Origin of the sequence: Qipengyuania seohaensis, assembly GCF_002795865.1 — a bacterium.
Classification (GTDB): Bacteria; Pseudomonadota; Alphaproteobacteria; order Sphingomonadales; family Sphingomonadaceae; genus Qipengyuania; species Qipengyuania seohaensis.
Genome location: NZ_CP024920.1, coordinates 2711316 through 2825808, shown reverse-complemented (window position 1 = coordinate 2825808; position 114493 = coordinate 2711316). Strand labels below are relative to the sequence as shown.

Sequence of the window (114493 nt, the reverse complement as noted above, 5' to 3'; positions counted from 1 at the left end):
GTATCGCCGTCGGTGCGAAACTTCGCCCCATCCTGTGCAAGTTCGCGTCGAAGAGCGCGGTAATTGTAGATTTCGCCATTGAAGACGATGGTCGCGCGGTCATCCGCCGAATGCATCGGCTGCGGCGAGCCTTCGAGATCGATGATCGACAACCTGCGATGCCCAAGGCCAACGCCCGGAGCAGTCCAGACCCCCGCCCCGTCGGGTCCGCGGTGAGCCAAGGCGAGCGTCATCGCCTCGATCCGCTTGGGATCGACCGGTTTGACCGTTTCGTAGTGAAATATTCCCGCGATCCCGCACATGGCGGAGTGCCCTAGACCAGACGCACCAGAACGGCAAAAGCGATCAGCGCAGTTACGATCGCCAGCGCAACACGCGCGCTCGCCGGTGCGCCGTCGAAGCGCTCGATGACGGGGAATGCGGCGGCTTCCTGTGCGGTAAATCCGGCGTCTTCAGGGTCGCGCTCAAACCAGCGCCAGGCCACGCCCAGCACCAGCGCAATCACGATGCCGAAGAAGAACCAGCCATAAACGATATGGTCGAAGCTGCCTGCCGCTTCCGCGCCCACGTATTGCGCGATGAATATTGTGGCCCAAGCGCGAACACCGTTGGCCACAATGGGCACCACAACACAGGCGAGGAGAAACCATAACCGCCGGTTCCAACTTGTGAAACAGGCGTGTGCCACCAGGATGCCGAGGGTCACCATGGCGATCAGGAACTTCACCCCGGAACACGCTTCGGCAACGATGAAAAGCCCGGCTGGCGTATCGATATATATGCCATCGGACACCGTCTCGATCCCGCTCGCCACGGTGAGCCATGTGGTGATGTGTGCTGTAATCGCTTGCAACTGCGGGATGATCTCATCGCCGAAGGGCACGAGGAAGGAGGAATAGAACAGCGGGAAAGCCAGGACGAGGCTCGCCCGCCCTCCTATCACGGCAATCGCGGCGCCCTGGAACGCTGCCAGCGTACCGGCCTGGGCGATGAGGTTGATGTCGAGTGTGCGGCCCGCCAGCCAGACCGCTAGGCCGACAATGAGCCAGACAAACCCGATCCAGCCTGCCGAGGGACGGATCTTGCGCAGTTCGTCACGCTGCAACCACACCAGCCAGGCGATGATCGCCGGGATAAGCAGGATGTGACTGTAGGTGTCGATATTCCACCACTGGTGCGCCATGCGCGTCCATTCGCGGAAAGTGAGGAGGAACAGGCCCGCCCACGCAAGCAAGACACGCACCACCGCACCTGACCAAGACCCGCCGTGTTCCGCCGGACGATCCGCAGGAGCCACATCAAGCTGCACGGCAGTTCTCACCCGTGGGCTGCACGATGCAGGCCACCTGCCTGTAGATCGCTTCCCAGCTCATCTCGCGTGCGACAAATTCCCGCGCCTTCGCCCCGATTGCCGCACCATCGAGATGCCCATCCAGCAAGTTTCGCAGTATTTCGATCATCGCGGCATCATCGCTCGCGATCAGGAAATGCTCGGCATCGCGTGCCGGGATTCCTGTCGCCGCCCCTTCGGTAAGAACGACAGGTCGTGCCATGGCCATCGCTTCAAGGACCTTGTTCTGGACCCCCCTGGCAATCGAGAGCGGCGCGACGACTGCATCGGCTTCGGCCAGGAACGGTCGCATGTCGGGCACTCCGCCCCACACGGTCACATTGGAAAGCTTGCCAAGCTCGCGAACGGCATCGGTGGGCGCGCGCCCGACGATGTGGAAATGCGCGCTCTTCTCCGCAGAAATTCTCGGCAGGATCCGGTGCGCAAATCGCTCCACCGCCGCGACATTGGGGGCGTAATCCATCTGTCCGGTGAAGACGATATTCGCCGCATCCTGCGAAAACTGCGGAGGCGACAGGTCCATTTCGGGATCGAAATACCGCGTATCGACGCCATTGCCGAAGTAGCGGATATTACCAGCTTCCGGTCGACCGACGCGCGAACGCAGCAGATCGGCCTCGCTCTCGCTTATCAACGTGGTCACGTCGGCGCGGTCTGCAACACGCTCCTCTTCCATGGCGAGAAGGCGGCCCTCCCGCCCGTTGATCCACGCCATCTGTCCAGCTTCGGCATAGGCTTCGAACTTCGCGCTATCGACATCGCACAGGTCGATCACCACGCGGCCGCCAAAGCTGTCCGGCACATATTGTCCCATCTGGCCCGAAAAGACGACGATCGTATCGATCGGGTTTGCGGCAAGCGTGCGCTCCACCCATGATTGCAAGTTGCGGTCTTGGAATGCAGCGAGGCTCACCGGCTTGTTTGACAGCAGGGCTTGCAAGCCCGCCAAAACCAGCGGCTTCTTCCTGTCCGCCACGTGACATGATGCAGCGATGGCAGAGAGTTCTTCGCGGTGGTCGCGATCTTCCTGCGTTTCGGCGAAGGTCCCGACATGGACCGGGCCAAGCCCCACCAGTGCCTTGAGCAGGTGATGCGAGCGGATCTTGTCTCCGCGGTTGGGCGGAAACGGCATCCGGTGCGCAAGGAAGAGGATTTCGCCCATGCTATCCCAACCCGCGCGCAATCCAGGGGCCGATCAAGTTCGCCACTGGAAGAGGAAGCTTCTTCCAGAGCTCGATCTTCGCCGAATAGCCGTCGTCGGTCGGGTCGATATTGCGCGCCTTTACGCCCGGCGCAGTCCAGCGACGATAGGTGAGCGGCTCAGGCTCGAAGCCCCAGTTCTTCTTGAAAGCGAACGGTCCGCTGCCGGTCTTGGAGCGGCCGAAATCGAACCGGTCCATCCCCTTGCGACGGGCGTGGCACATCAGTTCGTAATACATGCGCTCGTTTGCGCGAACAGTGCGCGCTTCCCAACGTCCGCCACCCCAGTAGGGCATGACCGCTCCATCGTGATAAAGCGACAGCACGCTCGAAATTGGGCGACCCTCGTGCGACACTGTGAGGATATCCGCGTCATCCCCGAATGTTTCGATCACGGCAGCAAAAAGACTGCGCGGAAAGACTGGCGTACCGAGGTTGCGCACGCTTTCTGAATAGCACTGGTAGTGCGCCTCCAGATCCCGCTCGCTACGACCGACGGTGACCTCCAGGTCGTTGGCCAAGCCCTTGCGAACCTCTGCACGCGCCTTGCGCGGAATGGCGTGCAGCTGCGCTTCGTTGTCGCTTTCCAGAACCCTGACGAAGCCGGCGTGCTGACCTTCGATGCGGTCCCAGCCTTCGCCCGCATCGGGCGAGCGGAGTTCGACGGTCGAGACACTAAGACGCGTGGCAAGTTCGGCAGCGGAAGCTAGCAGTGCCTCAAGCACCCGCTCATCTGTAAACAAGGGACCGCCTCCGACTGCGAATCCGCTCGACACCAAGGCCCTGCCGAATAACGGCGAGTGGACATCACTAAGCGGCAGCCATCCACAGATCGCACCGCCGCGTTCTGCGACGAGCCCTAACGCTCCCTGCCCGGTGCCCGCTTGGATCGCGGCCAGCCATGTGGGACGTTGGAATACGTTGCCGTGATTTTCGCGCACGAAATCCTCGATGCGTGCGCGTTCCTGCGCGCTTTCCAGATCTGCAAGCGCTACCGATGTCTTCATGGCGACCGGCGCATTCACGCGGCCCAGTCCATGGCGCGCGCACGTTCGATCTGCGCCACCTCGTCCATGCGTCCCCACGAAAAGTCGTCGAGCAGGCCCCCGAGCTTGCCCGCCATGCGGGACAGGTTGGTGTAATGGCGCAGGCGCGAACGCAGCGGCGCTCCGGCTACGCGAGGTTGTTCCGGATCGATTTCCCAAGGGTGGAAATAGAAGATCGCCGGGCGCCCTTCTGCCCGATTGACCTGCCGGATGGCCCAGCGGCTGAAGCCGTAAGGCAGGACGCGGAAGAAGCCACCGCCTCCGGCCGCAAGCCTGCGATTGGCGAGAACGGCTGTCGTCACGGGAATCTCGATGAGATCGCTGCCTGCAACCGGATAGAAGGCAAAGCGCGGAGCATCGGGCCAGCCATAGTGATCGTGTACAACCGGCGCGACGCTGGATGAATAGGTATATCCGTGCTCGGCCAGCACATCGTGGGCCCATGGATTACGCGCATCAATGGAAAAGCTCGGCGCGCGATAGCCGGTGATAGCGCACCCGCTCGCGTCTTCGAGGATGGCGCGCGATTTCGCGAGATCTTCGGAAAACTGCTTCCGCGTGAAGGTGAATACGCGCGTATGGTCGTAACCGTGGCTGGCGAGTTCGTGACCGCGTTCGACGATGGACCGCATGGCAGATTTGTTGCGTTCGGCAATCCAGCCAAGGGTGAAGAAGGTCGCCTTGACGCCCGCCTCGTCGAACAGGTCGAGGATACGCGCTACATTGTCGCCGACGCGCAGTTCCAGGCCGTCCCAGTCTTCGCGCTTGAGCGTGTTTTCGAAAGCGCCCACCTGGAACCAGTCTTCGACGTCGACCGACAGGCCGTTGACGATGTTCCCCGGTTTCATGGACGCCCCCTCCGACGCCGTCACGCCGCTTCGCGGGTTCCGGTCGACTCGAAATAGTCGATCATCATCGTCAGCACATGTCGCAGCGAACGCTCTTGGTCGTCGAGGCGCTGTTCTATGGCGGAGAGCCGCTGGTCGATATCCTCGGGCACGGCGCCCTCGCTATCCTTGGCGGCAGCGAGCTTTTCCACCTCGCGGCGCAGCGCCGCCATGTGCTTGTCCCGTTGGGCGAATGCGCCTTCGATCGCTTCGATCTGATGATCGAGAAGGCCCTTCTCGCGCGCCGTGTTGTCCGCTTTCGACATTGCAGGCGCACTTTCGGTCCGAGCCTTGGCGATGGCGTCGGACGCAGGCAGGTTGCGATCGGGACGCGCGCGCTGCGGCGTCTCCTGCGCTTCGGCAGAGGCATCGCCGCTCATCTCTTCGATCACCGCGTCGAGCATGTCGACCTCGAGCATCGACTGTTCTTCCAGCGATCCCATGAGCAGCAGGCGGTTCATAACCTGGTTTACCTTGCGCGGAATGCCGAGCGTCGCCTTGTGCAGGCGCGGCCAGATCGCGCTGGCGAATTCGGGGTTTCCGGTCCAGCCCACGTGCTCGAGCCGGTGCGTGACATAAGGCTCCATTTCACCGGGCTGCATGGGCTCGAGGTGGTGTGCCGCGATCACGCGCTGGCGCAGCTGCTCGAGCTCGTCAGACTGCGCGAGCAAGTGCTTGAATTCCGGCTGGCCAAGAAGGAGCGTCTGCAACAGCGGGTGCGAACCGAGCTGGAAGTTCGACAGCATCCGCAATTCCTCGAGCGCGCCGATCGACAGGTTCTGTGCTTCGTCGACGATCAGCAGGACACGGCGACCGCCACGCGCTTCTTCGTGGAGGAACAGTTCTATCGCCGCCAGCGCACTTGCCTTGTCTCCGCCTTCGACATCGAGGCCGAAGCTGCGCGCCGCGACGTGGATCATTTCTTCCCCGTCCAGTGCGCTCGTCACGACTTCGCCCACGGTCATGCGGCGGTCGTCCAGCTTCTGCTTGAGATGCGCAACCAGCGTCGACTTACCAGCGCCCACCTCGCCCGTGATGACGACGAAGCCTTCACCCTGGTTGAGGCCATAGCCGAGATAGCTCAGCGCCTTCTTGTGCGTGATGCTCTCGAAATAGAAAGCCGGATCGGGGGTGAGCTGGAAAGGGCGCTCGGTAAAGCCGTAGAATTCCTCGTACATCGGAACGTCCTTATCAGAAATCGTAGCGCAGGCCGAGAAGCGCGCTCGCCGCACGAATATCCGCCTCGCTGAGTTCGGAATCAACGGCGTAGATCGAAACCGCAGCGCGAGCGGAAAGCTTCTGCCAGATGGGTTGGTAATAGGATGCGGAGCTTCCGTATGAGAAAGTATCGCCGATTTCGCCCACGCCGCTGTCGAACCAGCTGCCGAACGTATTCACGCTGAAACTGCCTTCCCAGATGGGCCCGCTGACCCCTGCGGTCACGTAATAGCTTTCGTCTACGACGTCGTTGGCTGCAGCTAGAACGGTGCCCTGTGCGGCGATGAACTTGCGGTTGTCGTATCCGGCAGCAATGCCAGCGGTCATCAGGCCTATGCGGCGCGTGTAACTCGCCACGACGCCGCGGCCGCGGAACACCGAGGAGCGGACGGAACCGAGCAGACCCGCCAGGCAATTGCTGCCGACGGTCGGACTGGTGCAGCCGGTGATGTCGCCCGAAACCGGATCGCGCAGCACTTCGAAGTCGGTCGGCAAGGCGGCCAGCGCATCGTTGACCCGTCCACCGAAACCCTGAAGCGAATCGTAGACACCCACGGAGACGTTCGACCTGCTGTCGGGCTGCCAGTTGAAGCTGCCGTAGTAGGTATCGCTGTCGTAGCGGCGGCCGAATGTCGCCTGCAACTGAGTGCGGCTGCTTGGGCGCCAGATCACGCCGACGTCCCAGATCAGGCCGTCAGCTTCGTAGGCGATACGGCGGGGGCTGCCCTCGTCGACCAGATAGCGGCCGTTCGCTCCGATAACGGGATTGCCGTCACCATCGCGCACGGCATCGCGCGATGAAACCTCGACGTCCTCGACGCCTGCCCCTGCGACGATCGCGAGCGTGCGCGAAACCGGGATGGTCACATCCCCGCGCACGTAGGCATCCCTCACCCGCTGTTCGAGATTGTCGATATCTTCCTGGTAGAAACCTGCGCCGACACCCACGCCGACAGGGAAAGGCATCCCCGGCGCCGTTGCCGCGCGAACCATGGCCGAATGGGAGACGCTTTCGTCGAACAGGTCGATTTCGTCACCCTGCAGGGTCACAAATTCCGGACCGTCGATCCGCGTATAGCCGATCCTGTAATTCGCATCGATCTGCACGTCCTCGACACGCGTAGTCAGGGTGGGACCGGCATAGAGCGAATAGGTCTTGGTCGTCGTGTCGTCATCGCCGATGATCGGGGCGATGACGGAACCGCCGGCTCCTGCGGTCCGCGTCCGGCTGGCAAGAGCGCCTGCCTCGAACTGCAACGTGCGTGGGATAATGGCCGTGTAGGCGCGGGCCAGACCTGTGATGCGGTCGGTATCGCGGGCATTGTCGTTCCAGGCGAAATTGCGCTCGTAGCGCACCGACACCGCGGCCCCGCTGTTTCGCCCACGCAATTGCGCGTCCACACCGGCGGCAAGCTGGGTGTAGGTCACGACATCGTCGCCCGGCGACATCTGCCAGGTGAAGACCTGCGACGCCTCGATGTAGGGGTCGATACGCGTCCGGTCGATCGCGCCCGTACCTTCGTCCTCGCGCTCGCCATTGCCATAGCCCTGCGCAGCCGCAGGGGCCGCACAAAGCGCAAGCGCCGTTGCAAGAAGAGCGAATAGCCGGTTCACGCCATTATTCCCCGTACCCGTAATAACTGCCGAACTTACGGCCGCTCGGGCTGAACGTGGCGTCATTCAGCAACAGGCGGATGTCGGGACAGGCGGAAAGCAGGTCGATCGCATCTTCGAGCGCTACCTGGCCGGTCACGTCTGCGCGGGCCACCAGCAGGGCCTGGCCGACGTGCTTTGCCAGCTCGCTTGCAGGCGTTGCCGCAAGTGCCGGCGGGCTATCGAAAACAATCATCCGGTTCGGCGCACCGCGGGTAAGCCGGTTGAGGACCTCCCAAGTCCGTTCGCTGGCAAGATATTCGCTGTCCCGCCCGGTGCGAGCGCCGGCCCCGAGCACCCACAGTCCGGGAATATCGGTGCCGATCACATGGTCTTCCACGTGGCTGGATGGGTCTGCGAGAACGTCCATGAAACCCGTTTCGTGCGACAGGCCCAGCTTCGACAGGATGCAAGGCTTGCCGAAATCCGCGTCGATCAACAGGACTTCGCTGTCGCGCTCGGCAGCCATGGCCAGCGCGAGATTGAGGGCACAGAAGGTCTTGCCCTCGTTCGGATGCGGCGAGCACACCAGCACACGCCGCGACACCGCAGTACCCTCGGCGTTGGCCGAGGAGAGAACCTGCCGTTTCACGATCCGGAATTCTTCGAGCAGGCGCGATGCACCTCCGTCCGGATCGATCAGCCCCTGCTCGCGCAGGAGATCGCGGGAAACCGGATGCCGCTCGCCGGAGAACTGTACGGCCGGCTGCGCATCGCTGCGGCGGCGGCCCTGGATTTCCGGTGCAGTCTGCCTTTCCGGTTCGGCTTTCGCTTCCACCCGTGCTGGTTCCACCGGCACGGGTCCGACTGGTGCGGGCTCAACCGGCGCGACCTTTGCCGTTGGCGTGCGCTTGGCAGCGAACTTCGTCTTCGCATCAGCGTCGAGCATGACTGGCACGGCCGCAGGGGCAAGCTTGTCCAGACCGTAGGCTCCGCTCGCCCTTTCGAGCAGCGAATCCTGCTTGTCCTTCGCTTCCGCCTTGTCGCGGGGGGTTATGTTGGTGGGCTTGTTCACGCTCATTTCCTCAGGCAACCGAACCCACTTGCACCAGCTCGACGATGAGCAGCAGCAGGCAAAGCGCAGCCAGTGCACCAGTGCCCGCGAAGAACTGTTTCAGCCGCAGCTTTTCGTGCTGCGCCGCAGCTTGCGTTATCGAGCGTGAAACCGTCCCGATCACGGGCAGATCCAAGGCGCTCTCCAATCGCTCTGCAGTCGTGAAGCTGGACTTCAGGAGACCGAGAACGAACGCGACGCCTGCCCCGATGGCGAGGCCTGCCATGAGCACGCCGACCAGCAGCAAAGGCCGGTTGGGCGCGGCAGGGGTCTGCGGCAGGATCGGCGGATCGATCACGTCGAACTGGAAGGAATTGCGGTTGGTTTCGTAGTCTCCGCGAACCCGCATCCGCTCCCTGCTCTGGAGAAGTTCGTCATACTTCTCCTTCTGGACCTCGTAATCGCGGCTGATACGGCGCGCTTCTGCCGCCACGGCAGGTTCGGAAGCCTGCGAGGCGATAAGGGCCGTAATGTCGGATTGCAGGGCAACCTTGCGGGCCTGAAGGGCTTGCACATTGGCCTGCCGCTCGGCCCGGATGGAGACGAGAGAGCTGTAGGCCGGATTGATGGTCGCGCCCGCATCGCTCGGAGAAGCGTTTGCCTGCTTGCGCAAGGCCTCTACCTGCCGAACCTGCGCGACGACATCGGGATGGCTGTCGGTAAGGCCGCGTGCCCGCATGGAGGCGAGCTGCGATTCCGCCTGGAGAAGCGCGCCTTGCGGCCCGCCACCGGCACCCGGCATCACCATCGTCCGGGGCGTCCCGGCAATCTGGCCGTTGATCGCTGCCAGCGAGCTCTGGGCGGCAGCAATGTCCGAATCGACGTTGCGCATTTCACTGCGCATGGTTTGCAGGCGCATCCCGCTTGCGCCCGCTCCTGCAACGGCTTCCGGATTCGCTGCTTCGAACGCCAGGCGACGCTCCTCGATCGCTTCGAGCTCCGCCTTGCGTTCTTCCAGGGCCTGCTCGAGGAAGATCATGGTCTGGGCCACATCGCCGCGATTGTCGGCGATGTTCTGTTCGCGGAACAGGTCGATCGTACGCTGAACGACTTCCTGGGCCAGCTTGGCGTTCTCCGCATCGGAAAAGCCGCTGCGGCCGATGGTCGCGGTGATCTCGAACAGGTTTTGCTGTTGCAGGCTGACGCGAATGTTTTCCGACAGGGCAGCGACCGCGCTCTGCATCTCCAGATCGGTCTCCACCTTGTCCCCAAGCCGGGTCGAGCGGATGATCTTTTCAAGGTTCGTGGTGCTCGTCAGCGTCTGGCGGACGCGGGTGATCGCTTCCTCACCGCCATTGGCGATTTGCAGCTCTTCGCCCAGCACGTCTTCCAGTTCGACGAAGATGCGCGCCCTGCTTTCGTAGCTGTTGGGGATGAGCGCCACCGCCATCCAGCCCAGAACGCAAATGCCCCACGCAACCGCAAGCGCTATCCAGCGGCGGTTCCAGATCGTGTGCAGCGCGCTGCGAAACTGGTCGATGATGTCCTGCATGCCCCCTGCCCCGCCTTAGAAGGCGCTTTCCGGGATGATGATAACATCCCCGGGCTGGAGCAGCACGTTGGCATCGCTGTCACCGCGCTTCAGCAGGTCGGTGAGACGAAGCGCATATTCGCGCTGCGAGCCGGAATTCTTGTCGTAGCGGATGAGTTTCGCGCGGTTGCCTGCCGCGAATTCGCTCAGGCCGCCGACGGAAATCATCGCATCGAGAACGGTCATGTTCGCCCGATACGGCAAGGACGCGGGTTTTTCGGTAGCGCCGACGATGCGGATTTGCTGGCTGAACGTACCCGCGAATTCGTTGACGATGACCGACACCAGCGGTTCTTCGATGTACTGGCTCAGCTGCTCACGGATGGCTTCCTCCAGCTGGGAGGGCGTCTTGCCGACCGCAGCGAGGTCTTTGACCAGCGGGATCGTGATACGGCCATCGGGGCGCACCTGGATGTTCTCTGCACCCAGTTCCGGATTGCGCCACACATGGATGGTCAACTCGTCGAGCGGCCCGATGATGTACTCCGCACCTGGCTCTTCCTGGGCGGACACAAAGGTTGCCGGCGGCAGTTCTTCACCACCGGTTGTGGCACAGCCCCCCAAGGAAACTCCTGCGCCAAAGACGAGAGCGAGAGCGGCAGATCGCGACGATTGCATTCCGAAAATCCCTGATAGTGGATGCACCTGCAGCAGAGGTTGCAGGCACATCTTCCCAAATTCGCCCCGCTTCTTGCGCGAAAAAGGTGAACATACCGTTAGTCATAGACCCGCGAACGCGCGGAATCGCTAGGAATTAGCACGAATTAGCAGAGTGTCTCAAATCAGGACTTCGGCAGCCGGGCCCTGTCCAAGGAATGCGCTGGGAGATGCGCTCGCCCCATAGGCCCCGGCGCAGAACACAGCGACCAGATCGCCAACCTCTGCGCGCGGCAGGAATGCCTTGTCGGCCAGCCTGTCGAGAGGGGTGCACAGGCATCCCACGACATTTACCTCTTCGGCCGGTTCCTCTGCGAAGCGGTTGGCTATCGCTATGGGATAGTTGCGCCTCACCACGGTGCCGAAATTGCCCGATGCGGCCAATTGGTGGTGCAGCCCGCCATCCGTGACGAGATAGGTTTCTCCGTGGCTTTCCTTCCGATCGATGACGCGGGTGACATAGATACCGGCTTCGCCCACCAGGTAGCGGCCAAGTTCAACGAAAAAGTCCGCTTCCGAGAGGAGTTCAGGTAGACTTTCCAACCGTCTGGACAAGGCACCTCCAACCGCGTCGAGGTCAAGAGGCTCGTCGCCGTGGAAATACGGGATGCCGAAACCGCCACCCATGTTGAGCTTGGGCAGCGCGATATCCGCCTCGCGCGCCAGTCTGTCGGCGAGCGCGAGGATGTTGCCCTGCGCCTCGATGATCGCCTCCGCGCTCAGTGCCTGGCTGCCGGTGAAGATATGCAGGCCGCGCCATTCACACCCTGCATCGACAATCGTGCGAATGAGGTCGGGGACACGTACGGCATCCACTCCGAACGGTTTCGCACCGCCACCCATTTTCATGCCGGACCCCTTCAGTTCGAAGTCCGGATTGACCCGCACCGCGAGCCGGGGGGTTGTTCCAATACGGTCGGCAATCGCCAGGGCACGAGTGGCCTCGTTCTCGCTTTCCAGGTTCAGGGTTACCCCCGCGGCAATTGCCGCTTCCAGCTCGGCGTCGCGCTTGCCCGGGCCGGCAAAGCTGACCCGTTGCCCCTCGATGCCTAGTTGCTGCAGCATCTCCAATTCGCCGCCAGAAGCGATGTCGAGGCCATCGACCAACCCCGAAATGAATTCGAGAAGTGGCGTATAACTATTTGCCTTGATTGCGTAATTTACTTTAATCCTGTCCGGCAATGACGTGCGCAAGTGCGATATCCTGCGTTCTATCAAGGACCTGGAGTAAGCGAAAAACGGGGTGCGTCCGGCTTCTGCCCCCATCTGGGAAACAGGGACGCCGGCAACGGCAAGCTCGCCATCCAGGACGCCATAGCCTTCGGGGATCGGGCCGATCGGTTTCATGCGCCTATCTCCTTTTTCAGGGCTGTCCGGTCGATTTTGCCGTTCGGGTTCAGGGGCATCGTGTCACGCCAGTGATAGGCATGTGGCTGCATGAAATTCGGCAACTCCCGTGATAGCTGGCGTTTCAACTGCTTTTCGAGCGCGTCGAGAGGCTCCTCCCGTTCGGATCTCGAAACGAGGTGGATGGCATGACCCAGTTTGGGATCGGCGATCCCGAAGGCAACAGCTTCTGCCACCAGGCCGGTGGCCAGCGCCGCGCTCTCGATCTCCTGGGGGCTGATCCGGTTTCCTGCGCTCTTGATCATCGCGTCACGGCGACCGACGAAGTAAAGCAAGCCATCCTCATCGCGTTTGACCCGGTCACCGGACCATACGGCGATCCCTCCATACTTCGAGGAGGCAGGTGCAGGCTTGAATCGCTGCGCGGTGCGAACGTCATCCTGCCAATACCCTTGGGCGACCAGCGGGCCGCAATGCACGAGTTCACCCTCCTCCCCGGCGGCGGCAGGAAGGCCCTGATCGTCGATCACAAGGATTTCAGCGAAAGGGATCGCTCTACCCATGGAGGTCGGATGCGTGTCCACCAGCGCGGGTTCGAGGTAGGTCGAGCGGAAAGCTTCGGTCAGACCATACATCGGGAATAGGTCCGCTGCGGGAAACAGCGAGCGCAGATTTGCGACGAGGTCTTCGGTCAATGCACCGCCGCTATTGGTCATCCTGCGCATCGATGCGACGGCCTCGTCGGGCCATTCGATCTCGGTAAGCTGCACCCAGAGCGGAGGGACGGCGGCAAGCGTCGTCACCGCATGCCTGGCGCACGCCTTCACCACGTCTTTCGGAAACAGGTAATCGAGCGGCACGACACAGCCGCCTGCATACCACGTGCTCAAAAGCTGGTTCTGGCCGTAATCGAAACTTAGCGGGAGAACCGCAAGCGTGACGTCGTCACCCTCCATCCCGAGGTAGTGGGCAACCGAGACCGCGCCCAGCCAAAGGTTCGCATGACTTAGCATCACGCCCTTCGGTGCTCCTGTGGATCCGCTGGTATAGAGGATCGCGGCCAGTTCGTCGGGATCGCGATCGGATGGCGGGAGCGAACGACCGTTCGCATTGGCCAATCCCGTAACCTCGTCTTCCGCGATGACTTCACAATGCGCCGGGATGTCGCGCTCTTCCAGCGATTTGAGGCGTGCAGGCGTTGCCAGCAACAGGCACGCTCCGCTGTCGCTCAGGATGTGGGCGACCTGGCTGTGCTTGAGGAGAGGATTGATCGGGACGTGGATCATCCCCGCGCGTGCAGCGGCAAGCGGCAGCAGGCACGTGAGTTCACCCTTCGCCGCCCAACTGGCGACGCGCGATCCCGCCTCGCACTTGCTTGCAAGCCATCCAGCAAGCAGCGCAACGCCTTCGCGTAAATCTGCATAGGTCAACGTCCTGTCTCGCAGGACGAGAGCGCGTGACTGTGCATCGCCCAACTCGGCGAGTTGATCCAACGGTTGCGGCGTGGGATCAGGCAGGAGCGATCCAGGCGGGGAGTTACCGGTGGTCATCACGGTCAGCTATCACGACACGGTTACAAAACTGCAAGGGCTCGACGGCCCCGATGCGGGACCTTTCGACCGATATGAGTGGTATCGACTGCTGGAAGCGCACGGGGCGGCCCCGTTCGTCGCTCGTGGCACCGACGGCGAGAGGACTGCAGCCCTCCCCTTGCTGCGCGGAAACAAGGGGCTGGAGCCCCTGAGCAACTGGTTCGCATTCTCCTGGCGGCATCTGACGGGTGACCACGACGCGTCCCGCCTCCTCGTCGAGATCGCCCATGACCTGAAAAAGCAAGCGCATCGCGTGGATCTGTTTCCGCTGGCTGCCGAGGACGGCTCTTACCAGGATTTGCGGGAAGCTTTCGAACACGCCGGCTGGTCCGTTTACGGCGAACAGTGCGACGAAAATCACGTACTCCGGGTAGAGGGGCGCAGTTTTACCGAATACTGGGACACGCGTCCCGGCAGGATGAAGACCACGGTGAAGCGCAAAGCCTCCAAGGTCGAAGTGACAATATCCGCATCATTTCAATCTTCTGAGTGGGAAACTTACCGGCACATCTACAATCGAAGCTGGAAGCCGCGTGAGGAAAGGGCGGATATTCTCGAAGCGTTTGCGCGCATGGAAGACGGGCGCGGAGCCTACCGCCTCGGTATTGCGCGGATCGGGGGCGAGCCCGTCGCCGCCCAGTTCTGGAGCGTCGACCACAAGGTCGCTTCCATCCACAAGCTGGCCCATCTCGAAAGCGCTGAGCCCTATTCCGCAGGGACGGTGCTCACCGCAGCGCTGTTCGAATATGCAATCGATGTCGATCGTGTCGAGCTGATCGATTTCGGCACCGGATCGGATGCCTATAAACGCGACTGGATGGAAGAATGCCGGCCGCGATTTCGCCTTACCTGCCTCGATGCCAGGCAACCGGGCGCATGGCCGGCCTTGGCCAAGCGTATGCTGGGCCGCCTTGCACCGCGCAAAGTGCGCGGCTAAGGCGGCCTCCGCTTCAAGAGGGGAACCTTTCAGACCTATGGGCGAAATCGCCACATCCGAGCCGACCGGTCCGAGCCGCAGCGCGATTGATACTGCGCTGCGTTCCATCATGTCCGACGTGCTGGCACTCGATCCCGAGCAGGTTGCCGAGTTCGATGGAGACACAGGGCTCTTCGGACACCTTCCGGAACTCGACTCGATGGCCGTCGCCACCCTTCTGACCGAGATGGAAGACCGTCTCGATATCATCATCGAAGATGACGATGTCGATGGCGAAATGCTCGAGACCTATGGCGCACTCCTGGCCTTCGCAGAGGCCAAGGTAATCGAAGGCTGAGCGCGCGCTCCCATGTTCATTGAATGGCCCGCCCCGCTCCCCGATGGCGGGACGAGCATGGAGCTGGCAATTTCCACGGCCCGCAAGGATGCACCTGACCTCCTGGTAATCCCGCCGCTGTTCGATGAAGCGAACCGGATGCGCGCGCAGCTGGTTCTGCTCATGCGCACCCTGCAGGACCTCGGCATCTCCAGCGTCATGCCGGATCTGCCGGGGATCAACGAAAGCCTTCAGCCGCAAGACGCGCAGACCCTGTCAGCCTGGCGCGCCGCTGCGGGATCTGCGGCGAAGCACTTCGGGGTCCGTCACGCCCTCTTCACGAGATCTGCCTGTTCCCTCGATACCGGCGTGGTTCCGGCAATATATTATGCACCGTCCGACCCGGCAAAACTGCTGCGGGCGATGGCACGGGCGCAAAGCCTTGCCGAAAAGGAAGCGGGCAACCACCGCACCCCGTCCCAAATCATCGAAAAAGCCTGCTCAGATGGAGCAACGCTCGCCGGCTGGAAGATCGGGGCGGCAATGGCCCGCGAGCTTGTCGAAGGCACCGTAGACGGGAATGTCACGGCAAGGATCCTCACCCATGATGATATCGGAGGGCGCCCTCTCTGGCTCAGCAATGAAGGCGGGGTCGACGAAAAACAGGCGATAGCCCTGGCCGCCCTCATCGCGGAAGAGGCACGTCTCCCATGAGCCGCCTCCATCTCGCCTTTCACTGCGGTGGGCTCAACCTTGCCGGAACTCTCGACAATGCGCCGGGAACGACCGGACTGCTGATCGTCACGGGAGGACAGGAACCGCGTGCAGGTGCATTCGGTTGGCAGGCACGCCTTGCCGCCGAGGTGGCAAGTGCCGGCTTCCCGGTATTCCGTTTCGACAGGCGCGGCATCGGAGACAGCGAGGGTGAGGATCGCGGCTATGAGAAGTCCCGCAAGGACATAGCCTCGGCGCTGCAGGCATTTCGCGCGCTATCGCCGCAAATGGATAGCGTGGTCGGCTTTGGCAATTGCGATGGCGCATCGGCGCTCATGCTGGCGGAAGGATTGGGTTGCGATGCGCTCGTCCTGAGCAATCCCTGGGCAATCGAGGATAGCACCGCATCGCTGCCACCGGCCGCCACGGTCAGATCCCGCTATCTCTCCAAGCTCCGCAACCCCGGGGAAATTTGGCGCCTGCTGACAGGTAAGGTGGACCTCCCGAAGCTGGCTTCCGGTATTCGGCACGCATCTGGGACTGGCCAGCAGGCCAACCCCCTGATCCCTCCTTTGAAGGCGGGACTTGCGGAATTTTCAGGAGACGTTCGCTTCCTCGTTGCGGAAAACGACCGGACGGCCCAGGTTTTCGCGGCCGATTGGGGGCCTGACGAGCGCATGGCGGTGTGCGAAAACGCTGGCCATGCCTATGCGGAACCGCAGGCCCGGGAATGGCTGCTGGCCCAGGTACTCCTGGCTCTCAGGTCCTAGCGCGTGAAGTAGCTGGTCAGCTCGACATGCGTCGACCAGCGGAATTGGCCAACCGGACGCAACGCCTCCAGCTTGAATCCTGCATCGACGAGCGTCCTTGCATCGCGGGCCCAGCTCGATGGATTGCAACTCACATAGACGACGCTGCCGATCTCGCTTGCGGCGATTTGCGCCACCTGCTCGCGCGCACCCGCGCGGGGAGGATCGAGCAAAACCGCTGAAAACTTAGATATTTCCGTAGCTTCCAGAGGATTTCTGAAAAGATCTCGATGCATCGCGTGGACCGGAATACCGCGGCTGTTGGCAGCCGACTTGCATGCGAGATACGCGTCGCGCGCCGCTTCTGCTGCGAGTACCTTCGCCGGGTTGGCAAGAGCGAAGGCAAAGGTCCCGAGGCCGGAAAACAGGTCGGCGATAGTGGTTGATCCCTCCAGCCAGCGCTTAGCATCGGCAAGGAGCACCTCTTCGCCATCCGAAGTAGGCTGCAGGAAGGCACCTTGGGGCAAGCCGACGGGCACATCGCCGAGTGAAATCGTGACAGGTTCAGGCTCCCAGACGGGCTCTGGTCCGAAACCCTGGTCGAGTGAGAGACGCGCCAGAGAGTGTTCCCTCGCAAAGTCCAGCAATGCCTCGGTAACCGCCAGTCCGTCGGCCTCGATACCCTTGATCGCACAGTCGATGCCCTGCTCGGCGAGCGTCAGCGAAACATCGACCGGGCCGCGGCCCGCAAGGTCGACTACCAGCTTGCGCAAGGGTGCGACGAGCGAGAAGAGACGCGGATCGAGGATCTCGCATTCGCGCATGTCGACGATGCGGTTGCTTCGCGCCTCGCGAAAACCGATCACCGCCCCCTTTCCGGCCTTGAGCGCATGCAAGGTAGCCCTCCGCCTCGACTGCGGCGGCGAAAGGTGGGTCGGCAGGCTTTCGCCGATGTCGATTTCCTGGCCGCGGGCCGCGTTGACGACCCGATCGGTCACGAATTGCTGCAAGGCGTATTCATCAGCGTGCTGGAGCTGGCACCCGCCGCACGTACCGAAATGCCGGCACGGTGGCGTCGCGTGATGAGGACCGGCTTCTATCAATCCGTCCGACGTCACCACGTCTCCGGTGACGGCGCCTGCCACATGCCTGCCCGACTGTGTGACGCCGTCGCCCTTTGCGGCAATACGGACGATTTCTTCTGTCTCGCTCATAGGAACGACGCCATGGCCGGTTTGACGCAATGTGCAAGCTGCAAGGCGGTAAAGGCCGGACCGGCGAGGCACGCCGCTTCGTGATGCAACCAGACGGCGTCCTGCGCAGCCTCCATGGGACTACGCGATCCAGCGAGGCGCGCCGCGCAAATCCCTGCGAGCACATCCCCGGACCCGGCCACCGAAAGCCAGCTGCTACCTTGCGGAAAGAACACTGTAGTGCCCTCACCCACCAGGATCGTGTCCGGTCCCTTGGCCAGGACCGTCAGGCCTGTCGCCGCCGACAATGAGCGTGCCCGATCGAGCTTGCCGTTCGCTTCGACGCCGAAGGATTTGCACAATGCCGCCAATTCGCCTTCATGCGGCGTCAGCAGGAGGCGGGACGGATCGACACCTTCCATAAGATCGTCGTCGAGCAGGTGAAGCGCATCGGCGTCGAGCACGCATTGCCTGCCTGACGTCAAAGCTGCTGCCAGTCGTTCGCGCGAAGTCGCGCCCCGCCCCAGCCCTGGTCCGACCAGCAGAGCGTCAATGCGATCATCATTCAGCGCTACATCGAGATCGTTGTCGACGATCACCAAATCGGCCGGTGCGTCCGGGTGCGACCGGTCGCTGAAAAGCTTCACATAACCCGCACCTGCGCGCATCGCCGCTTCGCAGGACAAGAGCGGCGCGCCGGGCATTTCCCCGGCCACAACGGCGACGAGACCCCGCGTATATTTGTGCGCATCCGCTGCCGGTGCCGAAAGCACGGGCCGGCTGGAGAGGAAGCCATGGACGCCGTCGAAAGGCAGTCCGAGGTCGACCAGCTTTTTCTCGCCCATCCTCGCCACCGAAGGCATCAGGAAATGCGCCTGCTTCCATGCACCCAATGCAATCGTCAGGTCGTATCGCGGCATAGGTCCGAGAGTGGAACCGCAATCGCTCCGCACAGCACTCGGGACATCGATTGCGATTTTAAAACAGCTACTTGCAGATAGTTGCTCGAGCAGTTCGCGAAATGCACCCTCGACCTGACGCGACAGGCCGTAGCCGAAGAGGCAGTCGACCACGATTGCATGCTCTAACCGGCCCTTCTCGCGCGAGTCGCCCCCAAACCGACTTCGGGCGGTTCCGGCAGTATCCGTCGAGGGTTCGACCGGTGCGATGACGTCGACATCGTATCCGCGGGAACGCAAATCCTCGGCGATCACATATCCATCGCCGCCATTGTTACCCGGACCGCACAGGACAGTCACCGGCCTGCCGCCTGCCGCGCGATGCACCCATCGGGCGGCCCCCTGTCCGGCCTTGAGCATGAGGTCCCACTCGCTGACGCCGGCCGCCATGGCCGCCTTCTCGGCAGCAACCATCTCCGAAACCGTCAGGACAGGCTCACTCACCGACGGGCTCCTCCCAGCGATAGCGGTCGTTCTCGATGGTGAGGACGACCCAATCGCCCTGTTGTTCGCTGCTGGCCTCTTCGGCGCCGTCACCGGCATCGAACCCGGCTGGGCTTTCGGAAAGTTCGAGGCGGCGGAACCCCCCATCGGGATGGCGCACGACGAATTCGGCGTTCGCGCCGGGCATCTCTTCGGAGAGGCGACATTGACGGACGAACTCTTCCGAGCCGTTGAGAGCACATTCGATCGCGATACCGCCCTGTTCGGCAATACCGGGAGCAGCCTCTGGCTCGGGTGAGCAGGCGGCGAGAAGACCGATGGCGAGGGTCAGGAGCACAAACTTCATTGCTGGCGGCGCTGCCACTTCGCGCGCCACGGTGCAAGCGTGCTCGGCTCAGCGGCGCCTCAACTGGTCGACATCGCGGATTGCCCCTCGCGCTGCCGACGTGGTCATTGCGGCATAGGCCTTGAGCGCCGGAGATATCGCACGAGGGCGCTCATTCGCAGGCTGCCATGCGTTTTCACCCTTGTCGCTGATCACGCCTCGCCGCCGCTCCATCTCGGCATCGTCGATCATCAGGTTGATTGTGCGGTTCGGGATGTCGATTTCGATCCGGTCACCATTTTCGACGAGAGCGATTTCGCCTCCCTCCGCCGCTTCTGGCGAGACGTGTCCGATCGACAGCCCCGAAGTGCCGCCTGAAAAGCGCCCGTCGGTCAGCAATGCGCAAGCAGCCCCAAGCCCCTTCGATTTGAGGTAGCTGGTGGGATATAGCATCTCCTGCATTCCAGGCCCGCCGCGCGGCCCTTCGTAGCGGATGACGACGACGTCGCGTGCCACCACCTGTTCGGTAAGGATGGCGGTAACGGCATCGTCCTGGCTTTCGTAAACCTTAGCCGTGCCGGAAAAGGTCAGGATGCTCTCGTCAACGCCGGCAGTCTTCACAATACACCCGTCACGGGCGATGTTGCCGTACAGGACGGCAAGACCGCCATCCTGGCTGAAGGCATGCTCTGCGCTGCGAATGACGCCATTCTCGCGGTCGAGGTCGAGCGATTCCCAGCGGCGCGACTGGCTGAAAGCGGTCTGCGTTGGTACGCCGCCCGGAGCTGCAGAGAAAAACTCGCGAACCTTGTTGTTCTGCGTGCGGCCGATGTCCCAGTCATCCAGCGCATCGCCCATCGTGGGGCTGTGTACCGTCGGCAAAGCCGTGTGCAGCAGGCCTGCTTTCTCCAGCTCGCCCAAAATAGACATGATCCCGCCTGCGCGGTGCACGTCTTCCATGTGCACATCGTCCTTCGCGGGGGCGACCTTGGACAGGCACGGCACCTTGCGGCTTAGGCGATCGATATCCTTCATGGTGAAGTCGACGCCCGCCTCATGCGCGGCGGCAAGCAGGTGGAGCACGGTATTGGTCGATCCACCCATGGCGATATCGAGGCTCATCGCGTTTTCGAAAGCTTCGAAACTCGCGATGGATCTCGGAAGGACGCTGGCGTCGTCTTCTTCGTAATACCGACGAGCCAGCGTTACGATCAGCCGCCCTGCCCGCTCGAACAGGCCCTGGCGATCGGCGTGGGTTGCCAATGTCGAACCATTTCCTGGCAGAGAAAGTCCAAGCGCCTCGGTCAGGCAGTTCATCGAATTCGCGGTGAACATGCCTGAACAGGAACCACAGGTCGGACAGGCCGATCTTTCGATCTCGGCAACCTGCTCGTCGGTGTAGGAATCGTCTGCGGCCGCCACCATGGCATCGACAAGGTCGAGCGCCTTTTCCTTGCCATCGAGGATCACCTTGCCGGCCTCCATCGGTCCGCCGGACACGAACACGGCAGGGATGTTGAGCCGCATCGCCGCCATCAGCATGCCCGGCGTAATCTTGTCGCAGTTGGAGATGCAGACCATCGCATCGGCACAATGGGCGTTGACCATGTATTCGACGCTGTCTGCGATCAGGTCGCGACTGGGGAGCGAATAGAGCATCCCGTCGTGGCCCATCGCGATCCCGTCATCGACGGCGATGGTGTTGAATTCCTTTGCCACACCGCCGGCCGCCTCGACCTGTCTTGCGACCAATTGGCCCAAATCCTTCAGGTGCACATGGCCTGGCACGAACTGGGTGAAGCTGTTGACGATTGCGATGATCGGCTTGCCGAAATCCTCGTCCTTCATACCGGTCGCCCGCCACAGGCCGCGCGCTCCGGCCATGTTGCGGCCATGAGTAGTGGTGCGTGAACGATAGGCGGGCATGGCAATCTTCTCCGTCTGGAGCCTTAGCCCTAGCAGACAGATCGATGCGGGATAACGGGTATTCGGCGGCAGATTTACCGCAGATCGCCCAAGTTGGGCTTTAGGCGCGCGCTGCTATCAGACTTCGAGTGCGACGCGGCCCATGACATCTGCCAGCATAACGGCCCAACGGGCCTGGCCTGCCTCGTTGACGATCTGGTCCTGCCGGATCTCGACCGTGCAATAGGGAATGCCCGCGGCTTCAGCGTGACGATCCATCGTCGCATTGAGTTCCTTGCCCGAATACGGCTCGTTATCTCCGACGGTCAGGCCCTGTTCGCCGAACAGGCGGATCGCGTGGCGTGCTGCGCGGTCGTCCTGGTTGTAGAGCAGCGAAACCTCCCAGGGCCGGTCCTCGTCACTGGTTTTCATCTTCGGGGTAAAGCTGTGCAGAGCCACGATCATGCGCGGCTGGACCCTGGAAATCAGCTTGCTCAGGGCATCGTGATACGGCCTGTGGAAGCGATCGAGCCGCGCTTCGACGTTCGCGCCGATGTTACCTGCAACAAGACGGCCATCGCTTTCGGTCGGGACTACGGCGGGGTCGTCCTCGGTGCGATGGAAGTCGCAGACCAGGCGGCTGACGCAGGCGATGTGTGCAGGAATGTTGTGACGGCGTGCGAGGCGATCCGCGATGCCTTCCACACCGATATCGACGGCGATGTGCTGGTCCAGCAGTGCGGGGTCGATGCCGAGTTCGATATCCTCGGGCACGAAATTCGATGCGTGATCGGCAACGCAAAGCAGGCCGCCGGGTCGCAGGTCGTCCGTGCCGACCTGGCGATACGGCAAATTGTCGATCATCATCTGAGAAGGCCCTTCATCTGCCACCAGTCGGGATTCGAGGCAGCGAGGGTTTCGGCTGCCGCATCCCGTGCCGGAATATCTTCGTAAAGTGCGAAACAGGTTGCACCAGAGCCTGACATACGGGCCAGAAACGGGTCGGTTCCGCGCATTTCATCCAGTATCTGGGCAATGACCGGGCACAATTCAATTGCCGGCTTCTCGAGGTCGTTGCGCCCCGCAAGCGCGATCTCACGTGCGTCGCCTCGCGGCATCGGGCCGCGATCGATCCCGTCCCAGAGCTTGAACACCGGCCCGGTCGCGAGCGGCTGGCGCGGATTGACCAGCAGTGCGGGCTTTCCGGCAAGGCTGTCGTCTGCAGGCTCAAGCTCGGTTCCGGTCCCCCGGCCGATGCACGTCCGGCTCTCGACGCAGGCGGGCACATCTGCACCAAGATCCGTAGCACGCGCATGCCAATCGTCCGGGAGGCCGTGCAATTCGCGAACGATGCGGAACACGGCACCTGCATCGGCAGAGCCGCCACCAAGCCCAGCCGCGACGGGCAGGTTCTTCTCCAGCGTGACGGCCAGCCCGCCATTGCGTGGCAATTTACCGAGAGCCTTCGCCACCAGATTGTCGAAGGGATCGTCCAGCCCGGACGCAAACTCTCCGACAGCGGTGACCGTGTCCTGCTCTGCCGGGTTTGCGGTTAGCCTATCCCCCGCATCGACAAAGGCGAACAGCGTCTCGAGCCCATGATAGCCGTCCTCGCGCCGCTTGCGGACATGCAGCGCGAGGTTGATCTTGGCATATGCGGTTTCTGCGATCGACACGCGGGGCGCGGATCACATGTTCGGATAGTTCGGCCCGCCGCCACCTTCGGGCGTGGTCCATTCGATGTTCTGGTTCGGATCCTTGATATCGCAGGTCTTGCAGTGGACGCAGTTCTGCGAGTTGATCTGAAATTTGGGCTCCTGACCCTCTTCCTCGATCCATTCATAGACGCCAGCCGGGCAATAGCGGGTCGAAGGACCGGCAAAGACTTCGAGCTCGCTTTCGCGCTGCAATTCGCGGTCGCAGACCTTGAGGTGGACCGGCTGGTCTTCCGCGTGATTGGTGTAGCTGTAGGCCACATTGGTCAGGCGGTCGAAGCTGAGCACGCCGTCGGGCTTGGGATATGCAATCTTCTTGTGAAGGTCTGCTCGCTCAAGCGTTTCGTAGTCGCGGTGATGCTTCATCGTGATCGGCAGGCCGATCTTGAGCGTACGCATCCACATATCGATACCAGCGAGCACGGTACCGATGTCGCCGCCGTATTTCGCGACGGCAGGCTGGGCGTTCTTCACCAGCTTGAGCTCGTCCGCGATCCAGCTGGAGCGCACGGCCTCGTCGTAATCCATCAGTTCGGTGTGTTCGCTACCTGCAGCGACGGCTGCCGCGATGCTTTCGGCTGCCAGCATGCCGCTCTTCATAGCGGTGTGGCTGCCCTTGATGCGCGGCACGTTCACGAAACCGGCTGCACAGCCGATCAGTGCGCCGCCCGGGAAAGCGAGCTTCGGCACGCTCTGCCAGCCGCCTTCGTTGATGACGCGCGCGCCATAGGCCACGCGCTTCCCGCCTTCGAGCAGCTCGGCGATGGCCGGGTGATGCTTGTAGCGCTGGAATTCCTGATAGGGCGAAACATAGGGGTTCTTGTAATCGAGCGAGGTCACGAAGCCGATTGCGACCTGCCCTGCAGCCTGGTGGTAGATGAAACCGCCGCCCCAGGTATCGCTTTCCGAGAGGGGCCAGCCCTGTGTATGGATCACCTTGCCCGGTTCGTGCTTCGCCGGATCGACGTCCCACAATTCCTTGATGCCGAGACCGTAGACCTGCGGCTGGCAATCAGCCTCAAGATCGTACTTGGCTTTCATCTTCTTGGTGAGATTGCCGCGCGCACCTTCTGCGAAGAGCGTGTATTTCGCGTGGATTTCCATGCCGGGCTGGTAGTCGCCCTTGTGGCTGCCATCTTCGGCAATGCCCATGTCCTGCGTCACGACGCCCGTGACCGCGCCCTTGTCGTCGAACAGAACCTCAGAAGCCGGGAAGCCGGGGAAGACCATGACACCCAGACCTTCGGCCTGTTCGCCCAGCCAGCGAGCCAGATTGCCCAGCGAACCGGTGTACTTGCCTTCATTCGACATGAAGGGCGGCATCATGAATTCGGGCAGGTCCGACTTGCCGGTTGCCGACAGAACCCAGTGATGGTTTTCCGTCACCGGCGTCTGCGCCATGGGGCAGTCCATATCGCGCCACTCGGGCAAGAGCTCGTCGAGGGCCTTGGGATCGACCACCGCACCCGAGAGAATGTGCGCCCCGATTTCGCTGCCCTTTTCGAGCACTACGACTTCGAGTTCTTCGTTGATCTGCTTCAGCCGGATTGCCGCTGCAAGGCCCGCCACACCGCCGCCGATGATGACGACGTCGCAGGGCATGGATTCACGTTCGCTCATGTCTCTCTCTTTTCGTCGCTATTCGCTTGCGCGATGCCTTGATTGTTGGAGCGTTCGAGGTCAAGACCTGCGCTGGACGGATGATGCACGAAAATCCCAAGCAAAACGGCGATTTCGCCACCGCAGAAGCTCTCGAAGCGGCCTTCGACTGGTGGCTGGAGGCGGGTGTCGACCTGGATTACTCGGATGACCACTCCAACTGGCTGGCCGAACCCGAAGTCGAAGAAGCCGTAGCGGCGCCAAAGCCCGTCAAACGCATCGAAGAGCCCAAGCAGACGCCGGTCGAACGGGCGTTCGAAGGAACTGCGCAAGCCATCTCTATCGGCGGCGATCAGGCAAGCTGGCCGGACGACCTCGCAAAATTTCGCGAATGGTGGCTGAGCGAGCCTTCACTAAGCCATGCACGGGTCGAAGATCGCCTACCGCCGCGCGGAGTCGCCAAGGCGCGCCTGATGGTGATCGTGGCGGAACCCTATGGCGACGATGCCGACGAATTGCTGTCCGGCGGCGCGGGCCGTTTCGCGGGTGCCATCCTGCGCGCCATGGGTATCGACCAGCACGAGGCCTATCTTGCCAGCGCCCTGCCTGCGCCTTCATCCTTTCCGGACTGGAGCGCGCTTGCGTCCTCCGGCCTGTCGCAGGTGCTGGCTAACCACATCAAGCTTGCCGAGCCGGAGCGAGTCCTCGTCTTCGGGCGCGGCCTCGCCCCGCTCTTCGGCATCGACGCCGCACAAGCGCGCAAGGCCAGCACGCTCGACCTGTCCGGTCGCACAGTGCCGGTCCTGCTCGCACCCGATCTCGCCGAACTTTCGCGGTCGCCGCAACGCCGCCACAATTTCTGGAACCGCTGGCTCGAATGGACCCAATGACCAAACGCCTGATTCTTCTGGCCTGCCTCGCGTCCGCAGCAGGCGGCCTCGCCACTCCCGGGATGGCGCAATCGTCTGACAGCTTGCGCTATTTCACGCGGTCGCACGCTTCGGCGCTGCCGCAGCTGTTGTCGCAGGACGACCAGCTCTACTACCGCTCGCTGTTCGAGGCGATCGAAGCGCGCAACTGGGACCGTGTCGAAGTGATGCTGCAACAGCGGGACGACGGGCCACTCCACGGCTCGGCGCTCGCCGCTTACTATCTCCATCCCGAAAGCCCGCGGATCGAGCTGCCACGCATCGAGGCCTGGCTCGGCCGGTATTCCCGCCATCCGGAAGCAGCTGGAATCATCCGGCTTGGCCAGACGAGAGGCCTGGAAAGTCCACCCTCGCTGCCGCGCGCGCAGCAATTGTCGCGCCAGCCCTATTCAACGAAGCGCATCCTGCCTCGCACAGTCGATGACGGCTCCATGCGGGACGATATAAAGAGCGCTATCCTCGAGCGCATTTCCAATGACGATCCGGACGGCGCACGACTGCTGCTCGACGGCGTCGACGCATCACTGTCCCGCGAGGCGCGCGCGGAATGGCGCCAGCGCGTCGCATGGTCCTACTATATCGAGAACCGCGACCGCGAAGCTTTCGGCATGGCTCAGCTCGTCGGTCAGGGATCGGGCGCCTGGGTCGCGGAAGGTGACTGGGTCGCGGGTCTCGCCGCCTGGCGCCTCGGCGATTGCGCCAATTCCGCTGACTTCTTCCGTCGCAGCGCCGCCGGGTCGACCAACCCCTCACTGACTGCGGCTGCCCACTATTGGGCGTCGCGGGCGCTGGTCCGTTGCCGTCAACCGGAAAAGGCTGACGAGCAGCTACGCGGGGCCGCGCGGTTCGACGAAACGCTTTACGGAATGCTGGCGCATGAACAACTGGCCCAGCAACTTCCGCAGGATCACGCCTCGCCGGACCTGACATCGGACGATTGGCGCAGGCTACAAGATGAAGCAGCGGTCCGCGAAGCTGTCATGCTGGCCGAGGTCGGCCGCCGCGATCTGGCCGACGAGGCATTGCGCTGGCAGGCGCGTCACATCGAGGCGTCGGATTACCCTGCCCTAACCCGCTTGGCCCGCGCACTCGGACTTGCCGGTACGCAGACATTCATGGCCTATAATGCGCCGCGCGGGGCATCGTCCCCGCCCAACCTGCGCTATCCGATCGCCTATCACGAACCGACCGGCGGCTGGCGTGTCGACCCTGCCCTTGCCTTTGCCCATGCTTTGCAGGAGTCGAATTTCCGGGAAACCGTGGTGAGCCCGGCGAATGCCATTGGCCTCATGCAAATCCGCCCGATCGCAGCGCGCGAATACGCCGCCTCCATCAACATGAGCTCCAGCGCCGATCTCAAGGATGCGCGCACCAATCTTGCCTTCGGTCAACGCGCGCTCCAGGCGCTCGCCGATGCGGGATACACGCGGGGCCACCTGCCCAAGGTTATGGCGGCCTATAACGCGGGTCCGACGCCCGTTGCGCGCTGGAACAGCGAAATCAACGACCAGGGCGATCCGCTGCTCTGGATGGAATCGATCCCTTATTGGGAAACACGCGGCTACGTGGCCATCGTGATGCGCAATTACTGGATGTACCTTCGCCAGGCCGAAGCGATGGCGGACAGCCGCACTGCCCTAGCCCAGAACGACTGGCCGCAATTCCCCCGGACCCGCTGAAAGGGATACGCTGATGGCAATCGACGAAAGCCTCGAGTTCAAGCCGGTGAACATCGCACTGCTGACGATATCCGACAGCCGTAGCGCCGCCGAAGACACGTCTGGCGACATCCTTGCGGGCCGGATCGAGGCGAGCGGACATCACCTTGCAGCACGCGAAATCAGCAAGGACGACAAGAACGAGATCGCGGCGCACCTGCATCGCTGGATCGACGACGAGCAAGTCGATGCCGTCATCACCACCGGCGGCACCGGGCTGACCGGCAGGGACGTGACGCCGGAGGCTTTGGACCGGGTGAAGGACAAGGACATCCCGGGTTTCGGCGAGTACTTCCGCTACATCAGTATCGAGAGCATCGGGACGAGCACCATCCAGAGCCGGGCCTGCGCCGTGCTCGCGCGCGGGACTTACATTTTCGCCCTTCCCGGTTCGAACGGCGCCGTAAAGGACGGCTGGGACAAGATCCTCGCCTACCAGCTCGACAGTCGCCACCGTCCCTGCAACTTCGTCGACATCATGCCGCGCCTGCGGGAGCGATAATCCCTCTGTTCTGAACCCAATGTTCTATGTATGTTCTTATACATGGACAAAAGCCTTGAGTCGCCTGTCGCGGGACGGGGTGCGCAGTCACGCTCGGTCCCGACCCGCTTCGGCCTTGCCACGCGCGAGGCCGATGGCGACTGGCGCGATCACATGGAGGCGCTGGACGGCCCACCGGTAAAGCTGCGCACCCATGTGACGGAGGAAAAACCCCGCACGATCCTCAGCTTCAACCAGTCGCCGGATATTGCCTTCGACCGGTCGATCAACGCTTATCGCGGGTGCGAGCACGGCTGCGTCTATTGCTTCGCCCGCCCAACCCATGCCTATCACGACCTGTCGCCCGGGCTGGACTTCGAGACCCGGCTGTTCGCAAAGCCGAACGCAGCGGAAATCCTTCGCGCCACCCTGTCGAAGCCGAAATATCGCCCCAAGCCCATCGCAATGGGGACCAATACCGATCCCTACCAGCCGATAGAGCGACGCTATCGCATCACGCGGCAGGTGCTGGAGGTGTGCCTCGACGCGCGCCATCCCGTCACGATCACCACCAAGTCGGACAGGGTTTGCGACGATCTGGACCTGCTAGCGGAAATGGCGGAACGCCGGCTCGTCGCAGTCGCGATTTCGGTGACCAGTCTCGACCCGAAGCTTTCGGGGAAGCTCGAACCGCGCGCAGCATCGCCTGCCAAGCGACTCGCAGCATTGCAGAAACTGGCCGAAGCCGGAGTGCCCACCCATTGCTCCGTCGCGCCGGTCATCCCCGCCATTACCGATGAGTTCATGGAGGAGATCGTCCAGCGCGCCGCCGCAATCGGGGTCGACAGCGTCGGCTGGATCCCGCTGCGCCTGCCACACGAAGTCGCCCCGCTGTTCCGCGAATGGCTCTCGGTCCACTACGCCGAGCGCGGCGACAAGGTGATGAGCATCGTCCAGTCGATCCGCAACGGGAAGGACAACGATCCCAACTTCTTCTCGCGCCTCCGACCAACCGGCGTATGGGCGGACCTGTTTCGAGCGCGATTCCGCGTAGCCTGCAAGCGCGCAGGCCTCGGAAAAGCCAAATTCGAGCTGGATTGCACGCAGTTCAGACCACCCGCGGTGGGCGGGCAATTACGGTTGCTTTGAATTTACGGAACCAGGCGGAAAGCGGACGTTAGCTGGTCTCTTGTGAGCCTGTACTCGAAGGATTGACCCGCTGAAGTCCCCGTCATTCAATGCTTTGCCAGCTGCCTGCCCGGACTTTATCCCCCCTGAAGAACTGGACGCGGCCCATTGACGAGATTTCTTGCCTTGGCCTGGGCGGTGAGCACCAGTTCGGCGGCAAGCAGGGCCTGGGCCTGATTTTGAGCGACCTCTGTCCGCTCAACCACGTCTGAAACGAACTGCGGACCGAACGGGAGCGGCACATTGCTGCAATCGATGTAGCTCGTGCCCTTGCGGTCAGCCAGAAGGAGGTGATCTCCACCCGGACGGCCCTGAATGTCGACGTACTTGCGCAGTTCAATGTAGCCTTCGGTGCCCAGGATGAAGAGGCGCCCGTCGCCCCACGTCGGCAGGCCGTCAGGGGTGAACCAGTCGACCCTGACATAGCCGGTCCCGCCATTGCCGCTCAGTGTCATATCCCCGAAGTCCTGGAATTGCGGATGGCCGGGAGTGTCCAGATTGCCGACTTGCGACGCCACCACGTGCGCTTCGGTGGATGCGGTGTAGTACAGGAACTGATCGGCCTGATGGCTACCGATGTCGGTCAGGATGCCGCCATAATTCTTCACATCCCAGAACCATTCCGGCCGCTTGGGCGCGCTCATGCGGTGTGGGGCGATGTTGATGGTCTGAATTACCCGCCCGATCGCACCGGCACGAACGAGCTCTCCCGCCTTCACCGCGGCGCGCACTTCAAGCCGTTCCGAATACATGATCGCAAACTTGCGCCTGGTAGCAGCGATCGTGCTGCGCACTTCGGCCAGCTGGGCAAGACTGGTGATCCCCGGTTTGTCCGAAAGAAAGTCCTTTCCCGCGAGCATCACACGGATGCCAAGCGGCGCGCGAAGATGGGGAATGGAGGCGCTGGCCACGACCTGCACGCTCTTGTCGTCGAGAACCTCGGCTTCGGTGCGCGCAACTTTCACATCGCCATAGCGGGCGAGATAGCGCGCAAGCTGCCTCGGGTCGCTCGCATGCACCGCGACGAGCGTACCGCCGCCGCGGATCAGCGTGTCCGTCATCGCGTAGATATGCGGATGATCGAGCCCGATGACCGCGAACCGCAACCGGTGCCTGGCGCCGGGATCGGGGCCTGTTGGCGCGGCATTGGCGGTAAGCCCGTTGCCCAGCCCGGTCGATTGTGCACGCACTGCGCCTGCCAGACCTGCTCCGGCCATGCCCAGGCCGCCCAGCATCAGGCGGCGATTGATCTTGTCCATACGATTGCTCCTTGTGGGGGCAGGTCAAGACGTCTCCGCCATGCGCTAAATCTCGCACAATTGAACACTGTCAGCAATCGGGCCGGGAGCAGACCTAACCGAACCCCTCGCCCGCAGCTCCGGGCTTGAAGCGCACCAGCCTGCTGTCGACCAGCGCCGCTGTCCGGTTGACCACCGCCTCCTGATAGTCAGGGTCCTTGATCATCTCGAAGAAGGCCCCTGCATTGGGATACTGTGCCACGAAGCCATCGTGCCATTGCATCCCCTCCGGCCCGGTCACAACAGTTTGGAACGCGCCGCGCCACACGATGCTGCCTCCGACCCTCCGGAAGATCGGACCGCTGGTCTTGCCGTATTCCTCGTAAGCGCGGCGGCCGGTCCAGCCATTGCCGTGATGCTCGTGACCCTCGGGATATTCTGCCTCTTCGCGATACTGAAGGAGGTTGAGCATATGGATCGGCTCGTCGCGCGGGAGGTTCTTGAACACCTCGAAATTGGTGCGGCTCGGGTCAATGTAGGTTGCGCTCACGTATCTCTCCTCAGACTTCGATTTCACGATAGGAGCCGGGCGCAATGCCGTCGACGCTCCAGTCTCCGATGCGCCAGCGGATAAGCCGCAGCGTCGGCAGTCCCACGGTGGCCGTCATGCGGCGCACCTGCCGATTGCGGCCCTCCGTGATCTCCAGCGCAATCCAGCTATCGGGAACGCTCTTGCGAAAGCGCACAGGCGGCTCTCGTTCCCACACGGGCGGCGGATCGATAGGTTTCGCACGGGCGGGCCGCGTCATGCCGTCGTTGAGCTCCACGCCGCGCGCCAGTTTCTCCAACGCATCGTCGTCAGCCTCGCCCTCCACCTGCACCAGATAGGTCTTCGCCATCTTGTAGCGCGGCTCGGCAATGCGCGACTGCAGCCGACCATCATCGGTCAGCAGGAGCAGCCCTTCGCTATCCTTGTCGAGCCTGCCCGCGGGATAGACGCCCGGCACATCGACCAGATGCGCCAGCGTATCGTCCACCCCCTCCTTGCCCCCGGTGAACTGCGACAGGACACCGAAGGGCTTGTTCAGCAGGATTAGCCTGCTCACGTCTCGAGCTTGTAGTCGGCGAACCGGTCGCGCAGGTCCTTCTTGCTGATCTTGCCAGTGGCGGTGTGCGGGATGTCGTCTACGAATTCGACCGCATCGGGCAGCCACCACTTGGCGATCTTGTCAGACAGGAAATTGACGACCTGTTCTGCAGTGACGTCCTGCCCCTCTTTCTTGACCACGAACAGGACCGGGCGTTCATCCCACTTGGGATGGTACATGCCGATGCAGGCCGCCTCGGCGACGCCGGGGTGGCCCACGGCCGCGTTTTCGAGTTCGACAGAGCTGATCCATTCGCCGCCGGACTTGATCACGTCCTTGGTGCGGTCGGTCAGCTGCAGCGTTCCGTCGGGATGAAGCATGCCGACATCGCCCGTGTCGAACCAGCCGTCGTCGGTGACTGCGTCCTCTTCCGCCTTGAAGTAACGCTTCACCACCCATGGCCCGCGGATTTGCAGGGCACCGGAGGTTTCGCCATCGCGAGGCAGGACCTTCGTCGGATCGTCGAGATCGATGGTGCGCAGTTCCACGCCGAAGATCGGGCGCCCCTGCTTCATCGTCTTCACGACCTTTTCCTCGAAGCTGAGCTGGTCCCAGTCATGCGTCGGACCGCCGACCGTGCCGATGGGCGATGTTTCGGTCATACCCCAGGCGTGCTGGACGCGCGTGCCGTTCTTCATCAACCGCTCGATCATGAACTTTGGCGCTGCGGAACCGCCGATGGTGGCGGCCTTGAGCGGCGGCAGGTCGATGCCCTCGGCGTCGCAATACTGGAAATGGGCGAGCCAGACGGTGGGGACGCCCGCGCTGTCGGTTACGCCTTCCTTGAGCATCATCTCGTGCAGGACCGCAGGGTCGTTGACCGCGCTGAACACGAACTTGATGCCCGCCATCGCGCCCGCATAGGGAAGACCCCAGCTCGCCGCGTGGAACATAGGGACCACTGGCAGCATCACCGAAGACGCGCTGAAATTGAAAGTCGAAGGCTGCAGTCCCGCTAGCGCATGCAGCACCGTGCTGCGATGTTCGTACTGCACACCCTTGGGATTGCCCGTGGTGCCGCTGGTGTAGCAGATCATGCAGGGGTCGCGCTCGTCACCCTGGACCCATTCGAACTCGCCCGATTGCGCGCCGATCCAGTCTTCGAACGAGGTCGTATGTTCGCCGCTGTCGAAGCAGATGTAATGCTCCACGGTCTTCCACCGGTCGCGCATCTTGTCGACGATCGGCTGGAAGGCGGCGTCGTAGATCATCACGCGGTCTTCTGCGTGATTGACGATATATTCGAGCTGGTCCTCGAACAGGCGGGGGTTCACCGTGTGGAGCACGCCGCCCATCCCGGCGACGCCGTACCAACTGACGAGGTGGCGGGAGTGGTTCATCGCGAGGCTGGCGACCTTGTCGCCCTTGTTCAGGCCGAGTGCCTGAAGGGCCTGCGCCATCTTGAGTGCATCGGTGCGAATGCCAGCCCAGTTGGTCCGCGTCTCGCTACCATCGGCCCAACGCGTGACGATCTCGCGATCCGGCGCTTCGCGCGCCGCGTGATCGATCACGTGGGTCACGCGCATGGTCCAGTCCTGCATCGCTCCGAGCATTCGTTTCTCCTCTCTCGTCCCCGGCCCGTCCGTGCGGGCCCGAATTAGCTGACGAGTCGGAGATGTGCTCCGCCGCGCCGCTTGTCGAGCTGCACCTTGGCAAGGCTCGGCACGCTTGCCAAGCGTTCGGCAAGCTCTCCGTCGAGCGCGAAATTGCGACCAAGCCGCATCACGGGATCGGCGGCCTCGCCAGTCCGTAGCGTCACGAGCACTTCGTCCTGGCCGCCCAAGGCTTCGAGCAATTCTGCTTTCAATGCCTCAAGCGCAGCCGCATCGTGCACGTCCAGCGTCATGATCATCGGCATCGAACCGCGCACTTCGGATAGCGGCGTCCCCCCGCGAACGGTGATGCGCGGCGGTTCGTCCGGGCTGGGAGAATCGAGTTCCACCTGAAGCAGGATGCAGGTCTGCTCTTCCGCCCACTTCAGGAACCTGTCGACCATGCTCTCTTCGAAACAGGCCGCGCTGAACTGGCCCGACGCGTCGGAAAAGTCCGCACGGATAAAGGGCTTGCCCCGCCGGGTGGTGCCCTTGTTCACCTTCTCGACCATGGCGGCCATGACTGCATTGGAGCGCCCACCGCTTGGCGCGCCGCCTGCCATGAGCGAGGCATAAGTCCGCGCACCGTTGGCAGAGGCGACATCCTTCCACGCTGCCACCGGGTGGGCGGAGAAATAGAACCCAAAATTTTCGCGCTCGCGCGCCATTCGTTCGACCCGCGGCCAGTCCTCGACCTCTTTCAGTCGCAGCGTGTCGCCCTGCTCCTCTTCGCCGCCGAACAGGCCCGCCTGCCCGCTCGACCGCTCGCGTTCGGCGGCATCGGCCACGGCCAAAAGGAGGTCGGCATTCTCGAAGACCTTGGCACGGTTGGGCTCCAGCGCGTCGAGCGCGCCCGCGCTGGCCAGAGCTTCCAGCTGGCGCGAATTGAGCGAACCCTTTGGGATGCGCTCGAACAGGTCCTGTAGGCTTTCGAACTCGCCCGAAACCTCGCGTTCGTGGACGATGGCGTCCATCGCCTTTTCGCCCACATTGCGGATCCCGGCTAGCGCATAGCGCACTGCATAGCCGTCATCGGTCTGTTCGACCGTGAACTCCGCCTCGGATTTGTTGAGGCACGGCGGCTCGACCGCGATACCCTGCCGCCGCGCATCGTCGACGAAGATCGTCAGCTTTTCCGACTGGTGCATGTCGAAGCACATGGAAGCGGCGAAGAATTCTTCCGGGTAATGCGCCTTCATCCACGCGGTCTGATATGCAAGCAGCGCGTAGGCCGCAGCGTGCGACTTGTTGAAGCCGTAGCCGGCAAACTTGTCGATCAAGTCGAACAGCTCGTTCGCCTTGTTCTTCTCGATGCCCGAGACTTCCTTGCACCCGGTCACGAAGCGTTCGCGCTGGATGTCCATTTCCGCCTGGACCTTCTTACCCATCGCGCGGCGCAGCAAGTCTGCATCGCCAAGCGAATATCCGGCGAGGATCTGGGCGGCCTGCATGACCTGTTCCTGGTAGACGAAAATGCCGTAGGTTTCGGCAAGGATGCCTTCCAGTTTCTCGTGCGGATATTCGATCGGCACCTCGCCTGCCTTGCGCTTGCCGAACAGCGGGATGTTGTCCATCGGGCCCGGACGATAGAGCGAGACGAGCGCGATAATGTCGCCGAAATTGGTCGGTTTCACCGCCGTCAGCGTGCGGCGCATGCCTTCCGATTCCAGCTGGAACACGCCAACGGTGTTACCCGCCTTCATGAGGTCGTAGACGGCCGGATCGTCCAGTTCGAGCTGAGACAGGTCGATCGTGATGTCGCGTTTCTTGAGGAGGTCAGTCGCTTTCTTCAGCACCGAAAGCGTCTTCAGCCCGAGAAAGTCGAATTTGACGAGACCGCTGCTCTCGACATTCTTCATGTCGTACTGCGTCACCGGCATATCCGAGCGCGGGTCGCGGTAGAGCGGAACCAGCTGCGCCAAAGGACGATCGCCGATCACCACGCCGGCCGCGTGGGTCGAGCTGTTGCGCGGAAAACCTTCCAGCTGCATCGCGAGGTCGATCAGGCGTTTGACCTCGTTGTCGTTATCGTACTCAGCCTTGAAATCCGCCGCCCCGTTGAGCGCGCGCGGCAGGGTCCACGGGTCGGTCGGATGGTTCGGGACCATCTTGCAGATACGGTCGACATGGCCATAGCTCATCTGCAGGATGCGGCCCGTATCGCGCAGCACGGCGCGGGCCTTCAGCTTACCGAAGGTAATGATCTGCGCGACATGGTCGTGGCCGTATTTCTGCTGGACATATCTGATCACTTCGCCGCGGCGGGTTTCGCAGAAGTCGATATCGAAGTCGGGCATGGAAACGCGTTCCGGGTTGAGGAAGCGCTCGAACAGCAGGCCCAGCTGGATGGGATCGAGATCGGTAATCGTCAGTGACCAGGCGACCAGGCTGCCTGCACCCGAGCCACGACCAGGCCCGACCGGGATATCGTGATCCTTGGCCCACTTGATGAAGTCGGCAACGATCAGGAAGTATCCGGGAAAGCCCATCTGGTTGATGATGCCAACCTCGTAATCGAGCCGGTCGAGATAGACCTTGCGCTCTTCCTCCGACATTTCGCCATAGGGTTCGAGGCGCGCCTCCAGTCCCTTGCGAGCATCGGCTTCGAGCATACGCGCCTCGCCTTCGAGGTCGCCTGCAAGGCTCGGAAGGATCGGATCGCGATATGGCGGCGCATAAGCGCATCGCTGTGCGATGACGAGAGAGTTGGCCGTCGCCTCGGGAAGGTCGGCAAAGGCCTCTTCCATCATATGCGCGGTCTTTACATAGCCTTCCGGGTTGGACTTGGGCCTTTCCTCCGCGTCGATATGCGTCGAATTCGCAATGCACAGCATCGCGTCATGCGCCTTGTACATGTGCGGTTCGGCGAAGTTGGCCGGGTTGGTCGCTACCAGCGGAAGGTCACGTTCGTAGGCCAGATCGATCAAGGCAGCCTCGGCTGCTTCCTCAACCGCATTGCCGCGGCGAGCAAGCTCGACATAGAGACGCCCTGGAAACAGGGCCTCCAGCCTGTCGAGCATGGCTATCGCGTGGTTGACCTGCCCTTCGGCCAAGAGACGCGTCACGCCGCCCTCGCTCGCACCTGTGAGGGCAATCAAGCCATCGGTGTGGCCTTCGAAATCCTCCAGTCTGATGTGTGGATCGAATTCCAGCGGCCGGTCGAGGTGGGCACGGCTGACGAGGTGGCAAAGATTGTCATAGCCCTTCTCATCCTGCGCGTAGAGCGGCAGGTAATCGACCATACGCCCCTCTTCGTCGCGGGCGACGCCGAGCAATGTACCGGTGATCGGCTGGATGCCTTCCGCCTTGCAGGCATTGGCGAACATCACCGCGCCATAAAGCCCGTTGCGATCGGCTATCGCGATCGCCGGAAACCCGCGTTCCTTTGCCAGCTTGGCCATTGCCTTGGGGTCGATGGCCCCTTCGAGCATCGAATAGGCGGACAGGATACGCAGGGGAACGAAGGGCTTGTAGGGCATCGCCCCAAATTAGTGATTTCCCACCAATTCGGAAGAGCGCGGGATGTCTTATTCTCCACAGACGGTGGAGAAGATCAGTCGTCCCTCACCGCCGCGATCTTGCGCCGTGCGTCGCGAATGGTCGACCACGCGCCATAGGCGACCAGCACACCGAGGAAGATCCACACCCAGACAGGAATATTGCGGCCCGCGATGGCGAGATAGAGATAGGCCGACACGAAGCAGAACCCTGCACACAGCGTGGGCAGGACCGTCGATCGCTTCGCCCGCGCACGCTTCACGAGCCACGCCATCGAGGCGAGGAAGAAAGGGATCGCGCCTACGTAAATGGCGCCGAAAATGTACGGATTGACGCCATATTCGGCGCCAAGCGACAGAAACCACTGATTGATATCGGCAAGCATGGCCTATCCTTCGCTCGTGATCGGCGTCCGGTTACAGGAGCTTCTCGATATCGTTGGCAATGGACTTGGGCGCATCGTTGGGACCGTACCGCTTCACCACCTTGCCATCGCGATCGATCAGGAACTTGGTGAAGTTCCACTTGATGGACCGCGAACCCATGAGGCCCGGCTTTTCGGCCTTCATCCAGTCGAACAGCGGGCTCGCGTCTTCGCCATTGACGTCGACCTTGGCCATCAGCGGAAATGTGAGGCCGAAGTTGACCTTGCAGAACTGCTCGATCTCTTCCGCGTCGCCGGGCTCCTGGTTGCCGAACTGGTTGCAGGGAAAGGCCATCACCTCGAACCCCTTGTCGGAGTATTCCTGGAACAGCTTTTCCAGCCCGTCGTACTGGGGCGTGAAGCCGCACTTGCTGGCCGTGTTCACCACGAGGAGAACCTTGCCGAGCTTGTCCGACAGATCGACTTCCTCGCCCTTGTTGTTGGCTACGGTAAAATCGGCGATGGTCGTCATTCGGATGCGTCCTTGCGGCGGTAGATGAGGTCGAAACTGTCGGTCCACGTCTGTCGGTGATCGACACTGGCTTGTCCATACTGGCGGACCGAACCGTCGCCTTGCACGGAGTAGGTCGTTGGCACAAGTTGCGAGTTGCCGTGGGCGACCTTGCCCGTTTCTACCAAAGCGCCCGCAAATCCCTCACGAGCGCGGATAATCCGGATGCTTCGAGAGTTCGGCTACCTCTGCGGCGTGATATTCGCGGTCACCGGCCTTCTCGATGTAATAGCCGGACCGCTCTTCCTCAGGCAGCAGCATCATGTGCTTCACGAGGTCGGCGAACGTGCCGGAGCGCAAGCCTTTCGCTGCGTCGAGCACGCCGTCACCATCGCCCGTGCGATGCAGGGAAGCCCTGTCATCCCACTGGATGCCGGGTGTATGCGTGTCGTCTGCCTTGAAGGTGCTGGGGTGGTCGGTCATCGATTGTCTCCTTTCCCGATCAACGAGCAAGAAGACCTTCGGGTCCGTCAACCCAGCACGCCCTCGTGCAGCCTGACGACGCGGTCCATCCGCTGTGCCAGGCGTTCGTTATGTGTGGCGACCAGCGCGGCACTGCCTTCCCCCCGCACCAGTTGCAGGAACTGCTCCAGCACCTTGTCGGAGGTCGCCTCGTCGAGATTGCCGGTAGGTTCGTCTGCCAGAACGAGAGCGGGACGGTTGGCGAGACCGCGTGCGACCGCAACGCGCTGCTGTTCGCCTCCGGAAAGCTGGCTCGGTCGATGGGTGAGGCGGTGGCCGAGACCCAGCGCAGTCAGCAACTGATCGGCCCGTTCTTCCGCCTCAACGCGCGGTCGCCCTGCCACCAGCTGCGGGAGAACCACGTTTTCGCGAGCATCGAAGTCCGGCAGGAGATGATGGAACTGGTAGACGAAGCCGAGGTGATCGCGGCGCAAGGTCGTCCGCGCATTGGCATCGGATTTCTCCGCCGAGTTGCCGGCGAGCACGATTTCGCCCCCGAAACCGCCTTCGAGCAGGCCGACGGCTTGCAATAGGGTCGATTTGCCCGAGCCCGAAGGTCCGAGCAGAGCGACGATTTCACCCGGCATGATCTTGAGGTCGACGCCGCGAAGCACGTCGATCCGTTCTCCGCCCTGCTCGAAACTGCGGGTCAGGCCTTTGAGTTCGACGACGGGATTACTCATAGCGAAGTACCTGTACCGGATCCGTGCTCGCCGCCTTGAGCGCGGGATAGAGAGTGGCGAGGAAGCTCATTACGAGCGCCAGACCGACGATCATCGCGATCTCGACCGGATCGACCTTCGCCGGGATCGTGCTGAGGAAGCGTACCTGCGGGTCCCACAGGTCTGCGCCCGTCAGCCATCCGATCCCCTTCACGATCTGCTCGCGGAAAGCCAGCACCAGGGCACCGAGCAGCAAGCCCGCTATCGTGCCGAGCGCGCCGACCGTGAAGCCAGTGGTAACGAAAATCTTGGTCAGGCTACGGCGCGTAGCGCCCATCGTGCGCATGATCGCGATGTCTCGCGTTTTCGCGCGGACCAGCATCACCAGGCTCGATAGAATGTTGAATGCCGCGACCAAGACCATGAAACTCAATGCGAAAGCCATCGCTGCCCGTTCGACCTGAAGCGCCTCGAACAGCGTGGAATTGATGGTTTTCCAGTCCTGGACGACTGCCCTGCCCGCAAGCTGCATCTGGACCGGTTCGAGGATGTTCTCGACCTCGTCCGGGTCCGTAACCTTCACTTCGATCATGCCGACGGTATCGCCGATAAGGAGGAGCGTTTGCGCATCCTGCATCGGCATGACCACGAAGGCGCCGTCATAGTCGTAGACGCCGATTTCGAAGATCGCGGATACCTCGTAACCCACCTGGCGCGGGACCGTGCCGAACGGGGTCGAGCGTCCCTGCGGGTTGATCACCGTGATGGTATCGCCCACCCGCGCGCCGATATCTTCCGCAAGCCGTACGCCGATGGCGACCTTGCCTGCGCCCGGCTGCAAGGCGTCCATATTGCCGCTGATCGTCTTCTGTCCCAGCTCCCGCAAATCTTCCAGCGTGTTGCCTCGCAAGAGGATCGCCTTCGCGCGGCCGTTGAAGGTCACCAGCAGCGGCTGTTCGATCAGGGGCGATGCTTCGACGACGCCGGGAGTTTCGCGGACTTCCTGAAGCACGTTTTCCCAGTCATCCAGCTTTCCGCCATATGCCTGCACGATCGCATGACCGTTCAGGCCCACGATCTTGTCCAGAAGTTCGGCGCGAAAACCGTTCATGACGCTCATCACGATGACCAGCATGGCCACGGAGAGCATGACCACGGTGATGGAGATGCCTGCGACAAGCGCGATGAATGCCTCGCTCCTGCCCGGAAGCAGGTAGCGTTTGGCGATGGCACGTTCGAATGGAGAAAGGATCAAGGCGGCTCTTGTCTGTCGTTGTCCGTGGCCAGAGCGTTTAGGCAGACAAATCTGGCCACGCAATGAATTGCACCGTTTGGTCCACCATTCTCCTGCGCAATACCCTTGTAATCGGACCGTAACATCGCCATTGGACCGCCATCGGTTGGCAGCGCGGACGGCACCCAGTGAATATGTCCCTCGGGAATTGCACCCACCCCTTCCTCGACGAGGATGGCGACAAGCTTCGTGAGGAATGCGGCGTGTTCGGCGTTATCAACGCCGCTGACGCCTCTGCGGCCACCGCCCTCGGGCTCCACGCACTTCAGCATCGCGGCCAGGAAGCCGCCGGGATCGTCGCTTGGGACGGCGCTGAATTCCGCGCCCGCCGAGGCCTTGGACACGTCGCCGAAAATTTCTCCTCCGCTGAAGCGATCGCGGAACTGCCGGGTCACATGGCCGCCGGTCATGTGCGCTATTCGACGACGGGCGGCGCAGGCCTGCGCAATGTGCAACCACTCTATGCCGACCTCGCAAGCGGCGGTTTCGCCGTCGCTCACAACGGCAATATCTCCAACGCCGGAACGCTGCGCGAGGAACTCGTACAACGCGGGGCGATCTTCCAGTCGACCTCCGACACCGAAGTCATCATCCATCTCGTCGCGACGAGCCGCTATCCCACGATCGTCGATCGACTGGTCGATGCGCTAAGATTGCTCGAAGGTGCCTACGCGCTCATCGTGATGACGCCGGAAGGCATGATCGCCTGCCGCGACCCGCTCGGCATTCGCCCGCTCGTCATGGGCCGGATCGGCGATGCCATTGCCTTTGCCAGCGAAAGTGTCGCCTTCGACGTGGTCGGCGCAGAGATGGTTCGAGAAGTCGAACCGGGCGAACTGATCAAGGTCGATTACGACGGCAATGTGGATTCGCTTCACCCCTTCGGCACGCACAAGCCGCGCCCCTGCATTTTCGAGCACGTCTATTTCAGCCGTCCCGACAGCTTCTTCGCAGGCCGCAGCGTCTACGAAGCGCGCAAGGCCATCGGCGCGGAACTCGCCAAGGAAAAGCCGGTCGAGGCAGATCTCGTCGTCCCCGTTCCGGACAGCGGCGTGCCGGCCGCCATCGGATATGCGCAGGAAGCGGGCATTCCCTTCGAACTCGGCATCATCCGCTCGCACTATGTCGGCCGGACCTTCATCCAGCCTTCCGACGGCGCGCGCCATGCGGGGGTAAAGCGCAAGCACAACGCGAACCGGATGCTGGTGGCGGGCAAGCGTATCGTCCTGATCGACGATTCTATCGTGCGCGGCACCACCTCGATGCAGATCGTCGAGATGATGCGCGATGCGGGTGCCAAGGAAGTCCATTTCCGTGTGGCCAGCCCGCCTACGGCACACAGTTGCTATTACGGCGTCGACACGCCCGAACGCTCCAAGCTGCTGGCCGCACGCATGGATGTCGAACCGATGCGCGAATTCATCAAGGCGGACAGTCTTGCGTTCGTTTCGATCGACGGCCTCTATCGCGCCGTGGGCGAAAAGCCGCGCGTGAAAGAGTGTCCCCAATTCTGCGACGCCTGCTTCACCGGTGACTACCCCACCTCGCTGACCGATCTCAACCGGCGTGACGACAAGCAGAAGCAGCTCGCATTTCCGGTAAACAAGGTCGCCTGACATGACGAAGCCACTCGATGGGAAGCTCGCCCTGGTGACGGGTGCGAGCAAGGGTATCGGCGCCGCAACGGCTGTCGCTCTCGCGGAAGCGGGTGCGCACGTAGTCCTTACCGGCCGGGACGTCCGGGCGCTGGAACAGGTCGAAGACCAGATTCACACCGTCGGCGGGGCATCGACCATCGCGCCGGTCGATTTGGCCGAAAGCGACGGCATCGCCCGCTTGGCGACCGCGATTTCAGGTCGGTGGGATAAGCTCGATATCCTCGTCATTTCAGCGGCCTACCTCCCCGCCCTCACACCGGTTACGCAGATCGACGGCAAGCAATTGAGCCAGGCGGTCACGGTCAATGTCCTGGCAACGCAGGCCCTGCTGGCCAATTTCGACCCGCTCCTGAAGCGCGCCGATGCCGCCCACGTGATCGGCCTTACCAGCAGCGTCGGCGAAACGCCGCGCGCCTACTGGTCCGCCTACGGCAGCACAAAAGCGGCATTCGACAATCTGCTCGAATCCTATGCGCAAGAAGTTGAAAAGATTTCCAGCGTCCGTGTGGCTGTCATCGATCCCGGCGCAACGCGTACCACCATGCGCGCAAAGGCCTATCCGGGAGAGGACCCGCAGACGGTCAAGCCTCCGCAAGCGGTTGGTGCACGCCTCGTGGAGCTACTTGTTAACGATTTCGAGACCCGCCACCGAGAGCGGATCGAAAGCTAGGTTAACCCTATCCCTCGACTAATCCGTAATCCTCCTGAGAGAGATTCCGCTAAACATCGCGCGCGTTTTTACCCGGACGTGCAGTTTCGCAAAATTTCAGTCTCAGCAAGGTACCGGACATGACCTACCAGACCCAGGATCGCTACTCGGTAGCAGCGCAGGAAGACCGGTGCGCACCGCGTACCAAGCTCACCATCCCCGGCCAGCTGCGTGCCAGCGGTGGCCGCGCCTTCCAGACGGTGGTGCACGATTTGTCGATCTCCGGCTTCTCGGCAGCGGCCATCAACCGGATGCACGAAGGGCAGATGTGCTGGCTCACGCTGCCCGGCCTTGAATCGTTGCAGGCCCAGGTCGTCTGGTGGGAAAACTGCATGGTCGGGTGCGCATTCAGCGAGCTTCTCTCGCCGATCGTCCACGACAACATCCTCGCCCGTTACAGCGGCGAAGGCGTCTACCGCCCCTACTGATCAAACCAGTCAGGCGACAGTGCCGACGCAATGGCGGCGACCGCTGGGCGCTGGCCTGAACCTTCGTCCGGTATCTCGTCGTCGGTGGCGGTGCGCCCTATCGGTCTCCGCCACCACTTGTTTCGAGGCTCAATCCGCCTGTGCCGCAATGCCATAGACGAGGTCGCGGAACTTGCCTCGGTAGGCGTTGCTCGTGGCCGTCGGCCAATTGCTGACCACGGCCACCACCAGATCGCTTTCCGGCACGATGGTAATCGCCTGGCCGAAAATGCCCTGCGCGCCGTAGGCACCCTGCGGGTAGGACCACCACTGGTAACCGTATCCGAAGCCCGGCGCATTAGGGGCGAAGGAAACCTGCGCCGCGCCTGAATCGGCAAACCAGCCCTCGGGCACGACGCCATCCCCGCCTTCAAGCACGAACTGGCCGAACCGAGCGTAGTCCGAAAGGCGCAGCGAGAGGCAACAGCCGCCGATATTGCCGCCGGTGAGGTCCTGCATCCAGAACAGGCCTCCTTCGAAGCCTGCGGGCTCCACGATCTTCTCCGCTGCATAGGCAGCGAGCGACTTGCCGGTCGCTTCCTCGACGATGAGGCCGAGCAAATTGGTCTCCAGCGTCTTGTAGACCCATTTCTCACCCGCCGGCGCCTCGCGCGTCAGCGTGCGGGCATAGGTCACTGCCTGCGATTCTCCTGCAACCGGCGCGATGGCCAGCATCTTCGCAACATCGCTGTCCGGATCGGTGTAATCCTCGTTCCACGCCACACCCGACGTCATCGTGGCGATCTGGCCTACCGTGACGCCATCGTAAGCGGTGCCGGCAAGAGCGGGAATGATCGACGTCACTGGCGTGTCGAGACTGTCGATGAAACCGTCCTCGATTGCCGAGCCGAGCAAGGAGGACGTGAAGCTCTTGGCGACGGAGAAGCTCGTCCAGCGGTCTTGTGCGCCAAGGCCCAGGCCATATTCCTCGAACCGGACCTTCCCGTCTTCGAGCACCATTACCCCGCCAGCCTGGGTGTCAGCCATGAAGCTGCGGATCGCGGCGACGGTTTCGGCATCGAGGCTTTGTCCGCGTGGGAAAGCGCGAACGGTATTGGCGGGCGCAACTTCCAGGCCCGGGAACAGGGATTCCATGTCGCGGAAAGCAGCGGATCGGCGCTCATCGCTCCAGAACAGGATCGAATCGCCCGGATCCATGCTCGCCATCTGCTCCGGCATGCTCTGGCTTACGGCGGGAGGCGCGGCGTCGGCCGTCTCGACCGGACCCGAATAGGCTGCAGAACATCCGGCCACGGCCAAGGCCGTCATCGAAGCAAGTATCGCACGCATCATCTCTCTCCCTCATTCACCAGTGTTACCTGATGCACATCTATGCCGCCCCCGCGGAAGCCGCCTTCGCAATACATCAGGTAGTAGCGCCACAGATTGCAGAACCGCGCATCGAAACCTCGCGGCAATTCGCCTTCGCGTTCCGCGCGGTCGAATGCCTCACGCCAGATGCGCAGGGTTTCCGCGTAATCGAGCCCGAAATCGGCCTGGTCACGCCACTCAAGGCCGCGCTCTTCCGCCAGCTTGCGAAATTCGCTGGTCCTGATCAGCAAGCCGCCGGGGAAGATATAGGCCTGGATGAAATCCGCGCTCTTTGCGTACTCGTCGAACAGGTCGTCCCGCATGGAGATGTACTGGATTGCGGCGCGTCCACCCGGTTTCAGGTTGCGCGCGATGCAGTCCATGAAGGTGGGCCAGTATTCCCGGCCAAGCGCTTCGACCATCTCCACACTGACGATGGCGTCGTAGCTGCCTGCGGTGTCGCGATAGTCCTGCTTGCGAAAATCGACCGCCGGATCGTGGCGTTGCCTCGCCCATTGCAGCTGTTCGTCTGACAGGCTTATCGCCGTGACGTCACTGCCTCGTGATGCAAAGAAATCGGCCAAGGCGCCCCACCCGCAGCCGATCTCGAGCAGGCGCTCGTGATCCCCGAGACGTGACGCCAAGGCATCCCACTTGCGTCTCTGGCCGGCTTCGAGATCGTTTTCAACGACTTCCAGGCCGGAGGAGTAGCTCATAGTGGGATCGAGCCAGGCGGCGTAGAAATCATTGCCGAGATCGTAGTGCGCACTGATGTTCTTCTGCGCGCCCTCATGCGTATTGCGATTGATCAGATGCGCCAGTTTCAACCCGTGGCGAAAGGGTCCCTTGGCCCGCGCCGTGTCGCCGAGGCGGGACGCATGCTGCATGAACAGGGCAAACAGCGGCACCGGATCGGGGCTCCACCATTCTCCCGCTTCCCATGCCTGATACCAACCCACCGAGCCATTGCTCGCAAGGCGCACCAGCGCATTCCAGCTGCGCAATTCGACGTCGCACTCGAAGCCGGGTTTGCGGCCACCAAGGACACGCTTCGTGCCGTCGGGCAAGCTGGCGCGGATTTCACCGGAGACGATCGCTCCGTCGATACGATCGAGGATCTTGCCGAAGCCGGGAGCGACTAGCCGTGCGAGAAACCCCGGCTTGCGGGCGAAGGGTTTCGCCCCGTCGAGCAGATCGCGTCCGCGCTGGCTAATTGGCATGTCCATGGGCGCCGCTATGCCGTGCAGCGAAGCGGGCGACAAGTCCGCTAAGACTTGCTTGCCCTATACGCTTCCAGGGCCCGTTCGCGCGCTTCCTTATGCGCGATCATCTTGACCGGATAATCGCCGCGCTTTTCGTCCGGCGGATCGTGGATATTGTCGTCGGACAGGCCTTCCAGTTCCGGGACGTATTCCCGGATATAGTCCGCGGCATCGAATTTCTCGCTTTGCGTGAGCGGCGCCATGATCCGGCTGAACATGTTGCTGTCGACGCCGGTGCCGCTGATCCATTGCCAGTTGACGCCGTTATTGCCGTAATCGGCATCCACCAGGCAGTCCCAGTACCACTTCTCGCCGAAGCGCCAGTCGATCAGGAGGTGTTTTACGAGAAAGCTGGCGCAGATCATCCGCACGCGGTTGTGCATCCAGCCCGTCTGCCACAGCTGGCGCATACCGGCATCGACGATGGGGTAACCGGTCATGCCGCGCTGCCAGCACTTGAGGTCTTCCTCGATCAGGTGGCCGGCATTGGGATTTCGCCAGAGGGTCCTTTCGTCGTAATCGCGGTAGCTCTCACGAGGGTAGTCGGGGAACTGATCGATCACGTTCTGCGCGTAATCGCGCCAGATGATCTCCTTGGCGTAGGTCTTCCACCCGTCGCTGCGCTTGTCCTTGAGCTTGTGCCAGACCTGCGCGGGGCTGATTTCACCCCAGTGAAGGTGCGGCGAAAGGCGCGAGGTGATGTCCTGCGAAGGCAGATTGCGGCCCTCGTCATAGTCCGCGACCTCGTCCGTCCACCAGTCGAGCCGTTCATGTGCGGCGGCTTCGCCGAAGTCCCAGAAATCGCGGATGCCCCCTGCCCAGTCAGGTTTTGTCGGAAGCAGATCCCAATCGGAAAGCTCATCGCTCTCCGGCCAGCTATCAGGTGACGAGATCGTTTCCGGCTCGCCCAGCACGTCGCGCGGGGGCATTACTTCGAGCATCGCCTTCGAAAAGGGCGTGTAGATCTTGTACGGATCGCCCGAGCCTGTCGTCACCGAGCCGGGCGGCAGCAGGTAATTGCCATCATAGAGGCACAGCTTGCCATCTTCGCCAAGCGCGTCGCGAAGCTCGTCTTCCGCCTCCTTCCACCACGGCTCGTAATGGCGCATGGCGTGGATGCAGCTTGCCCCAACCTCGTCGGCAATGGAGGCGAGGATTTGTGGTGCATCACCCTTGCGCAGGACAATTTTCGAGCGGCGGCTGCCGAAGCTCTTGCCGAGGCTTTCCAGCGAATAATGGAGCCACACCAGCGAGGCGCCGCCATAGGCGTGATCGCCCGCGCGGTCCTGGTCGAGGACGAAGACGGGGATGACAGGTCCTGCCTGTGCGGCGGCATGGAGGGCGGGCTGGTCCGCCATGCGCAGGTCGCGCCGTAGCCAGACGATTTGGGGAGAGCTCATGCGGACCTAACCGCTTTTCCCTCCCGAGAGTTCCGTCTTGACCCCATCGCAAATGTCGGATGGCAATTGAACCTCGAAGCGACCCGTAGCGCGGGGGTCGGAGAAACGCGCATCTCTCAGCCAAAGTGTGCCGTCTGCCTCCGGCACGATATAGGGCGTTCTCGCCCAGAACAGGAACGCGTCGATCTGGCTATCCGTAGCGCGAGCGCGCTCGAGATCGCAGCGGTCGAGCGGCACGCCGGGAAAGGTGGTGTCCTCGCCAAGCGTGTAGAGGCCGTTCCCCCCGGTAATCATGTCGCGTTTCCACGACCACAGGGGTGGCGGGCTGGCGATCACGATCTCGGTGCCGGTCGGGCTGCCAGTGACGCCGCGCTCCGCATTGCCCGTGATGAAGCCTTGCAGTGCGATATAGATGCCGGCGAGCGAAAGCGCGATGCGCGCGGGCCGCTTCCACTCCCCGCCCCGCTTCTCGCGCCGCAGCGAGAACCATGTCGCAAAGCCCATCAAGAGCCACAGCCAGATATCGATTATGAACAGCGTATCGCCGTAAAACCACCGGCTGCTGAACGGCTCAAGCAAGCGAATACCATAGACGTTTAGCCAGTCGAGCGCCGGGTGGGTCAGGCAGCCGATAAAGCTCAGCAGGAACAGCCATTTGAAGCTGACCGGCAACCGGTCCTCGGGTCGCTTGCCGCGGCTCGCCTGCCAGCGGTCGAAGCCATAGAGCAGGCCAGCGAGGATCAGCGGCAGCAACACTAGCGCAGGTGGACCATGCGTAATCCCTCGGCGGAAGCCGAGATGCTCCACGCCCTCAAGCCAGAAGAAACACGCCGCATCCACATCGGGCAGGTTCGCGCCGATAATCAGCGCGGGCATGGCGAGCCCGGTCTTCTTTTTAAGCCCCGCCTGTCCGATCAACGCACCGACGAGGCTGTGTGTCAGATTGTCCAAGCATTTCCTCCCGCCGATACCCGATAGCTTAGTTCGTGAGTTGGGCTGTTATGACCACTCCGCAATTGCTGCGCATCGCGCAAGGCCTTTGGCAGAAAATCCAGGACGAATACCGGCTGCTTCTCGGATTTGTTGTCGCGATTGGCCTCGCGATCACCTTCGGTGCGCTCGCGGGCGAAATGCTGGAGGGCGACTTCGGTGCCTTCGACAAGAATTTTCTTCTGGCTCTCCGTCATTCGGATGACCTCGCAACTCCGATCGGGCCGCATTTCATCCAGACCGCCATGGTGGACATCACCGCCATGGGAAGCGAGACGATCCTGACGCTCGTCACGCTGATGGCGCTGGGGTTCCTCCTCCTACGCAAGCGCTATCGCCAGACGCTACTGGTGGCGGCAGCCGTTGGCGGCGGCGCTATCCTCAGCGGCATCCTGAAGTCGCTGTTCTCGCGAGCGCGGCCCGATATCGTCCCGCGCCTTGCCGAAGTTAGCTCGGGAAGCTTTCCCAGTGGCCATGCGATGAACAGCGCGATCATCTACCTGACGCTGGCGGTGCTGATTGCGCGCAGCTACGAGGATGCGCGCACACGCAGTTTCATCGTTGGCCTGGCGACACTTGCCACGCTCTCGATCGGCTTTTCACGCCTGTACCTGGGCGTTCACTGGCCGACCGACGTGCTGGCGGGCTGGCTTGTCGGCCTTGCATGGGCGCTGCTCATGGGAATGATCGCCATCACCCTTCAGAAACGGCACCAGATCGAACAGCCCAGCGAGAAAACGAAAGGCGAAGAACCGCAGCTTTAGATCGGGTCCTGCGCCGTTCCGCTGACGGTCCAGGTCTGTCCCTTGCCGAGCAGCTTGGCGAGATTGGCTTCCTTGCCTTCGCTCGCCCGCTTGCGTTCTTCGATCACCGCGTCTTCGAAGGTCGGGCGCGGGTCGTCGTAAAGGACGCCGAGCGCCATCGGGAACGGGCCGAAGGGCATTTCGATCAGCATATGCGCGACAGAGCGGTTGGTGACGTCGTGGACGATCACGCCCGCCGCTTCCCAATCGCCATCCGTCACGTCGACGACCTCGAGGTTCAGCGTCTCGCGATTGAGCGCGATGCCCTTGGTGTCGCCGGCGAACAGCATCGGCTTGCCCTCTTCCAGCCATAGCTGGCGATCTTCCGCACCCTTGGGCGCCGCGAAATCGTTGAAGACGTCCTTGTTGTAGACGATGCAGTTCTGGAAAATCTCGATGAAGGCCGCGCCCTTGTGGGCATGGGCAGCCTTGAGCACATCGGGCAGGTGCTTCGACACGTCGAACCCGCGCCCGATGAAGCGCGCACCGCTGCCGAGGGCGAAGGCCGCCGGGCGAGCCGGATGGTCGTAGCTGCCGATCGGGGTGGAAGGCGACTTGGTGCCTTCACGGCTGGTCGGCGAGGCCTGCCCCTTGGTGAGACCGTAAATCTCGTTGTTGAACAGCATGATCTGCATGTTCACATTGCGGCGCAGGACATGCATCAAGTGGTTGCCGCCGATGGACAGGCCATCGCCGTCACCCGTCACCAGCCACACGTCGAGGTCCGGATTGGCAAGCTTTGCACCCGTGGCGAAAGCAGGCGCGCGACCGTGGATCGTGTGGAAGCCGTAGCTCTCGATGTAATAGGGAAAGCGGCTCGAACAGCCGATGCCCGAAATGAACACCGTGTTCGCCGGGTCTGCCCCAAGCTGCGGGAGCGTGCGCTGCACGGCCTTCAGAATGGCATAGTCGCCGCACCCCGGACACCAGCGAACCTCCTGGTCGGTTTCCCAGTCCTTGAGCGTTGTCTCGATTTTAACGGGTGCGTTCATCAGGTTTTCCAGTGACAAAGGTTCGGACAATCAGGAGGACTTCGGTAGCGAGAAACGCGGCTAACATCCCCAGCAAGAACGGATCCATCGTTTCGGATTGCCAGAACAGGTAGCCAGCGGAGAGTGCCAAGGCGAACCCGAAGATCATTCGCCCTGCAAGGGTCTTGTCAAAATCGAATTGATATCCGTCTCGTCGCGATGGTTTCAGTGGCGAACCGAGGATCATTCTGAACCCAAGGATGATTGCCGCCCCCAGCACGAAAACCCAGCTTCTCGGCAGCTCATCGTCGATGACGATTTCGGCGATCCCGATGCCAACTGCCAGCCAGGCTATGGCAAGTATCAATGTCAGACGCTCGTTCCTTCCAGCCAGCATAGGTCAGCTTTCCGTACTCGGAAGCTGCTGGTCGTTGGCCGGGACCTGACCACCCTCGTTGCCTTCGACGCGGTCGAAGAACTTGCCGATCTCGCGTTCGAGCTCTGCTATCTGGAACGGCTGGCCGCTGGTCTTGGTGAGCGGCTGGGCATCGACGAGGAACTGGTCGCGCAGCACGGTCTTGAACTGGCCGGTGTTCATTTCTGGCACCAGCACGTGGTCGAATCCGCGCAGCAGGTCGCCGAGGTTCTTGGGCATCGGCCAGATGTGGCGCACGTGGATGTGGCTCACATCCATGCCGTTTGCGCGGCAATTGTCGACAGCGCGATGGATCGGGCCATAGGTCGAGCCCCAGCCCACCACGGCTAGCTTGCCGGACGTCTCGCCGAGGCAGACGTCCTGGTCGGGCACGGCGATATTGTCGACCTTGGCCTTGCGCAGGTCGGTCATGCGCTGGTGGTTGTCGGGCGAGTAATCGATGTTACCGGTCAGCTCGTGCTTCTCGATGCCGCCGATGCGATGCATCATGCCGGGCGTGCCGGGCTTGATCCACGGACGCGCGCCTTTTTCGTCGCGCTTGTAGGGCAGCAGTTCCTCTCCGCGCGGTTCGGTCAGGAACTGGGCGGGGAACGGCTCGAAATCGGCCGGGTTGGGCACCTTCCACGGCTCGGCCGCATTGGCGATGTAGCCGTCGGTCAGCAGCATGACGGGCGTCATATACTGGGTCGCGATGCGGCAGGCCTCGATAGCGACTTCGAAAGCGTCGGAGGGGCTGCGGGCCGCAATCACCGGCATGGGTGCATCGCCATTGCGGCCATAGACGGCCTGATAGAGATCGCTCTGTTCGGTCTTGGTCGGCAGGCCGGTCGACGGGCCGCCGCGTTGCGAGTTCACGATCACCAGAGGAAGCTCGGTCATGATGCCGAGGCCGATGGCTTCGGTCTTCAGCGCAATGCCCGGACCGGAGGACGAGGTCACGCCGAGCTGGCCGGCATAGCTCGCACCGATGGCGGCGCAGATTGCGGCGATCTCGTCTTCCGCCTGGAAGGTCGTGACACCGAATTCCTTGAGCCGCGCGAGGTGGTGGAGGATCGCAGAAGCAGGCGTGATCGGATAGCCGCCGAAGAACATCGGCAGCTCGGCCAGCTGAGCACCTGCCACGAGGCCGAGGCTGACGGCTTCCGCGCCGGTGACGGTGCGATAGAGGCCCGGTGCGCTTGGCGTCGGATCGATATGCACCTGCTTGAGCGGACCAGCGAGTTCCGCCGTCTCACCATAGGCATGGCCCGCATCGAGCGCGGCGATATTGGCATCGGCAATGTCGGGCTTCGACTTGAACTTCGCCTTCAGCCAGTCATGGATCGGATCGCGCGGACGGTCAAACATCCACAGCGCAAGGCCCAGCGTCCACATGTTCTTGGACCGCAGCGCATCCTTATTGCCGAGGCCGAAGGGCCTCACCGCCTCGATCGTCTTCTCGGAAATGTCGAAGGCCAGCACGTCGAACTTGGCAAGGCTGCCGTCTTCGAGCGGGTTGGCGTCGTAATGCGCCTTGTCGAGATTGCGCTTCGTGAAGGCGCCCGTGTCGGCGATGATCAGTCCGCCCGGCTTCAAGGCGGCAATATTCACCTTCAGCGCAGCCGGGTTCATCGCCACCAGCACATCGGGCGCATCGCCTGCCGTGTTGATCTCACGGCTGCCGAAATTGATCTGGAAAGCCGAAACACCGAACAGCGTACCCTGCGGCGCGCGAATTTCCGCCGGGAAATCGGGGAAAGTCGCCAGATCGTTACCCGCCAGTGCGGTGGAGAGCGTGAACTGCCCGCCGGTCAGCTGCATGCCGTCGCCGGAATCTCCGGCGAAGCGCACAACCACGGCTTCGGGGCTTGCGGGAAGGCCGCTATGCGGCCGGTCGGCGTCGCTCGGGGCGGCTGTTGCCATCCGGTCAATTCCTTGTCGCGCACCGAGTTTCACGGCGCATTGTCAATGGGAGCGCCACCTAGGACCCGCTCCCTCCTCTCGCAATGAAGTTTCTCTGCTAGCCGCAAAAAGCGCAGTGGAAAAGCGTAGCCGACACGCTAAGTCTCTTTTCGCAACGAAAGAGGAGAGAGACGCCATGGCCGATACAGAACATTTTGTGCGCGACGACGTACGCGGCTTCCTGGACATGCTGGAGCAGATCGGCGGCAAGGGCGTGGAGGAAGTGGGCGCGGTCGAGGGCCGCGTGCAGATGAAGACCATGGGCCAGCTGGCAGAAGCCCCGGCCCGCGAACTGGCGGTCAAGAAGGACCTCACCTGCCCCGGCCCCGCAGGCGATATCCCGCTGCGCTTCTATGACGCCAAGGATACGCGCGAAGCAGGTCCCTGTGTGCTCTTCATCCATGGCGGCGGCTTCGTGATTGGCGATATCGAGGTTTACGATTCGCTCTGCACCGAAATCGCCCACCAGCTCGACCTGCCGGTGGTGTCGGTCGAATATCGCCTTGCCCCCGAACACCCCTTCCCCGCCGCGCCCGACGATTGCGAAGCCGCGGCGCGCTGGGTGGCATCTTCGCCCGAGGCACTGGGCCGCGAGATCACCGGGCTCGTCATCACGGGTGACAGTGCGGGCGGCAATCTCACCATCGTCACCACCAACCAGCTCGTGAACGAACCTGCCGACGTGCCGGTGATCGTCCAGGCCCCGATCTATCCGGTGGCGAGCGATGTGTCGCAGCATCGCAGCCTCAAGGACTTCGCCGAAGGTTTCCTTCTCACCGGTGCGGCAATGGCCTGGTTTACCGAGCAATATGGCGGCGACCCCAAGGATCCGCGCAACACGCCGATGGTCGGCGACTGCAGCAATACCCCGCCTACCGTGGTCTGCACCGCAGGGCTCGATCCATTGCGCGATTCAGGCCGCGAATATGCCTCGCACCTGATCCAGCAGGGCACGGAGGTCATCTATCTCGAGTTCCCCGGGATCATTCACGGCTTTACCACGCTGAGAAAAGCGATACCGAGCGGGCAGAAGGATCTCGATGCCTTTCTGGATGCGATCAAGCTTATGGTGGAGCGTTACAGGTGAGTGAACTGGGTTACCGCCCCTGCGTCGGGGTGATGCTGGTCAATGGCGACGGGCGCGTGTTCGTCGGTCGCCGGATCGACAACAAGGAAGGCGACTGGTGGCAGATGCCCCAGGGCGGTGTCGACGAGGGCGAAGACCTCGACCAGGCCGCACTGCGCGAACTGGCGGAAGAAACCGGCGCACGGCCCGAACACGTCTCCATCATCGACCGCATGGCCGAATCCGTCCGCTACGACCTGCCCGAAGAACTGATCGGCAAGCTATGGGGCGGAAAATACCGCGGTCAGGAGCAGGTCTGGTTCCTCGCCCGTTTCTCCGGCAGCGACGAGGACATCGACCTCAACGCGCATGACCCGGCCGAATTCTGCGATTGGAAATGGGCCGAACCCGAGCACCTTCCCGAACTGATCGTGCCGTTCAAGAAGCGCGTCTACCGCGCCGTCGTCGAGGCTTTTCGCGAGCTGGTCTGACCGCTTAGTTCGCTTGCACGCCCTGCGTTTCCGGCAGGGTCGCTTCCGCAGTCATCACAGGAGTTCGCGGACCGGCTGCGATGGCGGCCGCGATTTGCTGCGTTTCGGGGCAGGTTTCACCGCATAGCGACTGAACCGCCGCCAGCTTTTCTCGGGCTTTCTCCAAAGCACCCTTTTCAGCCAGCGCGGCACCTTCGCCAGCCATGGCGACGAGGTTCTGGGGATCGCGGTCCAGCGCCTCGCGATAATAACGGATCGCCTTGCCCTGGAGATTATCCGCCCGCGCCGCTTCGGCGAGGTGGATGAAAATCGGCGTGTATCCCGGATCGACTGCCAGCGCGGCTTCGAAAGCATCGATTGCGCCCTGCGTATCGCCAGCGTCCAGAGCGGACTTGCCCTCGGCAATCAACACACCTGCGCGCGGGGCCGGATCCCGTTCGTTCCCCCAGCTGACACTCGCCGTAAGCGCGAGGGCTAGCGAAAGGGCAGCAGCGGCAGGAGCAAAACGCATTATCGTCTCCGTCAGGGGCGTAATCGCAGATGGGCGCGGATCGGCCATGTCACAAGGCTATCACGACTTTTCTGCACGAGCGATGAAAAAACCGTCCGTCCCGTCGTGATGCGGGGTGAGGCGGATGCCCTGCCCTCGTCCACGCCCTGCGGGGAGATCCATTGCTGCGGCGCTGAACGCTGTATGGCGGGCAAGGAAAGCATCGAACTGCTCCGCGCCCTCTTCGTCGAGCAGCGAACACGTCACATAGACCAACCGCCCGCCTGGCTTCACGAGCCGCGCAGCAATGTCGAGCAGGCGGGCCTGCAGGTCGGTGAGGCGCGCGAGTTCCTTGTCGTCCAGCCTCCAGCGCGCTTCGGGATTGCGGCGCCATGTGCCGACGCCCGAACACGGCGCATCGATCAGGACGGCATCCGCCTGACCCTCGAAACTAGCGAGAGCATCAAGTTCCTGACCCGGATTGAGCAGCACCGTCTCGATATTGGTCGCCCCTGCCCGCTCCGCACGCGGCATGAGGGCCGACAAGCGATTGCGGTCGGTATCGCTGGCGACAAGGCGGCCAAGATTGTCCATCGCCGCGGCGAGCGACAGGGTCTTGCCGCCTCCGCCCGCGCACAGGTCGATGATGGTCTCGCCTGGCTGCGCACCGACAGCAAGGCAGGCAATCTGCGATCCGGTGTCCTGAATCTCGATCTTGCCTTCGCGCCACTCCGGCCATTGTTCGACCTGCGTGCCCGCTTCCAGGCGCAGACCATTGGGCGCGGCGGTCGGCGTGGTTTCGACCGGCAGCGCCAGGGTGGCGCGCTCGGCTTTCAGGGTGTTGACGCGGATGTCCAGCGGTGCGCGGTCCAGCAATGCTTGCGCTTCCGGGCCTGAGATGTCCGAACCGGCAAGCTTTCCCTCCAGCCATTCGGGCGCAATTCCGCCTGCAGCCAACGGTTCGTCGCCAGCCAGTTCTGCCGGACCGTAATTCGACCCATCGAATAAGGCGCAGATGTTTTCGTCGGTTTCGGCGAGGCGCAGCATCGCTGCGCGGCCGGTCGCGGGAACGGGACCGCAGGCGCGAATGGCCGCATAGACCGACTCGCGAATGGCGCGGCGGTCCTTCGATCCGGCAAAACGATTGTTGCGGAACCAATCGGCAAGAATGCGGTCCGCAGGCGCACCTTTCGACCGTGCCGACGCGATAATCGCATCGAGCAGTTCGATCGAGGTCTGGACTCTGGCAGCGGGAGTCATGCTCCCTCGCGTGCCTCAGTATCGCGCCGCTTAATCATCTGCTCGAACTCGCTCGGTTCTGGCATGGGCAGACACCAATGGCGCAAGTCCTCGCGCTCCAAGTGAGCTTCACGCGCAATTTCGTCGAGCATCGCGTCCGCAGCCGCAAAGCACTCTTCCTCGGTCTCGAAGAGATAAGGCTGCCGCTCGAGAGTCACGTGCACCGGTTCGTCGTCCACGATCTTGAGGACGAAGAGCATGAAAGGAAAGAGCAGCTCCATATATCAGCGCGAAGGGTAGTTCGGTGCTTCGCGCGTAATGGATACGTCGTGCACGTGGCTTTCGGTAAGCCCGGCATTGGTGATGCGCACGAACTGCGCGCGCTTGCGCAGGTCTTCGATCGTGGCGCTACCGGTGTAACCCATGGCGGCCTTGATCCCGCCGACGAGCTGGTGAACCACGGCCGCGGCGGCACCCTTGTAGGGCACCTGGCCCTCGATCCCTTCGGGCACCAGTTTCTGCTGGCTGACGTCGGCCTGGAAATAGCGGTCGGCACTGCCGCGTGCCATTGCGCCCACGCTGCCCATGCCGCGGTAGCTCTTGTAGCTGCGGCCCTGATAGATGAAGGTTTCGCCGGGGGCTTCTTCGGTGCCTGCCAGCATCGAACCGATCATGATGCTCGATGCGCCTGCGGCCAGCGCCTTGGCTGCATCGCCGCTGGTGCGAAGTCCGCCATCGCCGATAACCGGCACGCCGGCCTTCTCTGCCGCTTCGGCGCAATCCATGATTGCGGTGAGCTGAGGCACGCCGACACCGGCGACGACACGCGTGGTACAGATCGAGCCCGGACCGATGCCGACCTTCACCGCATCCGCGCCTGCATCGCACAGGGCGCGCGTGGCTTCGGCTGTCGCGACATTGCCCGCGATCACCTGCACGCTGTTCGACAGCTTCTTCACCCGTTCGACAGCCTTGGAAACTTCCTTGTTGTGGCCGTGGGCGGTGTCGATCACCACCACGTCCACTTCGGCATCGATCAGCGCTTGCGTCCGCTCGAAACCCTTGTCGCCGACCGTCGATGCAGCAGCGACGCGCAGGCGTCCGGTGATATCCTTGGTCGCATTGGGATAGGCCACGGCCTTTTCGATGTCCTTGACCGTGATCAGGCCGACGCAGCGCCCGTCGTCGTCGACGACGAGCAGCTTTTCGATCCGGCGCTGGTGCAGCATCCGGCGTGCCTCTTCCTGTCCGGTGCCGAGTGGCACGGTGGCGAGGTTCTCGGTGGTCATCAGCTCGCTGACGGGCTGGTTCGGATTTTCCGCAAAGCGCACGTCGCGGTTGGTGAGGATGCCGACCAGCTTTCCGCCGCGATCGGTCACGGGAATGCCGCTGATCCGGTTGGCGGTCATGATCTGCTGCGCATCGCCAAGCGTCGCTTCGGGATTGATGGTGATCGGGTTGACCACCATGCCGCTTTCATAGCGCTTCACCGCGCGAACGGCGGCCGCCTGGTCCTTCACTTCGAAATTGCGGTGCAACACGCCGATGCCGCCAAGCTGCGCCATGGCGATCGCCATGTCGGCTTCCGTCACCGTGTCCATCGCGCTGGAGATGACCGGGATGTTGAGCTGGATATCGCGCGTCAGCCGCGTGAAAGTCTTGGCCATCGATGGCAGGATATCGCTCTCTGCCGGACGCAGGAGAACGTCGTCGAAAGTAAGGCCGAGGGGGATGTCGATAGATGCCACTGGGAGAATCGCCTGCCGGAGTAAATGTGGCGGCCCATGTAACGACGCTTTGCCGCTGGCGCTAGTGGCTCAGGGCCGATTACTCCGCCGTCCACCCGCCATCGACGCTCCAGTTCGCGCCGTTGACGTTCTGCGCCTCGTCGCGGCAGAGGAATACCGCGAGCGCGCCGATCTCTTCCGGCTGGACGAACTTCTTCGTTGCCTGCTTGACCAGCAGCACGTCGTTGATGACCTGGTCGCGGGTCATGCCGCGCGCCTTCATCGTGTCGGGGATCTGGTTTTCGACCAGCGGCGTCCAGACATAGCCCGGGCTGATGCAATTGGCCGTGATGCCATGTGGTGCCAATTCCAGGCCGATAGTCTTTGTAAAACCGTCGAGGCCATGCTTCGCGGCATTATATGCGCTCTTGAAGGGTGAGGCGACCTTGGAGTGCGCGCTCGCGGTGTTGATGATGCGGCCCCAGCCCTTCTCCTTCATGTGCGGCACGACAAGCCGCGTGGTGTGAAAAGCGGCTGTCAGGTTCAGCGCGACGATCATGTCCCACTTGGCGGCGGGAAATTCCTCGACCGGGGCGACGTGCTGCATCCCGGCGTTGTTGACGAGGATGTCGATCCCGCCGGTGTCTGCCATCATCGCCTCGATCTGGGCGACGTCGGTCAGGTCGGCGCCAGAATGGGTCGCGCCCAGTTCTTCGCACAACCTGGCGATCTCGCCCTCGTCCCCGAAGCCGTTCAGGACGACCTCAGCCCCTTCCGCTGCAAGTGCCCGAGCAGTCGCCAGACCGATGCCCGAAGTCGATCCGGTGACAAGTGCGCGCTTTCCTTCGAGAAACATTTGTGGCCTCAAGTGTTGTGACTAACATACAAGCCATTGCGCAGCAGCGCTGAACGGTCAATCGCGGGGGATGCAGGAATGCGGCTAAATCCATTCAATACCAACAATATCAAGGTTCGCTCCAGCGGGGGCGCCGGCAAGGCTGGCGGCATCGGCTGCGGCACGATCATCATCGCCGCCATCGGCTATTTCGTCTTCGGGCTCGACCCGATGCAGACCGCGAGCACGGTCGAAAGCGTGCAGCAGGGCACGCAGCAGGCGGGACCCGCCAACACCGACGAAGAGGCGATTTGCAGCTCCAGCGAATATGCGCGCGAGGCGTGTAATGGTTTGCAGTCGCTCAACCAGACGTGGGCGCGCACTTTCCAGGAACAGGGCTATGGCGACAGTTTCCGCCAGCCCACGCTCGACCTGTTCCGCAACGGCCGCGTCACGACGCAGGGCTGCGGCAGCGCGACATCGGCCGCCGGTCCGTTCTACTGTCCGGCCGACGAAACGATCTATATCGATACCAGCTTCTACGACCAACTGGCGCAGATGGCAGGCAATCGCGGCGATTTCGCGCGCTATTACGTGCTGGCCCATGAATACGGCCACCACATCCAGACGCTGACTGGCGTATCCCAGCAGATCCGCAGCGCGCAGGCCCAGAACCGGCGCCAGGCGAACCAGCTGCAGGTGCTCATGGAACTGCAGGCAGACTGTTATGCCGGTGTATGGGCAGGCAAGAACCGTAACCTGATCGAGCCCGGCGATATCGAGGAAGGCATGGAAGCCGCCGCCGCCATCGGTGACGACCGCCTGACCGGCGGCCGCGTGTCTAGCGAGAACTTCACCCACGGCACCAGCGCCCAGCGCAGCCAGGCCTTGCGCCTCGGCCTGCAGGGCGATGACCGCCAGTGCGATGCGATCACCAATATCGGTTGATCTACCTGCCGGGATGCAAAAAGGGCGCGGACTTCACGGTCCGCGCCCTTTCCTATTCCAACGCTCGCGGCGTCAGGTCTCGAACGGTTCTCCCGGCTCCCGAACGGTCTGCGACCAGTCGAGATTGCGGGTGGCATACATCACCCCGGCAAGCGCGAAGAACATCGCGACCGAGCCGACGATCAGCGAGGCCTCTTCGAGACTCATCAGCACATAGAGCCCGGCGTAGAGAACGGTCAGCAGGCCGCCGATAAAACCTGCCCGTTTCCACCCGCCGAGCACTGCGGCGCTGTACGCGGTCAACAGTCCGATGATGGCGCCGCTGGCGACAAGATACGCAAGGGCAAAGCCCGCAACCTCGGCAAAGGCCAGCAGCAGCACGAAGAACAGCACAAGTCCTGCTCCGGTCAGCAGGTATTCCGCCGCTGCCACGCGGGCGCCGCCGATCACGTCGAACAGCAGGAAAGCGAGGAAGGTGAAGCCGATGAAGAGGAAGCCGTATTTCACGCTGCGGTCGACCTGAGAGTAAATATCGCCGGGTTCGACCAAGGCGATGGTGGCCCGCGCCACGTCCGAGGCTTCTTCGATCGCGCTGTATTCCGACATCATGCGACGCTCCAGTTCGGCTTCGGCCTCGTCTGCCGGTCCCTGGCCAATGGCGAGCGTTCCGATCGACCAGCTTGCGCTGAAGCCTTCGTCGGAGATGTCGCTGGTATCCGGCAGATAGCGACCCTCGAACCCGGGGTGCTGCCAGGCGGAGGTCACGTTCCAGCGGGTGTCGCCTCCCTCGGGGGCCAGTGACAGGGACCGGCTACCGCGCAGGGTATAGCTGTATTCGAGGTCCAGTGCGTCGCCTTCGCTCCAGTCGTAGGTGCCGTGAAAGCCGCTGCCTTCGCCGCGAGCACGCTGGCCCGGGACAAGCTCGACCGATTCTCCGCCAAGGCTCGCTTTCGCCCCGCCCCGCAAGCCGCGCGCATCGCTGACACCGAAGCGCAGCTGCGCCTCGGACAGGACGAGCTGGTCACGCGTCACATCATAGCTGGAAAGATCCTCGGGTAATTCGAACCGCGCCTGTCCGGTCATGTCGGCAGAGAAAACCACCGTCTCGTAGATCGCCTTCTTCTTGCGTTCCGTATCGAGCCGGGTTTCGAGCGAATGCTGCACCGGGGCAATCAGGATTTCCGAGCGGACCTGCTGCGTCTGCATGACAGACTTGCCATCAACCAGAACCGGAACCTGTTTCTCGGTGAGATAGGGTACGGCAAGGACCGGGGTGGAAACCACTTGCGATCCGCCCGCGCCCGCGGTGATGGTGCTTTCTGCGATGCGGGCCTGGTTCTGCCGGTCGTTCACAAGATCGTAGACCATGATGATCGGGATCAGCAGCACGAGGCCGATCAGCCCCGCTATGACCAGTTTGACTGTGGGGGATCTGTCTCGCATCGTTTCATCTCCATTTTTAGCGATGAAACGTTCTGTGTGAGCGATGAACTGAATGCCTTGTGAACCCGGACAGGCAAACAAAAGGCCGGCCTCCTCGCGGAAACCGGCCTTTCAGGAGAATGGCTCTATCAGGAAATCGAGGATTCGAGCTCGGCTATCTCTTGGTCCAAGTCGCGCAGGATTTCCTTGCGGATTTCCGCAGAGAGCGACTTGTCCTTCGCGATGGCCTTGCGTGCGCCGCGGATTGCGCTGAGCGCGAGGCGATCCCCGGCGGTCTCGCAGACATACATCACCGTCTTGCCATTGGCCTTCACCTTGGTGGTCACAGGCTGGTCAGGATAGACGCATTTCTCGATGACTTCAGGAACGGCGGCCATGGCTTCGGCGACTGCGTGAGCCACTGCGGCTTCGGTCTCCGCCTCCAGCTGTTCCTGCCGTGCTTCAGACCATGCTTCGGCCTTTTCCCTCTTGGCTTCGGCATAGGCTACGCGGCCTTCTGCCCAGTCCTGGCGACTTTCCGCATAGGCAACGCGGGACTCGGCCCAAGCCTTGCGCCCTTCGCCATAGGCTTCGGCACTCCAGCGCTTCTCTTCACGCTTTACCTCTGCATGCAGGCGGCGTGCTTCCGCCATCGCGCGCTTGGCATCGGCCTGCGCACGTTCCACATCGGGTGCAGGCGGAGCAAGCGGGGCCATGGGCGGCGCGGGCACTTCGATATGGCCCGGAACCTCCGGTGCCTCGGGCGGGGCCGGCGGCAAGGGATACGTAAAGTCGGCGAGCGGAGCAGGCTCTACCAGAGCAACCTCGTCGACGGGTGTCATGGCCGAAACCTCGGCAAAGCAGACCGAAGCCGTAAGCGGCACGGCGAGAAATGCACTCGCCAGGGTGGCGCGGCCGGCAATGCGGCGGCGCGGTGAAATATCGGACATGTTCAAACTCCTCAAACGATGGATGATCGACTTGTCCCCCAGAACTGGACACGCCATCGGCGCGGCGAGCGCCGGTCGCGGCGTCCCCTGCGGATGGCGAGCGAAATCGGCAATGATACCGGCATAGGTTGCGCGTTCTTCCCGCGGACGGGCGGCGACGACACGAGCGTCACAGGCAGCTTCCTGGTCGCGGCGCAGCGCGCTCCAGCCCAGCCAGCCAAGCGGATTGAACCAATGGATCGCGAACAGCGGCTGGACGGCCATGTTGACTATCAGGTCCCCGCCGCGGTGATGGGCGAGTTCGTGCGCAATGGCGAGATCGCGGGATATCCTGTCTCGGCTCGCCATGAAGCCAGCAGGTAGCGCAATCACACGGTCGAGCACGCCGAACGCCATGGGCCCAGAAATCGCTGGCGTTTCGATCAGGCGTACGCTGCCGACATCGCCCACGGGCCGGGCATCGTCGAGCAAGTCACGGCGCAATTCGAAATAGAGATAGAAGCGCCGCGTCAGCATGACGGCAGCACCGACCAGCCAGATCGCCACGAGCGGCAACACGAAGTCGGTCGGGTCCGGGAAGGTCTGCGGCGCGGGTGTGCTGGCAACCATGTCCGCGAAATAGCCCGCAGGTTCTCCCGCGGCCTCATCCAGGGCGAGCGGCGCGGTTTCGAAAGAGACTTCCTCGCGCGGGGTCAGGTTCATCCAGGCAGGAAGCGTGAACGGCGGCACGAACAGGCGCGCCAGCGGAATGAACCACAGCGCGTAGGCAGCACCAGAGCCGAAATGTCTTGCTACGGGACGGCGAAGCACCATCACCATCGCGATCAGGGCGCCTGTCCACACCAGTGTGTCGAACAGGAACCATTCCCAATATTCGTGCAAGAGCTCGATCATTTCCGCATCTCCTTCAGGAGCGCCTCGATCTCTTCGAGGTCGGAATCCGTGAGCGCTTCATTTTCGGCCAGATGCGCGAATAGCGGAGCTGCGCGTCCACCGAAAAGGCGATCGACCAGCCTGCGCGATTCGCCGCCGACATAGTCGGAGCGTTCGATCAGCGGGTGGTAGAGGAATTTGCGCCCCTGCGGCTCGGTACCGATAACGCGCTTGGCGACCAGGCGACCGAGCAGGGTTTTGACCGTCGGCATGGACCAGTCGTTGTCCGCGCAGACACGTTCGCAGACTTCGGCGGCGGACAGCGGACTTTCGGTCCACAGTGCTTCCATCACCGCGTGTTCCGCCTCGCTGATCCGATCACCCGGCGATTGCTTGCGCTGAGCCATAACGTACCTCTTCCCCTCGGGATTCGTTGATTTCGTTTACGGCTGTAGACAGATTGACTACGCCTGTAAACATAAAACGATTCCCGCACCCGCATCTGGCAAAGATGGGAGGTGGCCGTAATGCAACAAAGGCTCTGCACGGGGCGCCCGACTATCGATGAACGGCAACTAAGCTCAGGATTGACGACGCACCACGCTGATGTAGCCTGCCTTGCATGCTTAAGATTTTCCTCCCCGCCCTCGCCCTGATTGCCGCACCGCTTGGCGCGCAGGAGGCGGAGCTCGCCCCTCCCCAACCTGGCGAACCCGAAACCGTCCGTGTTGTTCTCGGAACGACGGCAGGCGACATTACCCTGGAGTTGGAGACCGAGCGGGCACCGATCACGGCGGGCAATTTCCTGCGCTATGTCGATGAAGACCGCTTCGACGGTACGGTGTTCTATCGCGCGATGACGCTGGACTGGGGCGAACAGCCCAACGGGCTTATCCAGGGCGGCACGCAGTGGGACCCGGACCGGGTCCTGCCCGGCATCCCACATGAACCGACGACGGTCACCGGCCTCAGCCACACCAAGGGTGCGCTCTCCATGGCGATGGGCGAACCGGGAACGGCCAATGGAGACTTCTCGATTTTCCTTCAGGATTCGACCGGCATGGACGCCGATCCCACGTCCGCAGACCCCGTCTGGCAGAACGGCTACGCGGTGTTCGGCTATGTCGTGGAAGGGATGGACGTGGTCGCCGCAATCCATGCCATGCCGACCGACCCCGAAAAGGGAGAAGGATGGATGAAGGGCCAGATGCTGGCCGAGCCGGTCAAGATCATCGAGGCGCGCCGCTTCGTAGCCTCGAGCGAGGATTAACAGACCTCGGCGGTATTTTCCGGAATGGGGCCCGGCGGTACCCGGGCCGGGCTTGCGTAAAACGGGTCCGATTTCAGCCGGTGCCGCGTACCGTATGCCTTGCCCAAGGCCGCGAACAATCTCGGATCATATGCCGCGAGATCGGGGTGATCGAGGATTCGCTGACCGTCCACGACCACGAGCTTGTTCGAATTGAACCAGACCTGCGTGCCCTCGGCCCAATATTCCTGAATGGTCGTCGTCGCGTATTCATTCAGCCAGAGATCGTTTGCGAGAGCATTGGCGTAGGCGGCTTCGATCTCGGCAAATAACGCCGGATCGACCGCCTCGATCGCGAACAGCACATTGTGCGCCATTTCGTGGACGAAAATGGTTTCGCCGTAATAGCGTGACGTCGGCAGGCCGAGGACGTCCTCTTCCGATCCCACCGTGCGCTCTCCGCCAATGCCCCGTGCCCGCTCGTCCCAATATTGCCGGTCGGATTTCGCACCGATGCGGACATCGTAATGCTTGATCTCGCAGCGCGTCAGGCGCGGATCGTCGCGCGCAGGCTTGGTCCAGTGCGCCTTGTCGGGCAGGTCCAGCAGCGCCTCGTCTTCGGCAATAATCGCAACGCGGTAATCGTTGGCCGCAAGCCACGCAGCGAATTCGGGCCTATCCGCGAGCATCCCTTGCGCCATGTCGCGCGCGGCGAGCAGCGCCTCGTCCGATACCCGGGCCGATGACAGGATCGGGATACCGCGCACGTCGACATGTTTCTGATAGAAGGCTTCGGCGCCCACCCTCTCTGGCGGTGCTTTGGGGATCACCGCACAAGCCGCGAGGGCGAAAATCAGCGCGGGCGACATGAAACCCTTCATAGCAATCTCGCCCTCTGGTCGGGCGTTGGCAATGCACAGGCTTCGGTCTTGCCGAACCAGCGATAGCGATTGCGCGCGACGAGCCGATAGAGCGCGTCGCGAAAAGGGCGCGGGACGAAGCGGAAGATCCCGGCCAGTTGCCACATGCCGCCCATATGGCGCGCCATTTGGAAGTATCCTTCGCTCATCTCGTACGCCTGCCCTTCCGCCAGGAACAGGTAACTGTCATCCATCCTGAGGCCGTAATGCCGGTAAAGCTCGCTGCCCAGTTCGCCTTGCGCGCTGGTAAGCGCGATCGTTTCGCGCCGGTCATGCTGCATGATGAACCGCGCTCCGCCCGAACACAGGACGCAGACATTGTCGAAGACGAACAGCGGACGGCTATCGTCGAAGTCCGGGACCTGCGGATCGTCGCGATAGCTGTATGGCGGACGGGTCATTCGTCGATGCACTCGATATCGAGGCCCGCGAAAGCCGCGCGATAGTCATCGAGCGAGATCACGTCGAGGCACGGCCGTGCTCCGGGTTCGATCTGTTCGCCGCGCGCAAACTTCCGCGCGATCAGGATCGGAGGGATGATAGGGATGTTCGGTCCGTGGCCGCTACGGGCGATGATCCAGTGCCGCCTGACGGCCACCGCGCCGCTTTCGTCCACGCCCTCGATAACCATGTGAAATCCGCTTCGGCCGCGGCCGAAGACATTGAAGGGTTTCGAGAGTTTGACCAGCATATCGGCATAGCGCGAAAGGTTCGGGATCAACCGCAACCTACGCAGGGCGCCCAGAAACCATAGGCCGAAGTGCAGAGGCGCGATCTCGTGTCCGGCAAGGAAGCGGTGTTCCTGCAATCCCGGATATCTTGCCGGGAAAAGTTCAAGATCCGGCACATCGCCGGTAGCGAACCAGCGGCGTCCGAGTTCGGGATAGTCGACGGGGATAGCGCCGCGCCATCCGATCTCTTCCTGCATCCGGCCATCGCGAAGGCGCGTGAACCGCTCACCGACATAGGAGAGCACTGCAGCCACCGTCCCTGCCCCCCGATTGGCCTGTTCCGCGCCGCTGATCCCGTATTCGACGCGGCGTAATTGCGCCATCTCCTGCAGCGCTGCGTCGCAATAGGCAGCCGTCAGTGCTGGAACCGAACTGGCGCCGGAGAGGACTGTCACGCCCTTTTCCCGCGCCGCTGTATCCAGTTGTCCGATGCCGCAAACGAAAGCGCGCGCATCGGCGATGTCGCAATAATGGGCCCCGACCGCGATCGCGGCCTTCGCTACGCCATACCCCTGGCCATGATATGGGCCGACCATGTTGATCACGAGGTCCGGCGCAATATCGCCAAGCATGTGCGCGGGAGGGTCCGCGATATCGACACGGGCCCCTTGCGCCGGATTTGCAGCCTGCCAGCCAGCTGCGAACCCCTGTGCCTTTGCCAGGTTGCGTCCGCAGATGACGAGTTCGATGGCACCGTCCGCCGCCAGTTGGCGTGCGACGTAGCCACCGAAGTTGCCGTAGCCTCCGATGATTGCGACACGTAACGGCATGATCGGCTTGCGGCGGGCTTAGTAGACCCGCTTTTTCGGCTCGATATAGTCGACGTCGTCGGTCAGCGTGTATTCGTGGACCGGACGATAGTCGATCTTCACGCCGCCGCCATTGCCGCCCCAACCGTCGAACCAGGCAATGGTGTGCTTCATCCAGTTCTTGTCGTCACGCTCGGGGAAGTCTTCGTGCGCGTGGGCGCCGCGGCTTTCCTTGCGGTTTTCGGCCGAAGCGATGGTCACATTGGCCTGCGCCATAAGATTGTCGAGTTCGAGCGTTTCGATGAGGTCGCTGTTCCAGATCATCGAGCGGTCGTGGACCTTCACGTCCTCCATCCGCTTGTTGACGTCGCGGAGCAGCTCGACGCCTTCGGACAGCAGCTTGCTATCGCGGAACACGGCGGCGTGTTTCTGCATGCTCTTCTGCATGTCCGAACGCAGCACTGCGGTCGGGATGCTGCCGTCGGCATGGCGGAAGTGGTCGAGGCGCGTCAGCGCGAGATCGGCGCTGTCCTTGGGAAGTTCGTCATGGCTGACGCCGGGCTTGACGATTTCCTTCAGGCGGTGGCCGGTCGCGCGGCCGAAGACCACGAGATCGATTAGCGAGTTCGAGCCGAGGCGGTTTGCACCGTGGACCGAAACGCAGGCCGCTTCGCCCACGGCGAACAGGCCGGGGACGATCTTTTCCGGATCGCTCGGATCGCCTGCCATCACTTCGCCGTGATAGTTACAGGGGATGCCGCCCATGTTGTAATGGACCGTCGGCGTGACCGGCAGCGGCTGTTTGGTCAGGTCGACACCGGCAAAGATCTTGCCGCTTTCAGTGATGCCCGGCAGGCGCTCGCCCAGCACCTTGGGATCGATGTGATCGAGGTGCAGGTAGATGTGGTCGCCATCGGGGCCGACACCGCGACCTTCGCGCATTTCCAGCGCCATCGAACGCGAAACGACGTCGCGCGATGCAAGATCCTTGGCGCTAGGAGCATAGCGTTCCATGAAACGCTCGCCTTCGGAGTTCGTGAGATACCCGCCCTCGCCGCGCGCACCTTCGGTGATGAGCACGCCAGCACCGTAGATGCCAGTCGGGTGGAACTGGACGAACTCCATGTCCTGCAGCGGCAGGCCCGCGCGCAGAACCATGCCGCCACCGTCGCCGGTGCAGGTATGGGCCGAGGTCGCGGTGTAATAGCAGCGGCCATAACCGCCGGTTGCCAGCACGACAGCATGGCTGCGGAAACGGTGGATCGTGCCGTCGTCGAGGCACATGGCGATGACGCCGCGGCAGACCTTGCCGTTCGGGCCATCTTCCATGATCAGGTCGAGCGCGAAATACTCGATGAAGAAGTCCGCATCGTACTTCAGGCTCTGCTGGTAAAGCGCGTGCAGCATGGCGTGACCGGTACGGTCCGCCGCAGCACAAGTGCGCTGCACCGGCGGGCCTTCGCCCATGTTCTGCATGTGGCCGCCGAAGGGGCGCTGGTAAATCGTGCCGTCGTCATTGCGGCTGAAGGGCACGCCGGCGTGCTCCAGCTCGTAGACGGCCTGCGGGGCTTCGCGGACCATGTATTCGATGGCGTCCTGGTCGCCGAGCCAGTCCGAGCCCTTCACGGTATCGTACATATGCCACGACCAGTGATCGGGCGTGTTATTGCCTAGCGAAGCGGCGATGCCGCCCTGCGCTGCAACGGTGTGCGAGCGGGTCGGAAAAACCTTGGTGATGCAGGCCGTGCGCAGGCCGCTTTCCGCGCTGCCCATGGTGGCGCGCAGGCCCGAGCCACCGGCGCCGACGACGACGGTGTCATAGGTGTGGTCGATGATCGGGTAGCTGCGACCGCCGATTTCGAAAGTTTCGGTGCGGGCCATCAGGCGGCTCCTCCGAGGGCGAGGCGCGCGATCGATACGAGACCGAAGGCTGCGCCGCCGATTGTTGCAAGGTTGAGAAGGGTGAGCACGCCGAACTTGGTGCCGGCGTCGTGGACATAATCTTCGATCAGCACCTGGAGACCAAGGCGCGCATGCCAGAAAACGCTGACGATCAGCAGCGCCAGAGCGGTGGCGGGCAGCGTCTGCGAAGCCCAGCCGGTCATGGCTGCGTAGTCGTAGGAAGGCAGCATCGCCAGGCTGACCACGAGGAACAGCATGAGCACGAGATTGCCGATGGCAGTGAAGCGCTGCACCAGCCAGTGATGCGCGCCTTCATGCGACGGGCCCAGCCCGCGCACGCGTCCGATGGAAGTTCCGTTACCCATTGCGCGGCCTCACTTAAGCAGGATCACGGCCCAGAAAAGGGCGGTGAGAATGATTGCGATGACGGGCGAGAGGATCGACCACGTCTTGTTGGTGTCGAGTTCGTAACCCGCGCCGATATCGAGAACGAAGTGGCGCAGGCCGCTCATCATGTGGGTGAAGAACGCCCAGCTCAGGCCGACCAGCACGATCATGCCGACAGGCGAACCCATGATACCCGCGAAGGTGGCGTAGGCTGCCTCGCCTGCGGCCATCGAACCGAGCCACCAGAGCAATACGCCGAGACCGACGAGCGCCAGTCCGTCACCGGTGATGCGGTGCAGGATGGATACCGCCATATGCGGTCCCCATTTCCAGATCTGCAGGTGTGGTGAAAGCGGGCGGTTGGCCATGCATCTATTCCATATCGCTGAATTCGTGCCGCCTCCTTAGCGAACTGCCGGTGCATGGCAAGGCGTGCGGCCTCGACAAAAGGCGCAAATTTTCGAATAGCGTGATGCATGACATGCATCCTTCTTACCGGCTCCTCTCGCGGGATAGGCGCCGCTTCCCGTACGGCACTCGAAGCGCGCGGCGCGAAAGTGATCGGGCAATCGACCTCGGGCGAAGGCTTCGGAACCCTCGCCGCGGACTTTCGCGACCCCGATGCTCCGCATGCGCTGTGGGAAGCGGCACTCACGCAGGCGGGTGGAGAAATCGACGTCCTGGTCAACAATGCCGGGCTGTTCGACCCCAACCCGATCGAGCAGTCGGACAGTGACTGGCTAACTGGGTGGGAAGAGACCATGCGCATCAATCTCACCGCCTCCGCCCAGTTGAGCAGGCTGGCCGTGCGTCACTGGCATGAACGCGGCGCGACGGGGCGGATCGTCCATGTCGCCAGCCGCGCGGGCCATCGCGGCGATTCGCCGGCGCACTGGCACTACGCGGCGAGCAAGGGCGGCATGCTGGCTATGCACAAGACCATCGCGCGCCAGTATGCTTCCCAAGGCATCCTGAGCTTTGCCATCACACCCGGCTTCACCGACACCGCGATGGCGGGCGATTACATCGACAGCCGCGGCGGCGCCGGCCTCTTGGCCGACATCCCGCTAGGCCGCGTGGCGGAACCGGAGGAGATCGCCCGGATCGTCGAATTCCTCTCGCTGGACGCCCCGCCATCGCTTACCGGTGCTACGCTCGATGCCAATGGAGCAAGCTATGTCCGTTAAAGCGCTGGTCGCGGCCGTTCCCTTGCTTATCGGTGCCTGCGCAACGGCTCCGGTCCCGCAAGCTGCAGATGCGGACACGCCGCCCTCGCCCGCGCCAACGGCAAAGGTGGTGAACAGCCACGAAATGCAGATGGCGTTTCTCGATGCGTGCGAGCCGTGGGACGAATGGGACAAGCCCGCTCCACCGTTCCAGTTGATGGGCAACAGCTGGTATGTCGGGACCTGCGGCATATCGGCGGTGCTGATTACCGGCGATGAAGGACATATCCTGATCGACAGCGGCGTGCCCGAAGCGGCTCCGCTGGTCCTCGCGAATATCGCCTCGCTCGGCTTCGATGCGAAGGATATCCGCTATCTCCTGATGAGCCACGAGCATTTCGACCATGTCGGCGCGCATGCCGCCATCAAGGAAGCGACGGGCGCGCAAGTGGTGGCGTCGGCAAGAGCCAAGCCCGTGCTCGAAACCGGGAAAGTCGCCGCCGACGATCCGCAGGCTGCATCCGGCCATCCCGATATGACCCCGGTAAAGGTCGACCGGGTGATCGGTGATGGGGAAATGCTCGATCTCGGCACCCTGCGCATCACGGCCCATGAAACCCCCGGCCACTCGCCCGGGGCGCTCAGCTGGACGTGGTGGTCGTGCACCCTTCCGGGAGAGCCTCCGGCATGCAATCGCTTTGCTTATATCGACAGCCTGTCCGCAGTTTCGGCCGACGACTATCGCTTCACCGACCACCCTGAGATGGTTCGGGCCTTTCGCACAAGCATCGACAAGGCACGAATGCTCCAGTGCGAATATCTCGTCACGCCGCACCCTTCTGCCGGATCCATGCTCGACCTGATGAGCGGTGAATATGGCCTCTACCTGCACAAGGGTTGCGGCTTCTACGCCGAGCGACTGGGCAAGCGGCTCGACGCACGGCTGGCGAAGGAAAGCGCCGAGTGAGCGCGTGGAAACTCTCGGGAGAAGCATCGAAAGCGGTCATTCATGCGGCGTTGCTCGCGCATGGAGAGGCATGGGATTTTCCCGAGGAAATAGTGGTTTCCGGCCGCGAAATCGCGGAGGATAAGCCGGACGACTGGATTCTCGAAGTCTGGCTCGACCACAAACCGACCGCGGCTGACAAGAAGGCCGTGAAGGCGTTGTTCGCGACATCTCCGCCAAAGCTGAGCGCCGAAAAGCTTCCCGATCAGGATTGGGTCACCCTCAGCCAGCAGGGCGTCGAACCCATCCGCGCGGGCCGTTTCCACGTGCGTACGCCGGAACATGATCCCGACCCGTCCATGGTCGATTTCGTCATTCCCGCCAGCCAGGCGTTCGGCACCGGCCAGCATGAAACCACCGCTGCCTGCCTTGCCATGCTGGATTTGATGAAGCGCGAGGGCGTTACCGTTCGCAATCACGCGGATATCGGGACCGGCACCGGCCTGCTCGCCTTCGCGGCAATGCATCTGTGGCCCCACGCTCTGGCGACGGCTTCGGATATCGATGCGGTATGCACCGGTGTCGTGGAAGACAATGCGGCGTTGAACGGCGTGGCGTCGGGCAACAAGGCCGGCCGGCTGACCATGATTATTGCACCCGGCATGGACCACGAATTGCTGCAGGCTCGCGCGCCCTACGACCTGCTAATCGCCAACATCCTCGCCGGACCTCTCGTGGAACTCGCTCCGGAATTCGCTTCCTCGATCACTTCCGGTGGCAGCCTGCTCCTTGCCGGGCTTTTGCAGACGCAGGAAGCCGAAGTGCGCAGGGCCTACCGGGCACAAGGAATGAGGCTGGCACGTCGGGTGACGAACGGCGACTGGTCCATCCTTTGGCTGCGCAAGAGCCGCATCCGGTGACCTTGCGGCGCGTCTTCAAGCTGACCGGGGTCGTGCTTGCCCTACCCCTACTTGTTGTCGCCCTCTTCTTTATTTCAGCCTGGATCGGCAGTTCCGTACCACGCAATGCGGATTGGACCGAAAGCGATGACGGCATCGTCATCATGGTGGAAACCAATGGCATCCACACCGGCATCGTCATGCCTGTCGTCAGTGATGTGAAAGACTGGCGGCAGACGTTTCCGTCCGCTGGAATGACACGCTCGGACGGGCGGATGCCGACCCATGTCGCGATCGGGTGGGGCGAAAAAGAGGTTTTCCTGAATACGCCTACCTGGGGCGACCTGAGGGCAAGCACCGCGCTGCGGATTGCCTTCCAGGGAGGCGACGGTCTGATGCGGGTGGGTCATTACGCCTGGCCGCAGCCTTCCGAATATCATCGCCCCCTCGTGCTCAGGCCCGAAGAATACCGCGTGCTGGTAGCCGAAGTGGAAGCCGCCCTACCCCATGTGCCGCATGGCGAAGAACGGTTCAGCCATGACAGTTTCGAACACGGGGCGCGCAATTACGATGCGCTGGGGCGCTATACGCTGGCCAAAACCTGCAACCAGTGGGTGGGTGACACGCTGGCAAAAGCCGGGGTCAGGATGGGCCATTGGACGCCGCTGGCCGGAGGGGTGATGAAATGGATCCCCTCGCCCGCCGGGACTAGGTAGTCTCGCTCGCCATCCTGGCTTCGTGATACTCCACCACCGCGCGCGTCACCGATTGCATCATTTCGAACCGCGCCGCGTAGGAAGTTCTGGTCCGCGCAATCATCACGGCTAGCGCATACTGCCTGCCATCGGGCGCGGTAAGCACGCCGACATCGTTGTAGCCGGAATGGTCGCCATCGAAGACTTGTCCGGTGCCGGTCTTGTGCGCAATCGACCAACCCGAAGGGACGCCGCCCTTCAGGCGCTTCGGACCGCTCTTTGTGTTTTCCAGTGTCGACAAGATGAACTTGGTGGACCGGGGCGACAGCAGTTCTCCGCGCGCCAGGCGCGCCAGGGCCTGCGCCATCGCGGAAGCACTGGCCCCATCGATAGGATCGTGGAGGTAGTCCTCGAAAGCGGCGCGCCTTCGGTCGTCCGGCACCCGGTCGCGCGCGTCGTAGAAATTGCGCCCGATCGAATAACTCGGCTGCCAGTCGAGGCCTGCAATCGCACTCTGCTTGCTGCGCTCGTCGGTGCCGAATTGGACGCCTTCGATCCCCTTGCGCCGTATGAACGCGTCGACCGCCTGCGGGCCGCCGACACGGCGCAGGAGCCGGTCGTTGGCCGTGTTGTCGCTCTGCGTGAGTGCGCGCTCCATCAGGTCGCGGTAATCAGTCCGAAACACGCCGCGCGTGCGCACGATGTCACGGATCGGCTGGTAGAAAACGGTCAGGTCCTCGCGCCGGATCGCGGCCGGTTCGGAAAGATCCAGCGCACCTTCGTCTACGAGGTCGAGCGCCGTCAGGGCTACCCATAGCTTGCTGACGCTTTGCTGGGGAAACGGCCTGTCGCCGTTATAGGCCATGGTCGCGCCGCTCGCGACTTCGACCGCCGCAATGCCGACTTCGCCCGAGAAGGTGCCGCCGATTTCCCGAAGCCGGGCCTCCAGCCTCTCGTGCTGCGCGTCCAGTTCGGGTTCTGCTTCCACGACTTCCTCTGGCATGATGCGTTGCTCGAAATCCGCCGCGCTTTCTGCGGGTCCCTGCGCACAGGTGCCAAGCAGGAAGAACGCGGAAACGATCAGGAGCGATAGGGTTACGAGCGGTCGGGTCACGGTAATGCCAACAAAGGCGCGCGCATAAGTTTCCGAAAAGTCGGGATTATTCGGCGGCAGCGACGATTGCGGCCCATCCGGCCTCGTCGATCACCTCGATCCCGAGCTCGGCGGCCTTCTTGAGCTTGCTTCCCGCACCCGGTCCCGCGACAAGCAGGTCGGTCTTCGCGCTGACCGAACCGCTGGCCTTCGCGCCAAGCCGTTCCGCCTGTGCCTTGGCCTCGTCGCGGCTCATGGTCTCGAGCTTGCCCGTAAAGACGACCGTCTTGCCCGCGACCGGACTGTCGCGGGTTTCCACCTCGTAGCGCGGCGGGGTGACCTCATCGAGGATGTCTTCCCACACCGAAACATTGTGCTCTTCATGGAAGAAGTCGCCGAGCGCTTCGACCACGGCGCTCCCGATCCCGTCGATCGAGGTCAGCGATGCGGCCGCCTCCTCGTCTCCGGCCTTCGCCTTATCGGCTGCCTCTCGCAGTGCCGGAAGCTCGTGGAAATTCTTCAGCAAGTCCCGCGCGGTGACCGCGCCGACGTGGCGGATGCCCAGCCCGAAGAGCAGCCGGGCCGCATCGGGTTCGCGCCGCGTCTCGATGCTGGCGAGGAGGTTCTCGACCGATTTTTCCTTCCAGCCTTCGAGTGCGAGAATTTCCTCGCGTCGCTGCTTAAGCCGAAAGATGTCCGCCGGACTTTCCAGCCAGCCGAGCGCGAAGAACTGGTCGATGGTCTTCTCGCCCAGTCCGTCGATATCGAGCGCGCCGCGGCTGACGAAATGCTTGAGCCTCTCGGTGCGCTGTGCAGGGCAGATCAGTCCACCCGTGCAACGCACGTCTACCTCCCCTTCCTCGGCCACGGCTTCGCTGCCGCATTCGGGGCAATGGTCGGGAAAGACGAAGGGTTCGCGCTTCGCGTCGCGCGTCAGGTTGTCGACGACCTGCGGGATGACGTCGCCTGCGCGCTGGATGACGATCCGGTCGCCGGGGCGCACGCCGAGCCGCTCGATCTCGTCGCGGTTGTGGAGCGTGACGTTAGTCACGGTGACGCCGCCTACCAGCACCGGCGCAAGCCTGCCGACAGGCGTCAGCTTGCCCGTCCGACCGACTTGGATATCGATCGCCTCCAGAGTCGTCTCGGCGCGTTCGGCGGGGAACTTGTGCGCGAGCGCCCAGCGCGGAGCCTTGGCCACGAAGCCAAGCCGCTGCTGGTAGTCGAGCCGGTCGACCTTGTAGACGACCCCGTCGATTTCATACGGCAGGTCCGGTCGCGCCTTGCCGATGGCGGCATAATGCGAAAGCAGGCCATCGAGGCTTTCGACCCGGGTGAACAACGGCGAGATCGGAAAGCCCCACTCGCGCAAGGTGTCGACCACCTCGGATTGCGTATCGCCCGGCACCTCAGATGCCGCACCCCAGCCATGCGCCCAGAACCGCAAGGGACGCTGCGCGGTGACGCTCGCATCCTTCTGCCGCAGCGATCCCGCCGCAGCATTTCGCGGGTTCGCGAATAGCTTTCCGCCTGCCTCTTGCTGCGCAGCATTGAGCGCAGCAAAAGCCTGTTTCTCCATGTAGACTTCGCCGCGAACCTCGAAAACTTCGGGCGCATTGCTGCGCAGCATTTTCGGGATATCCGCGATGTGCTGCACATTGGCAGTCACGTCCTCGCCGACCTGACCGTCACCGCGCGTAGCGGCCACGACCAAGGCGCCGTTCTCGTAGCGGAGCGAGCAGGACAGGCCATCGATCTTGTCTTCGGCCGTGAAGGCCAGCGGTGCATCGTCATCAAGCGAAAGGAAGCGTCGCACGCGTGCCACCCACTCCCCGATCTCTTCATCGGAGAATCCGTTGTCGAGGCTCATCATGCGGACCTCGTGCGTCACCTTCGATAGCGGCGACGCTGCGATCGCATGGCCGACCTTTCGCGACGGCGAATCGTCGCGGACCAAGTGCGGGAATGCCTCCTCCAATGCGGCATTGCGGCGCACCAGCGCATCATACTCCGGATCGGTGATCTCGGGCGAATCCTCGGCATGATAGAGGCGGTCGTGGTGCGCGATCTGTCTCGCGAGGCGCATCAGCTCGTTGGCGGCGTCTGCCTCGGTCATGTCCACAGGTGCGGTTTGCTCGATTCCCATATCCTGCGCTATGCCCCAGCACAGGCACGGGGAAAAGTGCTGCATGGTCGCATCACCAATTTGGGGGAAATGGGATGATCGACCGCCTTCTCAAAGCTGCAATAACCGCCAGCGTCGCCTTGATGGCGCTGCTTTATGTCGCGCACAACATCGCCAACGTACCGCAGGCCTTCGACTTCTTCGTCTACACGACGAGCCATGCGGACCAGCAGGCCTACCCTGTCACTCTGTTCCCTGTTCCGCCGAAATTCCTGATCGCAATCGGCATGGTGCTGGTGTTTTCGCTGGAACTGATCGCCGGGTTTGGCGGCCTCTACGGTGCCTGGAAACTCTTTTCGCTTCGCAATGCCTCGAGCGCGGAATTCGATGCAGGCAAGAGATGGGCGAAGATCGCGATGGGCGCGGCTGTCATCAATTGGTGGGGACTGTTCCAGGGCGTCGCGGTTGCCGGATACCAGCTATGGCAGATGCCCCTTGGAGAAGGACCTTTCTACGGATCCTTCTTCTTCGGTGCGATGGCTATGATGACACTCATCTATCTCGGCCAGAGCGAGCAAAAGGCGTAATTTAGGAAATTACGCCATTGCCGGTGCGTTCGACGGTCCAGCTGCCGTCGACGCGCCGGATGCGGTATTCCCACGCCTGTGCGCCGAGATTGGCCGTGATCCAGCCGCCCCAAGCCGTGCACTCGTCTTTCGCTCCGCAAACGGTCCTACGCACCGAATAGATGACGGCCCGCTCACCGGTGATGGCGTCGACGACCAGCGCATCGTCTTTCCAGACGCAGCGGTCGAACGGCGCGAGTTCAGGGTAGTTCTGGATCAGTGCGACCTCGATCTCGTCGGGAAGCGCCTGCGATGCCTGGTTTCCCGGCGTAATGGTCGCACAAGTTGTAGCATAGCGATCCGGATTGGCGAATTGCTCGTCCAGCAGGTGCGTCAGCAGCGCCATTTGCGGTGTGTCGGGCAGTTCTGCCCGGGCCGCCGGAAAGTCCTGTCCATCACGGCCGCCGGCGGTGGTTATGATAGTAAGCTCTTCCCGCTCGATCCGCCATTCGCCACCTTCGAAAGTCATTCGATAGTAGCTCCAGCCGTGCTGGCCGTTCGCATAATAGCCCGCCCATGCAAGGCAGGCCGTGGGCGTGTCACAGACCAATTCGTGCACGTCGAAAATTGCTGCTGCCTGTCCGGTATCGCTTGCCACGATATCCAGTCCCTCCCGCTCGCAGCGCGATAGGGGCGAAAGGCCCGGAAAGCGCGCGATAAGTTTGAGCTCCACATCGGGATCGAGCGTGCGAGCCTGTGACGCCGCGTCATGCGGATCGACATTTGCAGCTGCCGCGCACACGACGGGATAGGGGCGTTTCGATTGCGCGAAATAATTGCCCAGCCGGTATTCCAGCAGCGCGAGCCGGGGCGTCTGGATGTTTTCGTAATAGCCGGTCGCGAACGCGCCTTTTGGGGGCTCATAGCGGGGGAGGTAGGCAGAGCAGGCAGTGCAGCTCAAGGCCAGGAAAACGGCGATCAGTGCGCGCATGGAACCTCCGATGGATTTCATGGCTCTAACGCACTACTTAACCATCGGTTTCTGAAACTACCTCAAAGGCTTAGGCAGAGCGCCACCAGAAGGGCCAGTCCTCCGACTATGGCCACTTTGCCTGCCCTGACCGATCCAAACCGATAGAAGGAGACGACGCTTCCGATCCCGCCAGAGAAAAGGACAACGACAGCACTTGTCAGAAAATATCGGCCCTTGTCGAAATCTGGAAAGTAGGTGTTGTTGACCGCATATCCCATCCACACCATGCCCAACGACCAAAGCAGGATAAAGAAGCCGACGGCAACGCGTGCCGACCTGATGTGAAGCAGGCTTCTCGCTCTATTGGTCACACACTCTCCAACAACCTGTCCGCCTGCGCCCGCGCCTCAGGCGTAATTTCAGCGCCGGAAAGCATTCGGGCTATCTCTTCCTGCCGGCCTGCTTCGTCGAGCTTGGTCACGCTGGTCTTGGTGACCGTGCCTTCGGAGCTCTTGGCGATCATGTAATGCATGCCGCCGCGCGCCGCGACCTGCGGGGAATGCGTTACGGCCAGCAGCTGTCCGTCGCTTGCCAGACGTGCGAGACGTTCTCCGATCGCGCTTGCCACCGCGCCGCCCACGCCGCGGTCGATCTCGTCGAAAATCACTGTCGCCGCCCCGCCCTGTTCGGCGAGCGCGACCTTGAGCGAAAGGATGAAGCGCGACAGTTCGCCGCCACTGGCGATCTTGTTGAGCGGCGCGAAATCGGCACCCGGATTGGTGGCGATGAGGAATTCGACGCTGTCCATGCCGTGCGGGCCCCAGCGCTCTTCCGGGAGCGCAGCCACCGCCGTCTTGAACCGCGCGGCGTCCAGCTTGAGCGGCGCGAGTTCGCGTGCGACCGCCTCGTCCAGACGCATCGCCGCAGCGACGCGGTTGGCATGGAGCGCCTCTGCCTCTGCCGCATACCGCGCGCCAGCGGTCTTGGCCGCCTGCTCCAGCGCGTCCAGCTCGGCCTCGCCCCCTTCGATCGAGTCGAGCTGGCTGCGCATCTCGCGCATCTTTTCGGGTAGTTCGTCCACCTCGCAGCGATGCTTGCGGGCGATTGCACGCAATTCGAACAGGCGGGTTTCGGCAGCGTCGAGCGCTTGCGGGTCGTGTTCGAGCGCTTCGGCCGCAGCCTGCAGCTTGTCCTCCGCCTCGCCTGCCTCGATCACAGCGCGATCGAGCGCGGCAAGCGCTTCGGCCAGCAAAGGGTGTTCCGGCGCAATGCGGTCGAGACGACGCGCCGCAACCCGCATCGATGCAAGCGGCGAGTCAGAGCCTTCCCACAGGTGGCGCAGTTCCTCGAGGTCGTCGGACAGTTTCTCGCCCTTTTGCATCGCGGCGCGCGTTTCGGCGAGGCGAGCTTCTTCGCCTGCCTGCGGTTCGAGTGCGGTCAGTTCGGAAAGATGGGCCAGCAGCAGGTCCTGGTCGAGTTTCGCCTGTTCCAGCTTGCCGCGCGCTTCGGCCAGCTTATCCTCGGCATCGCGCCAGGTGGACCAGGCCTGCTCCACCTTCGCTGTCTCGCCGCCGGCGAAGCGGTCCAGCAAGGCGCGGTGCCCGCGCGGGTTAACGAGGCCGCGATCGTCGTGTTGGCCGTGCAGCTCGACGAGGTGCCCCGCCATTTCGCGCAGCAGGCCGACACTGACGGGCTGGTCATTGACGAACGCCTTGCTCTTGCCGTCGGCTTTCAGCTGGCGACGGATGATGAGCGGTTCGCCCTCCTCGATTTCGATATCGGCATCATCGAGCAATTCGCCGAGCGCATCCGGCAGGGATGCGAATTCGAAACTGGCGCTGACGCTGGCCTTTTCCTCGCCGCCGCGTACCAGGCCGCTATCGGCACGGTTGCCGAGCACGAGGCCCAGCGAATCCAGCAGGATCGACTTGCCGGCCCCGGTCTCGCCCGTAAGCACACCGAGGCCGCGCCCGAATTCGAGGTCGAGCGCTTCGATCAGCACGATATTGCGGATGGCCAGCCGGGTGAGCATCGGAAGAACTCCTAGCCCACCCGAAGCCCCGCGTCATCCACCCTTTGTTCCGTTAGCAACAGCTTCGGCAGGCCAGTCCTTTTCCTCGTGCCCGCGTGTCTTCCACAGCGAGTAGAGCACGCCGGCCGCGATGAGGCCAAAGGTCACCCCGAGGCTGATCCACGCGGGCATCTTGCCGCCATCCAGCAGGAAGTCCGTGACGAAGATCTTGCTTCCGATGAACACCAGCACCGCCGCCAGGGCGTATTTGAGGTAGTGGAAGCGGTGGATCATCGCCGCGAGCGCGAAATACAGTGCGCGAAGGCCAAGGATCGCGAAGATGTTCGACGTATAGACGATAAATGTGTCGGTCGTGATCGCGAAGATCGCCGGCACGCTATCGAGCGCGAAGACGAGATCGGCGAGGTTGATTACGACCAGCGCCAGGAACAGGGGCGTTGCCGCGCGCACCATGCGGCCCGTCTTTTCATCCTCGACCTTCACGAAGAAGCGCTGGGCATGCAGCTCCTTCGTCACGCGCATATGCGTGCTGATCCAGCGGATAATGGGGTTCTTGCCGACGTCCATCGCCTCGTCCCCGGCAAAGAACATCTTGATGCCGGTGACGATCAGGAAGGCTGCAAACAGGTAGAGCACCCAGTAAGCCTCTGCCAGCAGCGCCGCCCCGCCCGCGATCATCATGCCGCGCAGCACGATTACCGCCATGATGCCCCACAACAGCGCGCGGTACTGATATTTCGCAGGGATCGCGAAATAGGTGAAGATGAGGCTGATCACGAAGACGTTGTCGATCGACAGCGCCTTTTCGATGAAGAAGCCGGTGTAATATTCCATCCCTGCGGTCGGCCCGCGTTCCAGCCACACCCAGGCGCCGAACAGCAGTGCGACCCCGATATAGAATACGGAAAGCTTGAGGCTTTCGGCGATGCCGAGTTCCTTGTCCTCCTTGTGAAGCACGCCAAGGTCGAACGCGGTCAGCACGATCACGATGGCCATGAACGCCATCCAGAACCAGGTCGGCGTTCCCAGCCAGTCGGCGAAGAGAAAATCCATCACGCGATGCTTTCGCTAGCGCCTGCCTTGGGCAGTGCGCGCTTGAGGAGGAGATAGCCGGCCAGCGCCGCAATGGTCGAGCCGGACAGCACGCCGATCTTCACCGCGTCGATCTGCTCCGGCGATGCGAAGGCCAGATTGCCGATAAAGAGGCTCATCGTGAAACCGATCGCGGCAAGCAGGCTCATGGCATGGACCTGCGCCCAGTTCACCTCTTCCGGTAGGTTCGCCAGCCCCAGTTTCACGGCCGCAAATGCAAAGCCGAAGATGCCGATCTGCTTGCCGATCAGCAGGCCGAGCGCGATGCCCAGGGGCAACGGTTCGAGCAGCGCGGAAGGCGACAGGCCGAACAAGGTGACACCCGCATTGGCAAAGCCGAAAATCGGGATCACGAGGAACGCCACCCACGGGTGGAGTGCATGCTCCATCGTCTCGAGCGGCCCGTGATCGCTCTTTGTATCGAGCGGCACCGTCATTGCGGCAGCGACGCCTGCAAGCGTTGCGTGGACGCCCGATTTGAGGACGAAGGCCCACATCAGGATGGCAAGGAGAATATAGGGGATGGTGGACTGGACCTTGGCCCGTCCGATCGCCAGCATCGCGACGAACACGATCGCGGCAAGGCCGAGCATGCCGGTGTCCAGTTCGCCCGAATAGAAAAGCGCAATGATCGCAATCGCACCGATGTCGTCGATCACTGCAATGGCCAGTAGCAGCGCCTTGAGCGCGACAGGAACGCGCGAGCCGAGCAGCGAGAGGATACCGAGCGCAAACGCGATATCGGTCGCAGCCGGAATGGCCCAGCCATTGATGCTTTCAGGCGAGTTCTCATTGAGCGCCAGGAAGATGACAGCCGGGATCGCCATCCCGCCGATTGCGGCGATGAGCGGGAGCGAGGCCTTGTCCCAGCTCGACAACTGGCCTTCGAAAATCTCGCGCTTCACCTCGAGGCCGACGAGGAAGAAGAAAACGGCCATCAGGCCGTCGTTGATCCACAGGAGCAATGGCTTGTCGATGACGAAGCCGCCAACGCCGAACACCACCGGAGTCGCGAGCCCATCCTGATAGGCGGATAGCAAGGGCGAATTGGCAACCGCCAAGGCCAGCAGCGCCGCAAAGATCAGGACGATACCGCCTGCAGATTCCTTTTGCAGGAAGTCGCGCAACATGGGGGCGATGGCTTTGACCATGGTTTACTCCGGTATTTCTGGAAATGGATGGGCAGCCGCCGCCTGCACATGGGGGATGGATGTGCGGCGACGGCCCCCTTTGCTGCCGTCAGGCAGGCTTGGCGCGCTTGGCCATGCGATAGAGCGCGTCTTTCGCGCGCAATTTCATCTTCTTCAGACGAGAAATCTCCATCCCGTCGGGTGCGCGTTTGCGCAATTCGAGGCGCAAGCGCTCGTCGATCCGCTGGTGGATTTGCGTCAGTCTGTAAGTACGGGCCGTCATCGTAGTCTCCGTGATCGAGGCTTATGTCGATCGGACACCCGATGGCGCTGGGAGGCTGGGAGGGGGAGGGGAAAGGGCCTGCCAGCACGCATCGGTTGTCCGATGCGGTCCGACATCACGTGCACTTTCTCGTGCACGCCAGAGGGGCCCGGTCCGCAGTAACTAAATGCGACCGGATCGATCTGGTTTCAAGGTTTCGGAGAATTTTTTGCGCGGGATCCATAAGATCCCGATTTCAGGCAAGAAAAAAGGCGCCGCGTTTCCATGGCGCCCTTTTCGATGCCGGGATTGACCCGCTTCAGCTGGCGCTGACGCCGGCAGCGTGGTCCTGCACCAGTTCGTATGCCTTCTCGTACCATTCGTTGCCCGGATAGTTGGCACCCAGAACGGCTGCATACTTCACAGCCTCGTTGGGAATGCCGAGCGCGAGGCTGGATTCGGTGAGGCGATAAAGCGCTTCGGGAGCATGGCTGGTGGTCTGGAAGTTTTCGACCACGTTCTGGAACCGGATCTGCGCCGCGATCCATTTGCCCGAACGCTGGTAATAGCGGCCGATCTCCATTTCCTTGCCCGCGAGATGATCGCGAACCAGGTCGACCTTGAGGCGCGCGTCGGCCGCGTACTCCGACTGCGGGAAACGGCGATCGACTTCGCGCAGCGCGGTGAGAGCCTGTTCGGTCACCTTCTGATCGCGCTGGATATCGCTGATCTGCTCGTAATAGCTCAGACCGATCAGGTAATAGGCATAAGGCGCGTCCTTGTTACCCGGATGGATCGAAAGGAAGCGCTGCGCGGTCGTAATCGTCTTGTTGTAGTCCTGCGCGACGTAATAGCTGAAAGCGCTCATCAGCTGTGCACGGCGGGCCCAAGGCGAATAGGGGTGCTGACGTTCCACTTCGTCGAACAGCGCGGCGGCCAGCTTGGGCTGGTTGCGGTCGAGCCGCTCCTTCGCTTCTGCATACAGCGTTTCGACGTCGCGTGCGATGTAAGCGGTGTCTTCCGCCCCGCCCCCGCCGCGGCTTGCACAGCCGGCAGTTACAAGGGTGGCACCGACGAGGGCGCCTAGGGCGAGCTTGCGAGCGAAACGCGATTGGGTCGTCATGGTGGCGAGCCTATAACCAGCCCCCCGCTGAACGCCAAGTGAAGTTCGCGCCTAACCCACCGGATAAATGAAAAGTCAGCCGTCGCTCAGGGCGGCAGGCGCATCCCACAGCAGGTGGCGCGTATCGAGAGCCACGAGATTGTTGCTGCGGATAATCTCGCCCTTGGTGCGATAGCCGAGCAGCTGTTCGGCATCGGTTTCCGGGTTGTTGATCATCACGCGAAGCTCTTCCGAAGTGAAGTCGGACAGGCCGCGCGCACGCTCGATACCCTTGCTGTCATAGATGTGCAGGACATCGCCGCGCGTAAAATCGCCGTCTGCGGAAATCACGTCGGAGCGACGGATCGGGCGGTCACCGTTCGCAAGGCTCGAAGCGACAGCTTCGGTAACGACCAGGCTTCCGGCCATCTGCAGACGGTTGGCAATCCAGCTGTCCCAACCCGAAAGCGGATCGGGATTAGGCACCACCCGCGTGGCGCGGCCCGTGCCGTCGAGCACGCGCGAGAGCGGACGATCGACTTCGCCCTGCGCGATCCAGGTCGTGACACCGGCTTCCTGAGCCATGTTGGCGGCCTGGAGTTTTGTGGCCATGCCGCCCGTTCCAAGCGTGCTCTTGCCCTTGGTCGCGTCCATGTATTCGTTCACATCGTGGACTTCGGCCACGAACTGCGCGTCCGGATCATCGGGATTGCGGTCGTAAAGACCGTCCACGCCTGTAAGGATGACGAAATCGGTCGCGCCCACCATTTGCGCAACCTTGGCCGCGAGGCGATCGTTGTCGCCGACGCGGATTTCCTCGGTCGTGATCGTGTCGTTCTCGTTCACGATCGGCATGATGCCCGATTGCAGCAGGCGATGGACCGTATTGCGCGTGTTGAGGAAGCGACGGTGATCTTCGAAATCGCCCAGCGTCAGGAGTACCTGTGCAATGTCGAAGCCGAACTCGTGTCCGACCTGCTTGTAGGCATTGAGAAGTAGCGGCATTCCGCAGGCGGCAGCGGCCTGCTTGTCGGAGACACCGGCGCTCTCGGGAGTTTCACCGATGATGCGCAGGCCGAGCGCGACGGAACCGGAGGAGCAAACGATCACGTTCCATCCGTCTGATCGCAGGTGCGTGATATCCTCCATCAAGCGCTGAAGGAAACCATAACGGGGGGTAAGCAATTCCTGATTTGCCAGCAGCGCGGAGCCGATTTTAACAACGATGGTCTTGGATTTTGTCATAATGTAAAAGTTATTCAACCTTGAAATTTTCGGAAACCTATATAGATGGTTATGGTGCAACGCACAATAGGATTTTGAAGAAATTCCGGTGGATGAAGTGAAAAGTAATATGCTCGAACAATTATACGGCGCTGTGGAAACCTATTCAAAGTTCTTTCAAGAATTTATTACTTATACAAACGCGCCACCGGCGCAGAAACGGCAAGATACTATTATAAATACAGTCCTCATAGTCGGATGCGGAAAGATGGGATCCGCTTTGTTGGAGCAATGGTCCAAGGGACCGGAATCGATCACGGTGGTCGATCCGGGTCAGCAAAGCGTGCCCGGAGGCGCCAGGCTGGTGTCGGACCGGGCTGCGCTGGAAGGCGAACTCTTCGACTGTGTGATCGTGGCCGTGAAGCCCCAGATGATCGACGACGTGATGCCGGACTATGTCGAACACCTCGCGCCGGGCGGCTACGTGATCTCGATTGCGGCAGGCTATACGTCAGCACGCCTGTCTGCGGCGATGCATGATGCACCGGTTGTCCGCGTCATGCCCAATCTGCCCGCCGCCATCGGACGCGGCGTAAGCGGCATATTCGCCTCTCCCGAAGCGAATGAACAGCACCTCACCCACGCGCAGGAATTCATGGCCCGCGCAGGGATCACGGTCACCGTCGAAACCGAAGAACAGCTGGACCGTGTCACCGCCGTCGCTGGCTCCGGCCCGGGTTACGTGTTCGAAATCGCCCGCGCCTATGTCGAAGTGGCGATGGAGCACGGCTTTACCGAAGAACAGGCGCGCGAAATGGTGCTCGGCACCATGGGCGGCGCGATCGATATGGCCGCAGAACCCGGCGCGCTTTCGTTGGAAGAACTTCGCAACAGCGTGACCAGCAAGGGCGGGACCACCGCCGCCGGCCTCAACGCGCTCAACGGCGATGGCGGCCTTACCGAACGCCTGCGCGCCACCTTGCAGGCTTGTTACGACCGGGCGGTCGAGCTGCGCTGAACGCGCTGCCTCCCGCCTGCCACAATAATTTGATAGAAGAGACATCATGACCGACCAGACACTCGACCCGCAGATCCATATCCACGACCTCGGCCAGCGCGCCCGCAGGGCAGCCCGCGGCCTGGTATCCGCTAGCACCGAGGCGAAGAACACTGCGCTTCGCGAAGCCGCCAAGGCGCTGCGCGATGCGACGCATGAGCTGCTCGATGCGAACGGCAAGGACGTCGCCAGCGTGGAAGGCAAGAAGCCGGAAAGCTTCATCGACCGCCTTCGCCTCACCGAAGACCGCATCGAAGGCATGGCCAAGGCGCTGGAAGAAATTGCCGAGCTGCCCGACCCTGTCGGCCGCAAGCTCGCCACCTTCGAACGCCCCAACGGCCTCAGCATCGAGCGCGTTGCCGTGCCGATCGGCGTGATCGGCATGATCTACGAAAGCCGCCCGAACGTGGGCGCGGACGCTTCTGCCCTGTGCCTCAAGAGCGGCAATGCCATCATCCTGCGCGGCGGCAGCGAAAGCCGCCATTCGACCCGCGTCATCGTGGAAGCGATGCAAAAGGGCCTCGAAGCGGCAGACTTGCCCAAGGACGCCGTCCAGACCGTCCAGACGACAGACCGCGCTGCGGTCGCCGCGCTGCTCAAGGCCGATGAATTCGTCGACCTCGTGATCCCGCGCGGAGGCCGCGGCCTCGTCGAGCTGGTCCGCGACCAGGCGAGCGTGCCCACCCTCCTCCACCTCGACGGCAACTGCCACTCCTATGTCCACGCGGCGGCAGACGTCGACAAGGCCGTGAAGGTCATCCGCAACGCCAAGCTGCGCCGCACCGGCATCTGCGGGGCGACGGAGAGCATCGTGATCGACCGCGCCATCGCCGACCAGGTCGTGCCCAGGATCGCCGACGCCATGGCGGCAGACTGCGAACTGCGCGGCGACGCGGAAGCGGTTGCGATCGACGACCGGCTCAAGCCCGCCAGCGACGAAGACTGGAGCACCGAATATCTCGATCCGATCGCCAGCGTGAAGATCGTCGACGGCCTCAAGGAAGGCATCGCCTGGGTCGAGGACCACTCCAGCCACCACACCGACGCAATCCTGACCGAAGACGCGGACGCTGCCCGCCAGTTCCTCACCTCGGTCGACAGCGCGGTGGTCATGCACAACGCCTCCACCCAGTTCTCCGACGGCGGGGAATTCGGCATGGGCGCGGAAATCGGCATCGCCACCGGCAAGATGCACGCCCGCGGCCCCGTCGGCCTCGAACAGCTGTGCAGCTTCAAATACCTCGTCCACGGCGACGGTCAGACGCGGCCCTAAATCCTATTTCATTTTCCTACTGCGAAGGGTCGGGGCATTCCCCGGCCCTTTTCGCATGGGAGAGCCGCCGTGTCCGACACCAAACCCCCTACCCGCCTCCCCGACTTCACCCCCGTCCCGCGCCTGAAGGACCGCAGCAACGGGTGGAAACCGCATGTCCAGCGCGCCTTCATCGAGGCGCTGGCCGATACCGGCAGCGTCGCCTCCGCCTGCCGCGCGGTGAACCGGTCCACCCACGGCGCCTACAACTTGCGCCGCCAGCCCGGGGCCGAGGAATTCGCCGCCGCGTGGGAGGCCGCGCTCGATTTCGGCATGAAGCGGATCGAGGACGTCGCCATGGACCGCGCGCTCAACGGGGTGGAACAGCCGGTCTATTCCTACGGCAAGCTCGTCGGCACGCGCATGGTCTACAACGACCGCCTGCTGATGTTCATGCTGAGAAACCGCGCGCCCGAGCGGTTTGCCGAAGGCAGAGCCAAGGCGATGAACGCGATCGGCAAGATGGACCTGAAACGCAAGAAGAAGGAGTGGCGCAAGGAATGGGAGGCCGAGCAGGCCCGCGTCACTCCGGCAGAGGTGCGCGCCAGTATCGAGCGCAAGGTGCAGGACACGCTGGCCCTGATGGAGCGCAACCACAGCCCCCGCGCCTGGGCCGCATGGCAGGAATACAAGCGCATCCGGGCAGAGGACGAAGCAAACGGCTACCGCGCCCAGGACGACCCGGACCACCCCCACTACGCGAAGCGCACCGCCCCCGACGATCCCGCCACGCACCGCGCCGAGGACTCCATCCCCTTACCCCCGCCCCATTGGCAAAAGCGCCCCCCGGAGCCGCAGCAAGAGGAACACCCGCGCAAGCGGACGCTCAAGGATGATGGGTGGGATTGAAGTAGTTAAGGCAAGCGGGATCCGACAAGCCGGGGAAAATTGCACCATTTCCGACCATTTTCCCTACCTTAGGGTTGCGGGTGTTCCACTAATGTTTCATCAATGGGTGAGAGCGTTTCGGAGGCCAGATTGTCCCATTTCAGATTTATCGATCTCTTTGCTGGTATCGGCGGTTTGCGTGTAGGATTCAATAATATTGGCGGCCACTGCGTGTTTACTTCTGAGCGTGATAAGTATGCGCGGAGGACGTACCAAGCGAATTTTCGAGACAATCACGAACTTGGTGAAGACATTGAGCCTTTCTCGGCTGATCCAAGCCTAATTCCAGAATTTGACGTTCTTCTGGCTGGGTTCCCATGTCAGCCATTTTCCATCGCAGGGGTTTCAAAGAAGAACTCACTTGGTCGCCCCCACGGCTTCCTTGACGATACGCAAGGCACTCTGTTTTTCGATACCGCGAAAATCATCAAGCACCACCAGCCCACTGCCTTCGTATTGGAGAACGTCAAAAATCTAGAACGGCATGACAAGGGCAGAACCTTCAAAACAATCATGCATGTTTTGGAGAACGAACTGGGATACAACGTTCAAGCCCGTGTTATCTCAAGCCATCCGTGGGTCCCGCAAAAGCGGGAGCGAATTTTTATCGTCGGCTTCAAGGGAGCGACGTCATTTGATTTCGAGAAGCTGACCCTTCCTGAGACCAATCCAACCCTCGGTGAAATTCTGGAGCCGAACGAAACTGTCGATCCGAAGTACACACTGACGCCACGCTTATGGCAGTATCTTCAGGATTACCGAGCCAAACATGAAGCGAAAGGGAATGGATTTGGCTTTGGCCTCTGTGGACCAAGCGATGTCGCGAGAACGCTTTCAGCCCGTTATTACAAAGATGGCTCTGAGATTCTGGTGGCGCAAAACGGATCGAGGCCCCGGCGGCTTACCCCTCAAGAGTGCGCCCGCCTCATGGGCTTTGAATATGGTGAGCGGAAATGGATCATCCCAAAAGACGTTTCTGATACGCAAGCCTATCGTCAATTTGGCAACGCAGTCGTAGTGCCGGTTGTCGAATTCATAGCTCAAGCAATGAAATCACATCTCTATGCAGCGTTGGCTCAAAAGAGGGTGTCTTCGCAGGCCGCCTGAGTGGCAGATATAGTTTCACCATCCAAACGCAGCCAGATGATGGCTGGCATTCGAGCCAAGAACACAAAGCCGGAATTGCTTGTTCGACGTGCCCTGCATGATCGTGGCTTTCGATTCAGGTTGCATCGAACTGACCTCGCGGGAAAGCCCGACCTCTATTTCCCGAAGTTCAAGAGCGCCGTTTTTGTCCATGGATGCTTCTGGCATGCTCATGATTGCAGACTTTTTAAACTGCCCAAAACCAACACCGAGTTTTGGGAGGAAAAGCTTATGGCCAACCGGAAGAGAGATCAGCGAAATCTCATCAATCTGGAAACGCAGGGCGTTCGGTCAATAGTGATCTGGGAATGTGAAACTCGATCCACATCCGATGCATTCGCAACTCGAATGGATGAAGTCGCTCGCTGGCTGAGAAGTGCGCAGGTTTAGGATACTAGGATATGCTCACGATGCCAGGCCAATGCCTCAAGTGATGGCAAATGGTGCTCGGATTCTGGGAGGCTGATCGTCTGATCAGCATATGAAACTAGCGAACTGTTTCGATCAATCTGTGCGACCACATCGGGCACTAGGATCGTATAATCGTCATTCAATCCCATCAGCCCAGCATCAAACGCCCAGTGATGACTCTTGCAGAACAATAGCCCATTCCGAATGTCATCGCTGCCTTTCAACGAACGCGAGACAATATGTCCAGCTTCAAGCTCGGACCGACCATCAGGATGCCTCAGTCCGAGCTTACAAATGGCGCATTCATCGTAATATGAGCGTCGCACAATCCTTTGAAATGCCCTACTGCGAGCAACGCGCCTAATTCGGCTCTCCTGATGCCCAGCCTCGCTGTCAAAAAGAGCGAACTCTTTACTTGCTACGTCTTCGAGTTGTTCGATTGTTTCATCTACGACGTCTTCAGAGGCCGGCAACTCACCCTGCCGCAACGGTCCCCAGCGACTGCCGCCAAACGAAGATCTCAGGCCCTCGTAATCACTCATATTTTTTTTAATCAAAGTGAAGCGGTAATGATCATCACGATCTACACCGCGCTCTATTACGAGAATGTCATCTTTTTCAGCAAGGTTGCGTAACTCTGAAATTCCGCTCGTTATTCGCCGCTCGGGCGAGCGCTCGCCGCCCCATGTCTGATATTGATAGCGCGTTCCAACTGTCGCGATGAATAGGCTGCCAACAAAAAGGTCAGCGGTGATTGGAACGTCGACAGTAGGATTGGAGGGACTTGTCGAGTTTCTTAATAATGGGAAGTAATCTTCCAAATCCTTCGGCAGCACGAAGCCGCCTTGGTGGCCTGCCGCTTGCCCAGTGTCATTGTGTGCTAACACTTTATAGATCGGCGCATCAAATTCCATCACAATATCCAACTGAGATCATTAAGATCGAATGGGTTATCGAAGCAATTTGATGTCGTCTACAGGCATATTAGGCCCCTACTCCTCCCCCATCCGCAGCGCAGCGATAAACGCCTCCTGCGGGATGCTCACGTTCCCGTACTCGCGCATCCGGGCCTTGCCCTTCTTCTGCTTTTCCAGCAGCTTTTTCTTGCGGCTGATGTCGCCGCCATAGCATTTGGCGGTCACGTCCTTGCGGAGCGCAGCGATGGTTTCGCGGGCGATGATCTTGCCGCCGATCGCGGCCTGGATCGGGATCTTGAACAGGTGGCGCGGGATGAGGTCTTTCAGGCGCTCGCACATGCCGCGGCCGCGCTCTTCCGCAACGGAGCGGTGGACGATCAGCGATAGGGCGTCGACCGGCTCGTTATTGACGAGGATGTTCATCTTCACGAGGTCGCCTTCGCGAAGGCCGATCTGTTCGTAATCGAAGCTGGCATAGCCGCGGCTGATCGATTTCAGGCGGTCGTAGAAGTCGAACACCACTTCGTTCAGCGGCAGCTCGTAGCTCACCTGTGCGCGGCCGCCGACGTATGTGAGGTCGGTCTGGATGCCGCGGCGGTCCTGGCACAGCTTGAGGATGGCGCCGAGATATTCGTCGGGGGTATAGATCACCGCCTTGATCCACGGTTCCTCCACCGCGTCGATCCGGTTCACGTCCGGCCAGTCGGCGGGGTTGTGGATGTCGACCACGGCGGCGTCCTCGTTCTTCGTATGGGCGAGGTGCACGCGGTAAACCACAGACGGGGCAGTGGTGATGAGGTCGAGGTCGTATTCGCGGCTGAGGCGTTCCTGGATGATCTCCAGGTGCAGCAGGCCGAGGAAGCCGGCGCGGAAGCCGAAGCCCAGCGCGGCGGAGCTTTCCATCTCGTAGCTGAAGCTGGCGTCGTTGAGGCGCAGCTTGCCGATGCTTTCGCGCAGTTTCTCGAACTCGGCAGCGTCGACCGGGAAGAGGCCGCAGAAGACCACGGGCTGCACTTCCTTGTAGCCGGCAAGCGCCTTTACCGCCCCGCCCTTCACCGTGGTGATGGTGTCGCCGACGCGGGCCTGTTCGACTTCCTTGATCTGCGCAGTGATGAAGCCGATTTCGCCCGGGCCGAGTTCGGGCAGGTCGGTGCGCTTGGGGGTGAAGCAGCCGACGCGGTCGATCAGGTGCTGCGTGCCGCCCTGCATGAACTTGACGTTGAGGCCCTTCTTGATGACCCCGTCGATCACGCGCACGAGGATCACGACGCCGAGGTAGGGGTCGTACCAGGAATCGACCAGCATGGCCTTCAAGGGTGCGTCGCGGTCGCCGCTGGGCGGAGGAATACGGGCGACGAGCGCCTCGAGCGTTTCCTCGATGCCGATGCCGGACTTGGCGGATGTGAGGACGGCGTCCGATGCGTCGAGGCCGATGACTTCCTCGATTTCCGCGCGGACCTTGTCGGGCTCGGCGGCGGGGAGGTCGATCTTGTTGATGACGGGGACGATCTCGTGGTCGTGCTCGATCGACTGGTAGACGTTGGCGAGGGTCTGGGCTTCTACGCCTTGAGCCGCGTCCACGACGAGGAGCGCGCCTTCGCAGGCGGCGAGGCTGCGGGAGACCTCGTAGGCGAAGTCGACATGGCCGGGCGTGTCCATGAGGTTGAGCTCATAGGTCTCGCCATCCTTGGCGGTGTAGTTGAGGCGCACGGTCTGCGCCTTGATGGTGATGCCGCGCTCCTTCTCGATGTCCATGTTATCAAGGACTTGCTCGGACATCTCGCGATCGGTCAGCCCGCCGCAATGCTGGATCAACCGGTCGGCCAGCGTGGACTTGCCATGGTCGATGTGCGCGATGATGGAAAAATTGCGGATCTTGGAAAGGTCAGTCATTGCGACCGCCCTTTAGCCGCGCTTTGAAGACCTGTCAGCCGGAATTGCTTGTCCGGCTCTCTCGTCAGTTCTGGCTCGGACTCGCAGCGCTTTGCGACACCTTGAATTTCGGATAGCTCGACGGTGCCTGCGACTGAGCAGCCATGGCATACTTGCCGGCCGGCAATGCTTCGAGAGGTGCGCCTGCAGCTGCAAGTTCATACGGACTGACGCGGTTTCTCGTACACAAGCCGCCGGCTCCATCATCGACCAGCTCCTGCTCGAATTCCAGGCCCTGGGTATCATCCATCGTTCGGCGGACCGTACAGACAGCTAGCTGCCCTCCACCGAAATCGAGGACGAACATGGTCCCGACAGGCACATCTTCCAGACCTTCGATCATTGCGCCCGAACGCGAGAGGTTGCGCAGGGTCACATCGTAGTAGTGATCCTCATGGATGACGCCGATCCGCCGATAAACCGTACGACGGTTGGCACGCTGGCTACCCTGATCGGTCGGCTCGATGATCCACTCACCCTTCTCGATTTCCTCGATCACCTGGGCATGGCTGACAGCATCGGAATATACGAAGCCCTGGACCTGGCCGACGCCTAGATGCCTCAGCTCTTCCATAAGCTTGAGCGCGTGTACGCCCGAAGCCGCGGTCTCCATGCCGAGGGCATTCGCCAGTGCGACCACTGCGCGCACGAGTTCCATGTCACCCAGCTCGTTCCCGAGCATAGGCTCGAAAAAATTGCCCCCGATCTTGAGCGTATTGAATGGCGCACGGCGCAGATAAGCGAGCGATGATCGTCCGGATCCATACTGGTCGAGCGTCAAGCGCACACCCAACTTGAAGAGATGTCCAAGCGTGGCATCGACCTTGGAAGCATCTCCGAGGAGGACGCTTTCATTAAGTTCCAGTTCGAGCCGTGTCGGGTCGAGATCGGTTTCCTCGAGAATTCTCTCGACCAGTTCGGCAAACCCATTGGTTTCGAACTGGACCGGGGAGATATTCATGGAAAGGCGAAGAGCGCCTGGCCACTGGACCGCATCCTCGCACGCCCTGCGCAAGGCCCATTCGCCAATCGGCACGATCAGGCGGCTGCCTTCGGCAATCGGGAGGAAAGTCTCTGGCGCGACCCGTCCTCGGTCTTCGTCCTCCCAGGTATATTTCGCTTCCAGGCCCACAACAGTGTTGCTGGCGAGGTCGACCACGGGTTGGTATTCGAGGGCAAAGTCGCCAGCTTCGATGGCAGCGGAAAGATCGTCCTCCATCCGCTTGCGCAGGTTTGCTTCGTGCTCAAGGTCTGCACCATAGAACCGAAATTGACCGCGCCCCCCGTTCTTCGAAGCATACAGCGCGAGATCGGCAGCGCGCGTCAGTTCATCGCGCTCCAAACCATCGTATGGCGCGATCGCAATGCCGACCGAACACCCGATCGTGCAGCGTCCCTCCTCGACGGAATAGGGCTGCGAGAGCATCTGGATTATCTTCTTCGCGATCTCACCAAGCTCGCCGCGGTCGTCCATGTCCGGGATAAGGACCTGGAATTCGTCACCGCCAAGGCGGCCGATTTCGCCCCGTCCTCCGACTGCGCTACTCAGCCGGTCTGCGACCTGCTGAAGCAGCTGGTCGCCGGCTGCGTGACCCAGCGTATCGTTGACCTGCTTGAATCGGTCCAGATCGAGCATCATGAGCGCGGCTGTGCGCTCTGCTGCACAGAAGGTCTTGAGCGTTGAGTCGATCCGCTGCTCCATCCGGTGCCTGTTGGCGAGCCCGGTCAGGGAATCGAACTTTGCCAGACGGTTGGCTTCGGCCTCCGCTCGGAAATCTTCGGTAATGTCTATGACGCTGCCGCGAAAACCGGCGAACTCCGTCTTTTCGTCGTAGAGCGCCCGGCCAGACAGGCTGAGTACGGCATCGTTGTCGCGGGCCTGAGCCTGCGCAGACAAGTTGGAAAATGACTTGCGGGTGTTGAGTTTGAGACCAAGCGATCTGCCGTCCGTTTCACCTTCTACAGGGATCAGAACCTGCTGAAGCGGTGTGCCGAGGAGTTCTTCCGGCAGCGCGCCAAGCCGCTTCGCGATCGAGGGGGACAGGTAGACGATATTACCGTTTCGGTCGGTCGCCCAAAATCCAAGGGTACCGCTATTCTCGATTTCGTCGACGATCCGCAGCTTCTCGTCTGGGCTCATACCTTGCCGGATTTCAGGCGCAACGGTATCGCCACGAGACGAGAACAGGTTGGAAAAGGGCATGGCCCCCATAGCGGGTAGACCTCGACTACATTGAACTTGCAGGGTTCGGTCTAGATCAGAATGGTTATTTTTAGCCTAACGCCGTTCTCAAAACAGCAATTAGCCAGCCTTGCGGCTGCGCGAATTCTTGCTGGTGTCGACCTCGAGAAATTGCTTGCGAGTACCGTTCGCGGCGTTCTCGGCCATAAGCAAAGCGTATGGGTCTTCCGGAAGGCTGGCGAGAGGGGCATTCGACGCCGACGCGATTTCATAGGGCGAGACGCGGTGTCGTGTGCAGAGGCCATCTGCACCATCGCTGATAAGCGGGGTCTCGAATTCCAGTCCCTGGGTGTATTCCTCGGAGCGCCTGACGACTGCAACCGCCAACTGCCCGCCGCCGAGATCGAGCACAACCGGTGTCCCAATCGGCACATTGAGCAATCCCTCGACCCGCGCACCGGTCTTGGACAAGTCGCGCATGGTCACGTGATAGCGATGATCCTCATGGATCAGCCCGACACGGCGGAATACGCTCTTGCGCTCGGCACGGAACCGTTCAGGTCCGCGCGCCTCGTACTTCAATTCCTTGCTTTCGAGACGCTCGAGCAGTTCCTCGTGACTGATCGCCGGGGAGAAGATGAAGCCCTGGATGTGGCTTGCGCCGCGTTCTTCCACCAGGGTTAGTTCGTCCTTGGTTTCCACTCCTTCAGCGACGGTCTCCATGCCAAGCGATTCCGCCAGGCTGACAATGGCCGACATGATGGCCGGATTGTTGTTGCCCTTTTCTGTGGCGCCCCGGACAAAAGCCTGATCGATCTTGATCTTGTCGAACGGAGCCTTCTGCAGATAGCTGAGCGAAGAATAGCCCGTTCCGAAATCGTCGAGAGCAAGGCGTACACCTATCCGCTTGAGATCCTCGAACATTTCCTGCGTCCTGCCCGCATCGCCGACAAACACGCTTTCGGTGATTTCGAGCTCTAGCCTTCCTGCAGGCATGCGCGCTTCACGCAGCGCTTCCTTTACCTTTTCAGGGAAATTGTCCTGCGCAAACTGAATGGCTGAAACGTTCACCGCAACCCGCAGTTCGAACGGCCAATTGGCCGCTTCCTGGCAAACCTGGCGCAATGCCCAATCGCCCAGTTCGTTGATCAGGCCGATTTCTTCGGCAACCGGGATGAACTGCGAGGGAGGAATGAACCCGCGCTCCGGATGCTCCCAGCGCATCAATGCCTCGAGGCATTTCAGATTGTGATCTTTCGCACTGACGATCGGCTGGTAATACATCCTCAATTCGCCGTCTTCCATCGCGCGGCGGAGGTCCATCTCGATCTGGTTTCGGGTCTGTGCGCCATCGCGCATATCCACGTTGTAAAATCGATAGCAGCCCTTGCCCTTGTTCTTCGCTCCATAGAGCGCAAGGTCCGCAGCCTTCACCAACTCGTCCGGCTCGACCCCGTCGAACGGCGACACCGCGATACCGACAGAGGTTCCGATAGACACGCGGGCGTTGGCGAGCTGGTACGGCTGGGAAATCATCTTGATGAGACGATCTGCCAGTTCGCCCAGTTCGGCGCGGTCGTCCATGTCCTGCAACATGATCTGGAATTCGTCACCGCCAAGACGCCCGATTTCGCCTTTGTTTCCGACGATGCGCTCGATCCGGTTGGCAACTTGCTTGAGCAGCTCGTCGCCTGCGGGATGGCCGTGCGTATCATTGACCTGCTTGAAGCGATCGAGATCTAGCATCAGGAGTGCGCAATTGCGCTGCGATGCATGAAAAGCCTTCAGCGTGGAGGTCAGGCGCTTGGTCATGCGGTGCCTGTTGGCGAGCCCGGTAAGGGAATCATACTGCGCCATTCGCTCTGCATCGATGCGCGATGCGCGGCTGGCAGTTACGTCTTTCGCGCTGCCGCGATAGCCGATGAAATTCTTCTCGTCATCGTACTGGGGAACTCCGGTTAGCTCCCAGTATTGCGGATTGTCGTGCTCGCTCGCCACGACTTTGACCGGATGGTGGCTAATCGAATTGCGTGCGCTGACAAGGAACTTGAGCGGGCGGCCTTCACGAACGTGCTCTTCATCTTGATTGAAGAATTCTGCGATCGGCCGTCCAATCGCCTCCTTCTTGGTCAGTCCGACCTGCGCAACAGCAGAGGGAGACAGGTAGATGATACGGTTCTCGGAATCGGTCGCCCAGAACCACCCGAGGCCGGCATTCTCGAAGCTGTCGAGCATCTGGATGCGCGAGAACGCCTTGGGAGCATCGATGCCCTCGCCCTGGTTTTCGTTCGCTGCAACCTTCGCTCTTGAAGGCTTCTTGCTCCGCTTCGAGAAAAATCCACTCATATCTTAACCCGATTATCCTTGCTTCCGCGTTTTCCACGCGGTTGACGTGCTCTGCTAGCGGCAAATCGTTACCCAATGCATAACCATCGGGGCTGGGGGTTCTCGGCGCTCCTCAAGGATGCTTGCGTCCCGTCTTCCCTGAAGGCATTGTCTCGCTCGGACTTGCGGGGGAGAGAGCCGCCAATGCGACATATCGCCATCATCGGGTCGGGCCCGGCCGGATATTACACCGCCGAAGCAGCCGGAAAGCAGTGGGAGGACGAGGCGCGCATCGACGTCTTCGACAAACTTCCCGTACCATACGGCCTCATCCGCACTGGCGTTGCCCCGGATCACCAGTCGATCAAGGGCGTAGCGCGTCGATACGAGAAAACGGCTCTTAGCGAGAACGTTCGTTTCGTAGGCAATGTCACGGTTGGCGAGGACGTTTCGGTGCCTGAACTGCAGGAGCTTTACGACGCGATCATTTTTGCCACCGGCGCACCGGAAGATCGATCGCTTGGGCTGGAGGGCGAGGATGCTTCGAACATTTTCGGCAGTGCTGCATTTGTTGGCTGGTACAACGGCCATCCCGAATTTGCCGAGATAGACCCCGACTTGTCCAGGCGACATGCGGTCGTGATCGGCATGGGCAATGTCGCGCTAGACGTGGCGCGTATCCTTTCGAAAACCGAGGACGAACTCGCTGGTTCGGACATCGTCGAGCATGCTCTCTCGATACTGCGCAGTTCAAAGCTTGAAACGATCACGATCCTCGGACGGCGCGGGCCGCACCAGATCATGATGACGCCGAAGGAACTTGGCGAACTGATGCACCTCGAACGCGCCAGTCCCCATGTCGAGGGCGATGACCTGCCCCCTGAAGGCGATGATGCCATCCTTGAGCCGGGCCTGCGCAAATCGGTTACCCTGCTACGCGACTTCGCAGCGATCCCCGAAAGCATTCACGGCGAGAAGACTATCGCGATCGAATTCGATTTTTTCGCCAACCCGCTCCGGTTTTTGACTGAAGACGGCAGGCTTAATGGCGTAGAGGTGGAGCGTACGGTCATCGACAAGGGCCGCGCGGTGGGAACCGGTGAAACCTACATCGTGCGAGCGGATGTGGCGGTGACCTGCATCGGTTACCGCTCGTCCGCTATCGAAGGCGTCCCGTTTGATGAAAGACAGGGACGTTTCGCCAATGACGAGGGCCGCATCCTTACCGGCCTCTACTGCGTGGGTTGGGCGAAGAGAGGGCCTACCGGGACCATCGGCACGAACCGACCGGATGGATACGGCGTTATCGAGAAAGTGGCCGAGGATATCGGCCAGGGTGGGCGCAAGCGCGGGCGCGAAGGCTTCGACGAATTGGCCCGCGAACGAGGTCTCGACGTTGTCACTTTCCGGGATTGGCAAAAGATCGAGGAAGCGGAAACCGCCGCAGCGCGCGCAGGCGCGCCCCGTGAAAAGTTCGTCGACATCGCAAGCATGATCGCCGCCCGTAATTAAGCGGAACACTGGCGCGTGGCGCCGCATTGGAATAGTAGCAAGAACAAAGACAAAAGAGGATCCGTACAATATGGCACAGCTCGAAGACGAAGCCGCACAGTCCACCAGCGCCCTTGGCCCCCTGATTGGCCTGACGCGGGAGGATATCTTCGGTGCGGTCGCCGTCATGCTGCGCGAGACCGCATCCGATCCCCAAAGACTGATGAAACATAGCCAGGAAGTCGGCCAGGACATGATCAAGATCATGACCGGCAAGAGCGAATTGGCACCCGACCCCAAGGACAAGCGTTTCCGCGATCCGGCATGGCAGTACAATCCCTTCATGCGGGCTGGCATGCAGTATTACCTGGCCGTCCAGAAAGGCGCTTCGCGCTGGCTCGAGGACCTGGAACTCGACGATCTAGAACGTGACCGCGCCCGCTTCATTTCGAACATCATCATCGACGGGCTGGCGCCGACGAATACGCTGGTCGGAAATCCCACCGCCCAGAAGATGGCGATCGACTCAGGCGGTCTCAGCCTCATCAAGGGGCTCAAGAACGCATATGATGACATGGTCCACAACAAGGGCATGGTTAGCCAGGTCGACAAGAAACCGTTCAAGCTGGGCGAAAATATCGCCACATCGAAGGGCTCTGTCGTTCTGCGCACGGACATGATGGAATTGGTCCAATACGCGCCGACAACCGACGAAGTGTACGAGATTCCGCAGCTGACCATCCCGCCGCAGATCAACAAGATGTACATCAACGATCTTTCGCCCGAAAAATCGGTGGTGAAGTACCAGCTAGACAACGGCATCCAAACTTTCGTCATCAGCTGGAAGAACCCGACCAAGGAACAGGGCCACTGGGACATGGCCGATTACGTTCGCTCCTGCCGGGAAGCGATGGAGGCGGTTAGCAAGATTACCGGTTCCAAGAAGGTCAATGTGTCCGCCGGTTGCTCTGGCGGCCAGACCGCTTCGATGCTCGCAAGCAAGATGGCATCCGACAAGGACGACCTGCTCGGCGCGCTTACGCTTATGGTCTGCGTCCTGCATCCCAAGCAGAACGATATAGAAGCGGGCTCGCTCGTATCGGAAAACGGCCTCGCCCTCGCCAAGCGTCGTGCCTCCAAGAAGGGCGTGATCAAGGGAGACGATCTGGCGCGCGGCTTTGCCTGGCTGCGCCCGAACGACCTCATCTGGAATTACGTGATCAACAATTATCTTCTCGGCCAGGACCCGCCGGCGTTCGACGTGCTTTTCTGGAACGCGGATGCGACCAATCTTTCGGCCGCGCTGATGGGAGACTTCCTGACCGTGTTCGAAACGCTCGCCTTTACGAAGCAGGGCGAAGTCGAGATGGTAGATCACAAGATCGACCTGTCCAAGGTAACGAGCGACCTGTTCATTCTGGGCGGCGTGACCGATCATATCACGCCCTGGAAGGCGACTTATCGGTCGACGCGGCTGTTTGGGTCCAAGGATGTAACCTACGTTCTTTCGCACTCCGGCCATATGCAGGCCATTCTCAACCCTCCGGGAAATCCGAAAGCGCGCTATTACATCCAGAAGGACGAGAAGAAAAAGCTGCCCGAGACTGCCGACGAATGGCTGAAGGGAACGGAAGAAGTTTCAGGGTCTTGGTGGCCATACTGGATGGAATGGGTGCAGAATCGCGCGGGCGAGAAGAAGAAGGCGCCTGCGAAATTGGGGAACAAAGCTTACGAACCGCTGGACCCCGCCCCCGGACTGTACGTTATGGAGGAGTGCTGACACCTTTGTCGGCGAGCAACAGGATAAACGCGTGACCGCATCGAAAGACGAACCCATGACCGCCACCATCGAAATGATCGAGGCAGGCGGTCGGACTTTGCGCGTCGCGCATTGGCGTCTGGACCAGGAAAGCGACCATTTCCCGATGCTGTTTTTTAACGGTATCGGCGCCAATATCGAAGCGGTCGCGCCGCTTGCGGAAATGCTGACCGAACGCGCGTTCATCATGTTCGACATGCCGGGCACCGGAGAAAGCCCCGATCCGGTAATGCCCTACAACCCGTTCACGATGTGCTGGACCGCCAGCCAGATATTGAATCAGCTCGATGTCGAGATTGTCGACGTCATGGGCGTCAGCTGGGGCGGCGCGATGGCGCAGCATTTTGCGCTCCAACACCCCCGCCGGACGCGTAGACTGGTGCTGGCGGCGACCACTGCAGGAATGCTGATGGTGCCGGGCAATCCGGCCGCCCTCACCAAGATGGCCGACCCACGCCGCTATATCGATCCGGAATTCATGAACGAACACTTCGCAACGCTTTATGGCGGCGTCGATCCCGACGGCGAAGCGCATCAGAAAGACAGCCACATCGGGCGCCTCAAGCCGCCCTCCCCGCGCGGATATATGTACCAGCTCCTTGCGATGCTGGGCTGGACCAGCCTGCCTGCGCTGCCCTTCCTCAACAAGGAAGTGCTGATCATGATGGGCGACGACGACCAGATAGTGCCGTTGATCAACGGGCGTATTCTGGCCTCGACCATCCGCAATTCGCAACTTGAGGTGATCAAGGGCGGCGGGCATCTGTTCTTGCTCACCCACGCCGATGAAAGCGTTGCAACGTTGCGCGCCTTTCTCGACGCCCGGAAAGGCGAGGACCGTGCCGCGGCCTGATCTCGGCTCAAGCGGCTGATGGAAAGCGCCGCCCCCGATCCTCTCGTTCGCCCTTTGGCGGCGCGAGAGACACGGGGGAACGGAGGGGCTCTGGGAAAAACGGGGTTTGCCTGGGCCGTCTTTGAGTGGGCCCGCAATCCCTATTACATCCTGATCGTCATCTACATTTTCGCGCCGTACTTCGCACGGGACATAATCGGAGCCGACCTCCTTGCGAGCGGAGAGCTCGATGGACTGACTGCCGAAGATGCACAGGCCACGGCCAACGCAAGGGGACAGGCAACTATCGCCTCGGTCACCAAATGGGCGGGTGTCATAGCCGCCCTTACCGCCCCCTTCCTCGGGGCGGCGCTGGACAGGGGCGGCAGATTGAAGCCGATCCTAGCTCTCTTCCTCGGTGCCATTACGATCTCCTCCGCGCTGCTTTGGTTCGCCATGCCCGGTGGACAGGGTCTCTCAGTGCCCGCAATCATGACATTGCTGGTGATCGCCTATGTCAGCTACACCTATTCCGAGGTCACCCACAATTCGATGTTGAGCGTTGCGGGCGAACCGCGGCGTTTGGCTATGATATCGGGCCTTGGCCTCGGGCTTGGCAATCTTGCCGCATCGCTCATCTTCATAGCCATCGCGCTGCTCTTCGTCCTGCCTGCACTCGTTAGTTGGCCCTTTGCCGAAGCGCAGTTCGGTGTCGATCTGACCAAGTTCGAACATGCGCGGCTGGCAGGACCGGTGTGTGCCGTTTGGCTGGCAGGCTTCTCGATCCCCTTCTTCCTGCACGCGAAAGACCCGGGGACGCCCGGCGCAAGCTGGCTCAAGGCATTTCGCGAAGGCGCGCAGAGCGTCATTCGCACGGTTCGCAAGGCAGCGCACTACCGCGAGCTCATGAAATTCCTCCTCGCGCGCATGTTCTACGCCGACGGAATGGCAGCCCTGCTGGCGCTCGGTGCGGTTTATGTCGCGCTTTTTCTCGAATGGAATTTTCTTGAGATGCTCTGCTACGCGATTTTCGCGAGCATCTGTGCGTTCGGGGGCGGTATCTTCGGTGGGTGGCTGGAAGAGAAAGTCGGTGTGAAACGCGCTCTCGCGCTTGAAATCATGGCGATGATCGTCACCGGCCTCGTCCAGCTGTCGATAACGCAGGAGAGCCTCTTTCTCGGCCTCGTTCCTAATTTCGAGGTCTGGGACGGCATTGTGTTCTCCACCCTTTCCGACCTGACCTATCTCGGCCTCATCAGCATTATCGCGATCACGGCGACTGCCAGTATCTCCTCAAGCAGAACCATGCTGGTAGCGCTTGCACCGGAGGGCCGAAGCGGCGAGTTCTTCGGGCTCTACGCCATCGCCGGTACCATCACGGTCTGGATGGGCCCGCTCCTGGTCGAGCAGTTCACCCTGTGGTCTGGCGACCAGCGGATCGGGATGCTGTCGATAAACCTGCTCTTTCTCGTCGGCGTTGCAACGCTGCTAACCGTGCGAATGACAAGCCGTCACGACTAGTCCGCGCTGGACTCATAAGTTGCAATGTGGAACCTTCTCTCGCCGAGAGAGGAGATTCACCATGCCTGCATTCGACCTGATCATCCGCGGAGGTACGATCGTCGATGGGAGCGGCGAAGCGCCCTTCACCGGCGACGTTGCCATCAAGGACGGTCTTATCGCCCAGGTGGGCGAGGTGACCGGCGATGCGCAGGAAACCATCGACGCATCCGGCATGATCGTCACTCCGGGCTTCGTCGACATCCATACGCATTACGACGGGCAGGCGACATGGGACCAGGAAATGGCCCCTTCCAGCTGGCATGGCGTGACCACCGTCGTCATGGGCAATTGCGGGGTCGGCTTTGCACCTGCCCGCCCCGACCAGCACGATTGGCTGATCGGGCTCATGGAAGGCGTGGAAGACATACCCGGCACTGCCCTTGCAGAAGGCATCACCTGGGAATGGGAGACCTTCCCCGAATATCTGGATGCCCTGGAGAAGATGCCGCGCGCCATCGATGTTGGCACACACGTCCCGCACGGAGCGGTGCGGGCCTATGTACTTGGTGATCGTGAAGAACCCGGCGCCGTCCCGACCCAGGATGATCTCGCCAAGATGTCGGCAATTGTTGAAGAGGGAGTTCGCGCTGGAGCGCTGGGTTTCTCGACCAGCCGCACCGTGCTCCACAAGGATGTGGACGGCGTGCTCGTTCCCGGGACCACCGCTACCGCCGAAGAGCTCGTCGAGCTAGGCAGGGCCATGGGCCGCGTCGGGCATGGCGTGTTTGAAATGGCCAGCGACCTGCAGCGCGACTGGAACGAGTTCGAATGGATGGGCAAGCTGAGCCGCGAAACCGGTCTGCCGGTCACCTTTGCAGCGCTTCAGTCGATAGCGAAGGAACTGCCGCTCGACGAACAGATCGCAACTATGCGCGCCGAGAACGACAATGGCGCCAATATCGTCGCCCAGATCGCCTTGCGCGGGAACGGCGTGATCATGGCCTGGCAGGGAACGGTGAATCCCTTCGTCTATCGACCGAGCTGGCAGGCCATCGCCGAGCTCCCTTGGGAAGAAAAGAGAGCAAGGCTGGAAGACCCGCAGTTCAAGGCCCAGCTTCTTTCCGAAGCGAACGACTATTCTGAAGCACCTGCGGACATCCTCCCGGTCGTAGCCGCCCTCACCCAGGGTTGGGCGCTGATGTACGAAATGGACGAGGATTTCGACTACGAGCCCGAAGATCACGCGACTGTTCAGGCACGAGCGGACAAGGCCGGTGTCGATGCGCAGGAGTATGCCTATGACATGCTATGCCGCGATGACGGGAAAGGCTTCATCTATTTCCCGATCCTCAATTACGCAGACAAGAACCTCGATTTCCTCCATCCGTTGCAGCATGCGGACGACACGGTGAATTCACTGTCCGATGGCGGCGCACATTGCGGAACGATCTGCGATGCGGCGTCTCCCACGTTCATGCTTGAGCACTGGGTCCGCGATCGCAAACGCGGGGACCGCATCACGCTCGAAAATGCGATCAAGCGCCAATGCAACGACACGGCCCGCCTGTATGGGCTCGAAGATCGCGGAGTGCTGGCACCGGGCTATCTCGCGGACATCAATATCATCGATATGGAACGTCTGAAGCTGGGCAAGCCCTGGCTGGCATTTGACCTACCCGCTGGCGGAAAGCGCCTGCTGCAAAAGGCCGAGGGCTACGTCGCAACCATCAAGAACGGCGTCGTTACATTCCGTGCAGGCAAATGGACCGGCGAGACACCGGGCGGTCTGATCCGAGGGCCGCAACGCGCCGAACTCGCGGAGGCGGCAGAATGAAAGCGATCCGAACCGGCGCCACCCCGTCCACGCTGGATGCACTCGAGCTTGTCGATATCGACGCACCCCCTCCCCCCTCGGCTGGCGAGATCAGCGTGGACATCAAGGCGAGCTCCCTGAATTACCACGATTATGCAGTCGTCAAAGGGATGATCCCGACCGAGCAGGGGCGCATCCCAATGTCCGACGGTGCCGGCGTTGTCACTGCAGTCGGGGAAGGTGTGTCTGAATTCGCAGTCGGTGATCATGTAGTGAGCACATTCTTCCCGGAATGGCTCGACGGACAGCCGCCGCAGACTGCCTTCACACGGGTCCCGGGTGACGGGATAGACGGATATGCGTGCGAACGCGTTACCGCGCCAACCCACTGGTTCACTCGCGCTCCCGCTGGTTTCAGCCATGCCGAAGCAGCCACCCTCACGTGCGCCGGATTGACGGCATGGCGGGCGCTCTTCGTCGATTATTCGCTGAAACCCGGTGACACTGTTTTAGTCCAGGGCACAGGCGGCGTTTCCATTTTCGCCCTGCAATTCGCCAAGGCAGCGGGTGCCACGGTAATCGCAACCAGTTCCTCCGACGAGAAGTTGGAGCGGGTCAAGGCAATGGGGGCCGATCACCTTATCAACTACAAGGAAATTCAGGCCTGGGGACCCAAGGCCCTGGAGTTGACCGGCGGTCGCGGCGTCGATTGTGTTGTCGAAATAGGCGGCGCAGGCACGCTGGACCAATCGATGCTTGCTACCCGGGTAGGCGGGCATGTCGCCCTTATCGGTGTGCTCGCCGGGTTTGCCGGCCCCGTGCAGACCGCCCTGCTATTCTCCAAGAACCTGAAGGTGCAGGGTTTGACCGTCGGCAGCCGTGCGATGCAGCAGGACATGATCGCAGCGATCGAGGCCAATGGCATCAAGCCGGTGATCAGCGACACCTTCCCTTTGGGTAGGCTGGCCGACGCCTTCCGTCATCAGGAAAGCGGCGGACACTTCGGCAAGATCGCGATCGAGATCTAGGGCTCGATCACGATCCCCTTTGCGGGATCGACCTTGCCGCCGAGCATTTCGACGAAGACATCGCGTGCTGCAGCGAGTCCCGAATGGCGTTCGATCTCGACGGAATCGCCCGAATCTTCGAGAAAACCGCGCCAGCTTTCGGCGACCATGGCGCCAGCTTTTTCCGGTCCATGTTCCTTGAACAGGGCCACAGCGTGATCCGGCGCGAAGAAGAGCGTCGGCGTCGGTCCTGGCAGATCGGACGCGCCGCCCATGCCCGACCCTCGTTCTTCGATATGGGTCACCCCCACCAGGCACGAGTATTTGAGCGCGTCTCCGAAATGCTGGTGCAGGTCGCGCAGCAGGCCGGCATTTCCGGCAAAGTCGACAGTGACGCTAGAGACACGTTCGATTTGGTCGACTGCATCGTAAGGCAGCACGTCATCGTAAAGACCGCTGTCCTTCACGAACTCCACATTGCCCGATGACGTCAGGCCGATGCGTTTAACCTGGGGAGAACGGCGCTTGGTCACACTCGCCAGACCCATCGCAGTCTTGGAAGAAGCGCTGGTCAGGATCACCTGAGTTGCGTCAAACCACTCTTGCGTGCGCATGAAATATTCGATGAGAAAACCCGTCTTGAAGAGCGGACCAAAAATCATCCGCTCTCCTTCACGCGCAGGGTCGTGTTCGGGGTCGGCCGCCAGTCGGGAATACTGATTGTAGATCGGGCTCATCGGCTGGCGGTGTTCGGCCATGTCGACGAAGCCCGATGCAGAAACCTTGCCCGGCATCACGTCGAGGTGGCTTGCCATCGGGAGGTATCCGTAGACCCTTTCCCCTTCCGAAAAGTCGGGATGATTGCTCTCGATCACCCGCGCGTGCCCCCACATTGGTACGATGCCCATGCCGTCCGGTGCGGGGAAGAAATTCCAATATCCGAAACCGTCACCGACGACAGCGTAGGTGATGTTGTTCGCAGTGACCGAGAAGCTCTCGATGGCAAGGCGAACACCGCCATCGGCTAGCGGACCTGCATCCAACTCCACCAATTCGGTGTTGGTCAGCTTCGACTTATCGACGTGAACCTGCTGCATGGCGCATCTCCCTCTTTGTGGGAGACGCTAGCCGTGCAGTCTCTCGAATGCGAGTGCTAAACCCGCATAGGCATCAGGACATACAGCGCCGGGCTGTCATCATCCTTGCGGATGAGCGTTGGCGCCCCTGCATCTGCGAGATGGATTTCCACCGTATCGCTGTCGATCTGACCCAGGATGTCCTTGAGGTAGGAGGCGTTGAAACCGATCTCGAAGCCTTCGGCACCGTATTCAGCCGAAAGTTCTTCGGTCGCTGTGCCATTGTCGGGCGATGTGACGGTCAGTGTCACCTTGTCCTTGTCGAGCCCCATCTTCACCGCGCGGGTCTTCTCGGTCGCGATCGTCGCGACGCGGTCGACGCCTTCGTGGAAGGTGCGCGGGTCGATCTTGAGCAGCTTGTCGTTGCCCGTGGGGATGACACGCGAGTAATCCGGGAAGGTCCCGTCGATCAGCTTGCTGGTCAGCACCATGCCGCCATGGCCGCCGAGCGTGAAACGGATCTTGCTGGCCGAAAGGTCGATCTGGACGTTGGCGTCCATCTTTTCCTCGAGCAGCTTGCGCAGTTCGGCAACAGCTTTGCGCGGCACGATGACGTCCGGCATGCCTTCCGCACCATCGGGCCGTGCCAAGGTGAAACGTGCAAGGCGGTGGCCGTCGGTCGCGGCAGCCTTCAAAACCGGCTGGTCTTCATCCGACACGTGCAGGAAGATGCCGTTGAGATAGTACCGGGTTTCTTCCGTCGATATCGCAAAGCGCGTCCGGTCGATCATCTCGGCGAGCGTCTTGGCCGGAAGCTCGAAACTTGTCGGCAGATCGCCTTCCACGATTACGGGGAAATCGTCGCGCGGCAGGGTCGGAAGCGAGAAGCGGCTGCGACCTGCCTTGATCGCCATGCGGTTGTCAGCCGTTTCCAGGCTGACCTGGCTACCGTCGGGCAGCTTGCGCGCGATATCGAACAGGAGGTGGGCAGAAACAGTGACAGAACCATCGCTCTCAACGCTGGCTTCCATGTGTTCGACCACTTGCAGATCGAGGTCGGTCGCCATGACCCGCAGACCATCGCCTTCCGCTTCGATCAGGACGTTCGACAGGATCGGGATCGTGTTGCGCCGTTCGACGACGGATTGAACGTGGGAGAGACAGCGCAGCAGCGTGGCGCGTTCGATAGTGGCCTTCATGGGTCCTTCTTTCGTCCCTGTTGGGCGAAGCAGGGGCCGGAATCGCCCCTACGCGCCGGAATACGGATAACGACCTTAGCGAGGCCGCCTACGGGGGCAAGGCTCCGTCACGTCGCGAACCCGCCCCCTGATCGATTCCTTGGGGATAAAGGGGTATTTAGCCCATCATCGCCATGCCGCCATTCACGTGCAGCGTCTGGCCGGTGACATAGGCAGCCTCGTCGCTGGCGAGATAGGCCACCGCGGCGCCGATTTCGTCGCCCTCGCCCATGCGGCCCATCGGAATACGTTCGTTGATGGCAGCTTTCTGGTCGTCATTGAGAGCATCGGTCATCGCCGTGCGAATAAAGCCCGGTGCGACGCAGTTCACCGTGATGTTACGACTGGCCAATTCCTGCGCCAGGCTCTTGCTCATGCCGGTGAGGCCGGCTTTCGCCGCGACATAGTTCATCTGCCCCGGATTGCCGGTGTGGCCGACAACACTGGTGATAGAGATAATGCGACCACCCTTGGCCTTCATCATCGGCCGCGCACTGGCACGCATCAGGCGAAAACTGGCCTCGAGGTTGATGCGGATCACCTCATCCCATTCCTCGTCCTTCATGCGCATTGTCAGGTTGTCGCGCGTGATACCGGCGTTGTTGACGAGAATATCCATCTTGCCGAGCGTATCCACCGTCGCGGGAATGAGTTCTTCCACCTGCGTCGTATCGGAAAGGTTGCACGTGATTTCGACATGATCGCCGCCCGTGTCCGCGTTCAGCTGTTCGCGAAAGGCGCGTAGCTTGTCGCCGTTGGAGCCAGATAAGGCGACCCGCGCGCCCTGATGTGCCAAAGCATAGGCGATCGACGAACCGATACCGCCGCTGGCGCCGGTAACGAGGGCGGTCTTGCCTTCCAGGCTAAACATCATGCGTTCTCCTTCGCGAAATTCTCGAGATCTTCCATGGTGACGAGGCTGATCGTTGTCGCCTCCTTGTCGATGCGGCCGACCATCGGTCCGAGCACCTTGCCGCCGAGTTCGACAAAGCGTTCGACGCCAGCTTCGCTCATGGCGAGGACGCTTTCACGCCAACGAACGCGACCAGTGACCTGGTCGACCAGCAGGCGCTGCTCTTCGGCAGGGTCCGTGACGCGGGATGCCGTGACATTGGCGAACAAGGGCACCCAAAAGGCCGATGGCGACGTCTCTTCCAGCGCCAGCTTCATGCGCTGGGCAGCAGGTTCCATCAGGGAGCAATGGAAGGGAGCGGAGACGGGCAGCTTGATGCCGCGCTTGATCCCATGCTCCTTTGCAAGCTCGATCGCGCGGTCGATCGCTTCAGCATGGCCGGAAATGACGACCTGCGTCGGGTCGTTGTCGTTGGCAACTTCGCAAACCTGACCCTCGGCCGCGGCCTCTGCCAGGGCAGTCGCTTTCTCGATGTCCGCACCAAGCAGAGCCGCCATGGCACCGACGCCGATGGGCACAGCGTCCTGCATCGCGATACCGCGCAGGCGAAGTAGTTTTGCGGTTTCGGCGAGGCCGAAAGCACCGGCCGCGCAAAGAGCCGAGTACTCACCCAGCGAATGGCCTGCAACGCAGCTTGCCTTATCCGCCAGAACGACGCCGAATTCCTTTTCGAGAACACGCAGCGTGGCGATCGAATTCGCCATGATCGCGGGCTGTGCATTCGAGGTCAGCGTTAGTTCGCCTTCCGGTCCGTCACGCATGACGGCAGACAGCTTCTGATTCAGCGCCTCGTCGACTTCTTCGAAAACTTCTCGGGCGTAGGCGCTGGCGTCGGCTAATTCCGTCCCCATGCCAACCTTCTGGCTGCCCTGTCCGGGGAAAATGAAAGCAGTCATGTTTCTCTCCTGTTGGGAGCGGCGCTTAGGCGCGCAAGGTCCGTCCCTCAAGACCGAAAGGCACGATCTTGTTGGCAGACGAATGCCCGACCTCCGCTCGCCCGAGATAGGAAATCCCGCTACGGCGACACCAGTCTTGGACAATTTCCTCTGCGCTTGCCCCGAAAGGGCGATCATTCTCGGGAACCGCCGTAACCTCGCCCAGCCTGATGCCTGCAATGTTTCCGATCTGGGCCGTCACATGGAACAGCAATCGGTCGACGGCATATTCATATTCCCCGACTTCCTCGAGGTACACTTCGTGCCCTGTCAGATCCGGCATGAATGGGGTGCCGACCAGCATGGCGAGCGTGTAGAGATTGAACGCCACGACCGGCCGATCCGGCAGCGATGGCTCCAATCCATCCGAATTTCCCGACAGGTATGCCAAGACACGGCGGATCGCCACATCGCCTCCTTCGCGCTTGATATCGACCGGCATGGGAGCGTGGACCGGAGTGCCGATACCCGCTCGGTATAGGGCACCAAGCAGCGTGCCGCAGTCGGAATAGCCGAGGAAGAGCTTGCTTCTCGCGGGATCACCGACTTGCTCGAGAAATCGAGCCGCGATGCGGTTCGATCCGTATCCGCCCTTCGCAAACCATACGGCATCGATATCCGGATCGTTTGCGCACTCTAGCAAAGCTGCCAGCCGCGTCTCGTCGGACCCCGCAAAATGTCCCTTTTCGACGAAGCACTGCTCGTGAAACTGCAATTCGATCCCGGGAAATTCCGCTGCTGCCAGATCGGTCACCTGTTCCGCATAGTGGCGGTTGAGCGGGGTCGCGGGGGCGCAAATGGCCACTTTTCGGATCGGACGGTGCACATCTGCGGTCATGCCTGCTTGTCTTGGCGGCTGCAACTGCATAGCGAGACAGGAATGAGCGACTTCCCCAGCCCTGATGAACTATTCGCCCGCCCGTTCTTCTTTGTCGGTATCGGCGGGTCGGGGATGCTGCCTCTTGCGCAGATCCTAAAGGGCAGAGGGTGCACGGTAGCCGGATCCGATCGCAGCTTCGACCAAGGGCGCTCCCCCGAGAAATTCGCCGCGCTCGAACATCAGGGGTTCGAACTTCATCCCCAGGACGGCAGCGGGATCGTTTCGAGCGAGCAGATCGTCGTCGCATCCGCCGCGATCGAGGACACTGTGCCGGAAATCAAGATGGCGAACGAGCTCGATTGCCTGCGCCTGACGCGTGCCGAACTCAATTCGATCCTCTTCAACACCAGCGGCGCAGGCCTGGCCGTGGCCGGGACTAGCGGCAAATCGACCGTAACTGGCATGCTGGGCTGGATTCTCGAGGCGACCGGACGCGCGCCCACCGTCATGAACGGCGCCGTGATGAAAAACTTCGTCTCGCCGCAGCGTCCATTCGCCAGCGCCGTCGTCGGATCGCAAAGCCTTTATGTCAGTGAAGTCGACGAGAGCGACGGGTCGATCGCGCTCTACAAACCGGCGGTCGGCATCCTTCTTAACGTCTCGCTCGATCACAAGAGCATGGAGGAATTGCGCCAGCTATTTGGCGATTATCTGTCGCGCAGCCGCATCTCGGTAATCAATGCGGACGATCCGGAGGCGCTTGCCCTCCTGCCCCACGCGAAAGAGGTCATCACCTTCGGGATCGATCAGGAAAAAGCGCAAATCGGCATCGAGCCGGGAAGCATCGCTGAGGGGCCCGTCCGGCAGGCCGCCATGGTCGTCGACCGGCATGACGGCAGCCAGCACGCTCTTCGGCTGAATATGCCCGGACGCCACAATCTCTCAAATGCGCTCGCAGCGATAGCCGGAGCAGCCGCAGCCGGGGTACCGATCAACGAATCCGTCCATGCGCTGGCCGGTTTCGACGGACTCGCCCGGCGTTTTGACATTGTCGGCACCACTCACGCCGCCATCACCGTTATCGACGATTTCGGACACAATCCCGAGAAATGCGCGGCCACGTTGAAAACATTGAAGGCCCATGACGGCCGCGTCCTCGCCTTCTTCCAGCCGCATGGATATGGCCCCTTGCGCCAGATGGGCGAGGAACTGGCGCGGACATTCATCGAGGAATTGGGCGCCGACGATCGCGTAATCTTTTCAGACCCCGTTTATTTCGGCGGAACGGTCGACCGCAGCGAGGGGAGCGAGCGGATCGTGAAGCTCATTGCCGACGGCGGCGCAAGGGCCGAACACATACCGTCGCGCAAGGACGCCGAGGACCGCCTCGTGTCGCTCGCCCGTCCCGGTGATCGCATCGTGATCATGGGCGCGCGCGACGACACGCTGAGCGAGTTTGCGCAGAGGATTTTCCAGCGCCTCTCGTGATTGATCAGTGGGCTTCGGCGCCCTCGCCCATGCCATGGCCCATCTTGAAGACCTTGTGCAGCAGGATCACGATCACGAAGCCCAGGCCAAGGCCGACCAGCGCCGAAATCGCAGCATAGGTCGCCCAACCGAGCAGACCTGACAATCCGCCCGTGACCGTCTCGACAGCGTGCTGGACTCCATGCGCCCAGTCCGACGGGCCGTGCAGGCCGAGCTCGTGCAGGCCGTGCAGGATGATACCCCCGCCGACCCACAGCATGGCAATGGTGCCGATGAACGAGAGGGCTTTCAGGATGTAGGGTACCGAGCGCACAAGAAATCGGCCGAACGTCTCCGCAGCTTGCGATTTGCGTTTGGATAGATGGAGACCGATGTCGTCCAGCTTCACGATAATGGCCACTGCACCATAGACGAAAAGCGTGACCGCAATGCCCACGATGGCCAGCACACCGGCACGCACGATAAAGTCTTCCGAGGCTACTTCGTTGAGAGTGATCGCCATGATTTCGGCGGAAAGGATGAGGTCCGTTCTGATCGCCCCTGCGACGCGCTGCTTCTCGAAGGCGACCGGATCGACAATCTCGTCCTCGAGTGTCTTGCCGTGCTTCTCTCCGCCCAGCTTCTCCATCACTTTTTCGGCACCTTCGTAGGACAGGTAAGCCCCGCCCAGCATCAGGATAAATATGATCGCCGAGGGCAGCAGCCAGCTGAGAATCAGGGCGCCGGGAAGAAGGATCAGCAGCTTGTTTTTCAGCGACCCCTTCGTGATGTTCCAGATGATCGGCAGCTCGCGAGCCGGGCTGAGACCCGTGACGTAGGACGGCGTTACGGCCGCATCGTCGATCACCACTCCGGCAGTCTTGGTGCCCGCCCTGCTGGCAGCGACGGTGATATCGTCCACTGATGCGGCGGCTGTCCTGGCAATTACCGAAACGTCGTCTAAAAGCGCTACAAGTCCGCCGGGCACGCAAAATCTCCTGTGTTTCCACTGCCAACGGCCCCCTGCCTTGCACGTTCCACCTGTGCAAGGGGACAGTTTGCCTTGCATTCGGTCAGAATCCGGCTATGTGCGCGCATCCCTCGCTTCCGGGCGAAGGACTGAAGAAAGCCGGAGGGGCCCCGCAATCCCGCGGACAAGCCAGCGATCGGCCGACAGTTGAAAGGACAAGAGCATGGCTCTCTACGAGCATGTTTTCTTGGCGCGACAGGACCTGAGCCAGGCTCAGGTTGACCAGCTCGCTGCCACGGCGACCGAAATCGTCGAAAACAACGAAGGCAAGGTCACCAAGACCGAGACCTGGGGCCTCAAGAGCCTCGCCTACAAGATCGACCGCAACCGCAAGGCACACTTCGTGATGCTCAACATCGAGGGCCCCAGCTCCGTTGTTGCTGAACTCGAACGCCAGACGCGCATCAACGAAGACGTCATCCGTTACATGACCATCCGTGTCGACGAACACGAAGAAGGTCCGTCGGTCATGATGCGCAAGAACGAGCGCGATTCCAAGAAGCGCCGCGAGCGCGAGGAGCGTAACTGATGGCCCGTCCGTTTTTCCGCCGCCGCAAGTCTTGCCCGTTCGCCGGCAAGAATGCCCCCGCGATCGACTACAAGGACGTTCGCCTCCTCCAGGGCTTCATGTCCGAGCGTGGCAAGATCGTCCCCAGCCGCATCACCGCCGTCAGCGCGAAGAAGCAGCGTGAACTCGCCAAGGCGATCAAGCGCGCACGCCACATCGGCCTGCTTCCGTACATCGTGAAGTAAGGAGAAGAGACCATGGATATCATTCTCCTCCAGCGCATCGAAAAGCTCGGCACGATCGGTGACGTCGTCACCGTGAAGGACGGCTATGCGCGTAACTTCCTCCTTCCGCAGAAGAAGGCCCTTCGTGCCAACGCTGCGAACAAGAAGGTCTTCGAAGCTAACCGCGAACGCCTCGAAAAGGAAAACGCGGAACGCCGCGGCGAAGCCGAAAAGGCCGGTGAAAAGGTCGACGGCGTCGAAGTCGTGCTGATCCGCGCCGCTTCCAACGCAGGCCAGCTGTACGGTTCGGTCAACGTTCGCGACATCGTGAACGGCCTTTCCGACAAGGGCCACGAGATCGACAAGAAGCAGGTCATCATGGGTAACCCGATCAAGGCGATCGGCATGCATGACGTGCGCATCGACCTCCACCCCGAGGTTTCCGTCACCGTGAAGGCGAACGTCGCCCGCTCGGATGACGAAGCCGAACTGCAGAGCCAGGGCGTCGACGTGCTCGCGCAGATGTTCGAAGAAGAACAGCGCGAAATCGAAGAACAGGCCGAAGCCAGCCGCATCGACACGGGCCTCGAGCCGGGTGAAATCCCCGCCGACATGCTCGAAGATGGCGTCAGCACCGAAGAAGGCACCAGCGAAAGCGAAGCCCTCATCGAAGCGACGAAGCCGGAAGGCGACGACGCGTAAGCGCATCGACCTCGAACAAACAGGGCGCGGCGACTTCGGTCTCCGCGCCCTTTTTGTAACAGGCCCCTTCCTGTGGCAGGAGGTGTCATCAAACAACAAGAAGCCAGGAGAAAATCCAGCCATGGAATCAATCGACCAGATCCTCGACAAGCTCGAAACCGTCTATGACGCGGCGATCACTCGCCTGCGGGAAGATGTGATCGCTTTCGGCAAGACCCGCGAACTGCCCGCCGCCGAACGGCGCAAGGACGGCAGTTACGCCTATCCCGAACTTCGCCTGCTTTTTCGCGGCGGCCAGATGCCCGACGGCTCCAACCGCGCATTCGGTCGGCTGAACATGCCCGGGCTCTATGCAACGACGGTCACGAGGCCGAACCTCTTTCGCAATTACCTGCGGGAACAGCTCGAACTGATCGGTTCGAACTACGAGATCGAGGTCGAAGTCGGCTCTTCCCGCCAGGAGATCCCCTTCCCTTATGTGCTCGACGGCGAAGCAGGCGCGGTACTGGCGGGGATCGATCCAAACGAGATCGCTCGCCACTTCCCCTCCACCGACCTCGCCGATATCGGCGACGAGCTGGCCGACGGGATCGAGCTGGAAAACCCCGACGATCCCATCCCGCTTTCGCTGTTCGACGGCCTGCGCACGGACTTCAGCCTTGCGAGGCTCGCCCACTACACCGGGACCGATCCGCAGCACTTCCAGCGGTTCATCCTCTTCACCAACTATCACCGCTATGTCGACGAATTCGTCGACTGGGCTGGGTCGCAGCTGGGCAAAAACGGTTACACTGCGCTCGCTGGTGCTGGCGGTCTGTTGCTCACAGAAGCGACCGATAACGCTCGCGGCCAGTTGTCCGACACGGCTTGGCGTCGGCACCAGATGCCGGCCTACCACCTCGTGGGCGAGAACGGCGGCGGCATCACTCTGGTGAACATTGGCGTCGGTCCGTCCAATGCCAAGACTATCTGCGATCACCTCGCGGTAATGCGCCCCGAAGCATGGCTTATGATCGGCCACTGCGGCGGCCTTCGTCCCAGCCAGAAGATCGGCGATTACGTGCTCGCCCACGCATATCTGCGCGACGATCACGTGCTCGACCCGGTCCTCCCCCCGGAAATCCCCCTCCCCGCCATCGCCGAAGTCCAGCAGGCGCTGGCCGAGGCGGCAGAGGCCGTATCTGGCGAACATGGCAATGACCTCAAGAAGCGCATGCGCACGGGCACAGTGGTCACCACCGACGATCGCAACTGGGAACTGCGTTACACCCAGTCTGCCAAGCGCCTTAGCCTCAGCCGCGCAGTCGGCATCGACATGGAAAGCGCGACCATATCTGCCCAAGGTTACCGCTTCCGCGTCCCTTACGGCACGCTGCTATGTGTTTCGGACAAGCCGCTCCATGGCGAGATCAAGCTGCCCGGCCAGGCAAACAAGTTCTACGAGGAAGCCATCGCGGCCCACTTGCAGATCGGCGTCACCGCCTGCGACCTGCTGCGCCAGGAAGGCCCGAAGCTCCACAGCCGGAAGCTGCGCGCGTTTAATGAGCCGCCCTTCAGGTAAATCCGGGCCCGTCAGCCGACGGCAGTCGCTTCGATTTCGATCATGAGAGCCGGATCGTAGAGTTCTTTCACCCCGAGCAGGGTGCTGCAAATCTGCGCTCCGGCTCCGACATGCCACCTAACGATGTGTTCGGCCTTTTCCATGAATTGCGGCACATCTGTGGTATAAAAGTTCAGCCGGACCAGGTTGCTCGCATCCATCCCTGCGGACTTCAACGCGTCGAGCAGATTTCCCCAAGCTGCCTCGTATTGAGCGACGAGATCACCGGGATGCATGGCGTTGCCGTCCGGATCGGAAGCCGTCTGGCCGGATAGGTAGAGCGTTCGCTCCCCACCCTTCACTTCGACTGCGTGGTTCAAACCGAAATGCGTAAGCCATTCGGTGGGATTGTGAGTTGTCCGGTCCATCGAACCTCCTGCTGGATTTGCGCTAACCCTTACCCTTCGTCTTGGTCTTTCCGACCTTCGCATTGGCTACTACGTAGTCGATGATCATTCCGGCAATGTCCTTGCCGGTGGCGTTCTCGATGCCTTCGAGGCCGGGGGAACTATTAACTTCCATGATCACCGGGCCGTGATTGCTGCGCAGCATGTCCACGCCGCAAACATTCAGGCC

Annotated in this window: 109 protein-coding genes (2 of these 109 only partly in view); 37 read left to right on the top strand and 72 right to left on the bottom strand. The window is 61.8% G+C overall.

Annotated elements, in window-relative coordinates; all coding sequences use genetic code 11:
- From CVE41_RS13955 to CVE41_RS13900, 12 genes are all read right to left on the bottom strand, one after another.
- A protein-coding gene (locus tag CVE41_RS13955) for an XrtA/PEP-CTERM system amidotransferase (protein ID WP_100261199.1) crosses the window boundary here: on the bottom strand, positions 1–302 show its 5' portion. Its footprint begins 1597 nt before the window's first position; the window shows 302 of its 1899 coding nt (coding positions 1–302); the start codon lies at positions 300–302; its stop codon lies beyond the left edge, outside the window.
- An 11-nt stretch (positions 303–313) separates the two neighbouring features.
- Positions 314–1321 (bottom strand): exosortase A, encoded by a 1008-nt coding sequence (gene xrtA / locus CVE41_RS13950; RefSeq protein ID WP_232725718.1) that lies wholly within the window; start codon positions 1319–1321, stop codon positions 314–316.
- Positions 1299–2513: a TIGR03087 family PEP-CTERM/XrtA system glycosyltransferase gene (locus CVE41_RS13945; RefSeq protein WP_100261198.1), complete on the bottom strand. Its 1215-nt coding sequence runs from the start codon at positions 2511–2513 to the stop codon at positions 1299–1301. Before CVE41_RS13945 ends, xrtA begins: the two co-directional genes overlap by 23 nt.
- A 1-nt stretch (position 2514) precedes the next feature.
- Complete coding sequence (locus CVE41_RS13940; protein ID WP_198507672.1) at positions 2515–3558, bottom strand: FemAB family XrtA/PEP-CTERM system-associated protein; 1044 nt, start codon at positions 3556–3558, stop codon at positions 2515–2517.
- 14 nt (positions 3559–3572) lie between these two features.
- Positions 3573–4445: an XrtA system polysaccharide deacetylase gene (locus CVE41_RS13935; RefSeq protein ID WP_100261196.1), complete on the bottom strand. Its 873-nt coding sequence runs from the start codon at positions 4443–4445 to the stop codon at positions 3573–3575.
- Positions 4446–4465: 20 nt separating this feature from the next.
- Positions 4466–5662 carry an XrtA/PEP-CTERM system-associated ATPase gene (locus CVE41_RS13930; RefSeq protein WP_100261195.1) on the bottom strand — a complete coding sequence of 399 codons (1197 nt, stop codon included), beginning with the start codon at positions 5660–5662 and terminating at the stop codon, positions 4466–4468.
- A 13-nt stretch (positions 5663–5675) separates the two neighbouring features.
- Entirely contained in the window at positions 5676–7316 is a 1641-nt protein-coding gene (locus CVE41_RS13925; protein ID WP_100261194.1) for a preprotein translocase subunit YajC, read from the bottom strand.
- 4 nt (positions 7317–7320) lie between these two features.
- Positions 7321–8376 (bottom strand): P-loop NTPase family protein, encoded by a 1056-nt coding sequence (locus CVE41_RS13920; RefSeq protein WP_100261193.1) that lies wholly within the window; start codon positions 8374–8376, stop codon positions 7321–7323.
- 4 nt (positions 8377–8380) lie between these two features.
- Positions 8381–9901, bottom strand: coding sequence for an XrtA system polysaccharide chain length determinant (locus CVE41_RS13915; RefSeq protein ID WP_100261192.1), 1521 nt, complete (start codon positions 9899–9901; stop codon positions 8381–8383).
- Positions 9902–9916: 15 nt separating this feature from the next.
- A complete protein-coding gene (locus CVE41_RS13910) occupies positions 9917–10558 on the bottom strand; it encodes an XrtA/PEP-CTERM system exopolysaccharide export protein (protein ID WP_100261191.1) in 642 nt (213 codons plus the stop codon).
- A gap of 159 nt (positions 10559–10717) precedes the next feature.
- Positions 10718–11944, bottom strand: coding sequence for a pyridoxal-dependent decarboxylase, exosortase A system-associated (locus CVE41_RS13905; RefSeq protein ID WP_100261190.1), 1227 nt, complete (start codon positions 11942–11944; stop codon positions 10718–10720).
- On the bottom strand, positions 11941–13494 hold the full coding sequence (locus tag CVE41_RS13900; protein WP_100261189.1) for an acyl-CoA ligase (AMP-forming), exosortase A system-associated: 1554 nt from the start codon (positions 13492–13494) through the stop codon (positions 11941–11943). Before CVE41_RS13900 ends, CVE41_RS13905 begins: the two co-directional genes overlap by 4 nt.
- Between CVE41_RS13900 and CVE41_RS13895 the strand changes: the two genes are divergently transcribed.
- The 4 genes from CVE41_RS13895 to CVE41_RS13880 are packed head-to-tail and all read left to right on the top strand — an operon-like array spanning position 13487 to position 16273.
- Positions 13487–14473, top strand: a complete 987-nt coding sequence (locus tag CVE41_RS13895) for a GNAT family N-acetyltransferase (RefSeq protein ID WP_232725717.1) — start codon at positions 13487–13489, stop codon at positions 14471–14473. The two genes, CVE41_RS13900 and CVE41_RS13895, sit on opposite strands and share 8 nt — an antisense overlap.
- 37 nt (positions 14474–14510) lie before the next feature.
- Positions 14511–14810 (top strand): phosphopantetheine-binding protein, encoded by a 300-nt coding sequence (locus tag CVE41_RS13890; protein ID WP_100261188.1) that lies wholly within the window; start codon positions 14511–14513, stop codon positions 14808–14810.
- A 12-nt stretch (positions 14811–14822) separates the two neighbouring features.
- Positions 14823–15503 (top strand): hypothetical protein, encoded by a 681-nt coding sequence (locus CVE41_RS13885; protein ID WP_100261187.1) that lies wholly within the window; start codon positions 14823–14825, stop codon positions 15501–15503.
- Positions 15500–16273 (top strand): hydrolase 1, exosortase A system-associated, encoded by a 774-nt coding sequence (locus CVE41_RS13880; RefSeq protein WP_100261186.1) that lies wholly within the window; start codon positions 15500–15502, stop codon positions 16271–16273. Before CVE41_RS13885 ends, CVE41_RS13880 begins: the two co-directional genes overlap by 4 nt.
- Here the strand turns inward: CVE41_RS13880 and CVE41_RS13875 are convergent.
- The 7 genes from CVE41_RS13875 to CVE41_RS13845 all read right to left on the bottom strand — a co-directional run bounded on the left by CVE41_RS13875 (position 16270) and on the right by CVE41_RS13845 (position 24413).
- On the bottom strand, positions 16270–17466 hold the full coding sequence (locus tag CVE41_RS13875; protein WP_100261185.1) for a class I SAM-dependent RNA methyltransferase: 1197 nt from the start codon (positions 17464–17466) through the stop codon (positions 16270–16272). The two genes, CVE41_RS13880 and CVE41_RS13875, sit on opposite strands and share 4 nt — an antisense overlap.
- Complete coding sequence (locus CVE41_RS13870) at positions 17463–18848, bottom strand: NAD(P)H-hydrate dehydratase (RefSeq protein ID WP_232725716.1); 1386 nt, start codon at positions 18846–18848, stop codon at positions 17463–17465. The genes CVE41_RS13875 and CVE41_RS13870 overlap by 4 nt, the downstream gene beginning before the upstream one ends.
- Positions 18841–19194, bottom strand: coding sequence for a hypothetical protein (locus tag CVE41_RS13865; protein WP_100261184.1), 354 nt, complete (start codon positions 19192–19194; stop codon positions 18841–18843). Before CVE41_RS13865 ends, CVE41_RS13870 begins: the two co-directional genes overlap by 8 nt.
- 48 nt (positions 19195–19242) lie before the next feature.
- A complete protein-coding gene (ilvD, locus tag CVE41_RS13860) occupies positions 19243–21099 on the bottom strand; it encodes a dihydroxy-acid dehydratase (protein ID WP_100261183.1) in 1857 nt (618 codons plus the stop codon).
- 117 nt (positions 21100–21216) lie between these two features.
- On the bottom strand, positions 21217–21942 hold the full coding sequence (locus CVE41_RS13855; RefSeq protein ID WP_100261546.1) for an N-formylglutamate amidohydrolase: 726 nt from the start codon (positions 21940–21942) through the stop codon (positions 21217–21219).
- Positions 21942–22754: a 4-(cytidine 5'-diphospho)-2-C-methyl-D-erythritol kinase gene (locus CVE41_RS13850; RefSeq protein ID WP_100261182.1), complete on the bottom strand. Its 813-nt coding sequence runs from the start codon at positions 22752–22754 to the stop codon at positions 21942–21944. Before CVE41_RS13850 ends, CVE41_RS13855 begins: the two co-directional genes overlap by 1 nt.
- Positions 22755–22766: 12 nt before the next feature.
- Positions 22767–24413: an electron transfer flavoprotein-ubiquinone oxidoreductase gene (locus CVE41_RS13845; protein ID WP_090479455.1), complete on the bottom strand. Its 1647-nt coding sequence runs from the start codon at positions 24411–24413 to the stop codon at positions 22767–22769.
- Positions 24414–24451: 38 nt separating this feature from the next.
- On the opposite strand from CVE41_RS13845, the gene CVE41_RS13840 reads away from it, so the two are divergent.
- From CVE41_RS13840 to CVE41_RS13825, 4 genes are read left to right on the top strand one after another with little or no spacing between them, the layout of a single operon-like run.
- The gene (locus CVE41_RS13840) at positions 24452–25282 is read left to right on the top strand and encodes a uracil-DNA glycosylase family protein (protein ID WP_198507671.1); all 831 of its coding nucleotides are present in this window, start codon (positions 24452–24454) and stop codon (positions 25280–25282) included.
- Complete coding sequence (locus CVE41_RS13835; protein WP_100261180.1) at positions 25270–27000, top strand: lytic transglycosylase domain-containing protein; 1731 nt, start codon at positions 25270–25272, stop codon at positions 26998–27000. The genes CVE41_RS13840 and CVE41_RS13835 overlap by 13 nt, the downstream gene beginning before the upstream one ends.
- 13 nt (positions 27001–27013) lie before the next feature.
- Positions 27014–27541 carry a molybdenum cofactor biosynthesis protein B gene (gene moaB / locus CVE41_RS13830; RefSeq protein WP_100261179.1) on the top strand — a complete coding sequence of 176 codons (528 nt, stop codon included), beginning with the start codon at positions 27014–27016 and terminating at the stop codon, positions 27539–27541.
- A gap of 42 nt (positions 27542–27583) precedes the next feature.
- Positions 27584–28669, top strand: coding sequence for a PA0069 family radical SAM protein (locus tag CVE41_RS13825; protein ID WP_100261178.1), 1086 nt, complete (start codon positions 27584–27586; stop codon positions 28667–28669).
- A 116-nt stretch (positions 28670–28785) separates the two neighbouring features.
- Here the strand turns inward: CVE41_RS13825 and CVE41_RS13820 are convergent, their stop codons facing one another.
- The 11 genes from CVE41_RS13820 to CVE41_RS13775 all read right to left on the bottom strand — a co-directional run bounded on the left by CVE41_RS13820 (position 28786) and on the right by CVE41_RS13775 (position 39498).
- A complete protein-coding gene (locus CVE41_RS13820) occupies positions 28786–29967 on the bottom strand; it encodes a Gfo/Idh/MocA family protein (protein WP_100261177.1) in 1182 nt (393 codons plus the stop codon).
- A 94-nt stretch (positions 29968–30061) separates the two neighbouring features.
- Positions 30062–30496, bottom strand: a complete 435-nt coding sequence (locus CVE41_RS13815) for a DUF1330 domain-containing protein (RefSeq protein ID WP_100261176.1) — start codon at positions 30494–30496, stop codon at positions 30062–30064.
- A gap of 10 nt (positions 30497–30506) precedes the next feature.
- Entirely contained in the window at positions 30507–31052 is a 546-nt protein-coding gene (locus CVE41_RS13810) for a pseudouridine synthase (protein ID WP_100261175.1), read from the bottom strand.
- Positions 31049–32647 (bottom strand): long-chain fatty acid--CoA ligase, encoded by a 1599-nt coding sequence (locus tag CVE41_RS13805; RefSeq protein WP_100261174.1) that lies wholly within the window; start codon positions 32645–32647, stop codon positions 31049–31051. Before CVE41_RS13805 ends, CVE41_RS13810 begins: the two co-directional genes overlap by 4 nt.
- Positions 32648–32691: 44 nt before the next feature.
- Positions 32692–36165 carry a DNA polymerase III subunit alpha gene (gene dnaE / locus CVE41_RS13800; protein WP_100261173.1) on the bottom strand — a complete coding sequence of 1158 codons (3474 nt, stop codon included), beginning with the start codon at positions 36163–36165 and terminating at the stop codon, positions 32692–32694.
- 74 nt (positions 36166–36239) lie between these two features.
- Positions 36240–36569: a hypothetical protein gene (locus CVE41_RS13795; RefSeq protein WP_100261172.1), complete on the bottom strand. Its 330-nt coding sequence runs from the start codon at positions 36567–36569 to the stop codon at positions 36240–36242.
- 31 nt (positions 36570–36600) lie between these two features.
- Positions 36601–37080, bottom strand: coding sequence for a glutathione peroxidase (locus tag CVE41_RS13790; RefSeq protein WP_100261171.1), 480 nt, complete (start codon positions 37078–37080; stop codon positions 36601–36603).
- On the bottom strand, positions 37077–37247 hold the full coding sequence (locus CVE41_RS14670) for a hypothetical protein (protein WP_157799520.1): 171 nt from the start codon (positions 37245–37247) through the stop codon (positions 37077–37079). Before CVE41_RS14670 ends, CVE41_RS13790 begins: the two co-directional genes overlap by 4 nt.
- 16 nt (positions 37248–37263) lie before the next feature.
- A complete protein-coding gene (locus CVE41_RS13785) occupies positions 37264–37542 on the bottom strand; it encodes a hypothetical protein (RefSeq protein WP_100261170.1) in 279 nt (92 codons plus the stop codon).
- Positions 37543–37589: 47 nt separating this feature from the next.
- Positions 37590–38264 (bottom strand): ABC transporter ATP-binding protein, encoded by a 675-nt coding sequence (locus CVE41_RS13780; RefSeq protein ID WP_100261169.1) that lies wholly within the window; start codon positions 38262–38264, stop codon positions 37590–37592.
- Positions 38257–39498 carry a lipoprotein-releasing ABC transporter permease subunit gene (locus CVE41_RS13775; protein ID WP_100261168.1) on the bottom strand — a complete coding sequence of 414 codons (1242 nt, stop codon included), beginning with the start codon at positions 39496–39498 and terminating at the stop codon, positions 38257–38259. Before CVE41_RS13775 ends, CVE41_RS13780 begins: the two co-directional genes overlap by 8 nt.
- 173 nt (positions 39499–39671) lie before the next feature.
- On the opposite strand from CVE41_RS13775, the gene purF reads away from it, so the two are divergent.
- The 3 genes from purF (at position 39672) to CVE41_RS13760 (ending at position 42332) form a co-directional block, all read left to right on the top strand.
- On the top strand, positions 39672–41153 hold the full coding sequence (gene purF, locus CVE41_RS13770; RefSeq protein ID WP_100261167.1) for an amidophosphoribosyltransferase: 1482 nt from the start codon (positions 39672–39674) through the stop codon (positions 41151–41153).
- 1 nt (position 41154) lies between these two features.
- Positions 41155–41865: an SDR family NAD(P)-dependent oxidoreductase gene (locus tag CVE41_RS13765; RefSeq protein ID WP_100261166.1), complete on the top strand. Its 711-nt coding sequence runs from the start codon at positions 41155–41157 to the stop codon at positions 41863–41865.
- A gap of 119 nt (positions 41866–41984) precedes the next feature.
- Positions 41985–42332 carry a PilZ domain-containing protein gene (locus tag CVE41_RS13760; protein WP_100261165.1) on the top strand — a complete coding sequence of 116 codons (348 nt, stop codon included), beginning with the start codon at positions 41985–41987 and terminating at the stop codon, positions 42330–42332.
- 129 nt (positions 42333–42461) lie between these two features.
- Here CVE41_RS13760 and CVE41_RS13755 read toward each other — a convergent pair whose 3' ends face one another.
- The 4 genes from CVE41_RS13755 to CVE41_RS13740 are packed head-to-tail and all read right to left on the bottom strand — an operon-like array spanning position 42462 to position 47295.
- The gene (locus CVE41_RS13755) at positions 42462–43664 is read right to left on the bottom strand and encodes a serine hydrolase domain-containing protein (protein WP_332835715.1); all 1203 of its coding nucleotides are present in this window, start codon (positions 43662–43664) and stop codon (positions 42462–42464) included.
- A complete protein-coding gene (locus tag CVE41_RS13750) occupies positions 43661–44908 on the bottom strand; it encodes an SAM-dependent methyltransferase (protein WP_100261164.1) in 1248 nt (415 codons plus the stop codon). Before CVE41_RS13750 ends, CVE41_RS13755 begins: the two co-directional genes overlap by 4 nt.
- Before the next feature lie 41 nt (positions 44909–44949).
- Positions 44950–46344, bottom strand: a complete 1395-nt coding sequence (locus tag CVE41_RS13745; RefSeq protein ID WP_100261163.1) for a cryptochrome/photolyase family protein — start codon at positions 46342–46344, stop codon at positions 44950–44952.
- 6 nt (positions 46345–46350) lie between these two features.
- Positions 46351–47295, bottom strand: coding sequence for a metal-dependent hydrolase (locus CVE41_RS13740; RefSeq protein WP_100261162.1), 945 nt, complete (start codon positions 47293–47295; stop codon positions 46351–46353).
- 35 nt (positions 47296–47330) lie between these two features.
- Here CVE41_RS13740 and CVE41_RS13735 point away from each other — a divergent pair, with 35 nt between their 5' ends.
- The gene (locus tag CVE41_RS13735) at positions 47331–48098 is read left to right on the top strand and encodes a phosphatase PAP2 family protein (RefSeq protein ID WP_157799519.1); all 768 of its coding nucleotides are present in this window, start codon (positions 47331–47333) and stop codon (positions 48096–48098) included.
- Here the strand turns inward: CVE41_RS13735 and CVE41_RS13730 are convergent.
- From CVE41_RS13730 to CVE41_RS13720, 3 genes are read right to left on the bottom strand one after another with little or no spacing between them, the layout of a single operon-like run.
- Complete coding sequence (locus CVE41_RS13730) at positions 48095–49129, bottom strand: 2-oxoacid:ferredoxin oxidoreductase subunit beta (protein ID WP_100261160.1); 1035 nt, start codon at positions 49127–49129, stop codon at positions 48095–48097. The genes CVE41_RS13735 and CVE41_RS13730 overlap by 4 nt on opposite strands.
- The gene (locus CVE41_RS13725; protein ID WP_100261159.1) at positions 49113–49505 is read right to left on the bottom strand and encodes a hypothetical protein; all 393 of its coding nucleotides are present in this window, start codon (positions 49503–49505) and stop codon (positions 49113–49115) included. The genes CVE41_RS13730 and CVE41_RS13725 overlap by 17 nt, the downstream gene beginning before the upstream one ends.
- A gap of 3 nt (positions 49506–49508) precedes the next feature.
- Positions 49509–51446, bottom strand: coding sequence for a 2-oxoacid:acceptor oxidoreductase subunit alpha (locus CVE41_RS13720; protein ID WP_100261158.1), 1938 nt, complete (start codon positions 51444–51446; stop codon positions 49509–49511).
- 175 nt (positions 51447–51621) lie between these two features.
- On the opposite strand from CVE41_RS13720, the gene CVE41_RS13715 reads away from it, so the two are divergent.
- Together CVE41_RS13715 and CVE41_RS13710 are read left to right on the top strand one after the other, a co-directional pair.
- Positions 51622–52572: an alpha/beta hydrolase gene (locus CVE41_RS13715; RefSeq protein ID WP_100261157.1), complete on the top strand. Its 951-nt coding sequence runs from the start codon at positions 51622–51624 to the stop codon at positions 52570–52572.
- 32 nt (positions 52573–52604) lie between these two features.
- Positions 52605–53042, top strand: a complete 438-nt coding sequence (locus tag CVE41_RS13710) for an RNA pyrophosphohydrolase (RefSeq protein WP_232725867.1) — start codon at positions 52605–52607, stop codon at positions 53040–53042.
- 4 nt (positions 53043–53046) lie between these two features.
- Here CVE41_RS13710 and CVE41_RS13705 read toward each other — a convergent pair whose 3' ends face one another.
- The 5 genes from CVE41_RS13705 to CVE41_RS13685 form a co-directional block, all read right to left on the bottom strand.
- On the bottom strand, positions 53047–53553 hold the full coding sequence (locus CVE41_RS13705; RefSeq protein WP_157799518.1) for a tetratricopeptide repeat protein: 507 nt from the start codon (positions 53551–53553) through the stop codon (positions 53047–53049).
- A 60-nt stretch (positions 53554–53613) separates the two neighbouring features.
- Complete coding sequence (locus tag CVE41_RS13700) at positions 53614–54792, bottom strand: RsmB/NOP family class I SAM-dependent RNA methyltransferase (RefSeq protein WP_100261154.1); 1179 nt, start codon at positions 54790–54792, stop codon at positions 53614–53616.
- Positions 54789–55052 carry a hypothetical protein gene (locus tag CVE41_RS13695; protein WP_100261153.1) on the bottom strand — a complete coding sequence of 88 codons (264 nt, stop codon included), beginning with the start codon at positions 55050–55052 and terminating at the stop codon, positions 54789–54791. The genes CVE41_RS13700 and CVE41_RS13695 overlap by 4 nt, the downstream gene beginning before the upstream one ends.
- A 3-nt stretch (positions 55053–55055) precedes the next feature.
- On the bottom strand, positions 55056–56510 hold the full coding sequence (gene guaB / locus CVE41_RS13690; RefSeq protein WP_100261544.1) for an IMP dehydrogenase: 1455 nt from the start codon (positions 56508–56510) through the stop codon (positions 55056–55058).
- A gap of 88 nt (positions 56511–56598) precedes the next feature.
- On the bottom strand, positions 56599–57354 hold the full coding sequence (locus CVE41_RS13685) for a 3-hydroxybutyrate dehydrogenase (RefSeq protein ID WP_100261152.1): 756 nt from the start codon (positions 57352–57354) through the stop codon (positions 56599–56601).
- Between the two features lie 78 nt (positions 57355–57432).
- On the opposite strand from CVE41_RS13685, the gene ypfJ reads away from it, so the two are divergent.
- Positions 57433–58281, top strand: a complete 849-nt coding sequence (ypfJ, locus tag CVE41_RS13680; RefSeq protein WP_100261151.1) for a KPN_02809 family neutral zinc metallopeptidase — start codon at positions 57433–57435, stop codon at positions 58279–58281.
- 72 nt (positions 58282–58353) lie between these two features.
- Here the strand turns inward: ypfJ and creD are convergent, their stop codons facing one another.
- From creD to CVE41_RS13665, 3 genes are all read right to left on the bottom strand, one after another.
- The gene (gene creD / locus CVE41_RS13675) at positions 58354–59724 is read right to left on the bottom strand and encodes a cell envelope integrity protein CreD (RefSeq protein WP_100261150.1); all 1371 of its coding nucleotides are present in this window, start codon (positions 59722–59724) and stop codon (positions 58354–58356) included.
- A 128-nt stretch (positions 59725–59852) separates the two neighbouring features.
- Positions 59853–61547, bottom strand: a complete 1695-nt coding sequence (locus tag CVE41_RS13670; protein ID WP_100261149.1) for a M56 family metallopeptidase — start codon at positions 61545–61547, stop codon at positions 59853–59855.
- Positions 61544–61933, bottom strand: coding sequence for a BlaI/MecI/CopY family transcriptional regulator (locus CVE41_RS13665; protein WP_100261148.1), 390 nt, complete (start codon positions 61931–61933; stop codon positions 61544–61546). The genes CVE41_RS13670 and CVE41_RS13665 overlap by 4 nt, the downstream gene beginning before the upstream one ends.
- Before the next feature lie 215 nt (positions 61934–62148).
- Between CVE41_RS13665 and CVE41_RS13660 the strand changes: the two genes are divergently transcribed.
- A complete protein-coding gene (locus CVE41_RS13660; protein ID WP_100261147.1) occupies positions 62149–62796 on the top strand; it encodes a peptidylprolyl isomerase in 648 nt (215 codons plus the stop codon).
- Here CVE41_RS13660 and CVE41_RS13655 read toward each other — a convergent pair.
- The 6 genes from CVE41_RS13655 to sdhC are packed head-to-tail and all read right to left on the bottom strand — an operon-like array spanning position 62793 to position 67832.
- The gene (locus tag CVE41_RS13655; RefSeq protein WP_232725715.1) at positions 62793–63656 is read right to left on the bottom strand and encodes a glycoside hydrolase; all 864 of its coding nucleotides are present in this window, start codon (positions 63654–63656) and stop codon (positions 62793–62795) included. The genes CVE41_RS13660 and CVE41_RS13655 overlap by 4 nt on opposite strands.
- Positions 63653–64096, bottom strand: a complete 444-nt coding sequence (locus tag CVE41_RS13650; RefSeq protein WP_100261146.1) for a thiol-disulfide oxidoreductase DCC family protein — start codon at positions 64094–64096, stop codon at positions 63653–63655. The genes CVE41_RS13655 and CVE41_RS13650 overlap by 4 nt, the downstream gene beginning before the upstream one ends.
- Complete coding sequence (locus tag CVE41_RS13645; RefSeq protein ID WP_100261145.1) at positions 64093–65196, bottom strand: saccharopine dehydrogenase NADP-binding domain-containing protein; 1104 nt, start codon at positions 65194–65196, stop codon at positions 64093–64095. Before CVE41_RS13645 ends, CVE41_RS13650 begins: the two co-directional genes overlap by 4 nt.
- Positions 65197–65214: 18 nt before the next feature.
- The gene (gene sdhA, locus CVE41_RS13640) at positions 65215–67056 is read right to left on the bottom strand and encodes a succinate dehydrogenase flavoprotein subunit (protein WP_090479562.1); all 1842 of its coding nucleotides are present in this window, start codon (positions 67054–67056) and stop codon (positions 65215–65217) included.
- Positions 67056–67442, bottom strand: coding sequence for a succinate dehydrogenase, hydrophobic membrane anchor protein (gene sdhD / locus CVE41_RS13635; RefSeq protein ID WP_100261144.1), 387 nt, complete (start codon positions 67440–67442; stop codon positions 67056–67058). The genes sdhA and sdhD overlap by 1 nt, the downstream gene beginning before the upstream one ends.
- Positions 67443–67451: 9 nt before the next feature.
- Positions 67452–67832, bottom strand: a complete 381-nt coding sequence (gene sdhC, locus CVE41_RS13630; protein WP_100261143.1) for a succinate dehydrogenase, cytochrome b556 subunit — start codon at positions 67830–67832, stop codon at positions 67452–67454.
- Positions 67833–67940: 108 nt separating this feature from the next.
- On the opposite strand from sdhC, the gene CVE41_RS13625 reads away from it, so the two are divergent.
- From CVE41_RS13625 to CVE41_RS13610, 4 genes are read left to right on the top strand one after another with little or no spacing between them, the layout of a single operon-like run.
- On the top strand, positions 67941–68651 hold the full coding sequence (locus CVE41_RS13625; protein ID WP_100261142.1) for an SDR family NAD(P)-dependent oxidoreductase: 711 nt from the start codon (positions 67941–67943) through the stop codon (positions 68649–68651).
- A complete protein-coding gene (gene blaEAM, locus CVE41_RS13620; RefSeq protein WP_100261141.1) occupies positions 68641–69597 on the top strand; it encodes an EAM family subclass B3 metallo-beta-lactamase in 957 nt (318 codons plus the stop codon). Before CVE41_RS13625 ends, blaEAM begins: the two co-directional genes overlap by 11 nt.
- Positions 69594–70496 carry a 50S ribosomal protein L11 methyltransferase gene (locus tag CVE41_RS13615; protein WP_100261140.1) on the top strand — a complete coding sequence of 301 codons (903 nt, stop codon included), beginning with the start codon at positions 69594–69596 and terminating at the stop codon, positions 70494–70496. The genes blaEAM and CVE41_RS13615 overlap by 4 nt, the downstream gene beginning before the upstream one ends.
- Positions 70493–71191 carry a DUF2459 domain-containing protein gene (locus CVE41_RS13610; RefSeq protein ID WP_232725714.1) on the top strand — a complete coding sequence of 233 codons (699 nt, stop codon included), beginning with the start codon at positions 70493–70495 and terminating at the stop codon, positions 71189–71191. Before CVE41_RS13615 ends, CVE41_RS13610 begins: the two co-directional genes overlap by 4 nt.
- Here the strand turns inward: CVE41_RS13610 and bla are convergent.
- Together bla and ligA are read right to left on the bottom strand one after the other, a co-directional pair.
- On the bottom strand, positions 71184–72284 hold the full coding sequence (bla, locus tag CVE41_RS13605; protein WP_100261139.1) for a class A beta-lactamase: 1101 nt from the start codon (positions 72282–72284) through the stop codon (positions 71184–71186). The two genes, CVE41_RS13610 and bla, sit on opposite strands and share 8 nt — an antisense overlap.
- 46 nt (positions 72285–72330) lie before the next feature.
- Positions 72331–74409, bottom strand: a complete 2079-nt coding sequence (gene ligA / locus CVE41_RS13600; RefSeq protein ID WP_100261138.1) for an NAD-dependent DNA ligase LigA — start codon at positions 74407–74409, stop codon at positions 72331–72333.
- 74 nt (positions 74410–74483) lie between these two features.
- Between ligA and CVE41_RS13595 the strand changes: the two genes are divergently transcribed.
- Positions 74484–74975: a DUF2165 family protein gene (locus CVE41_RS13595; protein WP_100261137.1), complete on the top strand. Its 492-nt coding sequence runs from the start codon at positions 74484–74486 to the stop codon at positions 74973–74975.
- A gap of 1 nt (position 74976) precedes the next feature.
- Here the strand turns inward: CVE41_RS13595 and CVE41_RS13590 are convergent, their stop codons facing one another.
- From CVE41_RS13590 to proB, 7 genes are all read right to left on the bottom strand, one after another.
- Entirely contained in the window at positions 74977–75966 is a 990-nt protein-coding gene (locus CVE41_RS13590) for a hypothetical protein (RefSeq protein ID WP_157799517.1), read from the bottom strand.
- Positions 75967–76294: 328 nt separating this feature from the next.
- Entirely contained in the window at positions 76295–77959 is a 1665-nt protein-coding gene (gene recN / locus CVE41_RS13580) for a DNA repair protein RecN (RefSeq protein ID WP_100261134.1), read from the bottom strand.
- A gap of 33 nt (positions 77960–77992) precedes the next feature.
- Positions 77993–79012: a TerC family protein gene (locus tag CVE41_RS13575; protein WP_100261133.1), complete on the bottom strand. Its 1020-nt coding sequence runs from the start codon at positions 79010–79012 to the stop codon at positions 77993–77995.
- The gene (nhaA, locus tag CVE41_RS13570) at positions 79012–80202 is read right to left on the bottom strand and encodes a Na+/H+ antiporter NhaA (RefSeq protein ID WP_100261132.1); all 1191 of its coding nucleotides are present in this window, start codon (positions 80200–80202) and stop codon (positions 79012–79014) included. Before nhaA ends, CVE41_RS13575 begins: the two co-directional genes overlap by 1 nt.
- A gap of 88 nt (positions 80203–80290) precedes the next feature.
- Positions 80291–80464 (bottom strand): YdcH family protein, encoded by a 174-nt coding sequence (locus CVE41_RS13565; RefSeq protein ID WP_100261131.1) that lies wholly within the window; start codon positions 80462–80464, stop codon positions 80291–80293.
- A 298-nt stretch (positions 80465–80762) separates the two neighbouring features.
- Entirely contained in the window at positions 80763–81566 is an 804-nt protein-coding gene (locus tag CVE41_RS13560; protein ID WP_100261130.1) for an outer membrane protein assembly factor BamD, read from the bottom strand.
- Positions 81567–81641: 75 nt separating this feature from the next.
- Positions 81642–82790: a glutamate 5-kinase gene (proB, locus tag CVE41_RS13555; RefSeq protein WP_100261129.1), complete on the bottom strand. Its 1149-nt coding sequence runs from the start codon at positions 82788–82790 to the stop codon at positions 81642–81644.
- Between the two features lie 109 nt (positions 82791–82899).
- On the opposite strand from proB, the gene CVE41_RS13550 reads away from it, so the two are divergent.
- The 5 genes from CVE41_RS13550 to CVE41_RS13530 all read left to right on the top strand — a co-directional run bounded on the left by CVE41_RS13550 (position 82900) and on the right by CVE41_RS13530 (position 87562).
- Positions 82900–83787 carry a pyrroline-5-carboxylate reductase family protein gene (locus CVE41_RS13550; protein ID WP_100261128.1) on the top strand — a complete coding sequence of 296 codons (888 nt, stop codon included), beginning with the start codon at positions 82900–82902 and terminating at the stop codon, positions 83785–83787.
- Positions 83788–83833: 46 nt separating this feature from the next.
- Positions 83834–85099, top strand: a complete 1266-nt coding sequence (locus CVE41_RS13545) for a glutamate-5-semialdehyde dehydrogenase (RefSeq protein WP_100261127.1) — start codon at positions 83834–83836, stop codon at positions 85097–85099.
- A 69-nt stretch (positions 85100–85168) separates the two neighbouring features.
- Entirely contained in the window at positions 85169–85987 is an 819-nt protein-coding gene (locus CVE41_RS13540; protein ID WP_100261126.1) for a hypothetical protein, read from the top strand.
- 102 nt (positions 85988–86089) lie between these two features.
- A complete protein-coding gene (gene dcm, locus CVE41_RS13535) occupies positions 86090–87133 on the top strand; it encodes a DNA (cytosine-5-)-methyltransferase (protein WP_100261125.1) in 1044 nt (347 codons plus the stop codon).
- A gap of 36 nt (positions 87134–87169) precedes the next feature.
- Positions 87170–87562 (top strand): very short patch repair endonuclease, encoded by a 393-nt coding sequence (locus CVE41_RS13530; protein ID WP_332835730.1) that lies wholly within the window; start codon positions 87170–87172, stop codon positions 87560–87562.
- On the opposite strand, the gene CVE41_RS13525 is transcribed toward CVE41_RS13530, so the two are convergent.
- From CVE41_RS13525 to CVE41_RS13510, 4 genes are all read right to left on the bottom strand, one after another.
- Entirely contained in the window at positions 87559–88500 is a 942-nt protein-coding gene (locus CVE41_RS13525; RefSeq protein WP_232725865.1) for an HNH endonuclease, read from the bottom strand. The genes CVE41_RS13530 and CVE41_RS13525 overlap by 4 nt on opposite strands.
- Positions 88501–88575: 75 nt before the next feature.
- Positions 88576–90393 (bottom strand): translation elongation factor 4, encoded by a 1818-nt coding sequence (gene lepA, locus CVE41_RS13520; protein WP_100261122.1) that lies wholly within the window; start codon positions 90391–90393, stop codon positions 88576–88578.
- A 64-nt stretch (positions 90394–90457) separates the two neighbouring features.
- Positions 90458–92635 (bottom strand): EAL domain-containing protein, encoded by a 2178-nt coding sequence (locus CVE41_RS13515; protein ID WP_232725712.1) that lies wholly within the window; start codon positions 92633–92635, stop codon positions 90458–90460.
- Between the two features lie 99 nt (positions 92636–92734).
- Complete coding sequence (locus tag CVE41_RS13510; RefSeq protein ID WP_100261120.1) at positions 92735–94960, bottom strand: EAL domain-containing protein; 2226 nt, start codon at positions 94958–94960, stop codon at positions 92735–92737.
- A gap of 183 nt (positions 94961–95143) precedes the next feature.
- Between CVE41_RS13510 and CVE41_RS13505 the strand changes: the two genes are divergently transcribed.
- From CVE41_RS13505 to CVE41_RS13480, 6 genes are all read left to right on the top strand, one after another.
- Positions 95144–96451, top strand: a complete 1308-nt coding sequence (locus tag CVE41_RS13505; RefSeq protein ID WP_100261119.1) for an FAD-dependent oxidoreductase — start codon at positions 95144–95146, stop codon at positions 96449–96451.
- A 70-nt stretch (positions 96452–96521) separates the two neighbouring features.
- Entirely contained in the window at positions 96522–98210 is a 1689-nt protein-coding gene (locus CVE41_RS13500) for a PHA/PHB synthase family protein (RefSeq protein ID WP_100261118.1), read from the top strand.
- A gap of 31 nt (positions 98211–98241) precedes the next feature.
- Complete coding sequence (locus CVE41_RS13495) at positions 98242–99102, top strand: alpha/beta fold hydrolase (RefSeq protein WP_232725711.1); 861 nt, start codon at positions 98242–98244, stop codon at positions 99100–99102.
- An 18-nt stretch (positions 99103–99120) separates the two neighbouring features.
- Positions 99121–100602: an MFS transporter gene (locus tag CVE41_RS13490; RefSeq protein ID WP_100261117.1), complete on the top strand. Its 1482-nt coding sequence runs from the start codon at positions 99121–99123 to the stop codon at positions 100600–100602.
- A gap of 61 nt (positions 100603–100663) precedes the next feature.
- The gene (locus CVE41_RS13485; protein WP_100261116.1) at positions 100664–102418 is read left to right on the top strand and encodes an N-acyl-D-amino-acid deacylase family protein; all 1755 of its coding nucleotides are present in this window, start codon (positions 100664–100666) and stop codon (positions 102416–102418) included.
- Positions 102415–103425: a zinc-dependent alcohol dehydrogenase family protein gene (locus CVE41_RS13480; RefSeq protein ID WP_100261115.1), complete on the top strand. Its 1011-nt coding sequence runs from the start codon at positions 102415–102417 to the stop codon at positions 103423–103425. The genes CVE41_RS13485 and CVE41_RS13480 overlap by 4 nt, the downstream gene beginning before the upstream one ends.
- On the opposite strand, the gene CVE41_RS13475 is transcribed toward CVE41_RS13480, so the two are convergent.
- The 5 genes from CVE41_RS13475 to CVE41_RS13455 all read right to left on the bottom strand — a co-directional run bounded on the left by CVE41_RS13475 (position 103422) and on the right by CVE41_RS13455 (position 108404).
- Entirely contained in the window at positions 103422–104501 is a 1080-nt protein-coding gene (locus tag CVE41_RS13475) for a DUF2855 family protein (RefSeq protein ID WP_100261114.1), read from the bottom strand. The genes CVE41_RS13480 and CVE41_RS13475 overlap by 4 nt on opposite strands.
- A 56-nt stretch (positions 104502–104557) precedes the next feature.
- Positions 104558–105679 carry a DNA polymerase III subunit beta gene (gene dnaN, locus CVE41_RS13470; protein ID WP_100261113.1) on the bottom strand — a complete coding sequence of 374 codons (1122 nt, stop codon included), beginning with the start codon at positions 105677–105679 and terminating at the stop codon, positions 104558–104560.
- Positions 105680–105836: 157 nt separating this feature from the next.
- The gene (fabG, locus tag CVE41_RS13465) at positions 105837–106589 is read right to left on the bottom strand and encodes a 3-oxoacyl-[acyl-carrier-protein] reductase (RefSeq protein WP_100261540.1); all 753 of its coding nucleotides are present in this window, start codon (positions 106587–106589) and stop codon (positions 105837–105839) included.
- Positions 106589–107527, bottom strand: a complete 939-nt coding sequence (gene fabD, locus CVE41_RS13460; RefSeq protein WP_100261112.1) for an ACP S-malonyltransferase — start codon at positions 107525–107527, stop codon at positions 106589–106591. Before fabD ends, fabG begins: the two co-directional genes overlap by 1 nt.
- 25 nt (positions 107528–107552) lie before the next feature.
- On the bottom strand, positions 107553–108404 hold the full coding sequence (locus CVE41_RS13455; protein WP_100261111.1) for an LD-carboxypeptidase: 852 nt from the start codon (positions 108402–108404) through the stop codon (positions 107553–107555).
- Positions 108405–108446: 42 nt separating this feature from the next.
- On the opposite strand from CVE41_RS13455, the gene CVE41_RS13450 reads away from it, so the two are divergent.
- Positions 108447–109874: a Mur ligase family protein gene (locus tag CVE41_RS13450; RefSeq protein ID WP_100261110.1), complete on the top strand. Its 1428-nt coding sequence runs from the start codon at positions 108447–108449 to the stop codon at positions 109872–109874.
- A gap of 4 nt (positions 109875–109878) precedes the next feature.
- Here CVE41_RS13450 and CVE41_RS13445 read toward each other — a convergent pair whose 3' ends face one another.
- On the bottom strand, positions 109879–110841 hold the full coding sequence (locus CVE41_RS13445) for a DUF808 domain-containing protein (protein WP_100261109.1): 963 nt from the start codon (positions 110839–110841) through the stop codon (positions 109879–109881).
- 205 nt (positions 110842–111046) lie between these two features.
- Between CVE41_RS13445 and rpsF the strand changes: the two genes are divergently transcribed.
- The 4 genes from rpsF (at position 111047) to CVE41_RS13425 (ending at position 113878) form a co-directional block, all read left to right on the top strand.
- Entirely contained in the window at positions 111047–111412 is a 366-nt protein-coding gene (rpsF, locus tag CVE41_RS13440; protein WP_100261108.1) for a 30S ribosomal protein S6, read from the top strand.
- Entirely contained in the window at positions 111412–111636 is a 225-nt protein-coding gene (gene rpsR / locus CVE41_RS13435; protein ID WP_090479673.1) for a 30S ribosomal protein S18, read from the top strand. Before rpsF ends, rpsR begins: the two co-directional genes overlap by 1 nt.
- A gap of 12 nt (positions 111637–111648) precedes the next feature.
- Complete coding sequence (gene rplI / locus CVE41_RS13430; RefSeq protein WP_100261107.1) at positions 111649–112317, top strand: 50S ribosomal protein L9; 669 nt, start codon at positions 111649–111651, stop codon at positions 112315–112317.
- 121 nt (positions 112318–112438) lie between these two features.
- Complete coding sequence (locus CVE41_RS13425) at positions 112439–113878, top strand: AMP nucleosidase (protein WP_100261106.1); 1440 nt, start codon at positions 112439–112441, stop codon at positions 113876–113878.
- 11 nt (positions 113879–113889) lie between these two features.
- On the opposite strand, the gene CVE41_RS13420 is transcribed toward CVE41_RS13425, so the two are convergent.
- A complete protein-coding gene (locus CVE41_RS13420) occupies positions 113890–114285 on the bottom strand; it encodes a RidA family protein (RefSeq protein ID WP_100261105.1) in 396 nt (131 codons plus the stop codon).
- Between the two features lie 22 nt (positions 114286–114307).
- Positions 114308–114493: the end of a 30S ribosomal protein S6--L-glutamate ligase gene (rimK, locus tag CVE41_RS13415; RefSeq protein ID WP_100261104.1), read on the bottom strand. Its footprint extends 720 nt past the window's final position; only the last 186 of its 906 coding nucleotides appear in the window; the start codon falls outside the window, past its right edge; it ends in the stop codon at positions 114308–114310.

Bases quoted from the DNA above. Each gene is read 5' to 3' on its own strand.
- CVE41_RS13935 (WP_100261196.1), bottom strand. From the start codon at position 4,445: ATGAAACCGGGGAACATCGTCAACGGCCTGTCGGTCGACGTCGAAGAC.
- CVE41_RS13420 (WP_100261105.1), bottom strand. From the start codon at position 114,285: ATGGACCGGACAACTCACAATCCCACCGAATGGCTTACGCATTTCGGT.
- CVE41_RS13490 (WP_100261117.1), top strand. From the start codon at position 99,121: ATGGAAAGCGCCGCCCCCGATCCTCTCGTTCGCCCTTTGGCGGCGCGA.
- CVE41_RS13625 (WP_100261142.1), top strand. From the start codon at position 67,941: ATGACATGCATCCTTCTTACCGGCTCCTCTCGCGGGATAGGCGCCGCT.
- CVE41_RS13530 (WP_332835730.1), top strand. From the start codon at position 87,170: ATGATGGCTGGCATTCGAGCCAAGAACACAAAGCCGGAATTGCTTGTT.
- CVE41_RS13705 (WP_157799518.1), bottom strand. From the start codon at position 53,553: ATGCGTTTTGCTCCTGCCGCTGCTGCCCTTTCGCTAGCCCTCGCGCTT.
- CVE41_RS13565 (WP_100261131.1), bottom strand. From the start codon at position 80,464: ATGACGGCCCGTACTTACAGACTGACGCAAATCCACCAGCGGATCGAC.
- CVE41_RS13760 (WP_100261165.1), top strand. From the start codon at position 41,985: ATGACCTACCAGACCCAGGATCGCTACTCGGTAGCAGCGCAGGAAGAC.
- CVE41_RS13805 (WP_100261174.1), bottom strand. From the start codon at position 32,647: ATGCTCGGAGCGATGCAGGACTGGACCATGCGCGTGACCCACGTGATC.
- CVE41_RS13550 (WP_100261128.1), top strand. From the start codon at position 82,900: ATGCTCGAACAATTATACGGCGCTGTGGAAACCTATTCAAAGTTCTTT.
- CVE41_RS13845 (WP_090479455.1), bottom strand. From the start codon at position 24,413: ATGAGCGAACGTGAATCCATGCCCTGCGACGTCGTCATCATCGGCGGC.
- CVE41_RS13900 (WP_100261189.1), bottom strand. From the start codon at position 13,494: ATGACCACCGGTAACTCCCCGCCTGGATCGCTCCTGCCTGATCCCACG.
- CVE41_RS13500 (WP_100261118.1), top strand. From the start codon at position 96,522: ATGGCACAGCTCGAAGACGAAGCCGCACAGTCCACCAGCGCCCTTGGC.
- rpsR (WP_090479673.1), top strand. From the start codon at position 111,412: ATGGCCCGTCCGTTTTTCCGCCGCCGCAAGTCTTGCCCGTTCGCCGGC.
- CVE41_RS13820 (WP_100261177.1), bottom strand. From the start codon at position 29,967: ATGGACAAGATCAATCGCCGCCTGATGCTGGGCGGCCTGGGCATGGCC.
- CVE41_RS13940 (WP_198507672.1), bottom strand. From the start codon at position 3,558: ATGAAGACATCGGTAGCGCTTGCAGATCTGGAAAGCGCGCAGGAACGC.
- fabG (WP_100261540.1), bottom strand. From the start codon at position 106,589: ATGTTTAGCCTGGAAGGCAAGACCGCCCTCGTTACCGGCGCCAGCGGC.
- sdhA (WP_090479562.1), bottom strand. From the start codon at position 67,056: ATGGCCCGCACCGAAACTTTCGAAATCGGCGGTCGCAGCTACCCGATC.
- moaB (WP_100261179.1), top strand. From the start codon at position 27,014: ATGGCAATCGACGAAAGCCTCGAGTTCAAGCCGGTGAACATCGCACTG.
- CVE41_RS13665 (WP_100261148.1), bottom strand. From the start codon at position 61,933: ATGGCTCAGCGCAAGCAATCGCCGGGTGATCGGATCAGCGAGGCGGAA.
- CVE41_RS13515 (WP_232725712.1), bottom strand. From the start codon at position 92,635: ATGCCCTTTTCCAACCTGTTCTCGTCTCGTGGCGATACCGTTGCGCCT.
- CVE41_RS13910 (WP_100261191.1), bottom strand. From the start codon at position 10,558: ATGCAATCGTCGCGATCTGCCGCTCTCGCTCTCGTCTTTGGCGCAGGA.
- CVE41_RS13865 (WP_100261184.1), bottom strand. From the start codon at position 19,194: ATGAAGTTTGTGCTCCTGACCCTCGCCATCGGTCTTCTCGCCGCCTGC.
- proB (WP_100261129.1), bottom strand. From the start codon at position 82,790: ATGACAAAATCCAAGACCATCGTTGTTAAAATCGGCTCCGCGCTGCTG.
- nhaA (WP_100261132.1), bottom strand. From the start codon at position 80,202: ATGGTCAAAGCCATCGCCCCCATGTTGCGCGACTTCCTGCAAAAGGAA.
- rpsF (WP_100261108.1), top strand. From the start codon at position 111,047: ATGGCTCTCTACGAGCATGTTTTCTTGGCGCGACAGGACCTGAGCCAG.
- ypfJ (WP_100261151.1), top strand. From the start codon at position 57,433: ATGCGGCTAAATCCATTCAATACCAACAATATCAAGGTTCGCTCCAGC.
- CVE41_RS13790 (WP_100261171.1), bottom strand. From the start codon at position 37,080: ATGACGACCATCGCCGATTTTACCGTAGCCAACAACAAGGGCGAGGAA.
- CVE41_RS13475 (WP_100261114.1), bottom strand. From the start codon at position 104,501: ATGCAGCAGGTTCACGTCGATAAGTCGAAGCTGACCAACACCGAATTG.
- dnaN (WP_100261113.1), bottom strand. From the start codon at position 105,679: ATGAAGGCCACTATCGAACGCGCCACGCTGCTGCGCTGTCTCTCCCAC.
- CVE41_RS13875 (WP_100261185.1), bottom strand. From the start codon at position 17,466: ATGAGCGAGACAGAAGAAATCGTCCGTATTGCCGCAAAGGGCGACGGC.
- CVE41_RS13660 (WP_100261147.1), top strand. From the start codon at position 62,149: ATGCTTAAGATTTTCCTCCCCGCCCTCGCCCTGATTGCCGCACCGCTT.
- CVE41_RS13670 (WP_100261149.1), bottom strand. From the start codon at position 61,547: ATGATCGAGCTCTTGCACGAATATTGGGAATGGTTCCTGTTCGACACA.
- CVE41_RS13725 (WP_100261159.1), bottom strand. From the start codon at position 49,505: ATGCTGGCTGGAAGGAACGAGCGTCTGACATTGATACTTGCCATAGCC.
- CVE41_RS13560 (WP_100261130.1), bottom strand. From the start codon at position 81,566: ATGACGACCCAATCGCGTTTCGCTCGCAAGCTCGCCCTAGGCGCCCTC.
- CVE41_RS13715 (WP_100261157.1), top strand. From the start codon at position 51,622: ATGGCCGATACAGAACATTTTGTGCGCGACGACGTACGCGGCTTCCTG.
- CVE41_RS13780 (WP_100261169.1), bottom strand. From the start codon at position 38,264: ATGAGTAATCCCGTCGTCGAACTCAAAGGCCTGACCCGCAGTTTCGAG.
- CVE41_RS13485 (WP_100261116.1), top strand. From the start codon at position 100,664: ATGCCTGCATTCGACCTGATCATCCGCGGAGGTACGATCGTCGATGGG.
- CVE41_RS13655 (WP_232725715.1), bottom strand. From the start codon at position 63,656: ATGAAGGGTTTCATGTCGCCCGCGCTGATTTTCGCCCTCGCGGCTTGT.
- sdhD (WP_100261144.1), bottom strand. From the start codon at position 67,442: ATGGGTAACGGAACTTCCATCGGACGCGTGCGCGGGCTGGGCCCGTCG.
- CVE41_RS13785 (WP_100261170.1), bottom strand. From the start codon at position 37,542: ATGACCGACCACCCCAGCACCTTCAAGGCAGACGACACGCATACACCC.
- CVE41_RS13685 (WP_100261152.1), bottom strand. From the start codon at position 57,354: ATGTTTCTCGAAGGAAAGCGCGCACTTGTCACCGGATCGACTTCGGGC.
- lepA (WP_100261122.1), bottom strand. From the start codon at position 90,393: ATGACTGACCTTTCCAAGATCCGCAATTTTTCCATCATCGCGCACATC.
- CVE41_RS13455 (WP_100261111.1), bottom strand. From the start codon at position 108,404: ATGACCGCAGATGTGCACCGTCCGATCCGAAAAGTGGCCATTTGCGCC.
- CVE41_RS13750 (WP_100261164.1), bottom strand. From the start codon at position 44,908: ATGGACATGCCAATTAGCCAGCGCGGACGCGATCTGCTCGACGGGGCG.
- CVE41_RS13510 (WP_100261120.1), bottom strand. From the start codon at position 94,960: ATGAGTGGATTTTTCTCGAAGCGGAGCAAGAAGCCTTCAAGAGCGAAG.
- ilvD (WP_100261183.1), bottom strand. From the start codon at position 21,099: ATGCCCGCCTATCGTTCACGCACCACTACTCATGGCCGCAACATGGCC.
- blaEAM (WP_100261141.1), top strand. From the start codon at position 68,641: ATGTCCGTTAAAGCGCTGGTCGCGGCCGTTCCCTTGCTTATCGGTGCC.
- CVE41_RS13700 (WP_100261154.1), bottom strand. From the start codon at position 54,792: ATGACTCCCGCTGCCAGAGTCCAGACCTCGATCGAACTGCTCGATGCG.
- CVE41_RS13710 (WP_232725867.1), top strand. From the start codon at position 52,605: ATGCTGGTCAATGGCGACGGGCGCGTGTTCGTCGGTCGCCGGATCGAC.
- CVE41_RS13755 (WP_332835715.1), bottom strand. From the start codon at position 43,664: ATGATGCGTGCGATACTTGCTTCGATGACGGCCTTGGCCGTGGCCGGA.
- CVE41_RS13425 (WP_100261106.1), top strand. From the start codon at position 112,439: ATGGAATCAATCGACCAGATCCTCGACAAGCTCGAAACCGTCTATGAC.
- CVE41_RS13825 (WP_100261178.1), top strand. From the start codon at position 27,584: ATGGACAAAAGCCTTGAGTCGCCTGTCGCGGGACGGGGTGCGCAGTCA.
- CVE41_RS13835 (WP_100261180.1), top strand. From the start codon at position 25,270: ATGGACCCAATGACCAAACGCCTGATTCTTCTGGCCTGCCTCGCGTCC.
- sdhC (WP_100261143.1), bottom strand. From the start codon at position 67,832: ATGGCCAACCGCCCGCTTTCACCACACCTGCAGATCTGGAAATGGGGA.
- ligA (WP_100261138.1), bottom strand. From the start codon at position 74,409: ATGGGAATCGAGCAAACCGCACCTGTGGACATGACCGAGGCAGACGCC.
- CVE41_RS13915 (WP_100261192.1), bottom strand. From the start codon at position 9,901: ATGCAGGACATCATCGACCAGTTTCGCAGCGCGCTGCACACGATCTGG.
- CVE41_RS13945 (WP_100261198.1), bottom strand. From the start codon at position 2,513: ATGGGCGAAATCCTCTTCCTTGCGCACCGGATGCCGTTTCCGCCCAAC.
- CVE41_RS13590 (WP_157799517.1), bottom strand. From the start codon at position 75,966: ATGAAATCCATCGGAGGTTCCATGCGCGCACTGATCGCCGTTTTCCTG.
- CVE41_RS13450 (WP_100261110.1), top strand. From the start codon at position 108,447: ATGAGCGACTTCCCCAGCCCTGATGAACTATTCGCCCGCCCGTTCTTC.
- CVE41_RS13730 (WP_100261160.1), bottom strand. From the start codon at position 49,129: ATGAACGCACCCGTTAAAATCGAGACAACGCTCAAGGACTGGGAAACC.
- CVE41_RS13930 (WP_100261195.1), bottom strand. From the start codon at position 5,662: ATGTACGAGGAATTCTACGGCTTTACCGAGCGCCCTTTCCAGCTCACC.
- CVE41_RS13595 (WP_100261137.1), top strand. From the start codon at position 74,484: ATGATCGACCGCCTTCTCAAAGCTGCAATAACCGCCAGCGTCGCCTTG.
- CVE41_RS13795 (WP_100261172.1), bottom strand. From the start codon at position 36,569: ATGCTTGCCGATATCAATCAGTGGTTTCTGTCGCTTGGCGCCGAATAT.
- CVE41_RS13905 (WP_100261190.1), bottom strand. From the start codon at position 11,944: ATGAAACCGATCGGCCCGATCCCCGAAGGCTATGGCGTCCTGGATGGC.
- CVE41_RS13650 (WP_100261146.1), bottom strand. From the start codon at position 64,096: ATGACCCGTCCGCCATACAGCTATCGCGACGATCCGCAGGTCCCGGAC.
- CVE41_RS13855 (WP_100261546.1), bottom strand. From the start codon at position 21,942: ATGATCGACAATTTGCCGTATCGCCAGGTCGGCACGGACGACCTGCGA.
- CVE41_RS13885 (WP_100261187.1), top strand. From the start codon at position 14,823: ATGTTCATTGAATGGCCCGCCCCGCTCCCCGATGGCGGGACGAGCATG.
- creD (WP_100261150.1), bottom strand. From the start codon at position 59,724: ATGCGAGACAGATCCCCCACAGTCAAACTGGTCATAGCGGGGCTGATC.
- dnaE (WP_100261173.1), bottom strand. From the start codon at position 36,165: ATGCCCTACAAGCCCTTCGTTCCCCTGCGTATCCTGTCCGCCTATTCG.
- CVE41_RS13480 (WP_100261115.1), top strand. From the start codon at position 102,415: ATGAAAGCGATCCGAACCGGCGCCACCCCGTCCACGCTGGATGCACTC.
- rplI (WP_100261107.1), top strand. From the start codon at position 111,649: ATGGATATCATTCTCCTCCAGCGCATCGAAAAGCTCGGCACGATCGGT.
- CVE41_RS13505 (WP_100261119.1), top strand. From the start codon at position 95,144: ATGCGACATATCGCCATCATCGGGTCGGGCCCGGCCGGATATTACACC.
- CVE41_RS13765 (WP_100261166.1), top strand. From the start codon at position 41,155: ATGACGAAGCCACTCGATGGGAAGCTCGCCCTGGTGACGGGTGCGAGC.
- CVE41_RS13645 (WP_100261145.1), bottom strand. From the start codon at position 65,196: ATGCCGTTACGTGTCGCAATCATCGGAGGCTACGGCAACTTCGGTGGC.
- CVE41_RS13880 (WP_100261186.1), top strand. From the start codon at position 15,500: ATGAGCCGCCTCCATCTCGCCTTTCACTGCGGTGGGCTCAACCTTGCC.
- CVE41_RS13695 (WP_100261153.1), bottom strand. From the start codon at position 55,052: ATGGAGCTGCTCTTTCCTTTCATGCTCTTCGTCCTCAAGATCGTGGAC.
- CVE41_RS13745 (WP_100261163.1), bottom strand. From the start codon at position 46,344: ATGAGCTCTCCCCAAATCGTCTGGCTACGGCGCGACCTGCGCATGGCG.
- CVE41_RS13890 (WP_100261188.1), top strand. From the start codon at position 14,511: ATGGGCGAAATCGCCACATCCGAGCCGACCGGTCCGAGCCGCAGCGCG.
- CVE41_RS13920 (WP_100261193.1), bottom strand. From the start codon at position 8,376: ATGAGCGTGAACAAGCCCACCAACATAACCCCCCGCGACAAGGCGGAA.
- CVE41_RS13575 (WP_100261133.1), bottom strand. From the start codon at position 79,012: ATGGATTTTCTCTTCGCCGACTGGCTGGGAACGCCGACCTGGTTCTGG.
- dcm (WP_100261125.1), top strand. From the start codon at position 86,090: ATGGGTGAGAGCGTTTCGGAGGCCAGATTGTCCCATTTCAGATTTATC.
- fabD (WP_100261112.1), bottom strand. From the start codon at position 107,527: ATGACTGCTTTCATTTTCCCCGGACAGGGCAGCCAGAAGGTTGGCATG.
- purF (WP_100261167.1), top strand. From the start codon at position 39,672: ATGTCCCTCGGGAATTGCACCCACCCCTTCCTCGACGAGGATGGCGAC.
- CVE41_RS13720 (WP_100261158.1), bottom strand. From the start codon at position 51,446: ATGGCAACAGCCGCCCCGAGCGACGCCGACCGGCCGCATAGCGGCCTT.
- recN (WP_100261134.1), bottom strand. From the start codon at position 77,959: ATGCTCACCCGGCTGGCCATCCGCAATATCGTGCTGATCGAAGCGCTC.
- CVE41_RS13545 (WP_100261127.1), top strand. From the start codon at position 83,834: ATGACCGACCAGACACTCGACCCGCAGATCCATATCCACGACCTCGGC.